The organism is Actinacidiphila sp. bgisy160 (assembly GCF_057707815.1).
In genome coordinates this window covers 55706-171048 of record NZ_JBYIQW010000008.1, presented here as the reverse complement: position 1 = coordinate 171048, position 115343 = coordinate 55706, and the positions used below count along the sequence as shown (strand labels likewise).

General features: G+C 72.2%; 86 protein-coding genes, 1 pseudogene and 1 riboswitch (2 of these 88 running past the window's edge). Of the genes and pseudogenes, 58 read left to right on the top strand and 29 right to left on the bottom strand.

The features are described 5' to 3' along the window. Positions 1 to 2905, top strand: the 3' portion of a protein-coding gene (fxsT, locus tag AC3EUJ_RS10410; protein WP_431960778.1) for an FxSxx-COOH system tetratricopeptide repeat protein. It extends 1013 nt beyond the left edge of the window; 2905 of the gene's 3918 nt are visible here — the last part of the coding sequence; the start codon falls outside the window, past its left edge; the stop codon is at positions 2903 to 2905. 7 nt (positions 2906 to 2912) lie between these two features. On the opposite strand, the gene AC3EUJ_RS10405 is transcribed toward fxsT, so the two are convergent. The 6 genes from AC3EUJ_RS10405 to AC3EUJ_RS10380 form a co-directional block, all read right to left on the bottom strand. Beyond that, positions 2913 to 3803: an alpha/beta fold hydrolase gene (locus tag AC3EUJ_RS10405; protein WP_431960777.1), complete on the bottom strand. Its 891-nt coding sequence runs from the start codon at positions 3801 to 3803 to the stop codon at positions 2913 to 2915. Between the two features lie 48 nt (positions 3804 to 3851). Next, positions 3852 to 4787 carry a DUF4231 domain-containing protein gene (locus AC3EUJ_RS10400; protein WP_431960776.1) on the bottom strand — a complete coding sequence of 312 codons (936 nt, stop codon included), beginning with the start codon at positions 4785 to 4787 and terminating at the stop codon, positions 3852 to 3854. 131 nt (positions 4788 to 4918) lie between these two features. After that, on the bottom strand, positions 4919 to 7537 hold the full coding sequence (glgB, locus tag AC3EUJ_RS10395) for a 1,4-alpha-glucan branching enzyme (RefSeq protein WP_431960774.1): 2619 nt from the start codon (positions 7535 to 7537) through the stop codon (positions 4919 to 4921). Positions 7538 to 7574: 37 nt separating this feature from the next. Next, positions 7575 to 9152 (bottom strand): maltokinase N-terminal cap-like domain-containing protein, encoded by a 1578-nt coding sequence (locus tag AC3EUJ_RS10390; protein ID WP_431960773.1) that lies wholly within the window; start codon positions 9150 to 9152, stop codon positions 7575 to 7577. Positions 9153 to 9406: 254 nt separating this feature from the next. Beyond that, on the bottom strand, positions 9407 to 11107 hold the full coding sequence (treS, locus tag AC3EUJ_RS10385) for a maltose alpha-D-glucosyltransferase (protein ID WP_431960772.1): 1701 nt from the start codon (positions 11105 to 11107) through the stop codon (positions 9407 to 9409). Continuing rightward, positions 11104 to 13101, bottom strand: coding sequence for an alpha-1,4-glucan--maltose-1-phosphate maltosyltransferase (locus tag AC3EUJ_RS10380; protein WP_431960770.1), 1998 nt, complete (start codon positions 13099 to 13101; stop codon positions 11104 to 11106). The genes treS and AC3EUJ_RS10380 overlap by 4 nt, the downstream gene beginning before the upstream one ends. Positions 13102 to 13667: 566 nt before the next feature. Between AC3EUJ_RS10380 and glgP the strand changes: the two genes are divergently transcribed. Beyond that, entirely contained in the window at positions 13668 to 16304 is a 2637-nt protein-coding gene (glgP, locus tag AC3EUJ_RS10375; RefSeq protein ID WP_431960769.1) for an alpha-glucan family phosphorylase, read from the top strand. 82 nt (positions 16305 to 16386) lie between these two features. On the opposite strand, the gene AC3EUJ_RS10370 is transcribed toward glgP, so the two are convergent. The 6 genes from AC3EUJ_RS10370 to glgX form a co-directional block, all read right to left on the bottom strand. Continuing rightward, positions 16387 to 18762 (bottom strand): M4 family metallopeptidase, encoded by a 2376-nt coding sequence (locus tag AC3EUJ_RS10370; protein ID WP_431960768.1) that lies wholly within the window; start codon positions 18760 to 18762, stop codon positions 16387 to 16389. Between the two features lie 319 nt (positions 18763 to 19081). Continuing rightward, positions 19082 to 20638: a M4 family metallopeptidase gene (locus AC3EUJ_RS10365; protein WP_431960805.1), complete on the bottom strand. Its 1557-nt coding sequence runs from the start codon at positions 20636 to 20638 to the stop codon at positions 19082 to 19084. A 272-nt stretch (positions 20639 to 20910) separates the two neighbouring features. Then, the gene (locus tag AC3EUJ_RS10360; protein WP_431960767.1) at positions 20911 to 22797 is read right to left on the bottom strand and encodes an ABC transporter ATP-binding protein; all 1887 of its coding nucleotides are present in this window, start codon (positions 22795 to 22797) and stop codon (positions 20911 to 20913) included. After that, positions 22794 to 24635 (bottom strand): ABC transporter ATP-binding protein, encoded by a 1842-nt coding sequence (locus tag AC3EUJ_RS10355; RefSeq protein WP_431960766.1) that lies wholly within the window; start codon positions 24633 to 24635, stop codon positions 22794 to 22796. Before AC3EUJ_RS10355 ends, AC3EUJ_RS10360 begins: the two co-directional genes overlap by 4 nt. A 34-nt stretch (positions 24636 to 24669) precedes the next feature. Further along, positions 24670 to 25878: an MFS transporter gene (locus AC3EUJ_RS10350; RefSeq protein WP_431960804.1), complete on the bottom strand. Its 1209-nt coding sequence runs from the start codon at positions 25876 to 25878 to the stop codon at positions 24670 to 24672. A gap of 135 nt (positions 25879 to 26013) precedes the next feature. Further along, the gene (gene glgX / locus AC3EUJ_RS10345) at positions 26014 to 28296 is read right to left on the bottom strand and encodes a glycogen debranching protein GlgX (RefSeq protein ID WP_431960765.1); all 2283 of its coding nucleotides are present in this window, start codon (positions 28294 to 28296) and stop codon (positions 26014 to 26016) included. Between the two features lie 193 nt (positions 28297 to 28489). Here glgX and AC3EUJ_RS10340 point away from each other — a divergent pair, with 193 nt between their 5' ends. The 5 genes from AC3EUJ_RS10340 to AC3EUJ_RS10320 all read left to right on the top strand — a co-directional run bounded on the left by AC3EUJ_RS10340 (position 28490) and on the right by AC3EUJ_RS10320 (position 33863). Then, positions 28490 to 29695, top strand: a complete 1206-nt coding sequence (locus AC3EUJ_RS10340; RefSeq protein ID WP_431960764.1) for a L,D-transpeptidase — start codon at positions 28490 to 28492, stop codon at positions 29693 to 29695. Between the two features lie 200 nt (positions 29696 to 29895). Beyond that, positions 29896 to 31074: a L,D-transpeptidase gene (locus AC3EUJ_RS10335; RefSeq protein ID WP_431960803.1), complete on the top strand. Its 1179-nt coding sequence runs from the start codon at positions 29896 to 29898 to the stop codon at positions 31072 to 31074. A gap of 58 nt (positions 31075 to 31132) precedes the next feature. After that, a complete protein-coding gene (locus tag AC3EUJ_RS10330) occupies positions 31133 to 31900 on the top strand; it encodes an enoyl-CoA hydratase/isomerase family protein (RefSeq protein ID WP_431960763.1) in 768 nt (255 codons plus the stop codon). A 254-nt stretch (positions 31901 to 32154) separates the two neighbouring features. Beyond that, positions 32155 to 32652 carry an ATP-binding protein gene (locus AC3EUJ_RS10325; RefSeq protein WP_431960761.1) on the top strand — a complete coding sequence of 166 codons (498 nt, stop codon included), beginning with the start codon at positions 32155 to 32157 and terminating at the stop codon, positions 32650 to 32652. A 290-nt stretch (positions 32653 to 32942) separates the two neighbouring features. After that, positions 32943 to 33863, top strand: a complete 921-nt coding sequence (locus tag AC3EUJ_RS10320; protein ID WP_431960760.1) for a scabin-related ADP-ribosyltransferase — start codon at positions 32943 to 32945, stop codon at positions 33861 to 33863. Between the two features lie 166 nt (positions 33864 to 34029). Here the strand turns inward: AC3EUJ_RS10320 and AC3EUJ_RS10315 are convergent, their stop codons facing one another. Continuing rightward, complete coding sequence (locus AC3EUJ_RS10315; RefSeq protein WP_431960759.1) at positions 34030 to 35667, bottom strand: FAD-dependent oxidoreductase; 1638 nt, start codon at positions 35665 to 35667, stop codon at positions 34030 to 34032. 140 nt (positions 35668 to 35807) lie between these two features. Here AC3EUJ_RS10315 and AC3EUJ_RS10310 point away from each other — a divergent pair, with 140 nt between their 5' ends. The 10 genes from AC3EUJ_RS10310 (at position 35808) to AC3EUJ_RS10265 (ending at position 44686) form a co-directional block, all read left to right on the top strand. Continuing rightward, complete coding sequence (locus AC3EUJ_RS10310; RefSeq protein WP_431960758.1) at positions 35808 to 36908, top strand: SchA/CurD-like domain-containing protein; 1101 nt, start codon at positions 35808 to 35810, stop codon at positions 36906 to 36908. Between the two features lie 80 nt (positions 36909 to 36988). Beyond that, positions 36989 to 37426 (top strand): cupin domain-containing protein, encoded by a 438-nt coding sequence (locus AC3EUJ_RS10305; RefSeq protein WP_431960757.1) that lies wholly within the window; start codon positions 36989 to 36991, stop codon positions 37424 to 37426. After that, a complete protein-coding gene (locus AC3EUJ_RS10300) occupies positions 37423 to 38691 on the top strand; it encodes a beta-ketoacyl-[acyl-carrier-protein] synthase family protein (protein ID WP_431960756.1) in 1269 nt (422 codons plus the stop codon). Before AC3EUJ_RS10305 ends, AC3EUJ_RS10300 begins: the two co-directional genes overlap by 4 nt. After that, positions 38688 to 39908 (top strand): ketosynthase chain-length factor, encoded by a 1221-nt coding sequence (locus tag AC3EUJ_RS10295; protein ID WP_431960755.1) that lies wholly within the window; start codon positions 38688 to 38690, stop codon positions 39906 to 39908. The genes AC3EUJ_RS10300 and AC3EUJ_RS10295 overlap by 4 nt, the downstream gene beginning before the upstream one ends. Positions 39909 to 39936: 28 nt before the next feature. Continuing rightward, a complete protein-coding gene (locus tag AC3EUJ_RS10290) occupies positions 39937 to 40194 on the top strand; it encodes an acyl carrier protein (RefSeq protein WP_431960754.1) in 258 nt (85 codons plus the stop codon). 3 nt (positions 40195 to 40197) lie between these two features. Continuing rightward, the gene (locus tag AC3EUJ_RS10285) at positions 40198 to 40659 is read left to right on the top strand and encodes an SRPBCC family protein (RefSeq protein ID WP_431960753.1); all 462 of its coding nucleotides are present in this window, start codon (positions 40198 to 40200) and stop codon (positions 40657 to 40659) included. Further along, entirely contained in the window at positions 40656 to 40988 is a 333-nt protein-coding gene (locus tag AC3EUJ_RS10280) for a TcmI family type II polyketide cyclase (RefSeq protein ID WP_431960752.1), read from the top strand. Before AC3EUJ_RS10285 ends, AC3EUJ_RS10280 begins: the two co-directional genes overlap by 4 nt. Next, on the top strand, positions 40981 to 42705 hold the full coding sequence (accA, locus tag AC3EUJ_RS10275) for a carboxyltransferase subunit alpha (protein ID WP_431960751.1): 1725 nt from the start codon (positions 40981 to 40983) through the stop codon (positions 42703 to 42705). Before AC3EUJ_RS10280 ends, accA begins: the two co-directional genes overlap by 8 nt. Further along, the gene (locus tag AC3EUJ_RS10270; RefSeq protein ID WP_431960750.1) at positions 42702 to 43334 is read left to right on the top strand and encodes an acetyl-CoA carboxylase biotin carboxyl carrier protein; all 633 of its coding nucleotides are present in this window, start codon (positions 42702 to 42704) and stop codon (positions 43332 to 43334) included. The genes accA and AC3EUJ_RS10270 overlap by 4 nt, the downstream gene beginning before the upstream one ends. 5 nt (positions 43335 to 43339) lie before the next feature. Further along, positions 43340 to 44686, top strand: coding sequence for an acetyl-CoA carboxylase biotin carboxylase subunit (locus AC3EUJ_RS10265; RefSeq protein ID WP_431960748.1), 1347 nt, complete (start codon positions 43340 to 43342; stop codon positions 44684 to 44686). A 4-nt stretch (positions 44687 to 44690) separates the two neighbouring features. Here the strand turns inward: AC3EUJ_RS10265 and AC3EUJ_RS10260 are convergent, their stop codons facing one another. The 4 genes from AC3EUJ_RS10260 to AC3EUJ_RS10245 form a co-directional block, all read right to left on the bottom strand. Next, positions 44691 to 45767, bottom strand: a complete 1077-nt coding sequence (locus AC3EUJ_RS10260) for a methyltransferase (RefSeq protein WP_431960747.1) — start codon at positions 45765 to 45767, stop codon at positions 44691 to 44693. After that, complete coding sequence (locus tag AC3EUJ_RS10255; protein WP_431960746.1) at positions 45764 to 46834, bottom strand: right-handed parallel beta-helix repeat-containing protein; 1071 nt, start codon at positions 46832 to 46834, stop codon at positions 45764 to 45766. The genes AC3EUJ_RS10260 and AC3EUJ_RS10255 overlap by 4 nt, the downstream gene beginning before the upstream one ends. An 893-nt stretch (positions 46835 to 47727) precedes the next feature. Further along, positions 47728 to 48351: an FMN-dependent NADH-azoreductase gene (locus AC3EUJ_RS10250; protein ID WP_431960745.1), complete on the bottom strand. Its 624-nt coding sequence runs from the start codon at positions 48349 to 48351 to the stop codon at positions 47728 to 47730. Between the two features lie 120 nt (positions 48352 to 48471). Further along, the gene (locus AC3EUJ_RS10245; protein WP_431960744.1) at positions 48472 to 48924 is read right to left on the bottom strand and encodes a MarR family winged helix-turn-helix transcriptional regulator; all 453 of its coding nucleotides are present in this window, start codon (positions 48922 to 48924) and stop codon (positions 48472 to 48474) included. Between the two features lie 68 nt (positions 48925 to 48992). Between AC3EUJ_RS10245 and AC3EUJ_RS10240 the strand changes: the two genes are divergently transcribed. Both AC3EUJ_RS10240 and AC3EUJ_RS10235 read left to right on the top strand, forming a co-directional pair. Further along, a complete protein-coding gene (locus tag AC3EUJ_RS10240; RefSeq protein ID WP_431960743.1) occupies positions 48993 to 50084 on the top strand; it encodes a YhgE/Pip domain-containing protein in 1092 nt (363 codons plus the stop codon). Between the two features lie 85 nt (positions 50085 to 50169). Next, on the top strand, positions 50170 to 50955 hold the full coding sequence (locus AC3EUJ_RS10235; protein ID WP_431960742.1) for a hypothetical protein: 786 nt from the start codon (positions 50170 to 50172) through the stop codon (positions 50953 to 50955). Positions 50956 to 51180: 225 nt separating this feature from the next. Here the strand turns inward: AC3EUJ_RS10235 and AC3EUJ_RS10230 are convergent, their stop codons facing one another. From AC3EUJ_RS10230 to gcvT, 4 genes are all read right to left on the bottom strand, one after another. Then, positions 51181 to 52563 carry an L-serine ammonia-lyase gene (locus AC3EUJ_RS10230; RefSeq protein ID WP_431960741.1) on the bottom strand — a complete coding sequence of 461 codons (1383 nt, stop codon included), beginning with the start codon at positions 52561 to 52563 and terminating at the stop codon, positions 51181 to 51183. A gap of 153 nt (positions 52564 to 52716) precedes the next feature. Beyond that, positions 52717 to 53988, bottom strand: coding sequence for a serine hydroxymethyltransferase (locus AC3EUJ_RS10225; RefSeq protein WP_431960740.1), 1272 nt, complete (start codon positions 53986 to 53988; stop codon positions 52717 to 52719). A gap of 64 nt (positions 53989 to 54052) precedes the next feature. Further along, positions 54053 to 54433, bottom strand: a complete 381-nt coding sequence (gene gcvH / locus AC3EUJ_RS10220; protein ID WP_431960739.1) for a glycine cleavage system protein GcvH — start codon at positions 54431 to 54433, stop codon at positions 54053 to 54055. Positions 54434 to 54518: 85 nt separating this feature from the next. After that, entirely contained in the window at positions 54519 to 55631 is a 1113-nt protein-coding gene (gene gcvT, locus AC3EUJ_RS10215) for a glycine cleavage system aminomethyltransferase GcvT (protein ID WP_431960738.1), read from the bottom strand. Positions 55632 to 55810: 179 nt separating this feature from the next. Continuing rightward, a riboswitch (glycine riboswitch) is annotated at positions 55811 to 55912 on the bottom strand. 215 nt (positions 55913 to 56127) lie between these two features. On the opposite strand from gcvT, the gene AC3EUJ_RS10210 reads away from it, so the two are divergent. Further along, complete coding sequence (locus AC3EUJ_RS10210; protein WP_431960737.1) at positions 56128 to 56763, top strand: AAA family ATPase; 636 nt, start codon at positions 56128 to 56130, stop codon at positions 56761 to 56763. A 34-nt stretch (positions 56764 to 56797) separates the two neighbouring features. Here AC3EUJ_RS10210 and AC3EUJ_RS10205 read toward each other — a convergent pair whose 3' ends face one another. Next, positions 56798 to 57547: a hypothetical protein gene (locus tag AC3EUJ_RS10205; protein ID WP_431960736.1), complete on the bottom strand. Its 750-nt coding sequence runs from the start codon at positions 57545 to 57547 to the stop codon at positions 56798 to 56800. A 182-nt stretch (positions 57548 to 57729) separates the two neighbouring features. Here AC3EUJ_RS10205 and AC3EUJ_RS10200 point away from each other — a divergent pair, with 182 nt between their 5' ends. Both AC3EUJ_RS10200 and AC3EUJ_RS10195 read left to right on the top strand, forming a co-directional pair. Beyond that, a complete protein-coding gene (locus tag AC3EUJ_RS10200; protein ID WP_431960735.1) occupies positions 57730 to 58512 on the top strand; it encodes an enhanced serine sensitivity protein SseB in 783 nt (260 codons plus the stop codon). 77 nt (positions 58513 to 58589) lie between these two features. Then, a complete protein-coding gene (locus tag AC3EUJ_RS10195; RefSeq protein WP_431960734.1) occupies positions 58590 to 59375 on the top strand; it encodes an enhanced serine sensitivity protein SseB C-terminal domain-containing protein in 786 nt (261 codons plus the stop codon). A 279-nt stretch (positions 59376 to 59654) separates the two neighbouring features. On the opposite strand, the gene AC3EUJ_RS10190 is transcribed toward AC3EUJ_RS10195, so the two are convergent. Beyond that, positions 59655 to 61166, bottom strand: a complete 1512-nt coding sequence (locus AC3EUJ_RS10190; RefSeq protein WP_431960733.1) for a DUF885 family protein — start codon at positions 61164 to 61166, stop codon at positions 59655 to 59657. Between the two features lie 323 nt (positions 61167 to 61489). On the opposite strand from AC3EUJ_RS10190, the gene AC3EUJ_RS10185 reads away from it, so the two are divergent. The 21 genes from AC3EUJ_RS10185 (at position 61490) to AC3EUJ_RS10085 (ending at position 88528) form a co-directional block, all read left to right on the top strand. Continuing rightward, a complete protein-coding gene (locus tag AC3EUJ_RS10185) occupies positions 61490 to 62482 on the top strand; it encodes an ABC transporter permease (RefSeq protein ID WP_431960732.1) in 993 nt (330 codons plus the stop codon). Between the two features lie 104 nt (positions 62483 to 62586). Continuing rightward, the gene (locus AC3EUJ_RS10180; protein ID WP_431960730.1) at positions 62587 to 64362 is read left to right on the top strand and encodes an ABC transporter substrate-binding protein; all 1776 of its coding nucleotides are present in this window, start codon (positions 62587 to 62589) and stop codon (positions 64360 to 64362) included. Positions 64363 to 64467: 105 nt separating this feature from the next. Then, positions 64468 to 65466 (top strand): ABC transporter permease, encoded by a 999-nt coding sequence (locus tag AC3EUJ_RS10175; RefSeq protein ID WP_431960729.1) that lies wholly within the window; start codon positions 64468 to 64470, stop codon positions 65464 to 65466. Further along, complete coding sequence (locus AC3EUJ_RS10170; RefSeq protein WP_431960728.1) at positions 65463 to 66575, top strand: ABC transporter ATP-binding protein; 1113 nt, start codon at positions 65463 to 65465, stop codon at positions 66573 to 66575. The genes AC3EUJ_RS10175 and AC3EUJ_RS10170 overlap by 4 nt, the downstream gene beginning before the upstream one ends. Positions 66576 to 66586: 11 nt before the next feature. Beyond that, positions 66587 to 67645 carry an ABC transporter ATP-binding protein gene (locus AC3EUJ_RS10165; protein ID WP_431960727.1) on the top strand — a complete coding sequence of 353 codons (1059 nt, stop codon included), beginning with the start codon at positions 66587 to 66589 and terminating at the stop codon, positions 67643 to 67645. A gap of 25 nt (positions 67646 to 67670) precedes the next feature. Continuing rightward, positions 67671 to 68336, top strand: coding sequence for a trimeric intracellular cation channel family protein (locus AC3EUJ_RS10160; protein ID WP_431960726.1), 666 nt, complete (start codon positions 67671 to 67673; stop codon positions 68334 to 68336). A gap of 82 nt (positions 68337 to 68418) precedes the next feature. Then, positions 68419 to 69588 (top strand): cysteine desulfurase family protein, encoded by a 1170-nt coding sequence (locus AC3EUJ_RS10155; protein ID WP_431960725.1) that lies wholly within the window; start codon positions 68419 to 68421, stop codon positions 69586 to 69588. A gap of 290 nt (positions 69589 to 69878) precedes the next feature. Continuing rightward, positions 69879 to 71042 carry a tRNA 2-thiouridine(34) synthase MnmA gene (mnmA, locus tag AC3EUJ_RS10150; RefSeq protein WP_431960724.1) on the top strand — a complete coding sequence of 388 codons (1164 nt, stop codon included), beginning with the start codon at positions 69879 to 69881 and terminating at the stop codon, positions 71040 to 71042. Positions 71043 to 71114: 72 nt separating this feature from the next. Continuing rightward, complete coding sequence (locus AC3EUJ_RS10145; protein ID WP_431960723.1) at positions 71115 to 71654, top strand: LOG family protein; 540 nt, start codon at positions 71115 to 71117, stop codon at positions 71652 to 71654. An 18-nt stretch (positions 71655 to 71672) separates the two neighbouring features. Next, complete coding sequence (locus AC3EUJ_RS10140) at positions 71673 to 72371, top strand: SDR family oxidoreductase (protein ID WP_431960722.1); 699 nt, start codon at positions 71673 to 71675, stop codon at positions 72369 to 72371. A gap of 26 nt (positions 72372 to 72397) precedes the next feature. Beyond that, positions 72398 to 73420 (top strand): methionine synthase, encoded by a 1023-nt coding sequence (locus AC3EUJ_RS10135; RefSeq protein WP_431960721.1) that lies wholly within the window; start codon positions 72398 to 72400, stop codon positions 73418 to 73420. A gap of 7 nt (positions 73421 to 73427) precedes the next feature. Then, entirely contained in the window at positions 73428 to 75656 is a 2229-nt protein-coding gene (ligA, locus tag AC3EUJ_RS10130; protein WP_431960720.1) for an NAD-dependent DNA ligase LigA, read from the top strand. A gap of 215 nt (positions 75657 to 75871) precedes the next feature. Further along, a complete protein-coding gene (locus AC3EUJ_RS10125; protein ID WP_431960719.1) occupies positions 75872 to 77980 on the top strand; it encodes a putative bifunctional diguanylate cyclase/phosphodiesterase in 2109 nt (702 codons plus the stop codon). Between the two features lie 210 nt (positions 77981 to 78190). Beyond that, the gene (gene gatC / locus AC3EUJ_RS10120; RefSeq protein WP_431960718.1) at positions 78191 to 78487 is read left to right on the top strand and encodes an Asp-tRNA(Asn)/Glu-tRNA(Gln) amidotransferase subunit GatC; all 297 of its coding nucleotides are present in this window, start codon (positions 78191 to 78193) and stop codon (positions 78485 to 78487) included. Positions 78488 to 78492: 5 nt separating this feature from the next. Beyond that, positions 78493 to 79986 (top strand): Asp-tRNA(Asn)/Glu-tRNA(Gln) amidotransferase subunit GatA, encoded by a 1494-nt coding sequence (gene gatA, locus AC3EUJ_RS10115; RefSeq protein ID WP_431960717.1) that lies wholly within the window; start codon positions 78493 to 78495, stop codon positions 79984 to 79986. Further along, positions 79983 to 80222, top strand: a complete 240-nt coding sequence (locus AC3EUJ_RS10110) for a hypothetical protein (RefSeq protein ID WP_431960716.1) — start codon at positions 79983 to 79985, stop codon at positions 80220 to 80222. The genes gatA and AC3EUJ_RS10110 overlap by 4 nt, the downstream gene beginning before the upstream one ends. Then, positions 80203 to 81756, top strand: coding sequence for an Asp-tRNA(Asn)/Glu-tRNA(Gln) amidotransferase subunit GatB (gene gatB, locus AC3EUJ_RS10105; RefSeq protein ID WP_431960715.1), 1554 nt, complete (start codon positions 80203 to 80205; stop codon positions 81754 to 81756). Before AC3EUJ_RS10110 ends, gatB begins: the two co-directional genes overlap by 20 nt. A gap of 247 nt (positions 81757 to 82003) precedes the next feature. After that, the gene (locus tag AC3EUJ_RS10100) at positions 82004 to 84202 is read left to right on the top strand and encodes an MMPL family transporter (protein ID WP_431960714.1); all 2199 of its coding nucleotides are present in this window, start codon (positions 82004 to 82006) and stop codon (positions 84200 to 84202) included. A gap of 17 nt (positions 84203 to 84219) precedes the next feature. Continuing rightward, positions 84220 to 84846, top strand: coding sequence for a hypothetical protein (locus AC3EUJ_RS10095; protein ID WP_431960713.1), 627 nt, complete (start codon positions 84220 to 84222; stop codon positions 84844 to 84846). A 353-nt stretch (positions 84847 to 85199) separates the two neighbouring features. Then, entirely contained in the window at positions 85200 to 85412 is a 213-nt protein-coding gene (locus tag AC3EUJ_RS10090) for a hypothetical protein (protein WP_431960712.1), read from the top strand. Between the two features lie 50 nt (positions 85413 to 85462). Beyond that, positions 85463 to 88528 carry a helix-turn-helix transcriptional regulator gene (locus AC3EUJ_RS10085; RefSeq protein ID WP_431960802.1) on the top strand — a complete coding sequence of 1022 codons (3066 nt, stop codon included), beginning with the start codon at positions 85463 to 85465 and terminating at the stop codon, positions 88526 to 88528. Positions 88529 to 88549: 21 nt separating this feature from the next. Here the strand turns inward: AC3EUJ_RS10085 and AC3EUJ_RS10080 are convergent, their stop codons facing one another. The 3 genes from AC3EUJ_RS10080 to AC3EUJ_RS10070 all read right to left on the bottom strand — a co-directional run bounded on the left by AC3EUJ_RS10080 (position 88550) and on the right by AC3EUJ_RS10070 (position 91116). Next, positions 88550 to 88738: a DUF6191 domain-containing protein gene (locus AC3EUJ_RS10080; protein ID WP_431960711.1), complete on the bottom strand. Its 189-nt coding sequence runs from the start codon at positions 88736 to 88738 to the stop codon at positions 88550 to 88552. Positions 88739 to 88760: 22 nt separating this feature from the next. After that, a complete protein-coding gene (locus AC3EUJ_RS10075) occupies positions 88761 to 89897 on the bottom strand; it encodes a PQQ-dependent sugar dehydrogenase (protein ID WP_431960801.1) in 1137 nt (378 codons plus the stop codon). A gap of 226 nt (positions 89898 to 90123) precedes the next feature. Continuing rightward, on the bottom strand, positions 90124 to 91116 hold the full coding sequence (locus AC3EUJ_RS10070) for an aldo/keto reductase (RefSeq protein WP_431960800.1): 993 nt from the start codon (positions 91114 to 91116) through the stop codon (positions 90124 to 90126). A 56-nt stretch (positions 91117 to 91172) separates the two neighbouring features. Between AC3EUJ_RS10070 and AC3EUJ_RS10065 the strand changes: the two genes are divergently transcribed. From AC3EUJ_RS10065 to serA, 6 genes are all read left to right on the top strand, one after another. Continuing rightward, the gene (locus AC3EUJ_RS10065; protein WP_431960710.1) at positions 91173 to 92126 is read left to right on the top strand and encodes a 2-hydroxyacid dehydrogenase; all 954 of its coding nucleotides are present in this window, start codon (positions 91173 to 91175) and stop codon (positions 92124 to 92126) included. Positions 92127 to 92399: 273 nt separating this feature from the next. Further along, positions 92400 to 95234 carry a putative bifunctional diguanylate cyclase/phosphodiesterase gene (locus AC3EUJ_RS10060; RefSeq protein ID WP_431960709.1) on the top strand — a complete coding sequence of 945 codons (2835 nt, stop codon included), beginning with the start codon at positions 92400 to 92402 and terminating at the stop codon, positions 95232 to 95234. Positions 95235 to 95446: 212 nt separating this feature from the next. Further along, on the top strand, positions 95447 to 97324 hold the full coding sequence (locus tag AC3EUJ_RS10055) for an acetolactate synthase large subunit (protein WP_431960708.1): 1878 nt from the start codon (positions 95447 to 95449) through the stop codon (positions 97322 to 97324). 32 nt (positions 97325 to 97356) lie between these two features. Beyond that, complete coding sequence (ilvN, locus tag AC3EUJ_RS10050; protein WP_361792575.1) at positions 97357 to 97884, top strand: acetolactate synthase small subunit; 528 nt, start codon at positions 97357 to 97359, stop codon at positions 97882 to 97884. A gap of 76 nt (positions 97885 to 97960) precedes the next feature. Next, positions 97961 to 98959, top strand: coding sequence for a ketol-acid reductoisomerase (ilvC, locus tag AC3EUJ_RS10045; protein ID WP_431960706.1), 999 nt, complete (start codon positions 97961 to 97963; stop codon positions 98957 to 98959). Positions 98960 to 99212: 253 nt separating this feature from the next. Next, positions 99213 to 100802, top strand: a complete 1590-nt coding sequence (gene serA / locus AC3EUJ_RS10040) for a phosphoglycerate dehydrogenase (protein WP_431960705.1) — start codon at positions 99213 to 99215, stop codon at positions 100800 to 100802. On the opposite strand, the gene AC3EUJ_RS10035 is transcribed toward serA, so the two are convergent. Both AC3EUJ_RS10035 and AC3EUJ_RS10030 read right to left on the bottom strand, forming a co-directional pair. Then, positions 100786 to 102093, bottom strand: coding sequence for a glycosyltransferase 87 family protein (locus tag AC3EUJ_RS10035; protein WP_431960704.1), 1308 nt, complete (start codon positions 102091 to 102093; stop codon positions 100786 to 100788). The two genes, serA and AC3EUJ_RS10035, sit on opposite strands and share 17 nt — an antisense overlap. 140 nt (positions 102094 to 102233) lie before the next feature. Continuing rightward, a complete protein-coding gene (locus AC3EUJ_RS10030; protein WP_431960702.1) occupies positions 102234 to 103421 on the bottom strand; it encodes a PucR family transcriptional regulator in 1188 nt (395 codons plus the stop codon). 142 nt (positions 103422 to 103563) lie between these two features. Between AC3EUJ_RS10030 and AC3EUJ_RS10025 the strand changes: the two genes are divergently transcribed. The 7 genes and pseudogenes from AC3EUJ_RS10025 (at position 103564) to AC3EUJ_RS09995 (ending at position 112901) form a co-directional block, all read left to right on the top strand. Then, positions 103564 to 104493 (top strand): proline dehydrogenase family protein, encoded by a 930-nt coding sequence (locus AC3EUJ_RS10025; protein WP_431960701.1) that lies wholly within the window; start codon positions 103564 to 103566, stop codon positions 104491 to 104493. 37 nt (positions 104494 to 104530) lie between these two features. Continuing rightward, positions 104531 to 106171 carry an L-glutamate gamma-semialdehyde dehydrogenase gene (gene pruA, locus AC3EUJ_RS10020; RefSeq protein WP_431960700.1) on the top strand — a complete coding sequence of 547 codons (1641 nt, stop codon included), beginning with the start codon at positions 104531 to 104533 and terminating at the stop codon, positions 106169 to 106171. Positions 106172 to 107130: 959 nt separating this feature from the next. Continuing rightward, positions 107131 to 108168 carry a 3-isopropylmalate dehydrogenase gene (locus AC3EUJ_RS10015; RefSeq protein ID WP_431960699.1) on the top strand — a complete coding sequence of 346 codons (1038 nt, stop codon included), beginning with the start codon at positions 107131 to 107133 and terminating at the stop codon, positions 108166 to 108168. A 207-nt stretch (positions 108169 to 108375) separates the two neighbouring features. Next, positions 108376 to 109464 carry a branched-chain amino acid aminotransferase gene (locus AC3EUJ_RS10010; RefSeq protein ID WP_431960698.1) on the top strand — a complete coding sequence of 363 codons (1089 nt, stop codon included), beginning with the start codon at positions 108376 to 108378 and terminating at the stop codon, positions 109462 to 109464. 187 nt (positions 109465 to 109651) lie between these two features. After that, positions 109652 to 110190: pseudogene (ureA, locus tag AC3EUJ_RS10005) on the top strand (urease subunit gamma); the annotation flags it as partial. A 420-nt stretch (positions 110191 to 110610) separates the two neighbouring features. Next, entirely contained in the window at positions 110611 to 112215 is a 1605-nt protein-coding gene (cimA, locus tag AC3EUJ_RS10000; protein WP_431960697.1) for a citramalate synthase, read from the top strand. 179 nt (positions 112216 to 112394) lie between these two features. Then, positions 112395 to 112901, top strand: a complete 507-nt coding sequence (locus AC3EUJ_RS09995) for a hypothetical protein (RefSeq protein ID WP_431960696.1) — start codon at positions 112395 to 112397, stop codon at positions 112899 to 112901. Positions 112902 to 113420: 519 nt separating this feature from the next. Here AC3EUJ_RS09995 and AC3EUJ_RS09990 read toward each other — a convergent pair. Continuing rightward, entirely contained in the window at positions 113421 to 114254 is an 834-nt protein-coding gene (locus AC3EUJ_RS09990; RefSeq protein WP_431960695.1) for an MOSC domain-containing protein, read from the bottom strand. Between the two features lie 66 nt (positions 114255 to 114320). Between AC3EUJ_RS09990 and AC3EUJ_RS09985 the strand changes: the two genes are divergently transcribed. Together AC3EUJ_RS09985 and AC3EUJ_RS09980 are read left to right on the top strand one after the other, a co-directional pair. Further along, complete coding sequence (locus AC3EUJ_RS09985; RefSeq protein WP_431960694.1) at positions 114321 to 114800, top strand: GNAT family N-acetyltransferase; 480 nt, start codon at positions 114321 to 114323, stop codon at positions 114798 to 114800. A 93-nt stretch (positions 114801 to 114893) separates the two neighbouring features. Next, on the top strand, positions 114894 to 115343 hold the 5' portion of the coding sequence (locus AC3EUJ_RS09980) for an HpcH/HpaI aldolase/citrate lyase family protein (protein WP_431960693.1). The gene runs 627 nt beyond the window's last position; 450 of the gene's 1077 nt are visible here — the first part of the coding sequence; the start codon lies at positions 114894 to 114896; the stop codon falls past the right edge of the window.

The following is a 115343-nucleotide window of genomic DNA, read 5'->3' as shown; positions in this document are numbered from 1 at the left end:
GTACGTGCCCGAGGACCGCATGTGGGCGGACTGGATCGAGTGGATCCTGACCCGGGCCGGCTTCCGGGTCGTCCCCTGGGACGTGGAGACCCACACCGCCCCCGCGGAACAGCCTGCCGTGGCCGGGGCCTCCTCCCGCACCCTCGTCGTACTCTCCGCCGCCTACCTGCGCTCCCGGCGGGCCATGCGGGTGTGGGAGTCGAGCTCGGGCACCGACCCCTCGGGCCCGCAGCACCAACTGCTGCCGATCCGGGTCGGCGACGTACGCCCCGGCCCGCCGCTGGCCCAGCGCAGCCCGGTCAGCCTGGTGCGGCTCGACCACTCCGCGGCCGCCACCACCCTGCTGCGCGCCCTCGGCCGTGACGACGCGGACCTCAACACGACCGCCATGGCGGGTGGCCCGCGCTACCCCGTCGGCGACCCCAAGGTGTCCAACCTGCGGCCTCGCAACACCTTCTTCACCGGCCGCTCCACCGTCCTGGACCGGCTGCGCGACCGCCTGGGCGGCGGCAACCCCTCCGTCCAGCCGTTCCCGCAGACGCTCCACGGCCTCGGCGGCGTCGGCAAGACCCAGGTGGCGCTGGAGTACGCGCACCGCTTCAAGGCCGACTACGACCTCGTGTGGTGGATCGAGGCGGAGCAGGAGGACCGGATCGCGCCCTCCCTCGCCGAACTCGCCCGCCGCCTGGAGCTGAGGGTCGGCGACAGCGTGTCCGAGGCCGCCGAGGCGGCCCGCGAGGAACTGGCCGGCGGCACCCGCTTCCCGCGCTGGCTGCTGGTGTTCGACAACGTCGAGGACCCCGAGCGGGTGCGCCGCTTCTTCCCCGGGGGACGCGGCCACATCGTGGTCACCGCCCGGAACAAGCCGCCGACGGGAGCGACCGAGCCCCTGGAGATCGAGGTCTTCAACCGCTCGGAGAGCGTGGAGCACCTGCGCCGCCGGGTCGGCGGCATGAGCCGGGAGGACGCCGGGCAGGTGGCCGAGGCGGTCGGTGACCTGCCGCTGGCGGTCGAGGTGGCCGCCGCGTGGCTCGCCGAGACCGCGACCCCCGTCGACGTCTACGTGCACCAGCTCAAGGAGCAGACGACCAAGGCGCTGTCGGTCACCACCGCCGCGGGCTACCCGCGGGAGGTGGGCGCGACCTGGAGCATCTCCATCAGCCGGCTGCGCAACCAGTCCAAGGCCGCCGTCCGGCTGCTGGAGCTGTGCGCGTTCTTCGCGGCCGAGCCGATCTCGATGACGCTGATCGAGAGCGACTCCATGATCCAGGCGCTGCTGCCCCACGACCCCGAACTGCGCGACCGCTACATGCTCGGCAAGGTCATCCAGGCGCTCAACCGCTTCGCCCTGGCCAAGGTCGATCCGGCCGACAGCAGCATCCAGGTGCACCGGCTGGTGCAGGCCGCCGTGCGCTCGGAGATGTCGGAGGACGACCAGCAGGACACGATGCACGAGGTGCACCGCATCCTCGCCGAGGCCCGGCCGCCGGAGGACGCGATCAACGACCCGGCGAACTGGCCCGGGTTCGAGCTGATCTGGCCGCACCTCGCGCCGTCGCAGGCCGAGGACTGCCGCGAGGAGAAGCCGCGCCAGCTGCTGGTCAACCGCGTCCGCTACCTGTGGAAGAGCGGCGAACTGGAGCAGGCCAGGCAACTGGCCGAGCAACTGCTCGGCGTGTGGCAGCAGTCCCTCGGCGAGGACGACCTGCAGACCCTCAACCTGCAGTTCGAGCTGGCCAACGTGCTGCGTTCGCAGGGCAAGTACCAGGAGGCCCGGCAGTACGACGAGGACACCCTGGCCCGGCAGACCGCCCTGCTGCCCGCCGGCCACCCGCACACCCTGATCACCGGCGGCAGCCTGGCGGCGGACCTGCGGGCGCTCGGCCTCTACCAGGAGGCCCGGGAGCGCGACGAGCAGATCTACGCCGGATTCAAGGACATCTTCGGCGAGCAGCACCCGCGCTCGCTCGTCGCGGCCAACAACCTGGCCATCGACTACCGGCTCACCGGGGACTCCGAACTCGCCCGCCGCCTGGACCAGGAGACCGTGGACCGGCGTACCCCGATGCTCGGCGACCGGCACCCCTACACGCTGTCCACCAAGGCCAACCTCGCCCGCGACCTGCGGGAGATCGGCGACTACACGGGTTCCGTCGCGATGCTCGAAGAGGTGATGGACGTCTTCCAGGACGTCCTCAACCCCGACGTGCCCGAGACGCTCCGCAACGCCAAGAGCCTCGCGGTCTCGCTGCGCAAGGCGGGCCGCGCCGCCGAGGCGATGCGGCTCACCCAGGTGACCTACGACCGCTACCTCGAGCGGTACGGACCCGACGTGCCCGACACGCTCGCCTGCGCGCTCAACCTCGCCGCCGACTACTCGGCGGCCGGCGACAAGGAGCGGGCCCGTGACCTGGCCTCGGACGCCCTCGCCTCCTACCGCCGCCTCCTCGGCGACGACCACCCGTTCACCCTGGCCTGCCGCAACAACCTCGCCATCTACCTGCGCGGCAGCGGCAACGCCGAGGAGGCCGTGGCGGTCGGCACCGACACCCTGGCCCGGCTGGAACGCGCGGTCGGCCCCCGCCACCCGTACACCCTCAACTGCATGATCAACCTGGGCAACGCCACCGGCGAACTGGGCGACACCGACCGGGCCGTGACCCTCCTGGAGACCGCCCTGCGCGGTCTCACCGAGCGCTACGGTCCCGAGCACCCGGACGCCCTGGCGTGCGAGATCAACCTGGCCTACGCCCTGCGGCAGTCCGGCCGGCACGCGCGGGCGCAGGAGATCCGCGGCAAGGTGCTCCCGGAATGCGTACGGCTGCTCGGCGAGGAGCACCCCCTCAGCCGGGCCGCCCGCGAGTGGTACCGGGTCAACCGGGACCTGGAGCCGCAGCCGGTGTGAGCGGCGGTCAGGCCGGCACCGACCGTGCCTGACCGCCCCCGGCGGCCGCCCAGGCCAGCACCCGGGGCAGCACCGACAGGGCCGCGAAGTGCGCGGCCCCCGGCTGCACCACCATGGTCGCGCCGGGGATGTGCTCGGCCAGCCAGCGGGAGTGCGCCACCGGCGAGAACACGTCGTCCTCGCCGTGCCACAGCAGCACCGGCACCGCGATGCGGTCCAGGCCGAACCCCCAGCTCCGGTTGAACGCCAGCGTGTCGTCGATCCAGCCGTCGGCCGAGGTGCGCAGCGCCTCCGCGTAGGTGCGCAGCAGCATCGTGCGCAGACCCGCGTCCGCGATCACCCGCTGGTCCGGCTCGGGCATCTCCTCCCGGAGCACGGCGAGCAGGCTCGCCGGGTCGTCGCGGATGGTGCGGGAGCGCAGTTCCAGCCGGGCGGCGAGCCGCCGCTGCGCCGCGTCGGCGGTGGTGTGGTCACGGACGTTGGACCGGGTCATCCCCGCGTACCAGGCGAGCCCCCGCGCGTCCCGCGGCGCGAGCCCCACCAGCACCGCCACCCGCGTCACGCGGCCGGGCAGCAGGGCGGCGCACGCCAGCGAGTGCGGCCCGCCGCCCGAGCGGCCGACCACCGCGAACGCGTCCAGGCCCATGGCGTCGGCGATCGCCGCGACATCGGCGGCGGCGTCCGCGACCCGCCGGCCGGGCAGCCGCTCGGAACCGCCGTACCCGGGCCGGTCGAAGGAGATCAGCCGCACCCCCAGCCGGTACAGCACCGCGCTGCGCGGCACCGGACCGAGCCGGCTGCCGGGTGTGCCATGCAGCAGGAACACCGGCCTGCCCCGGGGATCGCCCCGGGTCTCCACCGCCAGTTCCCGCCCGTCACCCGCCCGCACCACACGCACCCGAGCGGCCCCCTCTCGTGTGTCCTTCGGCCCGTCCCCGTCCCGTCCTCACACGCGCATCTCGCGCCTCGCCTGCCAGGTGGTGTGCTCCCGGGACACCGCGTCCTCGGCGTCCCGGGTCAGCTGCGACCACAGGTGCTCGGCGTGCGGGTCGTCCAGGTCCAGCGACGCCAGCTGCACCCGGACCAGCTCCAGTTCGTCCGCCGCCACCCGGTACGCCGCCGCCAGCGGGCTGTACTGGCGCAGCTGCGCCCAGGCCGCGACCGAGGCCGTGATGGCCGAAACGAAGCCCAGGGTGTCGAAGGGGGACCAGCCGCCCGCCCGCAGAACCAGGAACAGGACGCCGAGCAGCGGGAACGCCATCGCCAGCCGTCCGGCCCGGCGCCCGTTCACCTCGCAGCGGGCCGCCTTCACCGTGTACCACTCGTGCTGCACCCGGATGCGTTCGCGCAGGTACACGTCCTGCCGCACACGCAACGGCGCGTCCCGCAGCCGCCGCATCGCGGGGGTGATGCCCGAGTCGACGTACGAGGGCACGGCCCTGCTGCTCCGGAAGGTGTGCAGGACGTCGCCGAGCTGCAGCCGGTACAGGGCGTCCGGGTCGCGTTCGTCGCCCGGTGGCGTGAACGGGTCGGCCCGCACCGAGTACTTCCAGGCGAGCGTCTTCATGGACTCCGCCAGCGCCCGCCCCTCGTACCAGAGCGCCTGCGGGTTCTGGCGGTGGATCACCCAGGTGGTCCACGCGGCGAGCGCGAAGAGGACGGCCGCGAGCCACGAGGCCCAGTGCAGGCGGCCCGCGGTGGCGTCGAACGAGCTGAAGACGGAGGCCGCGGTGAGCAGGCCGAGTTGCCGGCGCGACAGCCGTACGGTCAGCAACTGGCCGCGCAGTGACGCCCGGTCGGCGGCCCAGAACAGGTCCGGGAGCAACTCGCGTTCGCTCACCATCGGCAGCGGCCCCCCGTACTCGCCGAATCCCGCAGTCATCCCAGTATGGGCGTGGCGGGGACGGCCGCCCAGTAGGCGTCCGGCCGAACTCGCGCCGCGCCCCGCCGGGCGGGCCTGCCGTGACCTGACGTGGCGCAGGCGGGCCGCACCCGGCCTCCCGTGACGCCCGCTCAGGCGGGCCGCAGCCAGACCGTGGCCAGCGGCGGCAGCGTGAGCTGCACGCTCTGGCGCCGGCCGTTCCAGGCGACGGGCTCGGACTTCAGGGGTTCGGGGTTGGTGACGTCGCTCCCGCCGTATCCGGCGGCGTCGGTGTTGAGCACCTCCCGCAGGGCCTCCACCCCGTCCGGCACGCCGATCCGGTAGCGGTGCCTGACGACCGGTGAGAAGTTGCTGACCGCGACCAGCGGGTTCCCGTCGGCGTCCAGGCGTACGAAGGAGAAGACGTTGTCCTCGGCGGCGCCGCCGTCGAGCCAGGCGAAGCCGTCCGGGGTGGTGTCGCGCTGCCACAGCGCCGGCGTGGCACGGTAGAGGGTGTTGAGGTCCCGGACGAGGTCCCGCACGCCGCGGTGGTCGCCCGCCGCGGAGTAGGTCTCGTCCAGCAGCCACCAGTCCGGCCCGTGGTCGTGGGACCATTCGGCGCCCTGCGCGAACTCCTGTCCCATGAAGAGCAGTTGCTTGCCCGGGTGGGCCCACATGAAGCCCAGGTAGGCACGGTGGGTGGCGCGCTGCTGCCACCAGTCGCCGGGCATCTTGGCCACCAGCGCGCCCTTGCCGTGGACGACCTCGTCGTGCGAGATCGGCAGGACGTAGTTCTCGCTGTACGCGTACACCATCGAGAAGGTCATCTCGTTGTGGTGGTACTTGCGGTGCACCGGCTCGTGCTTGATGTACTCCAGCGAGTCGTGCATCCACCCCATGTTCCACTTGAGGCCGAAACCGAGACCGCCGAAGCCGGCCGGGCCGACGTGGTGGGTGGGCCGGGTGACGCCGTCCCAGGCGGTGGACTCCTCCGCGATGGTGACGACGCCGGGGCAGCGCCGGTAGACGGTCGCGTTCATCTCCTGCAGGAAGGCGACGGCGTCCAGGTCCTCGCGGCCGCCGTACGCGTTCGGCGCCCACTGGCCGTCCTCGCGCGAGTAGTCCAGGTAGAGCATCGAGGCGACCGCGTCCACCCGCAGCCCGTCGATGTGGAACTCCTCGCACCAGTAGACCGCGTTGGCCACCAGGAAGTTGCGGACCTCGGTGCGGCCGAAGTCGAACTCCAGCGTCCCCCAGTCGGGATGGTCCCCGCGCCAGGGGTGCTCGTAGAGGTTGGTGCCGTCGAAGTCCGCCAGCGCCCAGTCGTCCTTGGGGAAGTGGGCCGGCACCCAGTCCATGATGACGCCGATGCCCGCCCGGTGCAGCGCGTCCACCAGGTACCGGAAGTCGTCCGGGGTGCCCAGCCGGGCGGTCGGGGCGTAGTACGAGGTGACCTGGTAGCCCCACGAGCCGCCGAAGGGGTGCTCGGCGACCGGCATCAGCTCCACGTGCGTGAAACCCAGGTCCCGCACGTACGCCGGGAGCTGCTCGGCCAGTTCGCGGTACGACAGCCCCGGCCGCCACGAGGCGAGGTGCACCTCGTAGACCGAGAAGGGGGCCTCGTGCACCGGCAGGCGGCCGCGCGAGGCCATCCAGTCGGCGTCCTGCCACTCGTGGCGGGACGCGGTCACGATCGAGGCGGTGGCCGGCGGCTCCTCGGTGCGGCGGGCCATCGGGTCGGCCTTGAGCCGCCGCGCGCCGTCCGGGCCGCAGACCTCGAACTTGTAACGCTGCCCCTCACCGACCTCGGGCAGGAACAGCTCCCACACGCCGGAGGAGCCCAGCGAGCGCATCGGGAAGGCGGTGCCGTCCCAGCAGGTGAAGTCGCCGAGCACCCGCACCCCGCGGGCGTTGGGCGCCCACACGGTGAACCGGGTGCCGGTGACACCCTCGTGGGTCATCGGCTCGGCGCCGAGCACCTTCCACAGCTGCTCGTGCCGCCCCTCGCTGATGAGGTGCAGGTCGAACTCGCCGAGCGCCGGCAGGAAGCGGTACGGGTCGTGCACCTCTCGCTCGTCGCCGTCGTAGGTGACGGCCAGCCGGTACGCGGGGACCTCCGTCAGCGGCAGCACGCCGCTGAACAGCCCGTCGCCCTCGTGGTGCAGCACCGTCCGCGTCCCGCCGGTGAGGACGGCCACGCTCCGCGCGAACGGCCGCAGCGTCCGGAAGGCCAGGCCCTCCGCCACCCGGTGGACGCCGAGCAGCCCGTGCGGGTCGTGGTGGGCGCCGTCCAGCAGCCGCCGGAGCTCACCCGGGGCGAGCTCCGGGGCCGGCGGGACGTCGCCGGGCACGGTGCCCGCGGCGGGGGTGACCTCGGGCGCGGGCGGTGGTGCCTGGTGGCCGACCCCCGCGGGGCCCGCGGCGCGCGGCGCCGTGCCCGAGGCGGGCCGCCGCCCGGACCCGGTGGGGTCGTAGCCCCGCGCGACGGCCTCGGTCGACCCGGAGCCGTCCGCCGGCGGGCTCGCCGCGGCGGCCGGGCGGGCGCCCTTGGCCGCGGGTCGCGCGCCGGCGGCCTTTCCACCGCGTGCGGGCTTCGCGCCGGCTGCCTTCTGCGGCCGGGTGGCCGGGGCCGGCGGGGTCGGCGGGACTGCGGGGGGCGGCGGGGGTGCCGAGCCCTCGGACCCGGAGCCGCGTGCGGCACGTGCGGCGCGGGCCCTCCCGTTCCCGCCCGGGCCGGGGGTGGCGTCGGGGAACGGCTGGCGATCGGTCACGATCAGGTCCTCCTCGGATGGGCGTGGGGGCGCCCGGTCAGGGGGTGCGGCCGTGCGGCGGCTGCGCGAGGCGGCGCACCGCGGCCATGGGGATGGGGAGCCAGGCGGGCCGGTGCCTGGCCTCGTAGAGCACCTCGTAGACGGCCTTGTCGGTCTCGAAGGCGCGTATGACGACGGGCTCGTCCCTCGGATCGGACCCGGCGGCCTCCGCGTAGCCCGTGCAGAAGGCGGCGCGCTGCGTCTGCGCCCATTCGGGCGCCCCGGGGGCTGAGGGGTCGTGGTGCCGGGCGGCGTAGTCGAAGGAGCGCAGCATCCCGGCGACGTCCTGCACCGGGGGCGCGAGACGGCGGCGTTCGGGCAGCGGCCGGGCCGGCTCGCCCTCGAAGTCGATCAGCACCCATCCCCCGGAGTCCTTCGGACCCGGGGGCACCCCCATCCCGGAGTCCTTCGGACCCGGGGGCACCCCCATCCCGGAGTCCTTCGGACCCGGGGGCACCCCCATCCCGGAGTCCCGCGGTAGCGCCGGTGCGCCGGTCCGCAGGGCCTGCCCGAGGTGGAGGTCGCCGTGGACGCGCTGGGCGGCCAGGGTCGTGCCGCGTGTGCCGAGCGCGCCGAGGTCGTCGAAGGCGGCCCGCAGTGCCGCGCGGTACGGCCGCAGGGCGGGCACCGCCGCGGCGGCGGCGTCCAGCCGTCCGGTCATCGCGGCGGCGAGCAGTTCGATCTGCGGCCGGCGCAGGGTACTCGTGGGCAGGGCGCGCGCCAGCGCCAGGTGGACCTCGGCGGTCGCACGCCCCAGCGCGTGCGCCTCACCGGAGAAGTCGGTGCCGTACTCCACCGCCTGCAGGGCGAGTTCCCAGGCAGTGGCGGAACCTGGCAGGAAACGCTGCAGCACGCCGAGCGTGGCGGGCTCGTCGTACAGGCCCAGCGCCTCGAACCAGGCGGCGGGAGCCGCGACGCGCCGCGAGCCGGCCCGCGCGAGGGCGAGCGAGAGCTCCAGATCGGGATTGGGGCCGGGGGCGACCCGCCGGAACAGCTTGAGGATGAAGGCGTCACCGTAGATGACCGAGCTGTTGGACTGTTCCGCGGTGGACAGCCGCGGCGTCAGCCCCGCCTGGATCGCCGTGCCCGGCTCGGAGCCGAAGCGCAGGTGCCCGGTGCGGCCGGGGGCGCGCAGCCGCTCCAGCAGCAGGGACGTCAGACGTGGGTCGTGCAGCGCCTCGTAGATGGTGAGGCCGTCCAGTGGCCCGCCGACGGCGTGCCCGACGAGCGCGGGCGCGAGCGCGGGCGGCAGCAACGCCCTGGTGCCGAGCAGCAGCTGGTAGGTGTCGGCCGGTTGCCCCTGCCCGGCGCCGGGCGCCCGCTCCTGCACGTCCTGGTGGACGTCGAGCAGCAGATGGAGCAGTCCAGGGGTGCCCAGCCGGCCGTCGGCGGGCAGCAGCTCGGTGGCCGAGACCAGTCCGATGCCGCTGATCGGCCGCCCCTTTCCGGCGAACCACCGCTGCCGGGGCAGCCACTCCCGCAGCATCGGGACGAGCGCGGAGAGCAGTCCGGGCGCCGGGGGCACGGTGGTCCCCGACCGGACTGGGTAGGTGCGAAGCCACGAGGTGTCCGACATGACGTCCTTTCCTCGGGTGCCGGGCCTGACTGGTTCCCTAAGTGAAGGGGCGCGCTGCGGCGATGGTCCGACGAGTGGGACGTGTCGGACGAATATCATCCGAGCCGGTGGATCAATTGGCGTACTTGGCGTACGAGGGACAAGGGCCCGTACAGCATCCGATATGACGCTGGATCCGGCAGGGGGAGCCTGCCCCGGCGGCCCGGCACGAAACCGTGCCGGGCCGCCGGGTCGCCGTCACCCGGCGGGCCCGCCTACGCCGCGTCGCGGCGCAGCCGGAACCAGTAGAAACCGTGACCTGCGAGGGTGAGCAGGTAGGGCCATTCGCCGATGGCCGGGAAGCGCACCCCGCCGATCAGCTCGACGGGATGCCGGCCGGTGAAGGACCGCAGGTCGAGTTCGGTGGGCTGGGCGAAGCGCGAGAAGTTGTTGACGCACAGGACGAGGTCGTCCTTGTACTCGCGCAGGAAGGCCAGGACGGCCGGGTTGGTGGAGGGCAGTTCGGTGTACGAGCCCAGGCCGAAGGCCGGGTTCTGCTTGCGGATCTCGACCATCCGGCGGGTCCAGTGCAGCAGCGAGCTCGGGGAGCTCATCTGTGCCTCGACGTTGGTGACTTGGTAGCCGTAGACCGGGTCCATGATGGTCGGCAGGTAGAGCCGGCCCGGGTCGCAGGAGGAGAAACCCGCGTTGCGGTCCGGGGTCCACTGCATGGGCGTGCGCACCGCGTCGCGGTCACCGAGCCAGATGTTGTCCCCCATGCCGATCTCGTCGCCGTAGTAGAGGATCGGCGAACCCGGCAGGGAGAGCAGCAGGGCGGTGAAGAGTTCGATCTGGTTGCGGTCGTTGTCCAGCAGCGAGGAGAGCCGGCGCCGGATGCCGATGTTGGCCCGCATGCGCGGGTCCTTGGCGTACTCCGCGTACATGTAGTCGCGTTCTTCGTCCGTCACCATCTCGAGCGTCAGCTCGTCGTGGTTGCGCAGGAAGATGCCCCATTGGCAGTTGCGGGGGATGGCCGGGGTCTTGGCCAGGATCTCCGAGACCGGGTAGCGGGACTCCCGCCGCACCGCCATGAAGATGCGCGGCATGACCGGGAAGTGGAAGGCCATGTGGCACTCGTCGCCGCCCTTGGCGTAGTCGCCGAAGTAGTCGACCACGTCCTCGGGCCACTGGTTCGCCTCGGCGAGCAGCACCGTGTCGGGGTAGTGGGCGTCGATCTCCTCGCGCACCATCTTCAGGAAGCCGTGGGTGCGCGGCAGGTTCTCGCAGTTGGTGCCCTCCTCCTGGTACAGGTACGGCACCGCGTCCAGGCGGAAGCCGTCGATGCCGAGGTCCAGCCAGAAGCGCAGGGCGGCCAGGATCTCCTCCTGGACCTTGGGGTTCTCGTAGTTGAGGTCGGGCTGGTGCGAGAAGAAGCGGTGCCAGTAGTACTGCTTGCGCACCGGGTCGAAGGTCCAGTTGGAGCTCTCGGTGTCGACGAAGATGATGCGGGCGTCCTGGTACTGCTTGTCGTCGTCCGCCCAGACGTAGTAGTCGCCGTAGGGGCCGTCGGGATCCGTGCGGGACTGCTGGAACCAGTCGTGCTGGTCGCTGGTGTGGTTGACGACGAAGTCGATGATCACGCGCATCCCGCGCTGGTGGGCGGCGTCCACGAACTCCACGAAGTCGGCCAGGTCCCCGAACTCCGGCAGCACGGCCGTGTAGTCCGAGACGTCGTAGCCGCCGTCGCGCAGCGGCGAGGCGAAGAACGGCGGCAGCCACAGGCAGTCGATGCCGAGCCACTGCAGATAGTCCAGTTTGGCGGTGAGCCCCTTGAGGTCGCCGATGCCGTCGCCGTTGCTGTCCTGGAAGGACCGTACGAGCACTTCGTAGAAGACGGCCCGCTTGAACCAGTCGGGGTCCCGGTCCTTGGCCGGGGTGTCTTCGAACGTGTCAGGTACGGGTTCGTTGACGATCAAGTGGGTGACCCTCCTGTCGATGGAGTAGGTCGCAGGGTGAGGATGTGCGCGGGCGTACGGCCCGGCTCGAGGCGCACATAGTTGTCCCTGCCCCAGTGGTAGGTCTCGCCGGTGAGCTCGTCGCGCACCGGGGTGGACTCGTGCCATGCGAGGCCGAGTTCCGGCATGTTCAACGAGACGGTCGCCTCCTGGGTGTGGTGCGGGTCCAGGTTGACGACCACCAGTACGACATCGCTGCCGTCGCCCGAGCGCTTGGAGTACGCCAGCACCGCGTCGTTGTTCACGGGGTGGAAGCGCAGGTTGCGCAGCTGCTGGAGCGCGGGGTGGCGGCGTCGCAGCCGGTTCAAAGTGGTGAGCAGCGGAGCCAGCGAACGGCCTTCGGCCTCGGCTGCCGCCCAGTCACGGGGCCTCAGCTCGTACTTCTCCGAGTGTAGGTACTCTTCGCTTCCCTCGCGCACCGGCGCGTTCTCGCAGAGCTCATATCCGGCGTACACCCCCCAAGTGGGGGAAAGGGTCGCCGCCAGGACCGCACGCACCTCGAACGCCGGGCGGCCGCCGTGCTGCAGGTAGGCGTGGAGGATGTCCGGGGTGTTGACGAAGAAGTTCGGCCGCATGTAGCCCGCGGCCTCGCCGGACAGTTCCGTCAGGTATTCCGTCAGTTCCTGCTTGCCGTTACGCCAGGTGAAGTACGTGTACGACTGCTGGAAGCCGATCTGGGCAAGCGTGTGCATCATGGCCGGACGGGTGAACGCCTCCGCCAGGAAGATGACGTCGGGGTCGGTGCGGTTGATGTCGGCGATGACCTTCTCCCAGAAGACCACCGGCTTGGTGTGCGGGTTGTCGACCCGGAAGATCCGCACCCCGTGGTCCATCCAGTGCCGCAGCACCCGCTCGGTCTCCTGCACGATGCCGCCGAAGTCGGCGTCGAAGGCGATCGGGTAGATGTCCTGGTACTTCTTCGGCGGGTTCTCGGCGTACGCGATCGAGCCGTCCGCCCGGGTGGTGAACCATTCGGGGTGCTTGCCCACCCACGGGTGGTCCGGGGAGCACTGCAGCGCGAAGTCCAGCGCGATCTCCAGGCGCAGCTCACGGGCCCGCTCCACGAAGAAGTCGAAGTCCTCGATCGTCCCGAGGTCCGGGTGCACGGCGTCGTGGCCGCCCTCCGCCGAGCCGATCGCCCAGGGCGAGCCCACGTCGTGCGGACCGGCGTCGAGCGTGTTGTCCGGTCCCTTGCGGAACGCTGCGCCGATCGGGTGGACGGGCGGCAGGTAGACCACGTCGAAGCCCATCGCGGCGATCGCCGGCAGCCGCTCGGCGGCCGTGCGGAAGGTGCCGGACTTCGGTGGTCGCCGGCCCGTGGGGTCCACCACGGCGCCCTCGGACCGGGGGAACATCTCGTACCAGGACCCGAACAGCGCCCGCTGACGCTCCACCTGGAGGGCCGCCGGCCGAGAGGCGCTCACCAGGTCGCGCAGCGGGTGCCGGTCGAGCACCGCCACCACGTCGGGCGCGAGGGCGGCGGCGTGCCGCTCGGCGGGTGTGCGGGAGGTGTCGCGCAGCGTGTCGACCAGGGCCAGCACCACGGCCCGGCCGTCCTTCTTCGGTACCCCGGCGGCCGCGCGCTCGTGCAGGCCGGCCCCCTCGGCGAGGACCAGTTCGGTGTCGATGCCCGCGGGGACCTTGATGCCCGCGTGGTGCCGCCAGGTGGCCACCGGGTCGCTCCAGGCCTCCACCGTGTACGTCCAGCGGCCCTCCGCGGTGGGCGTCACCTCGGCGCCCCACCGGTCGGTGCCGGGGGCGAGTTCGCGCATGGGGATCCGTGGCCCGGAGCGTCCCGCGGGGCTGCGCAGGACCACGTTCGCCGCCACCGCGTCATGTCCCTCCCGGAACACCGTGGCGGTGACCTGGAAGGTCTCGCCGACCACCGCCTTGGCGGGGCGGCGGCCGCAGTCGACCAACGGGCGGACGTCCAGGACGGGGATACGACCGATCATTGCGCCTCACCTGTTTGTGCGGGTGGCCGGACGGGTACCTTCCGCTCTTTTTATCTGCTCCTTCGGATGCCTGCCTGTGGGCATGACCGCTCCTGTCCGCGTTCACTCGAGTGGGCGGATACCAGTTGTGTGTGGGAGGGTTCGGCGCCGCGTCGCGCATGGGTGAGCCTGCCCATTGGATGACGGTCGAATACTCCCCGGGAAGGGGTACTGGCGCGTAAGTTGCGCGCCGGGCGGCCCAGGCGGCGCCCGGACGCGCACAACCGGCCACCGTCCGGCGGGTGGGCGCGCGCGGCCTCCGGGGCGCCGGGCCGCCTCCTGCGCTCCGGTCCTGGCCGCCCTTCGTAGGCCCCGCGGTGCGCTCCGGCCGGGCGGCGTGCTGCGGCTGTCGTAGCCGCCGCCCGACACGCTGACGAGTCGTCCGCGGTGCCGTGCGCGGGGGTGCCGGGACGTCCGGGGCCTACCGGTACGCCAGGGCACGCCTGCCGCGTGGCGCCGCCCGGCCGCGGGGTGTTGGGACCCTGGTTGTCACCACCGCGCCGAAAGATGCCGCTACCGTCGGAGATGTGAAGGCTATTCGTCGATTCACCGTGCGAACCGTCCTGCCCGAACCACTACGTCCCCTGGGGGAGCTCGCGCAGAATCTGCGCTGGTCCTGGCACAACGAGACCCGTGAGCTGTTCCGGTCCGTCGATCCCGAGGGCTGGAGAGCGGCGGCCGGCGACCCGGTGCGGCTGCTCGGCGCGGTCTCGAAGGACCGGCTGAACGCCCTCGCCAAGGACCGCAGGTTCCTGCGCCGGCTCGGCACCGCCGTCGAGGACCTCCACGACTACCTCGGCAACCCGCGCTGGTACCAGGGCGCCGCCGAGGCAGGCGAACTCCCCTCCTCCGTCGCCTACTTCTCGCCGGAGTTCGGCATCACCGCGGCGCTTCCGCAGTACTCCGGCGGACTCGGCATCCTGGCCGGCGACCACCTGAAGGCCGCCAGCGACCTGGGCGTGCCGCTGATCGGTGTCGGCCTGCTCTACCGGCACGGCTACTTCCGCCAGTCCCTGTCCCGGGACGGCTGGCAGCAGGAGCACTACCCGGTGCTCGACCCCAACGAGCTGCCGTTGTCGCTGCTGCGGGACGAGGACGGCGCCCCCGTCCTGATCGCTCTGGACCTCCCCGGCGGACGCGGCCTGCGCGCCCACGTGTGGCTGGCCCGGGTCGGCCGGGTCCCGCTGCTGCTGCTCGACTCCGACGTCGAGGAGAACCACCCGGGCGAACGGGACGTCACCGACCGCCTCTACGGCGGCGGCAGCGAGCACCGGCTGCTCCAGGAGATGCTGCTCGGCATCGGCGGCGTCCGTGCCGTGCGTACCTACTGCGCGCTGACCGGGCACCCGGCGCCCGAGGTCTTCCACACCAACGAGGGGCACGCGGGCCTCCTGGGACTGGAACGCATCCGCGAGCTCGCGGCCGACGGAGAAGGGCTGGATTTCGACTCCGCGTTGGAGGCCGTGCGGGCCGGCACGGTGTTCACCACCCACACCCCGGTACCGGCCGGCATCGACCGCTTCGACCGCGAGCTGGTCGCCCGGCACCTCGGCGACGGCGGCGAGCTGCGGGGCGTGGACGTCCAGCGGGTGCTGGAGCTGGGGATGGAGACCTACCCCGGCGGCGACCCCAACGTCTTCAACATGGCCGTGATGGGGCTGCGGCTGGCGCAGCGCGCCAACGGCGTGTCCACCCTGCACGGCGGCGTCAGCCGGGAGATGTTCGCCGGGCTGTGGCCGGGCTTCGACCCGGAGGAGGTGCCGATCACCTCCATCACCAACGGTGTGCACGCCCCCACCTGGGTCGCGCCCGAGGTGTTCCGGCTCGGCGCCCGGCAGGCCGGCGCCCGGAACGCCGAGGACGCGATGACCACCGGGCTCGCCGACACCTGGGAGAGCGTCTTCCGCATCCCCGACGCCGCGATCTGGGAGCTCCGCCGGGAGCTGCGGGAACAGCTGGTGCGGGAGGTGCGCCGCAGGGTGCGCGCCTCCTGGCGGCAGCGCGGCGCCGGCTCGGCCGAGCTGGGCTGGGTCGACGACGTCCTCGACCCCGATGTGCTGACCATCGGCTTCGCCCGCCGGGTCCCGTCGTACAAGCGGCTCACCCTGATGCTGCGCGACCAGGACCGGCTGATGGAACTGCTGCTGCACCCTGCCCGGCCGATCCAGATCGTCGTCGCGGGCAAGGCGCACCCGGCCGACGACAGCGGCAAGCGGCTGGTGCAGGAACTGGTGCGCTTCGCCGACGACCCCAGGGTGCGGCACCGCATCGTCTTCCTCCCGGACTACGACATGGCCATGGCCCAGCACCTCTACCCCGGGTGCGACGTCTGGCTGAACAACCCCCTGCGGCCGCTGGAGGCCTGCGGTACCTCCGGCATGAAGGCCGCGCTGAACGGCTGCCTCAACCTGTCCGTCCTGGACGGCTGGTGGGACGAGTGGTTCGACGGCAACAACGGGTGGGCGATCCCCACCGCCGACGGCTTCGGCGCGGCCGGCGACCCCGACCGCCGCGACGACATCGAGGCCGCCGCCCTCTACGACCTGATCGAGGACCAGGTCGCGCCCCGGTTCTACGACCGCGGAGCGCAGGGCCTGCCGGTCCGCTGGATCGAGATGGTCCGGCACACCCTGAGCACCCTGGGGCCGAAGGTGCTCGCCGGGCGCATGGTGCGCGAGTACGTGACCCGGCTGTACGCGCCCGCCGCCCGCGCCCACCGCCTCGCCGGGAGCGGGGAGTCGGTCGAACTCGCCGCGTGGAAGCGGCGGGTGCGCGAGCAGTGGCCCATGGTCGGTGTCGACCACGTGGAGACCGGTGCCTCGGTCGGCGGCTCGCCGGAGCTCGGGTCCACGCTCACCCTGCGCGTCCAGGTGTCCCTCGGCGGCCTGGAGCCCGGGGACGTGGACGTCCAGGTGGTGTCCGGACGCGTCGACGACTCCGACCGGATCGCCGACCCGACGGTGGTCTCCCTCAAACCGGGCGGCCGGCCGGACCTGGAGGGCCGCTGGCTCTACGAGGGCCCGCTCACCCTCGACCGCACCGGCCCCTTCGGCTACACCGTCCGTGTCCTGCCGATGCACCGGCTGCTCGCCTCGGTCGCCGAGCTGGGGCTGATCGCGGTGCCGCCGGAGGCCGCGGGGATGACGGCCGGCGTGCTGCGCTGAGCCGACGCCCGAGGGAACGGGACCGGGCCCCGGCCGTCGCTGTCGACGGCCGGGGCCCGGCGTTCGCGTCACCCGGAGGCGATCAGCTGCTGGTGGTGACGGCGGTGTCGTCGACCACGAAGCTCGTCTGCAGCGAGATGTCCTCGGTGCCGGTGAACTTCAGGGTGACGGTGGAGCCGGCGAAGGCGTTCAGGCTGAAGGACTTCTGGGTGTAGCCCGAGGCCTTGTTGAGGTTGGAGTAGGTGGCCAGGGTGGTCGACCCGGCGGTGACCGTCAGCTTGTCGTACTGGGTGCTGGTGGTCGTCTCGGCGGAGTCGATGTGCAGCCAGAAGGTGAAGGTCGCCTTGCAGCCCGCCGGGATGGACACCGACTGGGAGAGCGTGTCGGTGTGGGTCGAGCCGTAGCCGTCCAGCCACGCCTTGTACGAACCGCCGTGGGCGGCCTGGCTGCTGGAGTTGGTGATCACACCGCTGCTCGCCGTCCAGGAGGCGCTGCCCGACTCGAAGCCCGGGTTGCCGAGCAGCTGGGCGGAGGCGCAGCTGCCGGGGGTGGTGACGGTCCAGGTGAACGAGGCGGTGCCGGTCTTGGCCGCGGAGTCGGTGACCGTGACCGTGGTGTTGTACGTGCCCGCGGCGGACGGGGTGCCGTTGATCAGACCGGTGGAGGCGTTGATCGACAGACCGGCCGGCAGGCCGCTCGCCGCGTAGCTCAGCGCGCCGCTGTTGGTGCTGCTGGCCTGGATCTGCAGGTTGACGGCGGTGCCGACGGTGCTGCTCTGGTTGCCGGGGTTGGTGACGGTGACGCCCGAGACGGGCGCGTGGCTGCCGACGCCGATACCCGCGAAGGCGTTCTGCACACCCGCGTACTGGGCGGAGCCCGCGCCGTACAGGGCCTGGGCGGCGTTCAGGGCGGCGGTGCGGGCGGCCGCGTAGTTGGTGCTGCTCGTCATGTACGTGGTCAGCGCCTTGTACCAGATCTGCAGCGCGGCGGCGCGGCCGATGCCGGCGACGGCGATGCCGTCGGCGGTCGGGCTGTTGTAGCTGACCCCGTTGATGACCTTGGCGCCGCTGCCCTCGGAGAGCAGGTAGAACATGTGGTTCGCCGGGCCCGAGGAGTAGTGGACGTCCAGGTTGCCGATGCCGGAGTACCAGTTGTCCGGCGAGGTGCCGTCGCGGGATGGCTTGTCCTGGTAGCGCAGCGGGGTGCCGTCGCCGTTGATGTTGATCTCTTCACCGATGAGGTAGTCACCGATGTCGTTGCTGTTGCCCGCGGAGAACTCGACGCCCGTGCCGAAGATGTCGGAGGTCGCCTCGTTCAGGCCGCCGGACTCGCCCGAGTACGTGAGGTTCGCGGTGGCGGAGGTGACGCCGTGGCTCATCTCGTGGCCCGCGACGTCCAGCGAGGTCAGCGCGTGGGTGTTGCCCGAGCCGTCGCCGTAGGTCATGCAGAAGCAGCTGTCGTCCCAGAAGGCGTTGACGTAGCCGCTGCTGTAGTGGACCCGCGAGTACGCGGCGACACCGTCGTTGCGGATGCCGCTGCGGCCGAAGGTGTTCTTGTAGAAGTCCCAGGTCGTCTGGGCGCCGTAGGCGGCGTCGGCGCCCGCGGTCTGGGTGTTGGAGCCCGTGCCGTCGCCCCAGACGTCGTCGGCGTCGGTGAACAGCGTCCCGGTGCCGGAGGTGCCGCGGTTGAGGTTGTAGGTCTTGTGGCCGCCGCGGGTCGTGTCGTTCAGCTGGTACGTCGAGCCGGACAGCGTGGTGGTCAGCGACACCTGGCCGCTGTACTGGGTGTTTCCGGTGCCGGTCTTGACGTCCTGGTAGCGGTGCAGCTCCTTGCCGGTCACGGCGTCGGTGACGACGTGCAGCCGGCTCGGCGTGCCGTCGTCCTGCAGACCGCTCACCACGGTCTCCCAGGCGAGTTTCGGCGTGCCCTGGCCGGCCCAGATCACCTTGCGGGCGTTGTCCGCGGCGGGCGCCTCGGCCTTGAGCGCCTTGGCGGTCTTCAGCGCGGCGGTCGTCGCGGCGGACTCGGCGACCTTCGGCGTCGTCGAGGCGACCGTGATCCGCTGGTCGGTGTTGAACGTCGTACCGACCGTGCCGGCGCCCTTGGCGGGCGTGTGCACGACGAGGTCGCCGCCGAGCACGGGGAGCCCGGCGTAGGTGCGCTCGTAGCGGGTGTGCAGCGTGCCGTCGGCGTCCTTGACGACGTCCTTGACGACCAGCTTCTCCTTGCTGCCCAGACCCAGCGACCGGGCCGTGACCGCCGTGCGGTCGCTCGCGCTCTTGATGAGCGCGGTGCGCTGGGCGGGGGTGAGCTTCGCCTCGAGGGCTCCGGTGCGGAGCTGGCTCGTGTGGGGGGCGGCGTTCGCCGTGGCGGACGTGGCCGGTATGCCGACGGCGATGAACGCGGCGGTGGCGACCACACTGGCGGCCGCGACTGCCTTGCGGGGGGATCGTCTCACTCGGACTCCTACTGCGTCGGCCGCGGTTGGCGGCCGGGGACAGCCGGGCAGACGGGGTGTGCTGCCCGGGCGGAACTAGCCGTGCGGGTGGGACGTGCGGAGTTCGGCCGGTGCGTCAGCACGAAGCGGTGCGGTGTGTGGGCGTACTGACGGCCGACCGGGGGAAGAGTGCCACTGTTCCTGGCTCGGTGTCATGTACGTGACGAGAAGTTGGCCGAATTCGTCCTGTGAGGGGAACAGATGGTTCGTTAAACGGACGCCTGCCGCCCTGCGGACGGGGAGCCGGACCCCCGAGCGCCCGGCTCCCCGTGGGTGCGGCTCAGCTCACGCGTGTGCCGACGTTCACCGCGGCCCAGGTGTTGGCCACCGCGTTGTACGTCGCGCTGCCCGCCCCGAAGAGGTCGGCCGCGGCCTGCAGGGTGGCGGTCCGCGCCCCCGCGTAGTTGGTGCGCGAGGTCATGTAGGTGGTCAGCGCCCGGTACCAGACGGCCACGGCGTTGGCCCGGCCGATGCCGGGCACCGCGAGCCCGTCGTAGGTGGCGCTGCTGTAGGTCACGCCGTTGACCGTCTTGGTTCCGCTGCCCTCGGACAGCAGGTAGAAGAAGTGGTTGGCGACCCCGGAGGAGTAGTGCACGTCGAGTCGTCCGACGTTCTTGGACCAGTAGTCCGCCGAGGATCCGTCCTTGGAGGGCCTGTCCATGTAGCGCAGCGGGGTGCCGTCGCCGTTGATGTCGATCTTCTCGCCGATGAGGTAGTCACCGGGGTCGCTGGCGTTGGCGGCGTGGAACTCCACCGCGGTCCCGAGGATGTCGGAGGTCGCCTCGTTCAGGCCCCCGGGCTCCCCGCTGTAGCGGAGGTTGGCCGTGGCCGCGGTGACGCCGTGGGTCATCTCGTGTCCCGCGACGTCCAGTGAGGTGAGCGGCCGCTGGTTGCCCGAGCCGTCGCCGTAGGTCATGCAGAAGCAGCTGTCGGACCAGAACGCGTTGACGTAGGAATTACCGTAGTGGACCCGGGAGTAGGCGCCGACGCCGTCGTTGCGGATGCCGTTGCGGCCGAAGGTTTCCTGGTAGAAGTCCCACGTCTCCTGGGCGCCGTAGGCCGCGTCGACGCCCGCGGTCTGGCGGCTGGAGGTGCTGCCGTTGCCCCAGACGTCGTCGGCATCGGTGAACAGTGTGCCGGTGCCGGAGGTGCCGCCGTTCAGGTCGTACGTCCTGTGGCCTCCCCGGGCCGCATCGGTCAGCTCGTACACGGAGCCGGAGAGCGTGGTGCCGATGGTCACCTGTCCGCTGTACTGGCTGTCGCCGACGCCGGACTTGACCGCCTCGTATGAGGTCAGCTTCTCGCCGGTGGCCGCGTCGGTGATGGTGTGCAGCTCGCTCGGCGTCCCGTCGTGCCGGGTGCCGGTGGTGACGGTCTCCCAGGCGAGCACGGCCGCGCCGGTGCCGGCCCATACCACTTTTCGCGCGCCCGCGGCCGGGGCGGAGCGCTGTGCGGTCGTGGTGGCGAGGCTGATCCGGGCGCTGGACGCCCAGGTGACCCGGGCCGTCGAACCGTCGGCCGCCCGGTGGACCACCAGGTCGCCGCCGAGCACGGGGAGCCCCGCGTAGGTGCGCTGGTAGCGGGTGTGGAGGCTGCCGTCGGCGTCCTCGACGACGTCGGCGGGGACCAACTGCTCCCTGGCGCCCAGGCGCAGCGACCGCGCGGTCGCCGCGCGGTCGGCCGCCGCGGCCCTGAGCAGACCGGCCCGCTGGGCGGGGGAGAGCCTGATCTGCAGGGCACCGGCGTCGGGGACAGCCCGGACGGTGGACCCCCCGCCCTCCTCGGCACGGGCGGTGGCCGGCGAGGTCTGGAGGGCGACGCCCAGCAGCGCGGCCATGGCCACCAGGGTGCCGGTGGTTATCGCGCTGCGGGACCGGTTACGGGGACGTCTCACTTCTACGCTCCTTCGGGAATGCCGGTGAACGGCAGGACAGGGCGAAGCAAGAGTCGTGTGGGGAGCGCGGGAAGCCGCGCGACGACCGTCCGGAAGCGTGTCAGCCGACGGGGGTGAATGTCATGTACGCGCTCGGAATTGGCCGGATCTCGTCCGCAGCGGGGCGCGCCCCGTCCGCCATCCGGACGAAGCGCGCCCCGTGGACGCCGACGGGGTCAGACCAGGCTGTCGCGCCAGGCCTGGTGCAGATCGGCGAAGCGGCCCGCGCCGGAGACGAGTTCGGCCGGGGTGCCGTCCTCCACGATGCGGCCCTGGTCCATCACCAGCACCCGGTCCGCGATCTCCACCGTCGACAGCCGGTGCGCGATGATCACGGCGGTGCGGCCGCTCAGCACCTGGCGCATCGCCTGCTGCACCGCGCGCTCGCCCGGTACGTCCAGGGAGGAGGTCGCCTCGTCCAGGATGAGCACGGCCGGGTCGGCGAGCAGGGCGCGGGCGAAGGCCACCAACTGGCGCTGGCCCGCGGAGATGCGGCCACCGCGCTTGCGGACGTCGGTGTCGTAGCCCTCGGGCAGCGCGGCGATGAAGCCATGGGCGCCGATCGCCCTGGCGGCGTCCTCGATCTCCTCGCGGGTGGCCTCCGGACGGCCGATGGCGATGTTCTCGGCGACCGTGCCCGAGAAGAGGAACGCCTCCTGGGTCACCATGACCACCCCGCGGCGCAGTTCGGGCAGGGCCAGGTCGCGCAGGTCCACCCCGTCCAGGGTGACCCGGCCGTCGGTCGGGTCGTAGAACCGGGCCAGCAGCTTGGCCAGCGTCGACTTGCCCGCGCCGGTGGCGCCGACCACCGCGACCGTCTGTCCGGCGGGCAGGCACAGGTCGAAGCGGGGCAGCACCTCGCCGCCCGTGCGGTAGGCGAACCGGACCCGCTCGAAGACGACCTCGCGGCCCGGGATGTCCGCCTCCGTGGCCGGCAGCGCCCGCGGCGTCGGCGGCTCCGGGACCGAGGGCCGCTGGGCCAGCAGCCCGGCGATCTTCTCCAGCGAGGCGGCCGCCGACTGGTAGGAGTTGAGGAACATGCCGAGCGGGTCGATCGGCGCGTACAGCCGCCGCAGGTAGAGCACGAAGGCGGCGAGCACGCCCAGCGCCAGCGAGCCGGCGGCCACACGGTACGCGCCCCACAGCACCACCAGCGCCACCGAGGTGTTGGCGATCAGCCAGGAACTGACCGTGAAGCGGCCCATCTCCAGGATCGCGTCGCCGTTGGCCTGCCGGTGGGCGGCGTTGAGTTCGTCGAACGCCTCGTCGTTCGCCTTCTCGCGGCGGAAGGCCTGCACGGGCCGGATGCCGTTCATCGTCTCGGTGAAGCGCACGATGACGGCGGCGATCGCCGCGGAGCGGCGTGTGTAGACCTTGGCCGACCGGCGACGGAAGATCCGGACGGTCACCACCAGCGGCACCGCGGTGGCGAGCGCGAACAGGCCGAGCCCCCAGTCCAGCCACAGCAGCACGGCCGAGATGTAGAGCACCGACAGCCCGACGTTGAGCAGCTCCTGGAGGCCCTCGGTCAGCAGCTCCCGGATCGACTCCACGTCGGAGGTGGCGCGGGCGATGATCCGGCCCGAGGTGTACCGCTCGTGGAAGTCCAGGCCGAGCGCCTGGGCGTGGCGGAAGATCCGGCCGCGCAGTTCGACCAGCACGTCCTGGCAGATCCGGCCGGCCTGCCGGACGAACGTCCGCTGCAGCAGGCCGCCGGCGACGGCGCAGCCGATGTAGCCGACCGCGACCGCGATCAGCGGGCCGTGGTCGTCGCGGCGCAGTGCCGGGATGGCCCGGTCGATGGCCACCGCCACGATCAGCGGTCCCGCCTGCACGGCCGCCTGCTGCAGCAGCAGGACCACGGCCGCCAGCCACACGCGTCCCCGGTGCGGTCCGACCAGTTCCCGCAGCAGGGCGCGTGACGCCCCCTCGGGTGCCGGGAGCCGGTCGCGGTCGAAGAGGTCGTCCTCCTGGTCCTTCTGCGCCCCCTGGGTCTCCCCTTGCCCCGCCGGTTCCCCGTCGGCCGACTGCTCGGCAGGCTGCGACTCCGCGACGGAGGTCATCGGGTGCTCCCTTCGAATTGCGGACGGTCCGGCGCCGCGGGCGCGCTCTCGCCCTGGCCGGACATCAGGCGGCGGTAGACCGCGGAGGAGGACAGGAGTTCCTGGTGGGTGCCGACCGCGGTGACCCGGCCCTGCGACAGCAGCGCCACCCGGTCGGCGAGCAGCACCGTGGAGGGGCGGTGGGCGACCACCAGCGCCGTCGTGGTGGCCAGCACCTGGCGCAGGGCCGCCTCGACGAGGGCCTCGGTGTGCACGTCGAGGGCGGACAGGGGGTCGTCCAGCACCAGGAAGCGGGGGCGGCCGACGACCGCGCGGGCCAGCGCGAGCCGCTGCCGCTGACCGCCGGACAGGCTCAGGCCCTGCTCTCCCACCTGGGTGTCCACACCCCGCGGCAGTTTGTGGACGAAGTCGCACTGGGCGATCTCCAGCGCCCGCAGCAGGTCCGCCTCGTCGGCGTCGGGAGCGCCCATCAGCACGTTCTCCCGCACGCTGGCGGAGAACAGGGTCGGTTCCTCGAAGGCCGTGGCGACCAGGGAGCGCAGCGCGGACCGGGTGAGCCGCGCGGCGTCGGTGCCGTCCAGCGTGATGCGGCCGCCGGTCGGCTCGTACAGCCGCGGGATCAGCGAGGTCAGGCTCGTCTTGCCGCTGCCCGTCGCGCCGACCAGCGCCACGGTCTCGCCGCTGCGGATGTGCAGATCGACCCCGGTGAGCAGGTCGGGGCTGCCCTCGGGCGCGTCGGGGTAGCGGAAGCGCACCGCGCTGAAGCGGATGCCGTCGGCGGGCCGCGCCTCCTCGCCGTCGACCGGACCGGTGCCCGTTCCCGAGCCGGTCTCCGGTGGGACCTCGGTGTCCAGGACCTCGAAGACCCGGTCGGCGGCGGTGGCCGCCTCGTTGCTGAAGGAGAGCAGCCAGCCCAGCGACTCCACCGGCCAGCGCAGCGCGAGCGCCGTGGACAGGAAGGCGACCAGCGTGCCCGCCGACAGGTCGCCGTCGGCGACCTGCACCGCGCCCAGCACCAGCGCCGCGCCCAGTGCCACGTCCGGCAGGCCGGTGATCACCATCCACAGGTCCGCCAGCAGCCCGGCCTTGCGCAGCTCGGTGCCGCGCAGTTCGCGCGACTGCCGGCGGAAGGCGTCGGCCTGGCTGCGGTGCCGGCCGAAGGCCTTGATGATGCGGATGCCGAGCACCGACTCCTCGACCAGCGTGGTCAGGTCCCCGACCTGGTCCTGCGCGCTGCGGGAGGCGAGCTGGTAGCGCGCCTCGAAGTACGTGCAGAGGATCACCAGCGGCACGACCGGGCCCAGCAGGATCAGCCCCAGCGACCAGCGCTGCACGAACAGGATGCCGAAGCCCGCCAGGATGGTGGCGGTGTTGACCGCCAGGAACACCATCGGGAAGGTCAGGAACATCCGCAGGATCTGCAGGTCGTTCGTGGCCCGCGAGAGCAGCTGCCCCGATCCCCAGCGGTCGTGGAAGGACACCGGCAGGCGCTGCAGCCTCCGGTAGAGGTCGGCCCGCATCGTGGCCTCCAGTGCGGCCATGGGGCGCGCGACCAGCCAGCGCCGTACGCCGAAGAGCCCGGCCTCCAGGAGACCGAGCAGCAGCACCAACCCGCCGCCGAGCCACACCCCGGACGGATCGTGGCCGGCGACCGGGCCGTCCACGATCCACTTCAGGACCAGCGGTATCAGCAGCGCCAGGCAGGACGCGACCACGGCCACACCCGCGGAACCGAACAGCCGGTGGCTGACCGGCTTCACGTACGGCCACAGGCGCCGGAGCGAGCGCACGGCGGATCGGGAACGTTCGGGCTCGGGTTGGTTGGTTGGCTCAGGCATCGTTTCAGAGACTACGGGCGACCACCGACAACGCTCATCCGGATTTTCGGCCGAGGTCGCGCACGGCGGGCACGGCCAGCAGCGCCACGCACACCAGCAGGGTCACCGCGCCCCCGGCGAGCAGCACCGGGCGCGCCCCGAAGACCCCCGCCGCCGGCCCCGCCAGGGCCTGGCCGACGGGCAGCATGGCGACCGAGCCGGCGACCTCGTACGCGTGGATCCGGTTGAGGATCTCGCCGGGCACCTGGGTCTGCACGCTGGTGGCCCACATCACACTCCAGAAGGCCCAGGCCGTCCCGGCGACCAGCACCGCCGCCGCGACCGCCGGCACCGGCAGCCCCGCGCCGACCGCCGCCGGGTAGAGCGCGAACCCGAACAGCGCCACCGCCCCGCCCCGCAGCGGCCGGGCCGGCCGCACCCGTATCGCCAGCAGCCCGCCGAGCGCGGTGCCCGCCCCCAGCGCGGAGGAGACCAGGCCGTACGCCTTGGGCCCGTGGGCGGGCAGGATCTCGCCGGCCGCCAGCGGGGTCACCGGGCCCATGACCAGGATCATGAAGCCCATCCAGATGACGATCACCGACCACATCCAGGTGCGGGCCCGGAACTCCCGCCACCCCTCCACCAGGTCGGCCCGGAAGCCGCTGCGCGCGGCGGCGTCCCGCGGCCCCCGAGCGGTCCGCGCGGTCGGCCCGGGCAGCCGGAGCAGCAGCAGGCAGACCGCGCTCACCGCGTAGGTGCCGGCGTGCGCGGCGAACACCCCGCCCGCGGAGGTGAAGGCCACCAGCACGCCGGCGAGCGCCGGGCCGGCCAGCGCCATCAGCGACTCGGCGGTGCGCACCACCCCGTTGGCCTCCTGGACGTCCCGGGCCACCTGGGGCACCGTGCTGGCCACCCCTGGCTGGAACATGGCACCCGCCACGCCGTTGACGGCGCCGATCAGGCAGATCTGCCAGAGCACGACGTGCCCCGAGAAGAAGAGCCAGGCGGCCAGGGACTGCGTGCCGACCCGCACCAGGTCCGCGCCGATCATCAGGCCGCGGGCGCTGAACCGGTCGGCGAACACCCCGCCGAGGACGACCAGCCCGGCGAAGCAGGCGGTGAAGGAGGCCATGGCGTAGCCGATGTCCCCCGCGCCGTAGCCGTGCTGGAGCAGTCCCGCCGACAGGGCGACGGGCAGCATCGAGTCGCCGAGCATGGCGACACTGCGGGCGGTGAAGTACAGGGTGAACCCCCGTGACCACAGGCGGTCCCGGGGGGCGGCCGGTGCGGCCGGGCCGGAGGCGCACGGCGGCGAGGGCGGAGGTGCGGAGGTCACGGACGACCAGTGTGGACTGGACCAATTGGCCGAGTCCACACCTTTGCCGCCGCGTCTCGTCCTTCAGACGGCGCGCAGCAGCAGCACCGTCCTCCCCGGTACGGTCAGCGCCCGCCCGCCGCGGTGCCGGCTGCCCGGCGGTTCCGCCTGGTCCTCACGCGAGGTGTCGAGCAGCAGCTCGTACTCGCGGGCCCACGGCCCGCCCGGCAGGGTGAAGCGGACCGGGCGGTGCGAGGCGTGGAAGACGGCCAGGAAGCTGTCGTCGGTGACCGGGCGGCCGCGCGCGTCGCGGTGCGGGATGTCCGCGCCCGACAGGTACATCCCGAGCGTGGACGTGGGGCCGTACCAGTCGGCGTCGGTCATCTCCCGCCCCCGCGCGGTGAACCAGGCCAGGTCCCGCAGCCCCTCGGCGGACTGCGGACGGCCGGAGAAGAAGGCCCGCCGGCGCAGCACGGGGTGCGCGCGGCGCAGCGCGATCAGCCGGGCGGTCAGCTCTCGCAGCGAGGCCCAGGCCGGATCCTGCGGCAGCGACCAGTCCACCCAGCTGATCTCGTTGTCCTGGCAGTACGCGTTGTTGTTGCCGCCCTGGGTGCGGCCCGCCTCGTCACCGGCCACCAGCATCGGCACGCCGGTCGACAGCAGCAGTGTCGACAGCATGTTGCGCAGTTGCCGCCGGCGCAGCTCGCCCACGGCCGGGTCGTCGGTCTCGCCCTCGTGCCCGCAGTTCCAGGCCCGGTTGTCGTCGGTGCCGTCGCGGTTGTCCTCGCCGTTGGCCTCGTTGTGCTTGCGCTCGTAGCTCACCAGGTCGCGCAGGGTGAAACCGTCATGGGCGGTGATGAAGTTGACCGAGGCGTACGGACGGCGCCCGCCCCAGGCGTACAGGTCGCTGGAGCCGGACAGCCGGTACCCCAGGTCGCGCACATCGTGCCGGGTGCCCCGCCAGAAGTCCCGGACGGTGTCGCGGTAGCGGTCGTTCCACTCCGTCCACAGCGGCGGGAACGCACCGACCTGGTAGCCGCCGGAGCCGACGTCCCAGGGCTCGGCGATGAGTTTGACCCGGCGCAGCACCGGGTCCTGGGCGATGACGGCGAGGAAGGGGGAGAGCATGTCGACGTCGTGCATCGACCGGGCGAGCGCCGCGGCGAGGTCGAAGCGGAAGCCGTCGACACCCATCTCGGTCACCCAGTAGCGCAGGGAGTCGGTGATCAGCCGGAGCACCTGGGGCTGGACGACGTGGAGGGTGTTGCCGCAGCCGGTGTAGTCGGCGTACCGGCGCGCGTCGCCCTGCAACCGGTAGTAGCCGCGGTTGTCGATCCCGCGCAGGGAGAGGGTGGGCCCGAACTCGCTGCCCTCGGCCGTGTGGTTGTAGACGACGTCGAGGATCACCTCCAGCCCCGCGTCGTGCAGGGCGCGCACCATCCGCTTGAACTCGCCCACCTGCTGCCCGCGGGTGCCGGTGGCGGCGTAGCCGGCGTGCGGCGCGAAGTAGCCGATCGAGTTGTAGCCCCAGTAGTTGCGCAGGCCCCGGCGCAGCAGGTGGTCCTCGTGGGCGAACTGGTGCACCGGCAGCAGCTCCACGGCCGTCACGCCGAGGCCGGTGAGGTATTCGATCGCCGCCGGGTGGGCCAGCCCGGCGTAGGTGCCGCGCAGTTCGGGCGGGATGCCGGGGTGGCGCATGGTGAAGCCGCGGACGTGCAGCTCGTAGATGACCGAGTCGGCCCAGGGCGTCTTGGGCCTGCGGTCGTCCGTCCAGGGGTCGTCGTCGTCCACCACGACACCCTTGGGCACGTACGGGGCCGAGTCGCGGTTGTCCCGCACGGTGTCGGCGACCGCCTGCTCAGGCCAGTCGCGGACGTGGCCGTACACCTCGGGCGGCAGCGTGAAGTCGCCGTCGACCGCCCTCGCGTAGGGGTCCAGCAGCAGCTTGGCCGGGTTCCAGCGGGCACCGGTCCACGGGTCCCAGCGGCCGCCGACCCGGTAGCCGTACCGGTGGCCGGGCCGCACCCCGGGCACGAAGCCGTGCCAGATCTCATGGGTCAGCTCGGTCAGCGGGATCCGGGTCTCGGCCCCCTCGTCGTCGAACAGGCACAGCTCCACCGACTCGGCGCCGCCCGCCCACAGGGCGAAGTTGGTGCCCTGGCGTCCGTCCGGACCGGTGTGGAAGCGCGCCCCCAGCGGCTGCGGGCTGCCCGGCCACACCACGGCGTCCCCGGCCCCGGCCGGCCCGGGCACGGCCGGCGCGGTCTCCGGGCGCGGCAGCGGCACGGCCACGGGGGCGGTCCGGTGGCCGTTGGGGCGCAGTCTTCCGGCCCGGTCGACCGATTCGTCCTCGCGCGTCTCCGACACGTGCTCGCCTCCTGCGGCTCGGGGGACGCAGGACCCGGCCGGCGCCGGCCGTGCCCGTGCGCGGCGCGGTGTCCCTCCGCGCGCGCGTCGCGCCCTCCCGCTTTACCTTCCCGTTCACCCTGCGGCGTCACACGCGTGATCGATCGGAGGCATCGCGGACGTTTCCCCAGGGCCGTCCGGTCGTTGACCGAGCGTGACGAATGCGGTGCGGCGCGCTCTGCGCGCGGGGGCGGGGCTTGCCACCGCCATGTGGCTGGCGGGGATGCTGACGGCGTGCGGGCTCGGGTTCGGGCCGGCGGACACCGGTGCGGCGGCCGACGACACCCCGAAGGTGTCGGAGGCGAGGATCAGGATCACTCCCGGGGACGGTGCCCGTGACGTGGCGGCGGACGACCCGCTGACGGTCGAGGCCGAGGACGGCCGGCTCACCTCCGTGCGTGTCGAGGACGGGGACGGGGAGGTGGTCGAGGGCGTGTTCACCGCCGACCGGTCCGGCTGGCACGCCCGCTCCAGGCTGTCGCTGTCGGAGAAGTACACGGTGGACGCCGTCGCCGAGGACACGGGGGGCCGGCGCGCCGCCAAGCACGCGGTGTTCACCACCCTCGTCCCCAAGAACACCCTCATCGGCTACTTCACCCCCGAGGACGGCCAGACCGTCGGCACGGGCATGATCGTCTCCCTGGACTTCAACCGGCCGGTCGCCGACCGGGCCGCCGTCGAGCGTGCCGTGCGCGTCGCCTCCTCGCCCGCCGTGGAGATCGCCCCGCACTGGTTCGGCGACCGGCGCCTGGACTTCCGCCCGCGGACGCGCTGGCGTCCCGGCACCAAGGTGACGCTCTCGTTGCGGCTGCGCGACGTCGAGACCGCCCCCGGGGTCTACGGGGTGCAGTCCAAGGACGTCACCTTCGACATCGGCAGGGACCAGACCAGCACCGTCGACGCCGCCGCGCACACCCTGACGGTGCGCCGCGGCGGGCAGGTCACGCGCGTCCTGCCGATCTCGGCGGGCGCTCCGTCCAACCCGACCTACAACGGCTCGATGGTCATCTCCGAGAAGCTCCGGCTGACCAGGATGAACGGGGACACGGTGGGCTTCGGCGGCGAGTACGACATCCCCGACGTCCCGCACGCCATGCGGCTCACCCGCTCCGGCACCTTCGTGCACGGCAGTTACTGGGCCGCCCCCGGCACCTTCGGCGCGGCCAACACCAGCCACGGCTGCGTGGGCCTGCTCGACGTGAAGGGCGGCGGCACGGCCACCCCGGCGGGCTGGTTCTTCGCCCACTCCCTCGTCGGCGACCTCGTCACCGTCGTCAACTCCCATGACCGCACCGTCGCTCCTGACAACGGCCTGGGCGGCTGGAACATGACCTGGGAGCAGTGGATGGCCGGCGGCTGAGGCCGGGCCCCGCGACTGGGACGGAACGGTGACAATACCGGGATCCACAACACCGGTCTCGTGTGGTTCTCTAAGCGCAAGGTGAGGGGGACTCACACGTGCCACGGGGCCACGGGCCGGTTTTGGGGAGACGAGAGTTGAAGGCGATACAGGGCACGCCGGGCGCAAGGCGGACCACCTTGGCCCTGGCGGTGGGGGCGATGCTGCTCCTGGTCAGCGCGTGCGGAGGCAGCGCCAGCGGCGACAGCAAGGACGGGGACAAGGCCAGGCCCGGTGCCTCGGCCTCACAGGGCGGCAAGGGCGACACGACCGAGTCGCAGGCCGTCGTCACCATCGCGCCGGAGGACGGCGCCGACGAGGTGGCCACGACGGGGGACCTCAAGGTCACCGCCGGCAAGGGCAAGCTGACCTCGGTCGTGGTGAAGACCGGCAAGGGCGACCCGGTCGAGGGCAAGATATCCGCCGACGGAACCAGCTGGGAGCCGACCGAGACGCTCGGCACCTCCACCAAGTACTCGGTGGACGCGATAGCCAAGGACAGCGCGGGCCGTGAGTCGGCCAAGCACGCCAGCTTCACCACGGTCACCCCGAAGGACACCTTCATCGGCTTCTTCACCCCCGAGGACGGCCAGACGGTCGGCGTCGGCATGCCGGTCTCGCTCAAGTTCAACCGGGCGATCAGCGACAAGAAGGCGGTCCAGGACGCGATCAAGGTGACCGCCAGCCCCTCGGTCCCCGTCGTCGGCCACTGGTACGGCGACCAGCGCGTCGACTTCCGCCCCGAGAAGTACTGGGCCAAGGGCACCAAGATCACCCTCTCCCTCAGGCTGAACGGCGTTCAGGGCGCCAAGGGCGTCTACGGCACCCAGTCCAAGGACGTGCACTACACCATCGGCCGCAGCCAGGTCAGCATCGTCGACGCCGCGAGGCACACGATGAAGGTCTACCGCGACGGCAAACTGCTGAAGACCGTCCCGATCACCTCGGGCGGGCCCGGCACGACGACCTACAACGGCAAGATGGTCATCACCGAGCGGTACAAGGTGACCCGTATGAACGGCGACACCGTGGGCTTCGGCGGCGAGTACGACATCAAGGACGTGCCCAACGCCCAGCGCCTGACCACCTCGGGCACCTTCATCCACGGCAACTACTGGGCGTCGCCCGGCACTTTCGGCAACGCCAACGTCAGCCACGGCTGCGTGGGCCTGCGGGACGTGCGGGGTGGCAACGGCGACACCCCGTCCTCATGGTTCTACAACAACTCGATGATCGGTGACGTCGTGGAGGTCAGGAACTCCCACGACAAGACCGTGCAGTGGTGGAACGGGCTCAACGGCTGGAACCTGCCGTGGAGCCAGTGGACCCCCGCCTCCTGACGCGCCCCGTGAGGCACGTCGCAGCGTAAACGGGCGTTCACGGATACCCTCGTCGGCCATGACAGTTAATCTCGAGGTCGACGAGGGTGTCGGCACCATCCACCTGGACCGCCCCCCGATGAACGCCCTGGACGTCGCGACCCAGGACCGGCTCCGCGAGGTGGCGGAGGAGGTGTCCCGGCGCGAGGACGTGCGGGCCGTCGTGATCTGGGGCGGCGAGAAGGTGTTCGCGGCGGGCGCGGACATCAAGGAGATGCAGGTCATGGACTACGAGGCCATGGCCGTGCGGGCCCGCGCGCTGCAGGACTCCTTCACGGCGGTCGCCCGGATCCCCAAGCCGGTGGTGGCCGCCGTGACGGGTTACGCCCTCGGCGGCGGCTGCGAACTCGCGCTCTGCGCCGACATCCGGATCGCCGCGGAGGACGCCAAGCTCGGCCAGCCCGAGATCCTGCTCGGCCTCATCCCCGGCGCGGGGGGCACGCAGCGGCTGTCGCGTCTGGTGGGCCCCGCCAAGGCGAAGGACCTCATCTTCACCGGCCGCATGGTCAAGGCCGACGAGGCGCTCATCATCGGCCTGGTGGACAAGGTGGTCCCGGCTGAGCAGGTGTACGCCGAGGCCCGCGCCTGGGCCGAGCGTCTGGCCCGCGGCCCGGCGCTGGCGCTGCGCGCCGCCAAGGAGGCGGTGGACGCCGGGCTGGAGACCGACCTGGAGACCGGCCTCACCATCGAACGGAACCTGTTCGCCGGGCTGTTCGCGACCGAGGACCGTACGACGGGCATGCGCAGCTTCGTCGAGGAGGGTCCCGGCAAAGCGAAGTTCCGCTAGAGCCAACCCGGTTGAGTGACAGCCGGCACCTGTCGGGTCGCCTTAAGCCGACCTTAAGAGGACCTTAAGGCGACCTGCGCCGAATTCACCGGCCGCTCCTCTCCGGCGCCCTCTTCGTGCAGGTGGGAGGGGTCGTATGAGATCCATCATTGCCCTTGACATATGCCGGTACGGCAACTCGGAATGACGCGTTCCGCCCCGCCAATTCCCCCGATCCGCCCCGAACCGCCGTCGCGTACGGCCATCATGAGAGCATGGCGGGGCAGCAGGGAGCATCTGAGCAGCCGCAGCGGGTGACGGTCCCGGCGGCAGGGCGGCCGCCCACGGTGGTCGACGATCCGGCGGCGACGTCCCTCGATCTGTTGGGGAATCCCTCCGTGGACGAGGTGCGGCTCTCCTCGCGCCCGGAGTCCGCGGCCACGGCCCGCCGGCTCAGCCGCTCGGTGCTCCGGTTGTGGGGGCTTCCCCAGTTCGACGACGTCGTCGAGTTACTCGTCTCCGAGCTCGTCGGCAATGCCGTGCGCCACACCGGGGCCCGCACCTTCGGCCTGCGCATGCTGCGCCGCCGCGGCTGGATCCGGGTGGAGGTGCGCGATCCCTCCCGGGCGCTGCCCTGTCTGATGCCGGTGCGCGAGATGGACGTCAGCGGGCGGGGGCTGTTCCTGATCGACAAGCTCGCCGACCGCTGGGGGGTGGATCTGCTGCCGCGCGGCAAGACCACCTGGTTCGAAATGCGGGTCATGGACCGATGAACGGTAAATGAACGGCTGACCTACGTTTACATGGTCAGTGTCCCACCTCACTCCCACATCGTGAGGTTTCGGCTGCGATGTCTCGTATAGTTGTGGAGCAACGACCCCCATTGACCCGGGTTCGGTCGTCCCATGGCGTCGTGGATCACACCCCCTGGCTCCACGACGAATCGAGAGGCCCCAGCAGCGTCCCACAACGATGCGCAGGGGCCTCTTTCGTCTTCCGGTGGGACACGCCGACAAGGGTGATTATTCCGGAGACCGGGCGATAGTGGGGTGATCGTGAGCATATGATCACACTGCACACACTGCGTCGGCTCTGCGCCGCCGCCCTTCCGCTGGGGGTGCTCGCACTCCCCGTCTGCGCGGCCGCCGCGGCCGTCGCCCCGGGTCTTCCACGTGACCCGGCCGTCCCCGAATGGTGCCCCGTCGTTCCCGACCGGCTCTACGCCGCCGCGGACCCCAGCGTCGACCTGGACCGGATCAGGCCCGACGAGCCGGCCTGGCGCTCCAACTGCAACGCCCTCTTCCGCGGCGACGACCGCCCGCCCGAGACCGTCTTCAAGGACGGCCTGCGCCCCGAGGACGTGAGCGACGGAGAGTACGACCTGCAGGCCTATGCCCGCCGTGAGCAGCCCTCGCCGTTCGTGGCCGCCACCTACGACCGCGAGGCCCTGCGGCAGCAAACCGTCGCCTACCACTACTACATCGACGCTCCCGGCGGCATCGAGCTCGACGAGACCCTCGGCACCCGCGAACTGCGCTCGGCCCGCACGGGCGTGCTCTTCCCCGGAGGCATCGCCCGTCAGTTCGTCGTGAAGGCCTGCCCCGTGGACAAGGCCACCAAGGCCGAGCTCACGGCCCGGTGCGTGGTCAACCCCGCGTACTCGCCGTGGCGCGGCTGGCCCGCCCCCGACTGGACGGGGGTGAAGGAGCCCGCCGCGCAGCCGCCCGCCGCCCGGCCCTCGGCGCCGCCGACCGCCCAGCCGGGTGCGGCACCGCAGGGCCGGCCCGCCGCGCCTCCCGCTGCTGGCCCGTCCGCCGCTGGTCCGTCCGCCACCGGTCCGTCCGCGCCTCCGGCGACCCGGCCCGGGGCGGCACCGGAGGGACGTCCGGCGGCGCCGCCCGCCGTCCAGCAGGGCACGCCGCCCGCCGCCCAGCCGGGCGCGCCGCGGTCCTCGGTGGACGGCGGGGGCGGCCCGGTGGGCTGACGGCGCCTGCGGCACCCTTTCCGTCGTGCGGTGCGGTGACCGGCCCCGGCCGGTCACCGCACCCAGGGCGCGGCCCGGGCCTGGGGCGCCGGCACACGGGAACGGCGGCCACCAGCGCTCCCGTGAGCGTGGTGGCCGCCGTTCGGCCGGTGCCGCGACGCGGCTCTCAGCGCAGCCGCAGCACCGAGGTGAGCACCTCGGCCAGCGTCGCCGCGGGGTCCTCCACGGCCTCGCGGCTCCGCCAGGCGACGAAGCCGTCCGGGCGGACCAGGATCGCGCCGCTCGGCGTCATCCCGTGCACCGCCGTCCAGTCGGTGCCCGCCTCGGGCACCAGGTCCGCCCGGGTGGACTCACCGAGCCGGTAGGCCTCCAGCGGGACCCCGAGGTGCTCCGCGACCGCGCGGGCCGCGTCGTGCCAGGCGGTGCCCTTCGGCCCGTCACCGGTGAGCAGCACCATGGAGCGCTCGTACAGGTCCAGCGTGGAGCGGCGCTCGCCGTCCCGGGTGGTCACCCACACATGCGGGGAACGGCCACCGGGCTCGGCGACCGGCCGGAAGTCCTCGGGGACGACCGGCCGCCCCGGGGCCGCGCCGAGGAACGCGCCCTCGGGGTAGCGGTAGCCCAGCGCGACCACCAGGACGCCCTTCTGGGGTCCGCCGCCGGCCGGGGGCGCGTAGCCGGGGTGGGCGTGCTCGGCGGAACGGGCGGAGGCCCGCTCGCTGGTGGCCACCGCGACCGGGCGGCGCTCGGCCTCGTACGTCTCCAGCAGCCCCGGCCCGGCCCAGCCGCCGGTCACCGCGGCGAGCTTCCACGCCAGGTTGTGAGCGTCCTGGATGCCGGTGTTGGAGCCGAAGGCGCCGGTGGGGGACATCTCGTGGCACGAGTCGCCGGCCATCAGCACCCGCCCGCGCCCGTAGGAGTCCGCGACCCGTTCCGCGGCCCGCCAGGGGGCCCGGCCGGTGATCTCGATCTCCAGGTCCGGCACGCCCACCGCGGTGCGGATGTGCGCGGCCAGCCGCTGGTCGGTGAAGTCCTCCGGTGTCTCGCCGCGTTCCGGGTGCCAGGGCGCGTGGAAGACCCAGTTCTCCTGGTTGTCGACGGGCAGCAGCACACCGTCGGCGTCCGGGTTGGTCAGATAGCACGCGATGAAATGGCGGTCACCCACCGCGTCGGCCAGCCGCTTGGCACGGAAGGTCGCGCTGATGTTGGCGAAGAGGTCGCCGCGGCCGGTGTGCCCGATGCCCAGGGCGCCTCGTACCGGGCTGCGCGGACCGTCGGCCGCGATCAGGTAGTCGGTCCTGACGGTGCTGCGGTCGCCGGTCTCCCGGTCCATCAGCTCGCAGGTGACGCCGTCGTCGTCCTGGGTGAACGACATCAGCTCGGTGCTGAAGCGCAGGTCGCCGCCGAGCTCCCGGGCGTAGTCCAGGAGCACCGGCTCCAGGTCGTTCTGGCTGCACAGGCACCAGCCGCTGGGGCTGATGCCGGACAGCCGGCCCCCGGGATCGATCTCGCGGAACAGCCATTCCGCGTTGTCCGAGGTCAGTGAGTCGGCTTGCAGGATGCCGTGGTTGTCAGCGAGTACGGAGGCGGCCCGCCGGATCAGCGGCTCGGCCCCGGCCGTACGGAACAGCTCCATGGTCCGCAGGTTGTTGCCGCGGCCACGGGGGTGGATGGAGGTACCCGGGTGCTTCTCGACGAGGACGTGCCGGACGCCGAGCCGGCCCAGGAAGACTGAGCTGGAGAGCCCGACGAGGGAGCCCCCCACGATGAGGACCGGGACCCGGTCTTCGGCCTGTGGAGTCATAGCTCCCTAGATGCCCGATTGCCGGGGGTATTTTCGCCCGTCACCCAATTGGATCACATATCTCGCACCGGTTGGGCCACCACAGCACGATCGTTGGACGACGGACCTCGGGGGTTGCTCGCTCTCGGAAGAGGTGGAATATGCCGGCCCAGGCCGAAAAGGTCTCGCAGTCCGCGCTCGATGGCAATCGCCTGCGCGTCGTCCTCATGCTTGAAGTCGAGGACGGCGCCGAGCAGCGGTTTCTTGATGCGTATGACCAGATGTGCCGCCGCGTCGCTGCCGTGCCCGGACACGTCAGCGACCAGCTTTGCCAGTCGATCGAAAATCCCTCGCAGTGGCTGATCACCAGTGAGTGGGACAGTGCGCTGCACTTCCTCGCCTGGGTGGACAGCCCGACCCATCTGGAGATGGTGCAGCCGATGCACGGTTGCGTGAAGGACACCCGCTCGCTCCGCTTCGGGGTGCTGCGGGAGACCCGTACGTCCTACGAGTCCGGTCGCATGCAGACCGTGCCGAGGGTCGGGGACGGGATCATCCGCCACGCCATCACCTTCACCGTGAAGCCCGGCAGCGAACAGAAGGTGGCGGACATCCTGTCCGGCTACACCTCGCCGCAGGCCGTGGTCGACGAGAACACGCGGCTGCGCCGCACCTCGCTGTTCATGCACGGCAACCGTGTCGTGCGCGCCGTGGAGGTGGAGGGCGACCTGGCCAGGGCACTGCGCCATGTTGCCCGCCAGCCCGAGGTGCGGGCGGTCGAGGAAGCCATCAACCCCTACCTGGAGGTGGACCGGGACCTCAACGACCCTGGCTCGGCACGGGAGTTCTTCGCCCGCGCCGCGCTCCCGGCCGTGCACCACGTGGCCAGGGGTACCGACCGGCCGGAGGGCCTGCGCCGGCACGCCCTGATCTATCCGGCCAAGGCGGGCTCCGGCCCGGCCGTCGCCAAGATGCTCGCCCAGCAGGACGAGGAGGCCGTGGACGTCGCCAAGGGGGCGCTCGCGCGCAGCACCGTCTACCTGCGGGAGGACATCGTGGTCCGACTGGTGGACCTGCGGGTCCCGGTCGAGGACGCTCCGCTCGTCGCCGTGGGCGCCGCCGGCAAGCACAAGGCGGGCGTCCTCGCCAGGCTGCTCGACCTCGGGCCCGACTGGGACCTCGCGGACGAGCAGGGCCTCAAACGGTTCCTCGTCGAGTGCGACATGCGCATGGTCACCGACCGCAGCGCGGCCACGTCCTGACCCGTCCGAGCCATCGGCAGCCGGCAGATGACGGCCGGTCCGGGGTGCTCCCGGACCGGCCCCGCCGGAGGAGGCAAAGCATGGATGATCTTCTGACCAACGAGCGGAACGTCCCGTTCACGCCGACCATCGTGAACCTCGGGGACACCCCGCCCAACCGACGCCGCGGCGGCGATCTGCGGGCGATGCTCACCCCGACCGCGTGCGGTGCCACCAGCGGCTTCATGGGCGTCGCGCTCGTGGACCCCGGTGACCGGATCGGCGAGCACTACCACCCGTACTCCGAGGAGTTCGTGTACGTGGTGTGCGGTGCGCTGGAGGTGGACCTCGACGGGGAGCCGTACGTGCTTCGCCCGGAGCAGGGCCTGATGATCCCGCCGTACGTCCGCCACCGTTTCCGCAACGTGGGCGACACCGAGGCCCGGCTCGTCTTCCACCTCGGCCCGCTCGCGCCCCGTCCGGAGCTGGGGCACGTCGACACCGAGGTCACCGAGCAGACCGAGGACGCGGCGTCATGACCCGCCGGGTGGCGGTCACCGGGGCCGGTGTCGTCGCCCCCGGCGGTGTCGGGGTCCCCGCTTTCTGGGAACTGCTCACCGCCGGCCGGACGGCGACCCGCGGGATCACGCTCTTCGACCCGACGGGCTTCCGGTCCCGCATCGCCGCCGAGGTCGACTTCGACGCGGCGGCCTGCGGGCTGAGCCCGCAGGACGTGGAACGCGCCGACCGGTACGTCCAGTTCGCGCTCGTCGCGGCCGCCGAGGCGGTCCGCGACGCCGGGCTGGAACTGGACGAGGAGGACCCCTGGCGGGTCGGGGTCTCCCTCGGCACCGCCGTCGGAGGCACCACCCGGCTGGAACACGACTACATACGAGTCAGCGAACGCGGCGCCCGATGGGACGTCGACCACCGGCAGGCGGGCCCGCACCTGCACCGGGCGTTCGCGCCCAGCGCGCTGGCCTCGGAAATAGCCGAACGGCACGGCGCCCGCGGCCCCGTGCAGACCGTCTCCACGGGCTGCACCTCCGGCCTCGACGCCGTGGGCTACGCGTTCCAGACCATCGAGGAGGGACGCGCCGACATCATCATCGCCGGCGCGTCCGACTCCCCGATCTCACCCATCACGGTGGCCTGCTTCGACGCCATCAAGGCCACCTCCCCCAACAACGACGACCCGGCCCACGCCTCCCGGCCGTTCGACGCCCGTCGCGACGGCTTCGTCATGGGCGAGGGCGGCGCCGTGCTCATCCTGGAGGAACTGGAGCACGCCAAGGCCCGCGGAGCCCGGATCTACTGCGAGATCGGTGGCTACGCCACGTACGGCAACGCCTACCACATGACCGGGCTCACCACCGACGGCCTGGAGATGTCCGAGGCCATCGACCAGGCACTGGACCACGCCAGGATCGACCCGGCCGAGGTCGACTACGTCAACGCGCACGGCTCGGGCACCAAGCAGAACGACCGCCACGAGACCGCGGCGGTCAAGCGCTCGCTGGGCGCGCATGCCTACTCCACGCCCATGAGCTCCATCAAGTCCATGGTCGGTCACTCCCTGGGTGCGATCGGCGCGATCGAACTCGCCGCCTGCACCTTGGCCCTCGCCCACGGCGTGGTGCCGCCGACCGCCAACTACGAGACCCCGGACCCGGAGTGCGACCTGGACTACGTCCCGCGCACCGCCCGTGAGCTGAAGCTGCGCACCGTGCTGTCCGTCGGCAGCGGTTTCGGCGGCTTCCAGTCCGCGGTGGTCCTCAACCGACCGGAGGGGAGCCAGCGATGAACACGCAAGCGGTGGTCACCGGCATCGGCGTCGTCGCGCCGAACGGCATCGGAGCCGACGCCTTCTGGAAGGCGACCAGGGAAGGTGTCGCCGTCCTCGACGCGGTCAGCCGCGAGGGTTGCCGGGACCTGCCGCTTCGGGTGGCGGGAGAGGTCCGCGGCTTTGAGGTGTCGGCGGTCGTCGAGGACCGCTACACCGTGCAGACCGACCGGTTCACCCACTTCGCGATGGCGGCCGCCGACCAGGCCCTGGCCGACTCGGGCCTGCGCTTCGACGAGGAGGCCCCCTTCGACATCGGAGTGGTGACCGCGGCCTGTTCCGGCGGCGGCGAGTTCGGCCAGCGCGAACTGCAGCACCTGTGGGGCAAGGGCCCGAGGTTCGTCGGCCCGTACCAGTCCATCGCATGGTTCTACGCGGCGAGCACCGGCCAGATCTCGATCCGCGGGGGCTTCAAGGGCCCCTGCGGCGTGGTCGCCAGCGACGAGGCCGGTGGTCTGGACGCCATCGCCCACGCCTGCCGCAACATCACCCGTGGCACCGGCACCCGGGCCGTGGTCGTCGGCGCCGCCGAGGCGCCGCTCGCCCCGTACTCGGGTGTCTGCCAGCTCGGATACGAAGAACTCAGCCTTGAGGAGGACCCCGAACGGGCCTATCTGCCCTTCACCCGGCACGCCCGCGGTTTCGCCCCCGCCGAGGGCGGCGCGATGCTCGTGGTCGAGGACCCCGAGCACGCGGCCGGCCGCGGGGCCGCCGTGCAGGCGATCATCGCGGGCCACGGCGCCACCTTCACCGGCGCCTCGCGCTGGGCGGAGTCCCGCGAGGGACTGGCCCGCGCGATCCGTGACGCCCTCGCGCAGGCCGGGTGCGCGCCCGGGGACATCGACGTCGTCTTCGCCGACGCCCTCGGCACTCCGGCGGCCGACCGCGCCGAGGCGGAGGCACTGGCCGACGTGTTCGGCAGGCGCGCCCGGAAGATCCCCGTGACCGCCCCCAAGACCGGCACCGGCCGTGCCTACTGCGGTGCCCCGGTGCTCGACGTGGCCGCCGCCGTGTTCGCCCTGCGGCACGGAGTCGTGCCCCCCACCCCCAACATCACCGACACCTGCCACGACCTCGACCTGGTCACCGGCCGGCCCCGGCCGGCGGAACTGCGGACCGCGCTGGTGCTCAGCCGCGGCCTCATGGGTTCCAACTCGGCCCTGGTCGTGCGGGCGTGACGCAGGCGCAGTGAAGGAGAGCTCTCCCATGAGCAAGGAACTGACCTACGGCGAACTCGCCGCCCTGATGAAGTCCAGTGCCGGCATCACCGTCGACGCCACCCTCCTCAACGGCCACCCCGAGACGCCCTTCGCCGAGTACGGCCTGGACTCGCTCGGCCTGCTCGGCATCGTCGGCGCCCTGGAGAACGACCGCGGCATCCCGATCGCCGGTGACGCCGACTCGTGCAAGACCCCCGGCGCCTTCATGGACGTCGTGAACACCTCACTCAAGGCAGGAGTCTGACCCATGCCCGGCCACACCGAGAACGAGATCACCATCCCCGCCCCCATGGACGTCGTCTGGGACGTCACCAACGACGTGGAGGGCTGGCCGGACCTGTTCAGCGAGTACGCCTCCGTGGAGATCGTGGAGCGCGAGGGCGACCGGGTCGTCTTCCGGCTCACCATGCACCCCGACGAGCACGGCCAGGTCTGGAGCTGGGTCTCCGAGCGCGTCGCCGACCGCGCCACCCGCACGGTGCGCGCGCACCGGGTCGAGACCGGCCCGTTCCAGTACATGGACATCCACTGGGAGTACGAGGAGGTCCCCGGCGGCACCCGGATGCGCTGGACGCAGGACTTCGCGATGAAGCCCGGCGCCCCTCTCGACGACGAGGCGATGACCGCCCGGATCAACGACAACTCCAAGATCCAGCTGGAGCTGATCCGCGAGCGCATCGTGCAGCGCCACGGGGGCGGCGCGGCATGAAGACCTACCGCAGCCTGATCGTGGCCAGGATGAAGCCCGGCGTCGAGGAGCAGGTGGCGCAGGTCTTCGCCGAGTCGGACAAGGGCGAGCTGCCCGGCCTGATCGGGGTCACCGGGCGCAGCCTGTTCCAGTTCGGCGACGTCTACCTGCACCTGGTGGAGGCCGACCGGCCGCCCGGCCCGGAGGTCGGCAGGTACAAGGACCACCCGGCGTTCCGGGACATCAGCGACCGGCTGTCGTCCTTCATCTCCGCGTACGACCCCGAGACCTGGCGCGAGCCCAAGGACGCCATGGCCCGGGAGTTCTACCGCTGGGAGCGCAGTGGCTGACAAGGCCACCGCCGAGCCGGACTGGGTGCGCTGCGAGCGCTGCGCCGCGCTCGTCTACGGCAAGCGCTACGCCCGTACGCTGCGCGTCTGCCCCGAGTGCGGCGCGCACGGCCGGCTCACCGCCCGGCAGCGGCTCGACCAGCTGCTGGACCCCGGCTCCTGCAAGCCGCTCGCCGCCGAGCGCGGCGAGCGGCCGGCGGCGCACGATCCGCTGGGTTTCACCGACACCCGCCCGTACCCCGAGCGGCTGCGTGAGGCCCGCGCGGAGACCGGCCTGGACGAGGCCGTCGTCTGCGTGCGCGGCACCGTCGAGGGCCGTCCGGTCGTGGTCGCCGCGATGGACTTCCGCTTCCTCGGCGGCAGCCTCGGCCTGGGCGTCGGCTCGCACATCACCCGGGCCGCCCGGACCAGCCTGCGACGGCGCGTCCCCCTGCTGCTGGTGACCGCCTCCGGTGGCGCCCGTATGCAGGAGGGCGCCCTGTCGCTGATGCAGATGGCCAGGACCGCCCAGGCGCTCGCCGAACTCGACGAGGCGGGCGTCCTGGTGGTGTCCCTGGTCACCGACCCCACCTACGGCGGTGTTGCCGCGTCCTACGCGAGCCTCGCCGACGTCATCCTCGCCGAGCCCGGCGCCCGGATGGGCTTCGCCGGGCCGCGCGTCATCGAGCAGACCACCGGCCGGCGACTCCCCGAGGGCTTCCAGACCGCGGAGTTCCTCCTCGCGCGCGGCCTCATCGACGATGTCGTCCCCCGCGCCGCGCTCCGCCCGACGCTGGGCCGGCTGCTGCGGCTGCGCCCCGGGGAGGGATCCCCGGGGGCGCACCGGACCGCCGCGCGGCCCCGGCCGGCGACCGTGCCGCGCGGACCCGCGGTGCGGGTCGTGCGCGCGGCGGACGAACTGCCCGAGCGCGACGCCTGGGAGGCGGTGCGGCTGGCACGGCACCCGCACAGGCCCACGGCCGCCGACTACGCGGCCCATCTGCTCCAGGACTTCCACGAGTTGCACGGCGACCGGCTGGCCGCCGACTGCCCGGCCGTCATCGGCGGTCCGGGCCTGCTCCACGGCAGCCCCGTCATGCTGATCGGCCACCACAAGGGCGGCCCCGGGCTGGAGGAGCGCAGGCGGCGGCACTTCGGCATGGCCACCCCGGCCGGCTACCGGAAGGCGGCCCGCCTGATGCGCACCGCCGCCAAGCTGGGCATGCCCGTGGTGACCCTCATCGACACCCCGGGCGCCAACCCGGGTCCGGAGGCGGAGAGCGGCGGCCAGGCCCTCGCCATCGCCGAGAACCTGCGGCTGATGGCCCGGCTGCCGGTGCCGGTCGTGGCCGTGATCACCGGTGAGGGCGGCAGCGGCGGGGCACTGGCCTTCGCCGTCGCCGACCGGGTCCTGGTCAGCGCCAACGGCATCTACTCCGTGATCAGCCCCGAGGGCTGTGCCGCGATCCTGTGGAAGGACCCCGGCGCCGCCCCCACCGCGGCGGCCGCCCTGCGGCTGCACGCCCGCGATCTGCTCCGGCTGGGCGTCGTCGACGGCGTGGTCCCCGAGCCGCCCGACGGCGCCCACGGGGACCACGCCCAGGCTGCCGCCCTCGTCGGCGGCGCGCTCTCGGCCGCTCTGGACGAACTGCGCCCCTGGCCCCCCGACCGGCTGCTGGCCGAGCGCCGCGACCGGTTCCACCGTTTCGGCCGACTGGAGGAGGAGGCAGCACCGTGACACTCCACGGCGACGACAGGACGGCCCGCCCCCCGGGCGCGGGCAAGGCCCTCAACGGAATGTCCCCCGGCGCTGCGCCGGGCGCGCTCCCGGTGCTGGAGGCGGTCTGCCGCAGCGCCACGGAGCTGGCCCGCTCCATGCCCACCATGCCGCGGCGGATCAGGCTGCGGCACGGACAGACGGCGGTCGAGATCGAGTGGCCCGAACCGACGGCACCGCCCCCGGCGCAGACCCCCGCGCCCGCGTTTGTGGCGGCGGCACCGGCACCGACGACCGCTCCCGCGGCGGCTGCCGCACCGGCTGCGGCACCCGCCGCCGCTTCGGCCGAGGGCGCACCGGAGGCGCAAGGGGCGCACGAAGCGCAGGATTGCACGTCGCTTCACTACGTCTGCGCCCCCACCGTGGGCACCTTCTACCACGCACCGGAACCCGGCGAGCGCCCGTGCGTCAGCGTCGGCGAGCTCGTCCGTCCCGGGCAGGCCGTGGGCGTCCTGGAGGTCATGAAGATGATGAGCGTCGTCGAGGCGGACGCGGCCGGCCGGGTCGTGGAGGTCGTCGTCCCGGACGGGCAGCCCGTGGAGTTCCAGCAGCCGCTGATCGCACTGGAGCCGGTACCGGTGGGGGAGTGAGGCTCGTGTTCTCCACCGTCCTGGTCGCCAATCGTGGCGAGATCGCGCTGCGGGTCGCGCGCGCCTGCCGTGAGCTGGGCATCCGGACCGTCGCGGTGTACTCCACCGCCGACCGCGACTCGGCCGTCGTCCGCTTCGCCGACGAGGCGGTGCACATCGGACCGCCGCCGGCGCGGGCGAGCTACCTCAACATCCCCGCCGTCGTCGAGGCCGCCCGCCGCACCGGCGCGCAGGCCGTCCACCCGGGTTACGGCTTCCTGTCCGAGGACCCCGACTTCGCCGAGGTCTGCGAGGACAACGGCCTCACCTTCATCGGGCCCTCCCCGGAGGTGCTCTCCCGGCTCGGCGACAAGGCGGCCTGCCGCGCGCTGATGGCCGAGGCCGGACTGCCCGTGCTGCCCGGCAGCGCGGGGCCGCTGGCCGGGGCCGCCGAAGCGAAGGAGGCGGCGCAGCGGACCGGTTACCCGGTCATCCTCAAGGCCGTCGCGGGCGGCGGGGGACGCGGCATGGCCGTGGTCGGTGACCCGGACCTGCTGCTCGACACCTACCGGCGCACCGCGGCGCACGCCCGGGCCGTCTTCGGCGACGACCGGCTCTACCTGGAGCGGTACGTCGAGCGGGCCCGCCACGTGGAGGTGCAGGTGCTCTGCGACCGGCACGGCGCGGTCGTCCACCTCGGCGAGCGCGACTGCTCGGTGCAGCGGCACCACCAGAAGCTGGTCGAGGAGACCCCCGCCCCGGACCTGCCTGCGCTGCTCAGGTCGGCGATGTGCGACGCGGCCGTCCGCGGCGCCCGGGCGGTCGGCTACACGGGCGTGGGCACCTTCGAGTTCGTGCTCACCCCGGAGCACGACTTCCACCTGATGGAGGTCAACTGCCGGCTCCAGGTGGAGCACCCGGTCACCGAGATGGTCACCGGGATCGATCTGGTCCGCGAGCAGATCCTGGCCGCCGCGGGGCATCCGCTGACCCTGCGCCAGGAGGACGTCGTGCACCGCGGGGTCGCCGTCGAGTGCCGGGTCAACGCCGAGGACCCCGCCCGGGACTTCGCGCCGACCCCGGGCCTGCTCACGGAGTTCGAGGTGCCCGGAGGTCCCTTCGTACGGGTGGACACCCATGCCTTCCCCGGCTGGCGGATCGGCCCCGACTACGACTCCCTGCTCGCCAAGGCCGTCGTCTGGGCCCCCGACCGGGAGCGGGCGCTGGCCCGGATGGACCGCGTACTGGAGGAACTGCGGGTGCGCGGCGAGGGCGTGTGCACCACGGCGGGCTTCCTGCGCAAGGTGCTGGCCCGCCCGGAGTTCCGGGCGGGCCGGCACACCACCGGTCTGGTGGGGGAGCTGACCGGCTAGCGGGTCAGCGCGCCGCGACCGTGCTGTGCAGGGCGTGCAGGTAGGCGTTGACCGGGGTCACCTCGCCCACCTGCAGCCCGGCATCGGTCATGTGCTTCACCATGCTGTCCCGCGTGTGCTTCTGGCCGCCGACGTTCAGCAGCAGGAGCAGGTCCATGGCGGTGGTGAAGCGCATGGACGGGGTGTCGTCGACGAGGTTCTCGATGACGATCACCTTCGCGCCGGCGCCGCCCGCCGCGACGACGTTGCGCAGCGTGCGGCGGGTGCTGTCGTCGTCCCACTCCAGGATGTTCTTGATGATGTACATGTCGGCGGTCACCGGGATGTCCACCCGGCAGTCCCCGGGCACCAGCCGGGCCCGCGCGGCGAGCGGGCCGCCCTCGCGCAGCCGGGGGTCGGCGCCGGCCACGACCTTCGGCAGGTCCAGCAGCGTGCCCTGCAGCTCGGGGTGCTTCTCCAGCAGCGCGGCCAGCACATGCCCCTGGCCGCCGCCGATGTCGGCGACCGAGCGGACGCCGGACAGGTCGAGCAGGGCCGCGATGTCCTCCGCGGACTGCCGGCTGGAGGCGGTCATGGCGCGGTCGAAGACCCGGGCGCTCTCGTGGGCGTCGTCGTGGAGGTACTCGAAGAACTCCTTGCCGAAGACCTCCGGGAAGATGTTGCGGCCGCCGCGCACCGCCTCGTCCAGCCGCGGCCAGACCTCCCACGTCCACGGCTCGGTGCACCACAGCGCGATGTAGTGCAGGGTGTTGGGGCTGTCCTTGCGGAGCATCCGGGACATCTCGGTGTGGACGAAGCGGCCGTCCGCCTGCTCCTCGAAGATCCCGTACGAGGCCAGGGCGAGCAGCAGCCGGCGAAGCTGGCGGGGCGCCGTGCCGACCATCGCCGCGAGCTCGTCGACGGGTGACGGGTCCTTGCCGAGCGCGTCCGGCACACCCAGCTTGACCGCGGCCCGTACGGCGGCGGCGCAGGCGGCGCCGAAGACGAGCTCGCGCAGGCGCATCGCGGGCGGTGTCGCGGCCTCGGCGGGCGCCGCGCTTTTCGCGGTGCCGTCCGCGCTGGTGGTTTCTGTCAAGGTCATTCCTCGCACAACCCCTTCGGTTCGGAGACGCGGCACGTGTTGTCACGGAAGACATTCGCGGTGCCCTGGTCACGGTCGGCCAGATCGGCCGGGCTGTTGCCCAGGGTCGTGTTGCCCCGGACGGTGTTGCCGGTGTCGGGGGCGCCCACCACGCTGCGGAAGAGCACGATCCCGCCGGACATCGGTGAGGTGCCGTGGTTGTCCACGACCCGGTTGCGGACCACGAGCGTCCGCTCTGCCCCCGTCAGCACGATTCCGGAACCCTGGATGAAGGGGAGCCGGGTGTTGCGCGGGCAGTACTTGTTGTTCGCCGCCACGAGGTTGTCGGAGACGGTCAGGCCCCCGGCCCGGGGGACGCCCTCGTCCCCGACGACGAACACGCCGCCGCAGTTGGCGGTGATGTGGTTGTCGACGACCCCCAGGTTGCGCACCCGGCGGAGCACGACCCCGATCCGGTTGCCCGTCAGCTCGTTGCCGCTGACACGGGTGCGCCGGGTGTCCAGCGCGCCGCCCTCCGCGTCCGCGGTGTTGGCCAGGAAGATCCCCGACTCGCCGTTCTGCCGGGAGACGTTGTCGCGCAGGAGCGTCCGCACCGAGTGCTGGACGCCGATGCCCTGACGACCGTTGTGCTCGGCGGTCACGTCACTGACCTCCAGGCCGTCGGTCCAGGAGGCGTCGACGCCGTTCTTGCCGAAGCCGGAGACCGAGAGCGACAGCAGCCGGACACCGCTCAGCCCGCTCTGCTCCGTTCCGGTGACACACAACCCGTGGCCCGCCAGTGCGCAGGCGTTCCCGTCGGGTCGCGCGCCCGGGGTGAGGACGGTGTCCGTGCCGTGACCGATCAGCGTCAGCCGCGGCTTGGTCACATTGACGCTGCCCGGGTAGGTCCCGGGGAGGATCTTGATGACGTCGCCCGGCCGGGCCCGGTCCACCGCGGCCTGGACGGACTCCCCGGGCCGGACGACCAGCGCGTCCTGCGACGTGGCCCCGGCCCGGGGAACGGCGTACAGCCCCAGCACACAGACGACCGCGGCCACGGTGGCCGCGTGGGGCCGACGAAGTGTCATGACTGCCGTACCTGCCTTCCGGGTGACGTCCCGGGTCACCCGAAATCTGACAGTATGAGTGGTTTTGTAGTATCGCCACTCTGCCGGGGCATCAGAGGCGGCAGCGGGAGAGGGACGTACGGGCACCACGACCCGGTGACCGGGCACCCCCGGCGCTACCGTTCCGTCGGCCGCCGCGTACCAGCGCCGACGCGCGCCAGGACCTGGCCGGCCGTCAGGACCGTTCCAGCCGACGCCCTTCGCTCCCGCCGGCGTCGCCGGCATCCGGGCCGCCACGGCATCCGGCCGGTGCGGCAACGTGACCAGCCCCGCGGGGACCTGCGGCCTCTGCGCGCCGCGCTGGACGGCGATCTGACGGGCACTTTGTATCCGCCACGCTGGGCGCCCCGGGAGGTCACGGGTCCCGGGACCCACGGCGACCGCCACGGCGCGACCGGCGGGTGCCGCGCCCAACGCCCCGTCCACCCGGGCGAGTACCGCGTCCCGCGCGACGGCGAGATTTACGGTCACGCTGCTGGGGACGCCGTCCGCGCGCGGTTCACCCGCACCTGGCCCCGGCCGACCGCACCCAGCCCGGTCGGTTGGGGAGTGGCCCCGGACCGGCGGCGGCCGTCTCGGCCGGCACCGGACCCGTGCGCTCCCAGCGGGTCGCGGTCAGTGCCGTCCACGGCGCCGGGGCCGGTCCGCGCGCCGGGACCGCGGCCGGCGCCCGGCAGGGCTCGGCGAGCACGCCCCGCACCCGGACCGCTGTCCGGCCGTGCCGCCGGGGCCGGTTGGCGCGGCGAGCCCTGACCGCGACCGCAGCCGGGGCGGGCCGCCTCCCGGCTGCGCGGTTCCCCCGGGCGGACTTCGGGGTGCCATCGAGGTCGACCGGTGCCATGCCGACCGGGACGTCAGGCGGCCTGCGGGGCCGTGTCGAGGGAGGCGGTGATGGCGGCGCCCGCCCCGCGCACCGAGGAGTCGAGCTGTTCGGCGGTGTACCCGTTGACGGCGATGATCTCCACGTCGGTGATGCCCATCCAGCCGAGGACGCCGCGGACGTAGGGGGCGTGGAAGTCCATCGGCGCGAAGTCCGGGTTGTCGAAGTCGCTGCCGGACGCTCGCAGGACGACCGCCTTCTTGCCCTTCAGCAGCCCCTCCGGGCCGTTCTCGCCGAAGGCGAAGGTGCGGCCGGCCATCATCACCTGATCGATCCACGCCTTGAAGGCGGCGGGGACGCCGAAGTTGTACATCGGCACGCCCAGCACCAGGACGTCGGCCTCCTCCATCTCGCGGATCAGCCGTTCGGAGGCGGCCATCGCGGCCTCGGTGCCGGTGTCGGCGGCCTCGGCCGGGCCGAACACCCCGGTGATCCACTCGGGCGAGACGAACGCCGGCGTGTCGACGGTGAGATCGCGGTAGGTGACGGTGCCGTGCGGGTCGCGGGCCTTCCAGGCGGCGACGTACGCGGCGGACAGGCGGCGGCTCGCGGAGCCTTCGGCGCGGGCGCTGGAGTCGATGTGCAGCAGGTGAGCCATGGGATTCCCCAAAAATACTGGATCGTGCAATCCATAACCCGGGTGGGTGGAGCGCGATCGGGTGGTTGGTGGTCCTGCCACGATAGGGGAAACTTTGTTGAAATCTAAACTGATGAGAGTTCAATCACCTTCAGGCAGTGCGTGCGGGTTCAGTGTCGCCAGCATGCGCCGCAGGTCGGCCCGGACGCGCCCCCGCTCCTGCGGGTCGAAGGGCGAGAGGGCCTCCTCCTCGGCGGGCGTGACGGCCCGCTCGGCGCGGCCCGCCAGCTCCTCGCCCTCCGGGGTGACGCTGACCTCGATGATCCGGCCGTGCGTCGCATGCGCCCTGCGTTCGACCAGTCCGCGCTCGGCCAGTCCCTGGACCGCGGTGCCCATCGACTGCGCGGTGACCCCGCACCGGCGTGCCAGCTCCGCGCCCGACATGGCTCCGTTCACGGTGAGCCGCATCAGGGCGCTGAACTGCGTCTGGGTCAGTCGCAGCGGCCGCAGTGCCTGCTCGATGCGCGTCCCGTACGCCTGCGAGAGCTGCCAGATCAGATAGCCGATGTGCTCGCTGGGGTCGCGCAGGGGCATTCCGGGCACCTTCTGGTTGTCTGTTAACTTATATAAGTCAGCTTATATTATAGGAGGGACCCTCCCTTGTGGACACCGTGATCATCACCGATGCGAACCCCCCGGCGGACCCGCCCCCCTCGCACCACCGGCACCGGCATCGGCACGTCCCGGGACCGCAGACCGACGCACCGCCCACCCGGCCGGGACTGACCGGCCCGAAGGCCGTGATCACCCCGGTGATCTCGGTGCTCGTCGTCGGGCTCGCCTTCGTGAGCGTCTTCCTCGCCGCCTTCCACACGCCCACGGCGCACCGGCTGCCGGTGGCGGTCGTCGCCTCGGACCACTCGGCGGCCCTGTTCGACGTCCGCCTCCAGCGCATCGCGCCCGAGGCCTTCCAGGTCGACCGGTACCCGGACGCGGCCTCGGCCCGGCACGCCGTGGAGCACCGCAAGGCCTACGCCGCCTACCTCTCCGACGACGGCAAGGCCGAGGTCGTCTACGCCGGTGCGAACGGCCCCGCGGTGTCCGCCCTGATCGCGCCCCTTGCCTCGGTCCCGCACGGGGAGGCCCACAAGATCCCCGTGGTCGACATCCTGCCGCTGTCGTCCGGCGACAGCAGAGGGCTGTCGGTCTTCTACGCCTCCTTCGGACTGATCCTGGCCGGCTTCCTCTTCGGTCAGCTGACCTACCAGGTCGCGCCACGGCTCTCCTTCAACCAGCGCGTCCTGAGCATCGTCCTCTTCGCCGTCCTCGGCGGACTGGCCACCACGCTGATCGCCTGCACGGCCTTCGGCGCGATACCCGGTCCCTTCTTCGGGATCTTCGGCGTCGTCACCCTCATGGCCGGCGCGGTCGCCGCCGCCACCGTCGCGCTCATCCGCGTCTTCGGCCCGGCCGGCGTGCCCCTGGGCTCCATCTTCATGCTCATCATCGGCAACGCCACCAGTGGCGGCGTCCTCCCGCCGTCCTTCCTGCCGAGCTGGCTGCAGCCGCTGGCCTCCGTCATGCCGGCCGGGGTGGGCGTGCGCGCCATGGACGGACTCTCCTACTTCCACCACGACGGACTGACCCGCGGGATCGTCATCCTCTGCTGCTGGATCGCGGCGTGCGTGGGCACCATGTTCCTGCTGGACCGCATCGCGGCGACCTCGGGGATCGTGCACGCGGCCACCCGCTGAGCGGGAACGGCTGCTCCCCGGGTCGTACCCGGCCCGCCTCCCCCCGGACGACGACCGGGCCCGCCACCCCCGGCAGGCTGGGGCCATGGCGACGACCACTTTTCCCACCGCCCCGGCACGGACGCACGAGCTCCCCCGCATGGCCGACCGTCTGTGCCACGCGACCGGGGCCCTGCTGATCCTGTCGGGCCTGTTCCACCTCGCCGTCCTCGTGGTGGACGGCGGCCCCTGGGACGGCCCGGTTTCCTGGCGCAAGCCGGCGACCTTCGGGCTCTCGTTCGGCCTGACCCTCCTCGCGGTCACCTGGGTCACCTCCTACCTGGCGGTCGGCGCGCGCCTGCGCAGCGTCCTGCTCGCCGTGTTCGCGGCCGACTGCGTGGCCGAGGCCGGTGGCATCACCGTGCAGGCGTGGCGGCGCGTGCCGTCGCACCTCGACATGGAGACCGGTTTCGACACCGCTGTCTCCATGACGCTCGCGGCCGGCGGCGCCGTCCTCGTCGCCGTCCTGTCGGCCTTCGCGCTCGCGTCCTTCCGGCATCGCCCCACCGGCCCCACCGGCATGCCCCTCGCCCTGCGCTCCGGCTTCGCGATCCTGCTCGTCGGCCTGTTCTCCGGTGCGGCCATGATCGCCCGCGGCGTCCACCTCACCCGCACCGGCCACCAGGCCGCCGCCTACGCCTCGACGGCCCCCCTCAAGCCCCTCCACGGCATCAGCCTCCACGCCGTGCTCGTCCTGCCGGCCCTGGCCTGGCTGCTGTCCCGCACCCACGTGAGCGAGCCCGCGAGGACGCGCGTCCTCCGCGCCGCCGTCGCCTGCTACGCCCTCGCGGTCGCAGCGACAGCGGCATGGGCGGTGGCCACGTACCGCTGAAGCGGGTTCCCTATCCGGACGGCGGCCGGCTCGTCCCCTGACGTCAGACCCACCGCCGTGAACTCCCGGCCCGGGAGACCGGCGCGGACCCCGCGCAGGAGGGCTCGCTTGGCCCTGGAAATCCCCCGGGACAGGCCGTCTGTCTTCAGGGACTTTCCGTCGCGTAAGCAGGGCAGGCCCCGACAGCGCTGAAAGACAGGAACACGCTGGTCAGGGCCGGTTTCCCTAGCACTCGATGACGTTGACCGCGAGGCCGCCGCGGGCGGTCTCCTTGTACTTCACCTTCATGTCGGCGCCGGTCTCCTTCATGGTCTTGATGACCTTGTCGAGGGAGACGTGGTGCCGCCCGTCCCCGCGCATCGCCATGCGCGCGGCGGTGACGGCCTTGACCGCGGCCATGCCGTTGCGCTCGATGCAGGGGATCTGGACGAGCCCGCCGACGGGGTCGCAGGTGAGGCCGAGGTTGTGCTCCATGCCGATCTCGGCGGCGTTCTCGACCTTCTCCGGGCCGCCGCCGAGGACCTCGGCGAGGCCGCCCGCTGCCATGGAGCAGGCGGAACCGACCTCGCCCTGGCAGCCCACCTCGGCGCCGGAGATGGAGGCGTTCTCCTTGAAGAGCATGCCGATCGCGCCCGCCGCGAGCAGGAAGCGGACGACGCCGTCCTCCTGCTCGGTCTGCGTCGACTGCGCGGCCACGAAGTTCACGTAGTAGTGGAGGACGGCCGGGATGATGCCGGCGGCGCCGTTGGTGGGGGCGGTGACGACGCGGCCGCCGGCGGCGTTCTCCTCGTTGACGGCCATGGCGTAGAGGGTGACCCACTCCATGGCGTGCGCGGCCGTGTTGCCCTCGGCGCGCAGCTGGCGGGCGGTGGCCGAGGCGCGGCGGCGGACCTTGAGGCCGCCGGGGAGGATGCCCTCGCGGGACAGCCCGGCCCTCACGCAGTCCTGCATGACCTGCCAGATCTCCAGCAGACCCGCGCGGATCTCGGCCTCGGTGCGCCAGGCCTTCTCGTTCTCCAGCATCAGGCCGGAGATGGACAGCCCGGTCTCCCGGGTGAGCCGGAGCAGTTCGTCGCCGGTGCGGAAGGGATACTTCAGCACCGTGTCGTCGAGCTTGATGCGGTCCTCGCCGACCGCGTCCTCGTCGACGACGAAACCGCCGCCCACCGAGTAGTAGGTCTTCTCCAGCACGGGGACGCCGGCCTCGTCGTACGCGAAGAGCGTCATGCCGTTGGCGTGGTACGGGAGCGAGCGGCGACGGTGCAGGATCAGGTCGTCGTCCGCGGAGAACGGGATCTCGTGGGCGCCGAGCAGGCTGATGCGGCCGCTGCCGCGGATCTCCTCGACCCGCTCGTCGGCGGTGTCGACGTCGACGGTGCGGGGGGAGTGCCCCTCCAGGCCCAGCAGCACCGCCTTGGGGGTGCCGTGGCCGTGACCGGTCGCGCCGAGCGAGCCGAACAGTTCGGCGCGCACGGAGGCGACGCCCGCCAGCAGGCCGTCGTTCTTCAGCCGCTGGGCGAACATCCGCGCGGCGCGCATCGGGCCCACGGTGTGGGAGCTGGACGGGCCTATGCCGATCGAGAAGAGGTCGAAGACGGAGATGGCCACGGTGCGATGACTCCTCGGGTTCGCGGACCCCGTTGTCCGCGGGCGGCCGGCGGGGTCGCCGCCGGGTGGTACGTGGGCGGCGTGGGTGCGCCGCGCTTGCTCCAGTGTGCGGGACCGTCCTCACGGGCGGTCCCGCACACCGGGTGACGCCGGTTACCTCAGGCCGGGGTACAGCGGGTGTTTGCCGGCCAGGGCGGTGACCCGGGCGCCGAGCGCCTTGGCGGTCTCCGGGTCGAAGCCCGGCTTGAGGGCCTCGGCGATGACGTCGGCGACCTCGCGGAAGTCCTCCGCGCCGAAGCCCCGGGTGGCCAGCGCCGGGGTGCCGATGCGCAGGCCGGAGGTGACCATCGGCGGGCGCGGGTCGTTCGGGACGGCGTTGCGGTTGACCGTGATGCCGATCGCGTGCAGCCGGTCCTCGGCCTGCTGGCCGTCGAGCTCGCTGTCGCGCAGGTCGACCAGGACCAGGTGGACGTCGGTGCCGCCGGACAGCACCGAGACACCGGCCGCGGTGACGTCGCCCTGCGTCAGCCGCTCGGCGAGGATCTTCGCGCCTTCCAGGGTGCGGACCTGGCGGTCCTTGAACTCCTCGCTCGCCGCGATCTTGAAGGCGACCGCCTTCGCCGCGATGACGTGCTCCAGCGGGCCGCCCTGCTGGCCCGGGAAGACCGCCGAGTTGATCTTCTTGGCGAGCTCGGCCTTGCACAGGATGACGCCGCCGCGCGGGCCGCCGAGCGTCTTGTGCGTGGTGGTGGTGACGACGTCCGCGTGCGGCACGGGGGAGGGGTGTAGCCCCGCCGCCACCAGGCCGGCGAAATGCGCCATGTCGACCATCAGGTACGCGCCGACCTCGTCGGCGATCCGGCGGAAGGCCGCGAAGTCCAGCTGCCGCGGGTACGCCGACCAGCCGGCGATGATCAGCTTCGGGCGGGACTCCTTGGCCAGGCGCTCGACCTCGGCCATGTCGACCTGCCCGGTCTCCGCGTCCACGTGGTAGGCGACCACGTTGTAGAGCTTGCCGGAAAAGTTGATCTTCATGCCGTGGGTCAGGTGCCCGCCGTGAGCGAGGTTCAGGCCCAGGATCGTGTCGCCGGGGTTCAGCAGCGCGAACATCGCGGCCGCGTTGGCCTGCGCGCCCGAGTGCGGCTGGACGTTGGCGTGCTCGGCGCCGAAGAGCGCCTTGATCCGGTCGATCGCGAGCTGCTCGACGACGTCGACGTGCTCGCAACCGCCGTAGTAGCGGCGCCCGGGGTACCCCTCGGCGTACTTGTTGGTCAGCACCGAGCCCTGGGCCTGGAGCACCGCGACCGGAGCGAAGTTCTCCGAGGCGATCATCTCAAGGGTGGACTGCTGGCGGTGGAGTTCGGCGTCGACGGCGGCGGCGACGTCGGGGTCGAGCTCGTGCAGTGAGCTGTTGAGAAGCGACATCTGGGGGGTCATCCGTCCGGAGGTCGGAGTGGACAGGGCGGAGCGGTCGGGAGGTCCCGAGCGGTCAGTTGCCGGTGAAGGCGGTGTACTCGTCCGCGGAGAGCAGGTCGCCCGGCTCGTCGGACACCTTCACCTTGAACAGCCAGCCGCCCTCGAAGGCCGCCGAGTTCACCAGCGAGGGGTCGTTGACGACATCCTCGTTGACCTCGGTGACCTCGCCGGAGACCGGGGCGTAAAGGTCGCTGACCGACTTGGTGGACTCCAGCTCACCACAGGTCTCACCCGCGGCGACCGTGTCGCCCACCGCCGGGAGCTGGACGTAGACGACGTCGCCGAGGGCGTTCGCCGCGTGCTCGGTGATGCCCACCGAGGACACACCGTCCGCGTCGGCGGCCGAGACCCACTCGTGCTCCTTGCTGTACCGCAGCTGCTGGGGGTTGCTCATGACGTGAATTCTCCTGGATGACGGTATGTGCTGGTGAACGGCTGTCTTGACAGGTGGGACGACTGTGCCCGATGTGATCGGGAACTCAGCGCTGCCGCTTGTAGAACGGCAGGGCCACCACCTCGTACGGCTCATGCGTACCGCGGATGTCCACGCCCACACCGGAGGTGCCCGGCGCGGCGTGCCCGGCGTCCACGTACGCCATGGCGATGGGCTTGCCCAGGGTCGGGGACGGTGCGCCGGAGGTGACCTCGCCGACCACCTCGCCGCCCACCACCACCGGGTAGCCCGCTCGGGGGACCCGGCGGCCCTCGGCGACCAGGCCGACCAGCTTGCGCGGCGGCGCGGCCTCGGCCTTGGCGGCGGCCGCGGCCAGCGCCTCACGGCCCACGAAGTCACCCGGCTTGTCGAACTTGACGACCCGGCCGAGCCCGGCGTCGAAGGGCGTGAGCGCGGTGGTCAGCTCGTGCCCGTACAGCGGCATGCCCGCCTCCAGGCGCAGCGTGTCGCGGCAGGACAGGCCGCACGGCACCAGGCCGGCCTCCGCGCCCGCCTCGGTCAGGGCCTGCCACAGCTTCTCCGCGTCGGCCGGGGCGACGAAGAGCTCGAAGCCGTCCTCGCCGGTGTAGCCCGTGCGGGCGATCAGCGCGGGGACGCCGGCCACCGTGCCGGGCAGGCCCGCGTAGTACTTGAGCCCGTCCAGGTCCGCGTCGGTGACCGACTTCAGGATGGCGGACGACTGCGGGCCCTGGACGGCGAGCAGCGCGTAGGCGTCCCGGTCGTCGCGGACGGCGGCGTCGAAGCCGGCGGCGCGCTCGGTCAGCGCGTCGAGGACGACCTGGGCGTTGGAGGCGTTGGCGACGACCATGTACTCCTCGTCACCGAGGCGGTAGACGATCAGGTCGTCGAGGATGCCGCCGTCGGGCGCGCAGATCATCGTGTAGCGGGCGCGGCCCACCGCCAGCGCCGAGATGTGGCCGACCAGCGCGTGGTCCAGCGCCTGGCCCGCGGCCGGACCGGTGACCGTGATCTCGCCCATGTGGGACAGGTCGAAGAGGCCGGCCCGGGTCCGCACGGCGGTGTGCTCGTCGCGCTCGCTGGCGTACCGCAGCGGCATGTCCCAGCCCGCGAAGTCGGTCATGGTGGCGCCGAGGGCGCGGTGCAGCGCGTCCAGTGCGGTACGGCGGGGTTCACTCATCGGTCGGGCTCCCAAGGCGAGGAAGGGACAGGTAGGGCGATGACGGGGCAGGTCCTCCCCATCTGTCATCGGAACCTGAGAGGTTCACCTGGACCCCCCGGGTGGAGGAGTCCTGGCTTGCACCTTGGGTGGGGCGGCACCCCCGTGACCGGGAGGGCGCGCCCGCTTTTCAGATGTGCCTCGAACGCGCGGTATCTGTGCCTGAGAGATTCAAGGGAGGACTTGCTCCTTCGGCGTCCCGCCCGCCGCAGCGGTGCGGAAAACTCTCCCGCGCGGCCTCGAACGGCCGGTATGAGATTGAGGCGGCCATCATTGCACGGGCGTACGCCGTTGTCGCGATCGCGTCCCGGATGTCCCGGTCCGGTCCCGATCCGGTAGTAACGACGCCGTTCCTCTGGGTAGGCAAAGACACAGGATTTACCATTTCTTGAATGTCTGACCCGGAGGGCGAACTGTGCGTTGGCAGAGTGCGTATGCGACGGCCGGGGTCCCGGCCGTGTCCCGGCCGGTAACGGCGCGGGCCGGGGAGGCGCGCCGCGGGGGCCGCGCCGTGCGGCCGCGCCGGCTGCTCGACCTGCGGCGGGGGCGCCGGCCGGTGCGCGTCCTGCGCTACCCGGCGGGTGACGTCCTGGTCGTCTCCGGCCTCCCGGGCGGCGGCAAGAGCACCCTCATGCGCCGCGCGGCGGGCGGCGCCCGCCTCATCGACTCGCAGGACGTACGCGAACGCTGGCAGGCCCGGCTGCCGCGGCTGCTGCCGTACCCCCTCTACCGGCCCCTGGTGCGGCTCGCGCACTACGCCGGACTGTGGCGGGCGCTGCGCTCGGGCGACAGCGTCGTATTGCACGACTGCGGCACCTTGCGCTGGGTGCGCGCCTGGGTCGCCCGCGCGGCGCGACGCCGGGGGCGGGGCATGCACCTGGTGCTGCTGGACGTCCCCGTGCGGACCGCGTTGGACGGCCAGCGCGAACGCGGCCGCCGGGTGTCGGGGTACGCCATGGCCCGGCACCGCAACGCCTCCCGCCGCCTGCTGGCGGAGGCGGAGGCGGGCCGGCTGCCCGGAGCGTGCGTCTCGGTGGTGCTGCTGGACCGCGAAGCGGCCCGGGAGCTCGAGTCCATCGACTTCGACGGCTGAGCGGCCGGGCCGCGACGCGTGAGGGGTGGAACCGCTACTGACCCTGAGGGTCCGGCTGGGCCTGCGGCGCGAACTGCGCGTCGGGCGACAGCTGCTGCCCCTGGTCGTTCAGGGGCAGTGGCGGCAGCGAAATCGGCAGCGGCAGTGCGCCGGTGAGCAGCTTCGGCACCGCCATCAGCAGGGCCTGCAGGTCGGCGACGACGGTGGCGACACCGGCCGACACGCCCGCGAGGTCCTTGGCCACCACCTTGGCCAGCAGGTCCGTGACGTCCTGACCCAGCCTGGTGAGCGCGGTCCTGACGTCGTCGACGGCGTCCGCGGCGCCCTGGTCACCCGGCCCGCCGACCTGATCGATGGCGCCTGGATCACCCACATCACCCAACTGGCCGGGATCGCCTGGGTCCAGGCCCGCCTCTGGCGCGCCCGGGTCCATGGCCGCCGGGTCGGTGATGCCGGGAGACACCGCACCAGCCTGGTCGAGGACCGAGGCCAGCTGTCGGCTCGCCTCCTCCAGACCCCTGCGGAGTTCCTCCAGCTTCGCCGAGTCCGGGCTTTCGACCTGGGCTTCCTGAGTGAGCTTGGCCCCGATGGACAGCGTGTCACCCAGACTGGCGATGAGTTGGGCGTCGCCGGTCTCCGCCGCGCGGGCGGCGAGGTGCTCGACCTCGACGGCCGTGCTCCGGGTGGGGGCGTGGGCACTCGCGACACCGCCGGTGAGGCCCATCGTCAGCGAGGCGCAGACAGCCGCCGCTATGAGGGTGGAGTTGATCCTGGTGATGCGCATGTCGAGACATCTCCCGGTTGAGGGTTTTCTCCTTGCTCGTCCTACCTTCGGAGCCGTTGTCACGCTTCGCAACCGGACGATCGCTTCGCGTGACGGCCGTGTGATCAGGGGTCGCTTCCGCCCGCCGCCGGATAGGGTTTCCACGGAGCGCATCACCACAGGAAATTGCGAGGCGAGACGCAGTGAACATCCCGGGGCAGCGGATACCGGACGGCTTCGCCCCGCCGGTCCACGGTGCCGGCGGCTGGCCCGCCAACGAACTCGAGGAAGTGCTCTCCGCGGCACTCGGCGACCCGGGTGCCACGGCCCGCGTCCTGGAGGTGCTCGGGCGCTCGCAGTTGTGGATCCCGCTGCCGAACGGCGGCGGCCCCGACAGCACCGACCTCGACCTGCCGACCCTCGAACTCGAGGGCGGCGTCTACGTCCCGGTCTTCAGCTCCGAACAGCAGTTCCTCGCCGCCGGCTCCGGCATGAGCTTCGCCGTCGCCCCCGCACGCGAGTTCGCCCGCGGGCTGCCTCCGCAGCTCGGGATAGCCGTCAACCCCGGTGGCGCGGTGGGTATCCCGCTGCCGCCCGCCGCCGTGATGGAGCTGTGCCGCACCGACCGCGAGCCCGGCACCCCGACCGGGGCCCGGGTCCGGCTGTGGGAACCCTCGCCGGACGAGGAGCCGGTCGACTTTCTGGCCGCCGCCGCGGGCGAGTTCGCCGTGATCCCCGTCGTGCTCTCCGCCCGCCGCGCGCTGGCCAGCGTCGAGGGCGACCCCGCCACGCTCTTCGTCGGCGTCGAACTCGACCGCTGGCAGGAGGAGGACCGGGCCGCCGCCATGGCCGCCCTCGGGCGCGCGCTCGGCGCCGTACCGCTGCCCTGGCAGGTCAATCTGGTCCTGCTGGACGTCGCGCAGGACCCCATCGGCGACTGGATGCTGGAGCGCGTGCGACCCTTCTATGTCGGCACGGGCGCATAACCTGGGTCCGGCACGACACCCGAGTCATTCGGCGAAGCAGACGACGCGGACAAGGCAGACGCGGAAGGGCGGGACACGTGAGCGCCGGCGTGGGAGGGGGCGGGGGGCTGGAGCATGCGCTCCGGCAGGTGACGCCCGGTAGGTACGACGCCTACGAGGAAGTGCTGCGGGCCCTCGCCGACAGCCAGGTGTGGATGCTGCTCTGGCAGGGGACCCCCGGCGGGGCGGACGCGCAGTACGGCAACATGGAGGTCGCCGGCCACGGCTACGCGCCCTGCGTGACCTCACCGCAGGAGTTCGCCGCAAGCGGCTGGAACCGGGCCCACGAGGTGGTGTCCGGCCGCGAGATCGCGGCCTCGCTGTTCCCCGACCGCTGGGGCCTGTGGCTCAACCCGCACGCCCCCGGCGGCGGTGTCGGCATCCCGTGGCTCGACCTGCGGCGTGTCTGCCTCGGCCTCGACCGCTCCCCGGCCGGACCGCTGCGGATCGGCGAGCCCGCGCTCCAGATCCCCCAGTACTACGCCCTGTTGTGCCAGCAGGCCCATCGCAACCCGGCAGTCCGCTCGCTGCGGCGCGCCTGGGTCCAGCCCGTGCTGGGCGAGCCGTACCTCGCGATCGGTGTCGACCTCTACGACGCCGGGCCCCAGGCCGCGGAATCGGTGCGCCTGATGATGCAGTCCGCCCTCGGGGCGGTGCCGCAGGGGCTGCCGGTCGCCACGGTCGCCCTCACGGACGAGTACGACCCGGTCGGCATGTGGATGCGGGCCTCCGCGCAACCCTTCTACTCCCGCGACGCCCACGGTGCGCCGGGCGTGGCAGGGGCACCCGGGGCGACGTACGGCTGGGCCCCACAGCCCTACTGACGCCTGCGGCGGGTTCCCCGCGGTGCGGCGGTGCCGGTTCGTGGGCGGCTCGCGCGTTGTTGTCCTGCGGTGGGCTCTTTTCCCGCCCGCCCACCCGTGCGGCATCGTCGGCGGGTGCGGGTGGCCCCTGTGGGCGATGCCGCCCCCCGTGCACGCAACGCAGGCGGTGGCGGGCGGGTGGGAGACGGCCCGCCGCAGGCGCAACGTACCCGCACCCGCCCACGCACCCGCAGGGCACCCCTCCCGCACCCGCAGGCGCCCCGCGAGGGCCCCACCCGGTCAGAGGGCCGCGTCGATGAGACCCAGGGGCGGGCTGCCCAGCTCCAGCAGCGCCCCGTGGAACCGCTGCAGCGAGAACCCCGGCCCCCAGTCGCGCCGGGCGCGCTCACGAAGCCGCATGATCTCCAGTTTGCCCCAGGTGTACCGCCCGTACGCCGCGTCGAAGGTGCCACGCCGCGCCTCGGAGGCCGCGCCGGCCCGGGCGAGGTGGGCGTCCCGCATGAACCGCTGCGTGGCCTCCTCCAGCGTCATCGCCCCCGTGTGCAGCCCGATGGCGCACGCGAGCCGGGTGACGCGCACGAGCGCCTCCAGGGCCACACCGATCGCGAAGCGGGGGTCGCGGGCCCGGAAGCCCTCCTCGAGGCAGACCTCCTCGACGTAGTGCGCCCAGCCCTCACAGAAGGACAGCGAGTGCAGGACGCGCCGCACCTGCGTGGCTGCGTGCCGCAATGCCCGGCCGTGGGCGAAATGGCCGGGCGCCACCTCGTGGACGGTGATCGCCGGCAGGCTCGTGCGGCTGAAGACCGAGAGCCACTCCTCGCGTTCCTCCTCCGGCCAGTCCGGCTCCGGCGGGGTGACGTGGTACCAGGACGCGGAGTCGGCCTCCTCCGGCGCGGCCCAGGTCATCATCGCCATCGACCAGCGGCGCGACGGCGGTGCCGGCCCGACGAGGCAGTCGCCGTCGAGCCAGGGCACGAGCCCCCGCTGCCGGGTGAAGTCGATGACCTCGTCCGTGAGCCGGGCGGCCTCGGGGATGACCCCGTCCGCGTCCGGGTGGTCGGCGAGCAGCCGCGGGATGAGCTCGTCCACGCCGGCCTTCGGGTCCAGCCGCCGGCAGGAGTCCGTGAGGATCGCGGTGAGCCGGTCCCGCTCGCGCTCGGCCTCGTCGGCGAGGGCCGACAGGTCGACGTGCAAGCCTTCTTGACTGCCCATCAGCAGGGCCAGCGCCGCCCCGCCGAGCCGTGGGTCGGGGTCGCCGGTCTCGGCTGCGCGGGCGATGTGGTCGACCAGCCTGGCGTGCGCGGCGAGCGCGGGGCCGGCCTGCGGCTCACGGTCCGGATCGAGGTCGGCGGCCAGGCCGCGGACCGCCCCGAGGAGTGCCCCGGCGACCGGCGCGCTCACCCGGTCGAGCGAGGCGATGGCCGCGTCGACGGCGTCCGGCCACTGCTGGAGGTGGCGCCTGCGGGCCTCGGCGAGCTCCTCGCGGGGCGCGTACTCGCGGTCGTACGCGGTGAGTTCGAGATTGGACAAATGCGGATATGGGTCACGTCGGTGCAGTTCCAGCTCGCCGTACTGGACCTTGAGGGTGTCCTCGAAGACCGACAGGTGCCGCTCGTCGTGGGAGTCGGGAAGGGCCGGTTCGCGGAGCCGGGCGTGGGCGAGCGAGGACAGTCCGCGGCGGACGCCGTCGGGCGACAGATCCTGCACCTGGCCGTCGTACTCGTGAAGTCCCGCCATCTCCCTGACCACGGGGACCATCAGGTCGCACACCGAGCGAAGCCGATCATTCATGGGATCGAAGGTAGCGACTCCCGTTGCATCGCGGCGATCTGTCAACGCGCGTAACACTGCGGTAATAACAGGCGAAGGCTCACCACATCACGGTTGCGCATCGCTTCCCTGTGGGGTCTGGCGCGTGATCCATGCCCCATGAAGACTCGCGCACCAAGGCGCCTCACACGTCGCCTTAACGATTCATCACAAGCCAAACACACAGACCAGCGCCACCGCACCACCATCAAGAGCTGCGCCCGACATGGTCGGTCCGCTCCGTCGACCCGGGCGGACGGCCAGGCGAAGCCGGCCACCGCCGGCAGGGGGATGCACGAGGAGACATGACAGCACCGCTGCACGACACCGCTGAGACGGCCGTCGCCGACGTCGCCGCCGACATACCCGCGAAGGCGATCGAGGGCCGCTCGCCCGGGCGTATCGCATGGATGCGCCTCAAGCGCGACAAGGTGGCGCTGGCAGGCGGCGTGATCGTCGTCTTCCTCATCCTGGTCGCGATCTTCGCCCCCCTCATCGTCAGCGCCCTCGGTCACCCGCCGAACGACTTCCACGAGAACAAGATCGACCCGCTCTTCGGGACCCCCACCGGCAAGTGGGGCGGCATCAGCGGGGATTACCTCCTCGGCGTGGAGCCGGTCAACGGCCGCGACGTCTTCAGCCGCATCGTCTACGGGACGCGGATCTCCCTGCTGGTGGCCTTCCTCTCGGCGATCGTCGCGGTGGTCCTCGGCACCTTCTTCGGCATCATGGCCGGCTACTTCGGCGGCTGGGTCGACGCCGCCATCGGCCGCGTGATGGACGTCCTGCTGGCCTTCCCCCAGCTGCTGTTCATCATGTCCCTGGTCTCGGTCATGCCGAACTCGCTGCTGGGCTTCAGCGGCACCGGCGTGCGCATGGGCGTGCTGGTGGTAGTCATCGGGTTCTTCGGCTGGCCCTACGTCGGGCGCATCGTCCGCGGCCAGACCCTGAGCCTGCGGGAACGCGAGTACGTCGACGCGGCCCGCAGCCTGGGTGCGGGCCGTGGCTACATCCTCTTCCGGGAACTGCTCCCGAACCTCGTCGCGCCGATCACCGTCTACGCGACGCTGATGATCCCGACGAACATCCTCACCGAGGCCGCCCTGAGCTTCCTCGGGGTCGGCGTGAAGCCGCCCACCTCGTCGTGGGGACAGATGCTCTTCAAGGCGCTGTCCTTCTACGAGACGGACCCGATCTTCATGCTGATCCCGGGCCTCGCGATCTTCATCACCGTGCTCGCCTTCAACCTCTTCGGTGACGGCGTACGGGATGCGCTGGACCCGAAGGGCTCCCGCTAGCCCTCGCACACCGCCCCTGCCATTCCCGTCAGGTGGCTTCTCACCGAGAAGGACCGCAGGCCCGCGCAAAGCCGCGGACCGCGAATCACGGAGGTTACGAAAAAGTGACATCCCCACGCTCATCGAGGCGCAGGCTGGCCGCAGGGACGGCCGTCGTGGTCGCCGCGCTGCTGTCGACCGCCGCTTGCGGCGGCGGAGGCGGCGGTGGCAAGTCCGACGGCAACGCCAAGGCCCCCGGATTCAACGCCGCCGTCAACAAGGTGGCGAACGCGTCCGACAAGAAGGGCGGCACGCTCAAGTTCATCGGCACGCAGGACGCCGACTCCTGGGACCCGCAGCGTGGCTACTACGGCTTCATGTGGGACTTCGCCCGGTACTACACCCGTCAGCTGGTCTCCTTCACCCCGGAGCCGGGTCTGGCCAGCACCACGCTGAAGCCGGACCTCGCGACCGGCCTCGCGAAGGTCAGCGACGGCGGCAAGACCTACACGTACACCCTGAAGGACGGCCTGAAGTGGGAGGACGGCTCCCCGCTGACCTCCAAGGACGTCAAGTACGGCATCGAGCGCATCTGGGCGCAGGACGTCATCTCCGGTGGCCCGATCTACCTGCAGCAGGTGCTCGACCCCGAGGGCAAGTACAAGGGCCCGTACAAGGACACCTCCGCCGACAAGCTCGGTCTGACGGCCATCGAGACGCCGGACGACAAGACCATCGTCTTCCACCTGCCGAAGCCCAACAGCGACTTCGAGCAGATGCTGGCGATGCCGTCCGGCTCCCCGGTTCCCGCGGCCAAGGACACCGGTGCGAAGTACGGCCTCAAGCCGTTCTCCAGCGGCCCGTACAAGTTCCAGTCGTACACGCCGAACAAGTCGATGGTCCTGGTCCGCAACACCAACTGGAGCGCGTCCACCGACGACCTCCGCAAGGCGCTGCCGGACAAGATCACGGTCACCCTGACCACCAACGCCGACGACATGGACAAGCGCCTGATCAACGGCGACTACGACCTGGACCTGAACGCCACCGGCGTCGGCCAGGCCGCGCGCGCCGAGGTGCTCGGCAAGAACAAGGCCAACGCCGACAACCCGAACACCGGCTTCATCCGCTACGCGGTCTTCCCGACGACGGTCAAGCCGATGGACAACGTCCACTGCCGCAAGGCGGTCATCCTCGCGGCCGACCACAAGTCGCTGCAGACCGCCCGCGGCGGCCCGCAGGCCGGCGGCGAGATCGCCCCGAACATGCTCCCGCTGGGCATCAAGGGCGCCGACGGCAAGTACGACCCGTACAACGTCCTGAAGGACACGACGGGCAACGTCGAAGAGGCCAAGAAGGAGCTCGAGGCCTGCGGCCAGCCCAAGGGCTTCAAGACCACGATCGCGGTCCGCAACAACAAGCCGATCGAGATCGCGACGGCCGAGTCGCTGCAGGAGTCGCTGAAGAAGGTCGGCATCACCACCGAGCTCGACGAGTTCGACGGTGCGCAGACCGCCGGCATCATCGGTGCCCCGAAGACGGTCAAGTCCAAGGGCTACGGCATCATCATCATGGGCTGGGGCGCCGACTTCCCGTCGGGTCAGGGCTTCCTCCAGCCGCTGGTCGACAGCCGGTTCATCCTTGAGAGCGGCAACAACAACTTCGCCGAGATCAAGGACAAGTCGATCGACGGCCTGTTCGACCAGGCGCTGCAGCAGACCGACCCGAACGCGGCGGCCGAGCTGTACAAGCAGATCAACCAGAAGGTCTCCGAGGGCGCGTACTACCTGCCCTTCACCTTCGAGAAGAACATCATCTGGCGCAGCTCGCGCCTGACCAACGTCTACACGGCCGACGCGTACAACGGCCGCTACGACTACGCCTCGCTGGGCGTGAAGTAACAACCCTCGAATCGATCGAGTGCCACACCCGCTAGGCACGAAGGGCAGGTGATGGCCGCGTGCGGCGGCCCGGGGAACCCCCGGGCCGCCGCCGGGCCGAGCACAGTGCTTGCATACATCATCCGGCGACTGTTCGCTGTCGTCGTCATGTTGCTGGTCATCACGTTGGTGACCTTCGGGATCTTCTTCCTGATCCCCAAATGGGTCGGTGTCGACCCCGCCACCTACTTCATCGGGAAGCAGGCGGACCCGGCCTCCCTTGAGGGCATTCGGAAGAAGATGGGCCTCGACGATCCCATCCTCGTGCAGTTCGGCAAGTTCCTGTGGGGGCTGTTGGCCGGGCGTGACTACGCCAACGGCACGGACGTCACCCATTGCCCCGCCCCCTGCTTCGGCTACTCCTTCCGCAACGAGCAGGCGATCTGGCCGGTCCTGACCGACCGTCTCCCGGTGACCCTGCAGCTGGCCGCCGGCGCCTGTGTCATCTGGGTCGTCGTCGGTGTCGGCACCGGTGTCGTCTCCGCCCTCAAGCGCGGCTCCGCGCTGGACCGTTCCCTGATGACGGTGGCGCTCGCCGGTGTCTCGCTCCCCATCTACTTCACCGGCATGATCGCCCTCGCGGTGGTCGTCTACGGGCTCGGATGGATCGACGGCCAGTATGTGCCGTTCGGTGATTCGCCCTCGGGCTGGTTCGGCGGCATGCTGCTGCCCTGGGTCACCCTCGCCTTCCTCTATGCCGCCATGTACGCCCGGATGACCCGGGCCACCATGCTGGAGATCATGGGCGAGGACTACATCCGCACCGCGCGCGCCAAGGGCCTGCGCGAGCCGGTCGTGATCGGCAAGCACGCCATGCGCTCGACCATGACCCCGGTGCTCACCATCCTCGGCATGGACCTCGGCGCCCTGGTGGGCGGTGCGATCCTCACCGAGACGACGTTCAGCCTGCCCGGCATCGGCCAAGCGGCGGTGAAGGCGATCTCGGACAAGGACTTCCCGCTGATCCTCGGCGTCACGCTGATCGCGGCCGTCGCCGTGGTGGTGGCCAACCTCCTCGTAGACCTGCTGTACGCCGTCGTCGACCCGCGCGTGAGGCTGTCATGACCGACCTCCCCATCCAGAAGTCCGGTACCGGGGCGGACTCCGCCCCGAACGAGCCGGTGGCCGGGAAGGCACAGCCCACGGCGTTTCTGGAGGTCCGCGACCTCAAGGTGCACTTCCCGACCGACGACGGCCTGGTGAAGTCCGTCGACGGCCTCTCCTTCCAGCTGGAGAAGGGCAAGACCCTCGGCATCGTCGGCGAGTCCGGCTCCGGCAAGTCCGTCACCTCGCTGGCCATCATGGGCCTGCACCGGGCCGGCCAGTACGGCCGCAGCAAGGCCCGGATGTCCGGCGAGATCTGGCTCGACGGAAAGGAGCTGATCGGCGCCGACCCGGACGAGGTCCGGCGGCTGCGCGGCAAGGACGTCGCGATGATCTTCCAGGACCCGCTGTCCGCGATGCACCCCTACTTCACCGTCGGCGCACAGATCGTCGAGGCGTACCGGGTGCACCACGACGTGTCCAAGGCCGTGGCCCGCAAGCGCGCGATCGAGATGCTCGACCGCGTCGGCATCCCGCAGCCCGACAAGCGCGTCGACGACTACCCGCACCAGTTCTCCGGCGGCATGCGCCAGCGCGCGATGATCGCCATGGCGCTGTCCAACAACCCTGACCTGCTCATCGCCGACGAGCCGACCACCGCGCTCGACGTGACCGTGCAGGCGCAGATCCTGGACCTCATCCGGGACCTGCAGAAGGAGTTCGGCTCCGCGGTCGTCATCATCACCCACGACCTCGGCGTCGTCGCCGAGCTCGCGGACGACATCCTGGTGATGTACGGCGGGCGCTGCGTGGAGCGCGGGCCGGCCGACAAGGTCTTCTACGAGCCCCAGCACCCCTACACGTGGGGACTGCTGGGCTCGATGCCGCGCCTCGACCGTGAGCGCACCGAACGTCTCAACCCGGTCAAGGGCTCGCCGCCGAGCCTCATCAACGTGCCGTCCGGCTGCGCCTTCCACCCGCGCTGCCCGTACGCGGAGCTCACCGGCGGCGCCAGCACCACCGTCGTTCCGGAACTGCGCGAGGTCGGTAGCCGGCACCACGCCGCCTGCCACCTGGGCGTGGCGGACCGGGAGCGCATCTGGACCGAAGAGATTGCGCCGAAGCTGTGAAAGGCCAGGAGATGACGATCCCCCAGCAGTCGACCGCCGACGGGTCGGATGCGCTGCTCAAGGTGAGCGGCCTGGTCAAGCACTTCCCGATCACCAAGGGCCTGCTGCGCCGCCAGGTCGGCGCGGTGAGGGCGGTCGACGGCATCGACTTCCACGTCAACCCCGGGGAGACCCTCGGCGTGGTCGGCGAGTCCGGGTGCGGCAAGTCCACCATGGGCCGGCTGATCACCCGGCTGCTCGAACCGACCGGCGGGAAGATCGAGTTCGAGGGCCGCGACATCACGCACCTGGGCACCGCGGGCATGCGCCCGCTCCGCCGCGACGTGCAGATGATCTTCCAGGACCCGTACTCCTCCCTCAACCCGCGGCACACCGTAGGCACCATCGTCGGCGCGCCGTTCCGGCTGCAGAAGGTGCAGACGGAGAGCGGGGTGAAGAAGGAGGTGCAGAACCTCCTGGAGCTGGTCGGCCTCAACCCCGAGCACTACAACCGCTACCCGCACGAGTTCTCCGGCGGCCAGCGGCAGCGCATCGGCATCGCCCGCGCGCTGGCGCTCAAGCCCAAGCTCGTGGTCGCGGACGAGCCGGTGTCGGCGCTCGACGTCTCCATCCAGGCCCAGGTGGTCAACCTCCTGGACGATCTGCAGAGCGAGCTCGGCCTGACCTACGTGATCATCGCGCACGACCTGTCGGTCATCCGGCATGTGTCGGACCGCATCGCGGTGATGTACCTCGGCAAGATCGTGGAGGTCGCGGACCGCGAGTCCCTCTACACCAAGCCGATGCACCCCTACACCAACGCGCTGCTCTCCGCGGTGCCGGTGCCGGACCCCAAGCGGCGCGCCAAGCGTGAGCGGATCCTGCTGACCGGCGACGTCCCGTCGCCGATCTCCCCGCCGTCCGGCTGCCGCTTCCACACCCGCTGCTGGAAGGCGACCGAGGTCTGCAAGACCACGGAGCCACCGCTGGTCACCCTGGCCACCGGGCACGAGGTGGCCTGCCACCACCCGGAGAACACCGACGGCGACTCCGGCGGCGGGGCGGCCGGGAAGACGGCCGAAAAGGCCTAGCCACCCACCCGGCACAATGGGACCGGTGCAAACCGAACTGTTCAGTCACTCCGTCCAGCACGTGCTCGACCTCGTCGGAATCTTCGTCTTCGCGATCTCCGGCGCGCTGCTCGCCGTACGCAAGAACTACGACGTCTTCGGCATGGCGGTGCTCGCCGAGGTCACCGCGCTGGGCGGAGGGCTGATCAGGGACCTGATCATCGGGGCGGTCCCGCCGGCCGCCTTCACCGACCTCGGATACTTCCTGACCCCGCTGATCGCCACCACGGTGGTGTTCTTCCTGCACCCCCAGGTCGAACGGATCAACACCACCATCAACATCTTCGACGCGGCCGGCCTCGGCCTGTTCTGCGTCGCCGGCACCACCAAGGCCTACGACTACGGCCTCAACCTCACCGCCTCCGCCACCCTGGGGCTCGCCACCGCCGTCGGCGGCGGCGTGCTGCGCGACCTGCTCGGCAACGAGGTCCCCTCCCTGCTGCGCTGGGACCGCGACCTGTACGCGGTGCCGGCCATCGTGGGGGCCACCGTCGTGGTGCTGCTCATCAAGTTCGAGGCCCTGACCCCCGGCACCGGGGTCCTCGCCGTCGTCAGCGCCTTCGTCCTGAGGCTGCTGGCCATGCGTTTCCACTGGCGCGCCCCGCGCGCCTGGCACCGGCGCACCACCGCCGCGGAGGAGCTCCACATGTAGCGGGGCACCGACGGGCACGGCGGGGCCCCGGGCGGGCCCAGGTCCGGGGAGGGGCCGCGCCGCCCGTAGAATCACGCTCATCATGGCCTACCTCGACCACGCCGCCACGACCCCGATGCTGCCGGAAGCCGTCGAGGCGATGACCGCGCACCTTGCCGTCACAGGCAACGCCTCCTCCCTCCACGCGGCCGGCCGCCGGGCCAGACGCACGGTGGAGGAGTCCCGCGAGTCCCTGGCCGCCGCGCTCGGCGCCCGCCCCAGCGAGATCGTCTTCACCGCGGGCGGCACCGAGGCCGACAATCTCGCCGTCAAGGGACTGTACTGGGCCCGCCACGACGCCGACCCCCGGCGCACCCGCGTCCTGGCCAGCCCCGTCGAGCACCACGCCGTCCTCGACGCCGTCGACTGGCTCGCCACGCACGAGGGCGCCCGGGTCGAGTGGCTCCCGGTCGACACCCACGGGCGCGTCCATCCCGAGGCCCTGCGCGAGGCCGTCGCTCGCGACCCGGACGATGTCGCCCTCGCCACGGTGATGTGGGCCAACAACGAGGTCGGCACGATCTTCCCGGTCGCCGAACTCAGCGCAGTGGCCCGGGAGTTCGAGGTGCCGCTGCATTCCGACGCCGTCCAGGCCCTCGGCCAGGTCGAGGTGGACTTCGCGGCCTCCGGGCTCGACGCGATGACCGTCACCGGGCACAAGATCGGCGGCCCGTACGGGGTCGGGGCGCTGGTGCTCCGGCGCGAGGTGGGGCCGGTCCCCATCCTCCACGGCGGCGGCCAGGAGCGCGGCGTACGCTCCGGCACCCTCGACGTCCCCGCGGTCGCCGCGTTCGCCGTCGCCGGGACGCTCGCCGCGCAGCGGCGCGAGGAGTTCGCCCGGGAGATCGGTGCCCTCCGCGACGACCTGGTCGCCCGGGTCCGCGAGGCCGTCCCCGAAGCCATCCTCAACGGCGATCCCGCCGCCGCCGGCCGCCTGCCGGCCAGCGCGCACTTCTCCTTCCCCGGGTGCGAGGGGGACTCCCTGCTGATGCTGCTCGACGCCCAGGGCATCGAGTGCTCCACCGGGTCCGCGTGCACCGCGGGCGTGCCCCAGCCCAGCCACGTCCTCCTCGCGATGGGCGCCGACCCCGACCTCGCGCGGGGCTCCCTGCGGTTCTCCCTCGGGCACACGTCGACGGCGGAGGACGTCGCGGTCCTCGGCGAGGCCATCGGCCCCGCGGTGGCCCGCGCCCGCAGCGCGGGCCTCATGTAGCGCCCGCGGCGGGCTTGTCCCGCCGGCCCGCCCGTGCGGCATCGTGGTCGTGTGCGGGTGGCCACCGTGTGCGGCAGCGTGCCGCCCCCCGTTCACGCAGCGCAGGCGGTGGCCGGTGGGCGGGTGGGAGACCGCCCGCCGCACGCGCAACGGACCCGCGCCCGCCCACGCGCCCGCACCGGAGATGCGCACCCCCACCTGCCCACGCACCCGCACCCCCGCCAGGGGCCCGCACTCGCGGCAACCGGCCCGCCGGAGTTCCGCCGGGGCGCCGTACTCTAGGAGGCGCTATGACTGACTTCCCCGGTGCACCCACAGGCCCTGGCGACGGCCGTCGCCTCCGCGTGCTCGCCGCGATGAGCGGTGGCGTCGACTCGGCCGTGGCGGCCGCCCGCGCCGCCGAAGCGGGGCACGACGTCACGGGCGTGCACCTCGCCCTCTCCGCGAACCCGCAGTCCTTCCGCACCGGAGCCCGCGGCTGCTGCACGATCGAGGACAGCCACGACGCCCGCCGCGCCGCCGACGTGATCGGCATCCCCTTCTACATCTGGGACCTCGCCGACCGCTTCCGCGCCGACGTCGTCGACGACTTCGTCGCCGAGTACGCCGCGGGCCGCACGCCCAACCCCTGCCTGCGCTGCAACGAGAAGATCAAGTTCGCCGCGCTGCTCGACAAGGCGCTCGCCCTCGGCTTCGACGCCGTGTGCACCGGCCACTACGCCACTGTCGTGGTCAACCCCGACGGCTCCCGCGAACTGCACCGCGCCTCCGACGCGGCCAAGGACCAGTCGTACGTGCTGGGCGTCCTCGACGAGCGGCAGCTGGCGCACGCCATGTTCCCGCTGGGCGACACCCTCACCACCAAGGACGAGATCCGGGCGGAGGCGGCCCGGCGCGGCCTGTCCGTGGCGAAGAAGCCGGACAGCCACGACATCTGCTTCATCGCGGACGGCGACACTCAGGGCTTCCTCGCCCAGCGCCTGGGCACCGCCGAGGGCGACATCCTCGACGAGGGCGGCAACCGCCTGGGCACCCACTCCGGCGCCTACGGCTACACCGTGGGCCAGCGCAAGGGCCTGCGCCTGGGCGTGCCCGCCGCCGACGGCAAGCCGCGCTACGTACTGGACATCTCGCCGGTGAACAACACGGTGACCGTCGGCCCGGCCGAGGCGCTGGACGTCACGGCCCTGACCGCCATCCGCCCGCGCTGGTGCGGCACCGCGCCCGACGGCGCCGGGCCGCGTGCGTACACCGCCCAGCTGCGCGCCCACGGCGACGACGTGCCCGTCACCGCCGAGCTGGCCGGTGACGAACTGAGCGTCCGCTTCACCGGCGGTCCCGTTCGCGGCGTCGCGCCGGGCCAGGCGGTCGTGCTCTACGACGGCACGCGCGTCGTCGGCTCGGCGACGATCGCCACGACGGAGCGCAGCCGCCGCGCCGCCGCCAACGCCTGAGCGCGGGGTTCGGGTACGGAACGGGGCAGGCCCCCTGCCCGGCGCCCGGGGCCCTGCGCCAGACTGGCCCGCATGAACATCTGCGTCTTCCTCTCCGCCGCCGACCTCGAGCCCCGCTACACCGAACCCGCCCGCCAGTTCGCCGAGTTGATCGGCAAGGGCGGCCACGCCCTGGTGTGGGGCGGCTCGGACGTGGGCCTGATGAAGGTGATGGCGGACGGGGTGCAGGAGCACGGCGGGCGCCTGGTCGGGGTGTCGGTGGAGTTCCTGGCGGCCAAGGCCCGCGAGGGCGCCGACGAGATGGTGATCGCGGCCGACCTCGCCGGGCGCAAGGCGGAGCTGCTGGCGCGCGCGGACGCCGTGGTGGTCATGGTGGGCGGCACCGGCACGCTGGACGAGGCGACCGAGATCCTTGAGCTGAAGAAGCACGGGCTGCACACCAAGCCGGTCGTGCTGCTCAACACGGCGGGCTTCTACGACGGGCTCAAGGAGCAGTTCCAGCGCATGGACGAGGAGGGCTTCCTGCCGCTGCCCCTCACCGACCTGGTGTTCTTCGCGGAGGACGGCGTCTCGGCGCTCGCCTACCTGGAGGAGCACGCCGGCATCGTCTGAGCCGGCGGGGATGACAGCATGGGGCCCATGTCGATTCATCTGATCACCGGCGCGGGCTCCGGCATCGGCGCCGTCGTGGCGCGGCGCCTCCTCGACCGCGGCGACGAACTGTGGCTGCTGGCCCGCGACGCGGGACGCGCCAAGGAGCTGGCCGACCGCTTCCCGGGCGCGCACACCCTTGTCGGTGACCTCGCGGAGCCGGAGCGGCTGTCCTGGGCGCTGGGCCACCAGTCGCCGCCGGACCGGCTGGACTCCCTGCTGCACATCGCGGGCGTCGTGGACCTGGCGCCGGTCGGCGAGCTCACCCCGAAGGTCTGGAACCGGACGCTCGCCGCCAACCTCGTGGCCCCCGCCGAGCTCACCCGGCTCGTCCTTCCCCAACTGCGGCTCTCCCGAGGCCATGTGGTCTTCGTCAACTCCGGCGCCGGGCTCAACGCGCACGCCGAGTGGGGCGCCTACGCGGCCAGCAAGCACGGCCTCAAGGCGCTCGCCGACTCCCTGCGTCACGAGGAGCACGCCAACGGGGTGCGGGTCACCTCCGTCTATCCGGGCCGCACCGCCACGCCAATGCAGGCCAAGGTGCACCAGCAGGAGGGCAAGGCGTACGACCCCTCGCGCTGGATCGCCCCCGAATCGGTGGCGACGGCGATCCTGACGGCGATCGACCTGCCTCGGGACGCCGAGATCAACGACCTGACGATCCGGCCGGGAGCCTGACGCGCCCGTCGTCGTAGGCTGCACCGGTGAGCACGGAAGCTACCGAAGCGAAGTTCCGGCTGCCCCAAGGGTCGGCCACCGGTGTGGGCTCGATGCCGGGAGGTGACGCGCGTGAGGCGGCACGGACGGCGACGGGGGCGCTGGAGGCGCTGCCGTTCCTGCCGGAGCTGCCCGCGCGGGGCCCGGGCGCGGACATGATCGGCCGCACGCTCGGGCTGCTGGTCGAGCTGTACGCGCGCGTGGAGCCCAGCGGGTGGCGGTTCGGCGACCGCCCGGGCCGGGACACCCGCCGGGCCAGGGCATGGCTGGGGGAGGACCTGGACGCCCTGGAGGAGTTCACCCAGGGCCACGAGGGCCTTCTCAAGCTCCAGGCCGTCGGGCCGTGGACGCTCGCGGCCTCCGTCGAGCTGAAGAACGGTGAGGCGGCGCTCTCCGACCCGGGCGCCTGCCGCGACCTGGCCGCCTCGCTCGGCGAGGGCCTGCGGCTGCACCTTGAGGAGGTACGCCGGCGCATCCCCGGCGCGCGGCCCGTGCTGCAACTGGACGAGCCCTCGCTCACCGCCGTGCTCCAGGGGCGGGTCAGGACCGCCAGCGGCTATCGCACGCACCGTGCGGCGGACCGGGGCGTCGTCGAGGGCGCGCTGCGGGACGTGATGGCGGCCGTCGGTGACGTACCGGTGATCGCGCACTCCTGCGCTCCGGAGGTGCCCTTCGCGCTGCTGCGGCGGGCCGGCGTGGCGGGGGTGTCGTTCGATTTCTCGCTGCTCACGGAGAGTGACTGGGACGCTTTCGGTGAGGCGGTCGAGGCGGGAACCGCGCTCTTCACCGGTGTCGTCCCGGGGACCGACGCCCCATTGTCGGACCCTGCGGGTAGCGTCGGTGGTGTTCGGGCGCTGTGGCGCAGGCTGGGGCTGTCGCCGGGGGATCTGGGCACCTCCGTGGCGGTGACCCCGTCCTGCGGTCTGGCGGGGGCCTCGCCGGCCTATGCCCGTGCCGCTCTGGTGCACTGCGCGAAGGCGGCACGCTCGCTCGTCGACAACCCTGAGTGAGTCTGGGATGAGGAAGGACGTGGACGTGGAGGACTCCGTGATCCCCGAGGGCGCCAGGAACGAGGATGTGCCGGCGAAGGCGCGCGAGCTGCACGCCTCCCTGGCCGAGCAGGTCGAGGAGCACCGCTTCCGCTACTACGTCAAGGACCAGCCGGTCATCAGCGACGCCGACTTCGACAAGCTGCTGCGGCGGCTGGAGGCGCTGGAGGACGAGCACCCCTCGCTGCGCACGCCGGATTCGCCGACGCAGAAGGTCGCCGGCGTGTACGCGACGGAGTTCACCTCCGTCGAGCACCGCGAGCGCATGCTCTCCCTCGACAACGCCTTCACCGAGGAGGAGCTGAACGCCTGGGCCGACCGCCTCGTCGCGGAACTGGGCCCCCCGGCGGGCGAGGGCGGCACCTATCACTTCCTGTGCGAACTGAAGGTCGACGGGCTCGCCGTCAACCTCACGTACGAGAACGGCCGCCTGGTGCGCGCCGCCACCCGCGGCGACGGCCGCACCGGCGAGGACATCACGCCCAATGTCCGCACGATCGCCGAGATCCCCGACCGGCTGGCGGGGGAGCGCGTCCCCGCCCTGGTCGAGATCCGCGGCGAGGTCTTCTTCCCCATGGAGAAGTTCGAGGAGCTCAACGCCCGCCTGGTCGAGGCCGGCGACAAGCCCTTCGCCAACCCGCGCAACGCCGCCGCCGGCTCCCTGCGGCAGAAGGACCCCCGGGTCACCGCGAGCCGCCCGCTGCACATGGTGGTGCACGGCATCGGCGCCCGCGAGGGCTTCGCCATCGACTGCCAGTCGCACGCCTACGAACTGCTGCACGAATGGGGCCTGCCCACCACCAGGTACGCCCGGGTGGTCGGCACGCTCGCCGAGGTCAAGGAGACCATCGCCTACTACGGCGAGCACCGCCACGACGTCGAGCACGAGATCGACGGCATCGTGGTCAAGGTCGACGAGATCCCGCTGCAGGGCCGGCTCGGCTCCACCGCCCGTGCGCCGCGCTGGGCCATCGCGTGGAAGTACGCGCCGGAGGAGGTCAACACCAAGCTGGTCGACATCCGGGTCGGCGTGGGCCGCACGGGCCGCGTGACGCCGTACGCGGTGGTCGAGCCGGTCACGGTGGCCGGCTCGGAGGTCGAGTTCGCCACCCTGCACAACCAGGACGTGGTGAAGGCCAAGGGTGTGCTCATCGGCGACACCGTCGTGCTGCGCAAGGCGGGCGACGTCATTCCGGAGATCCTCGGCCCGGTCGTCGACCTGCGGGCCGGCGACGAGCGCGAGTTCGTGATGCCCGCGCAGTGCCCCGAGTGCGGCACCCCGCTGCGCCCCATGAAGGAGGGCGACATCGACCTGCGCTGCCCCAACGCGCGGGGCTGCCCGGCGCAGATCCGGGAACGGCTGTTCTACCTGGCCGGCCGCAAGTGCCTGGACATCGAGAACTTCGGCTACGTCGCGGCGGCCGCGCTCACCCGGCCCCTGGAGCCCGCCGACCCGCCGCTGCGCGACGAGGGCGACCTGTTCGACCTCACCCCCGAGGATTTGCTGCCCATCCGCGCCCACGTCCTCGACCAGAACAGCGGCCTGCCCAAGCGCGACCCGGCCACCGGCGAGGAGAAGGTCGTCCCGGTCTTCGCCAACCAGCAGGGAGAGCTGAAGAAGAACGCGGTGGCCATGCTGGAGAACATCCAGAAGGCCAAGGAGCGCCCGCTCGCCCGCATCATCGCGGGCCTGTCGATCCGTCACGTCGGCCCGGTCGCCGCCGAGGCCCTCGCCCGCGAGTTCCGCGACCTGGACGCCGTCTTCGCCGCCGACGAGGAGCGCCTGGCGGGGGTCGACGGCGTCGGCGGGATCATCGCCGCCTCCCTCAAGCAGTGGTACGAGGAGGAGTGGCACCGCGCGATCCTGCGCAAGTGGAAGGCGGCCGGGGTCCGCTTCACCGAGGAGGGCTCCGACGAGGGGCCGCGCCCGCTGGAGGGCCTCACCGTCGTCGTCACCGGCACCCTCGCCACCCACACCCGGGACGGTGCGAAGGAGGCGCTCGTGAGTCGCGGGGCCAAGGTCACCGGATCGGTCTCCAGGAAAACCGACTTCGTGGTCGTCGGCGACAGCCCCGGCTCCAAGTACGACAAGGCAGTGCAGCTGAAGGTGCCGATCCTGGACGAGGACGGCTTCGCCGTGCTGCTCGGACAGGGTGCCGACGCGGCCCGGGAGGCCGCCGTGAACCCGGAGGGCTGACACCCCATCATCACCCTTTCGGCCCATAGTGGAACGATCCGGGAGAGTGCGATCCATTCGGGCAACAGCAGCCGATCGGTGCCCGTGACAGCCTTTGTCGCCCTACTGTTGAGAGGCGCGCCTTCCGGGCTTGGGCCCTCCAGCAGCCCGGCGGTCAATGCCGCGGGCAAGGGCGTGTGGTGGAACGGCGCACGCGGCTGCGAGAGGGTACGGGCATGGAACCGACGGACAGCGCCGGACCGGCGCAGCGGCTGCTCGGGCCGGCCGCGCCGGTGCTGCCCGCGGCGGCACTCAGGTACTCCGTCGTGGGCGCTGCCGCGGCGGCCCTGGTCGTGGGCGTCGTCCGGATACTCGTGGACGGCAACGCGTTCTTCCCCGGCGGCGACGTCGGCTGGGCGTTCGCCGTGCTCACCGGCATCATCGTCGGCCACCTGGTCGCCATGGGCCGGGACCGCTGGTGGGGCGGCACCGGCTCCGGCGCCGCCCTGACCCTCGCCATGCTGCTGCTCTACGGCTGGGTGCCCGCGGTGCTGGTCAGCCTGGCCGTCGTCGTCCTGGTCGGCGCGGCCCGCCGGCACCGCTGGCGGGAGGCGCTGCTGCACGGCGCCGTGGACATCCTCGGCATCGGCGCGGCCTCGCTCGCGCTCTCCGCCTTCGGGACCCACCCGTCCGTCGAACAGCCCTGGCAACCCGCCACTTGGGGGATGGCCGCCATCCCCGCGGTGCTCGCCGCCGCACTCGGCTACCTGGCTGCGACCCGCACGCTTCTGTGGTATGCGATCGTGCCGCGCGCCGGAGCGCTGCCCACCGTGGCCCGCACCGCGCTGATACGCCAGGGCTTCGTCGGCGTCGCACTGCTCGGCATCTCCCCGCTGATCATCATCGTCGCGGCCGACCTGCCCCTGCTGCTGCCGCTGTTCGCCGTGCCCCTGATCGCGCTCGACTCCACGCTCTGGATCGCCCACGCCCGCGCCGAGGAACAACTGCGCGACCCCCTCACCGGACTGCCCAACCGTCAGTGGCTGCTGGAGCGCACCTGGACCGCGCTCGACGACGCCGCCCGCAGCGGCGAGCGCGCCGCCCTGGTCCTGATCGACCTCGACAAGTTCCGCTCCGTCAACGACACCCTCGGCCACATGGCCGGCGACCGGCTCCTGCTGCAGATCGCCGACCGACTGCGGCTCGCCCTGCCGCGCGGCGCCGAGGTCGCCCGGCTCGGCGGCGACGAGTTCGCCGTGCTGCTCCCCACCTGCGACGCGCCGACCCGCGCCCAGCGCATCGCCAGGGCCCTGGTCGCCGCGCTGAGCTCGCCGTTAAGTCTCGACGGCCTGACCCTGGTCCTCGAGGCCAGCGCCGGGGTGGCCGTCTACCCCGATCACGCCGGTGACGCCGAGGGCCTGCTGCGCCGCGCCGACGTCGCGATGTACCAGGCGAAACGCGACCGCAGCGGCGTCGAGGTCTACGAGTCCTCCCGCGACGGCAACACCCCCGACCGTCTGGGCCTGCTCGGTGACCTGCGCCGGGCCCTGGACCGCGGCGAGGTCGAGCTGCACTACCAGCCGAAGGTCCGCTTCGACGGGAAGGTCGCCGGCCTGGAGGCGCTCGTCCGCTGGGTGCACCCCGAGCGCGGCCGGGTCAGCCCGGAGGAGTTCATCGCGATCGCCGAGACCTCGGGGCTCATGCCGCAGCTCACCGAGTACGTCCTGGAGACCGCCCTCGGGCAGGTCGCCCGGTGGCGGGCGATGGGCCTCGACGTCCCTGTCGCGGTCAACGTCTCGCCGCGCGACGTCCACTCGCCCGGCTTCGCCGGGGCCGTCGCCGCGCGCCTTGCCCGGCACGGGGTCCCGCCGGGGGCGCTGCAGCTGGAGATCACCGAGCACGTGCTGCTGGAGGACCCGCAGCGCGCCGCCGACACGATGGCCGGGCTGACCGGGCACGGGGTGAAGATGTCGCTGGACGACTTCGGCACCGGGTACTCCTCTCTGGTGCACCTGCGGCGGCTGCCGGTGAGCGAGCTGAAGATCGACCGCTCATTCGTCGCCCGGCTGTCCGTCGACGCCGAGGACGCGGAGATCGTGCGCTGCACGGTCGACCTCGCCCACTCCCTCGGCCTCCTCGTCGTGGCGGAGGGCGTCGAGGACGACGAGACGTGGGAGCGCCTGCGGGACCTGGGCTGTGACGCGATCCAGGGCTGGCTCGTCGCCGCCGCCATGCCCCCGGAGGAGACCACCGCCTGGCTGCGGCTGCGCGGCCGCGCGGGATGGCGCCGCCCGGCGGAGCTGGAGGCCGCGAAGGAGCGGGCCGCGGTCCCCGACGCGCAGTAACGTTTGCGGGCCCGCGACCAGCGGGTCCGCACCCGCCGCGCCGCGCGCGGGAGCCCCGCCGGCCTCACCGGCCCCAGCTGCACCGTGGCCACGGCGGGCACGTCACGGCGGCCCCCGGCCGGGTGAAGCGCAAACCGTTTCGCCCCCGGGGCGCCCGCGCCCATAGGATTGGGCGCGAAAAGACCAAACTCACCCCCAGAGGATCGCTGCATGCCAGGCATCACGCGCGAGGAGGTCGCCCACCTCGGCCGGCTGTCGCGTCTGGAGCTGAAGGACGAAGAGCTCGACCACTTCGCCGGACAGCTCGACGCCATCATCGGCGCGGTCGCCCGCGTCTCCGAGGTGGCCGGCGAGGACGTACCGCCGACCTCCCACCCGCTGCCGCTGACGAATGTCATGCGCCCTGACGAGGTCAGGCCCAGCCTGACCCCGGCGGAGGCGCTGTCCGGCGCCCCCGCCCAGGAGAAGCAGCGCTTCAAGGTGCCGCAGATCCTGGGGGAGGACTGATCACGATGACCGATCTGACCAGGCTCACCGCCGCGGAGACCGCGGCCGCCGTCGCCTCCGGCCAGACCTCCGCCGTGGAGGTCGCCAAGGCCCACCTTGACCGCATCGCGGCCGTCGACGAGAAGGTCCACGCCTTCCTGCACGTCGACACCGAGGGCGCCCTGAAGGCCGCCAAGGCCGTCGACGACAAGCGCGCCGCCGGCGAGAAGCTGGGCCCCCTCGCGGGCGTCCCGCTGGCGCTGAAGGACATCTTCACCACCAAGGGCGTCCCGACGACGGTCGGCTCCAAGATCCTCGAGGGCTGGATCCCGCCGTACGACGCGACGCTGACCGCCCGCCTCAAGCAGGCCGGCATCGTCATCCTCGGCAAGACCAACATGGACGAGTTCGCCATGGGGTCCTCCACCGAGAACAGCGCCTACGGCCCGACCGGGAACCCGTGGGACCTCACCCGCATCCCCGGCGGCTCCGGCGGCGGTTCGTCCGCGGCCCTCGCCTCCTTCCAGGCCCCGCTGGCCATCGGCACCGACACCGGCGGCTCCATCCGCCAGCCGGCCTCCGTCACCGGCACGGTAGGCGTCAAGCCGACCTACGGCGGGGTCTCCCGCTACGGCATGGTGGCCTTCAGTTCCTCCCTGGACCAGGGCGGCCCCTGCGCCCGCACCGTGCTGGACGCGGCGCTGCTGCACGAGGTCATCGCGGGCTACGACCCGATGGACTCCACCTCCATCAACGCGCCGGTCCCGCCGGTCGTGGAGGCCGCGCGCAACGCCGACGTCAAGGGCCTGCGGGTCGGCGTCGTCAAGGAGTTCGCGGGCGAGGGCTACCAGGCCGGCGTCATGGAGCGGTTCAACGAGTCGGTCGAGCTGCTGCGCGAGCTCGGCGCCGAGGTCGTCGAGCTGTCCTGCCCGTCCTTCGAGTACGCGCTCGCCGCGTACTACCTCATCGCGCCGTCCGAGTGCTCGTCCAACCTGGCCCGGTTCGACGGCCTGCGCTACGGACTGCGGGTCGGCGACGACGGCACGCGCAGCGCCGAGGACGTCACCGCGCTCACTCGCGAGGCCGGTTTCGGCCCCGAGGTCAAGCGCCGCATCATGCTCGGCACGTACGCGCTCAGCTCCGGCTACTACGACGCGTACTACGGCAGCGCCCAGAAGGTCCGCACCCTGATCTCCCGGGACTTCGAGCGCGCCTTCCAGCAGGTCGACGTGGTCATCTCGCCGACCACCCCCACCACCGCGTTCCCCATCGGCGAGCGCGTGGACGACCCCATGGCGATGTACCTCGCCGACCTGTGCACCATCCCGGCCAACCTGGCGGGCAACGCCGCCATGTCCGTGCCCTGCGGCCTCGCGCCCGAGGACGGGCTTCCGGTCGGTCTGCAGATCATCGCCCCCGCCATGGCCGACGACCGCCTCTACCGTGTCGGTGCGGCCGTCGAGGCCGCGTTCACCGCACGCTGGGGTCACCCGCTGCTGGAGGAGGCACCGATCCTGTGAGCAAGCTCGAGAAGGCCAAGGGCTTCAAGAAGAGCAAGTCCGGCACGTACCTGTCGATCGGCACGACGCTCTTCGGCGCGGTCGGTGTGGCGCGGCAGCTGAAGCGGGGCCGCGCGGAGAACGACACGCTGCTGCTGATCGACGCGGTCGTCAGCGCCGCCGCCATCGCCACCGGTGTGGCCCTGCTGGTCCGCCAGCTGCGGCGGCTCGGCGACGATGACGTGCTGGCATCCTGACGGGGAACTGAGAGGTATCAAGACTGTGACCGTCATGGACCTGGTGTCGTACGAGGACGCGCTCGCGTCCTATGACCCGGTGATGGGCCTCGAGGTCCACGTCGAGCTCGGCACCAAGACGAAGATGTTCTGCGGCTGCTCGACGGCGCTGGGCGCCGAGCCGAACAGCCAGGTGTGCCCGGTGTGCCTGGGCCTGCCCGGCGCGCTGCCGGCCGTCAACGCGACCGGCGTCGAGTCCGCGATCAAGATCGGTCTCGCGCTCAACTGCGATATCGCGCAGTGGTGCCGCTTCGCCCGGAAGAACTACTTCTATCCGGACATGCCGAAGAACTTCCAGACCTCCCAGTACGACGAGCCGATCGCCTTCAACGGCTACCTCGACGTGCAGCTGGAGGACGGCGAGGTCTTCCGCGTGGAGATCGAGCGCGCCCACATGGAGGAGGACACCGGCAAGTCCACGCACGTGGGCGGGGCCACCGGCCGCATCCACGGCGCCTCGCACTCGCTGCTGGACTACAACCGGGCCGGCATCCCGCTGATCGAGATCGTCACCAAGCCGATCGTGGGCGCCGGTGAGCGCGCGCCCGAGGTCGCCAAGGCGTACGTGACCGAGCTGCGCGAGCTGATCAAGGCGCTGGGCGTGTCCGAGGCCCGCATGGAGATGGGCCAGATGCGCTGCGACGTCAACCTGTCGCTGCGCCCCAACGGTACCGACAAGTTCGGCACCCGCAGCGAGACCAAGAACGTCAACTCGCTGCGCAGCGTCGAGCGGGCCGTCCGGTTCGAGATCCAGCGGCACGCCGCCGTGCTCTCCTCCGGCGGCACGATCGTCCAGGAGACCCGGCACTTCCACGAGGACACCGGCTCCACCACCTCCGGCCGCATCAAGGAGGAGGCGGAGGACTACCGCTACTTCCCGGAGCCCGACCTCGTCCCCGTCGCCCCGGCCCGCGAGTGGGTCGAGGAGCTGCGGGCCGGCCTGCCGGAGCTCCCGAGGGTGCGGCGCAGGCGCCTGCAGGAGGACTGGGGCATCTCTGACCACGAGATGCAGTCGGTGCTCAACGCGGGCGCGATCGATCCCATCGTCGCCACCATGGAGGCGGGCGCCGACGCGGCCGCCGCACGCAAGTGGTGGATGGGTGAGCTGGCCCGCCGCTCCAACGAGGACGGCGTGGAACTGACCGCCCTGCCCATCACCCCGGTCCAGGTGGCCCGGGTGGCGGCGCTGGTGGCGGAGGGCTCGCTCAACGACAAGCTGGCCCGCCAGGTCATCGAGGGCGTGCTGGACGGCGAGGGCGAGCCGGACGAGGTCGTCGAGAAGCGCGGCCTGAAGGTCGTCTCGGACGAGGGCGCGCTCGGCGCGGCCGTCGACGAGGCCATCGCGGCCAACGCCGCCGTCGCGGACAAGATCCGCGGTGGCAACCTCGCGGCGGCGGGCGCGCTCATCGGCGCCGTCATGAAGATCACCCGTGGTCAGGCCGACGCCAAGCGCGTGCGCGAGCTCGTGCTGGAGAAGCTGGGCGTCCAGGGCTGATACGGCGCGGCCGAGTACGGCCGACAGGCGCGAAAAGGGGCGGGCTCCCGGTCGGGGGCCCGCCCCCTTTTCGTGTCGTCGCAGGTCCGCGGCTTGTAAGGGCCGCATAAATTCCCCTCTCGGGGTGTGATTAAACGCACTAATGCGGCCAACGATCTTTTCTTCCTGGTTCAGTCGAGGACGTACGTGTTGTGTTCTTTTCGGGCTCTTCCCCGGCCTGAAAGATCCGCGCAATCCCAGGAGAGCAATGGCTGCACTCGCCCGCTGGTGCCTCAACCGCCGTCTCGCCGTCGTCCTGCTGTGGCTCGTCGCCCTGCTCGGTCTGTCCACGGCCGCCCTGCTTGCCGGGTCGGCCTACTCGAACGACTACGACATCAGGGGCACCGACTCCAGCAAGGCCACCGCCTTGCTGAAGGAGGCCTTCCCGGGCTCTGCCGGGGACAGCGACACGATCGTCTGGCACACCGACAAGGGCACCGTCGGCGTCGCGTCCGTCAGGGAGCGGCTGACCGGCACGCTGGACAAGGTGGCCGGACTCCCCGGGGTCGCCTCGGTGACCAGCCCCTACAGCACCGAGGGCGCCGCGCAGATCAGCGAGGACGGACACACCGCCTACGCGACCGTGATGTTCGACAGGCCCTCGGACGACCTGCACGCGGACCAGGTGCGCGAGGTCGTCGACACGGCCAGGGCCGCAGCCGACGACAACACCCAGGTCGCCCTGGGCGGCGGCGCCATCGCGCTCACCGAGGGCGGCGGCGGGCACATGAGCGAGGTCCTGGGAGTCGCCGTCGCGGCCGTGGTGCTGCTGATGGCCTTCGGCTCGCTCTTCGCGATGTTCATGCCGATCGTCACCGCGCTGGTCAGCGTGGGCACCGCGTACATGGCCATCGAACTGCTCGGCCACCTGATCAGGGTCGCCGACTTCGCCCCGATGCTCGGCCTGCTCATCGGCCTGGGCGTCGGCATCGACTACGCCCTGTTCATCGTCACCCGCCACCGCAGAGGCCTCAAACAGGGCCTGCCGGTGCGGGAGGCCGCCGAGAAGGCGGTCGCCACGACCGGCAGGGCGGTGGTCTTCGCCGGCGGCACGGTCTGCGTGGCCCTGCTCGGCATGCTGATCCTGCGGCTGTCCTTCCTGGGCGGCGTCGCGATCGCCGCCTCCCTCACCGTGATCCTCACCGTCGCCGCCTCCGTGACGCTGCTGCCCGCGCTGCTGGGCACGATCGGCACGAAGGCGCTCAGCCGCCGCGAGCGCCGCCGGCTGGTCGAGCACGGGCCGTCACCCGAACTGCCGACCGGGTTCGCGGCCCGCTGGTCGGCGTTCGTCGAACGGCACCCCAAGGTCCTCGGCGCGGTCGCCGCCGTCGTCATGGCGGTCCTGGCCCTGCCCACGACCTCCCTCCACCTGGGCGCCTCAGACCAGGGCAACAGCGCCGCGGGGAGCACCACCCGCCAGGCCTACGACATGCTCTCCGAGGGCTTCGGGCCCGGCTTCAACGGACCGCTGCAACTGGTCGCCAAGTCCGGTGACGCCGCCGACCGCGCGGCGCTGGAACAGCTCACCGTCGTCCTGGGGCACACCGAGGGCGTCGCCGCGGTGCACATGAAGCAGGCCCGCCACGCCAGTGGGCTGGACGTCATCGACGTCGTCCCCACCACCTCCCCGCAGGACCAGGCCACCGACCGGCTCGTCACCCACCTGCGCGAGGACGTCATCCCCGAGGCCACCGAGGGCACCTCCCTGGAGGTGTACGTCGGGGGTGTCACCGCGGGCTACGCGGACTTCGCCTCGGTGATCGTCGGCAAGCTCCCGCTCTTCGTGGGGTCCGTCATCGGCCTGGGCTGCGTGCTCCTGCTGCTGGCGTTCCGCAGCCTCGGCATCCCGCTCAAGGCCGCGGTCATGAACGTCGCCGCCGTCGCCTCGTCCTTCGGCATCGTGGTCGCCGTCTTCCAGTGGGGCTGGGGGAGCGAGTTGCTGGGACTGGGGGCGGCCGGCCCGATCGAGCCCTTCCTTCCGGTGATCATGGTCTCGGTGCTCTTCGGGCTCTCCATGGACTACCAGGTCTTCCTCGTCAGCCGCATGTACGAGGAGTGGCGCGAGACCCATGACAACCGCCGCGCGGTCCGGGTCGGTCTCGCCGAGACCAGCCGAGTGATCAACTCCGCCGCGGTCATCATGATCTCCGTCTTCCTGGCCTTCGTGCTCAGCGGCGACCGTGTGATCGCGATGTTCGGCATCGGCCTGGCCGCCGCGGTCGCACTGGACGCCTTCATCCTGCGGACGCTGCTCGTGCCGGCGCTGATGCACATGCTGGGCGACTGGAACTGGTGGCTGCCCCGTTGGCTGGAGCACCGGCTGCCACGAATCTGCATCGAGGGCCCGGCGGAAGCCGCCGCGCCCGCCGCGGACGTGTCCGGCTCTCAGAAGGCTCTCAGAATCTGACCGTACGGTTGCCGCCCATGGAGACCACCAAGACCCACGGGGCGGCAGCCGGCGAACTCGCCGCGGACGCCGAGCTCGACCGGACCGAGGACGAGGTCGCGCCGCCCGCGACCGCGCCCGACGCCGAGCCCGCCGCATCCGGCGAGCCGCAGGCGCCCGCCGCGCCCGACGACCTAGACGAGACCGACGACCCCGACGGGACCGGCACCCTTGACGCGCCGGACGCAGCCGCCTCCGCACCCCGCCCCGCCGGCGTCGTCCCGGGCGCCGCGGCCGTCGTGGGCGCCGCTCTCGGCCTCGCGTCACTCACCGGCACCTGGCTGGGCACCGTACTGGCCGAGCGGCGGCAGCTGGTCGGGCAGATCAACGCCTCCTCCGGCAGCGCCGCCCAGCAGATCGAGCAGATATATGGCGCCCCCTGGCACACCACGGCCGCCGTCAACGGCGTCTGCGCACTGGCCTGCCTCGTCGTCCTCGGCGCGGTGCTGCTCGCCGGACGGAACGCCGCACCCTGGGTGCGCGGCGTGGCCTGGGGCGGTCTCGTCCTCGGCGTGCTCGGGCTGTTCGTCGCGGCCGGGACGTGGTTCGACCTCTTCGGCGGGCTGCCGACCGTGGCACAGGCGCCGGTCTCGTCGGGCGGCTGAGGCATCTGAGGAGGCGGCCGTGCGGTTCCCGGCGACCTGAGCGGTCCGCCGTGCGGCCTAGGGCGTCTTGTCACATGCCCGCCTGCCCCGCGACGCCTGGCACGGCACCTGGCTGCGTTGTCGAATCGTCCGAGAAGCCCACTACGAGGACGACTCTCCGCCTTGCGATGCACCGCACCAGACACCGCGGGGCCCGCCCTCCGGGCGGCCGGCGCTCATGTGACGACACGCCCTAAGGCATCATCACCCCCGAAGCCTGGGCGGTTGCCCGATGTGCCCCACACCCCTTGGGGACGAGGCTGATGGCACGGAGAACGACTCCGGAACATCGGTCCGAACCCGAGGAGCGCGAGATGTACATGCACGAACTGCTGGGCCGTGAGCGGACGGAGCAACTGCTGCGCGAGGCCGCCGAACACCGCCTGGCGCAGCAGGCCCGCGAGGCCGCTCGCAAGGCCGGCCGGGCCGCCGGCGCCCGGCGCGCGGCCGCCGCCGGCCAGGACGAGGGAAGGCGGCACGGAAGGAGGGCCGGCCGCCTCACCCGGCGGCTGAAGGCCGCCGGATGAGCACCGTGGTGCCGGTGGAAACCGGTACCGCGCCGTCAGGGCCCCGTGCGATGCTCGGGAACGTGCAGAACCAGTCGGTCAGCCCGGTGTTCGTCGGCCGCGCCCGCGAACTGACCCGCCTCACCTCCGCGCTCGCCCGCGCCCACGCGGGCGAGCCGCAGGCGTTGGTGATCGGCGGCGAGGCCGGCGTCGGCAAGACCCGGCTCGTGGAGGAGTTCCTCGCCGCGGCCGAGGACGGACCGGGAACCGTGACCGCCGTCGGCGCCTGCGTGGAGATCGGCGCGGACGGACTGCCGTTCGCCCCCGTCGCGACGATCCTGCGCGCCCTGCACCGCCGGCTCGGCGACGAACTGGTCGCCGCGGCCGCCGGCCGTGAGGGCGAACTCGCCCGCCTGCTGCCCGGACTGAGCGGGACGGACGGCCCCGACCTCCTCGCCGACCAGCGCGACGAGCACGGCCGCGCCCGGCTGTTCGAGCTCACCTCGCGGCTGCTGGAGCGGCTCTCGGAGGAGCGCACGCTCGTGGTCGCGCTGGAGGACCTGCACTGGGCCGACCGCTCGACCCGCGAACTCCTCGGCTACCTGCTGCGCTCGCTCTCCCGCGGCCGGCTCGTCGTCCTGGCCACCTACCGTTCCGACGACATCCACCGCCGCCACCCGCTGCGGCCCTTCCTCGCCGAACTCGACCGGATGCGTTCCGTCGCGCGCCTGGAACTGTCCCGCTTCAACCGCGCCGAGGTCCGCGCCCAGGTCGCCGGCATCCTCGACGCCGAGCCCTCATCGAGCCTGGTCGACCGGGTCTTCGGCCGTTCCGACGGCAACCCGTTCTTCGTCGAGGAACTCGCCTGCAGCATCACGCAGGGCTGCCGCGCCGGCCTCAGCGACAGCCTGCGCGACCTGTTGCTCGTCCGGGTCGAGACGCTGCCCGAGACCGCGCAGCGCGTCGCCCGCGTCGTCGCCGAGGGCGGCTCCGCCGTCGAGTACCGGCTGCTGGAGGCCGTCGCCGGGCTCGGCGAGGACGAGCTCATCGAGGCCCTGCGTTCCGCCGTGGGCGCCAAGATCCTGCAGCCCACCGACGACGGCGACGGCTACCGCTTCCGGCACTCGCTGGTCCGCGAGGCCGTCGGCGACGATCTGCTGCCCGGTGAACGCAGCCGCATCAACCGCCGTTACGCACAGGTCCTGGAGGCCGCCCCCGGACTGGTACCCGCCGACGAACTCCCGGCCAGGCTCGCCAGTTACTGGTACCACGCCCACGAGCCCGGCAAGGCGCTGCCCGCCGTGCTGAGTGCCTCCGTCGAGGCGCGGCGCCGGCACGCCTACGCCGAACAGCACCGGCTGCTCGAACGCGCCCTGGAACTGTGGGACGGCACCCCCGAGGAGGTCCGCGAAAAACTGCGGGCCGCCGACTACGTCGAGGTGTTCCCTCCCCTGGCCCCCGGCGTGGGCGACCCGGGCGGCTGCGACCCCGGCAGCATGCCCCTGCAGTACATGGACCTGCTCGCCGAGACGACCGTGGCCGCGCGTCTCAGCGCCGACCGCGAGGGCGCCTACGAGGTGACCAAGCGCGCTCTGCGCCTGCTGGAGCGCTCCGGCGACCCGCTGCGCGCCGCCTGGTTCTGGATCCAGCGCTCCCGGCTGATGGTCGCGATGGGCCGCGGTGACGGCTGGGCGGAGATCGCCGAGGCCCAGGAACTCGTCCGGGGGCTGCCGCCGTCCCCGGTCCACGCCGAGGTGCTGGAGAGCGCGGCCGGCTGGGACATGATGCACGACCCGGGGCCGGACAGCATCGCCACGGCGGAGCGCGCCATCGAACTGGCCCGGCTGGTCGGCGCCGAGGAGACCGAGCTCCACGCCCGGGTCACCCTGGGCATCCTGCTCGCCGACGCCGGCGACGCCGATGCCGGCATCGCCGAACTGGAGGCCGCCCGCGAGCGGGCCGCCGCCGCCCGGTACGGCAACCTCACGGTGAACACCGACGCCAACCTCGCCGCCCTGCTGGAGGCCGTGGGCCGTTCCGAGGAGGCGATCGAGGTGGCCCGAAGGGGCGTGGAGAGCGCCACCCGCCACGGATTGCGCGACGGCGCCACCTTCGCGGCCGCCAACGAGGCCGAGTCCCTGCTCGCCCTCGGCCGCTGGGACGAGGCGGCCGAGGTCGCCGCCCGCGGCCGGGAGGGCACCGACCACGCCCTCTACCTCGGCTGGGCCGCGACGCTGCTGGCCCATCTCGCCGTGCTGCGCGGGGAGTACGACCGCGCCGAGGCCGAGGTCGCTGCCGCGCGGGACCATCTGGGCCCCCAGGACCACCAGCCGCAGAACACCCTGCCACTGCGTCATCTGACCATCGCCGTCGCCGCCGGGCGCGGACGCTTCCTGGAGGCCCGGGCCGCGGTGCGCGCCGCCCTGGAGGCCGGGTTCCCGCCCGCGTTCCACCGTTACGTCTGGCCGATGCTGCACACCGCGGCGGCCGTGGAGGCGGACGCTTTGGGGCTGCCCGGCGCGGAGGCCGGGCGCCCCGAGATGCTCGCCCTGATCCGCAAGGCGGCGGGCCGGCTGCCCCGGCGGTCCCCGGTGTGGGCCGCCCACGCCCTGCTCGTCGAGGCCGAACTGCTGCGCGCCGAGGGGAGCACGGATCCCGGGCGCTGGGCCGCCGCCGAGGAGGCCTATGCCGGCCTCGACCGCCCGTATTCGCTCGCCCTGGTCCGGCTCCGGCACGCCGAGGCCCTGCTCGCCCGGCACGACGCCGGCGCCCGCGACCACGCGGCCGGCCTGCTGCGCCGGGCGTGCGAGGTCGCCGACTCGCTGGGCGCCGTGCCGCTGCGGGACGCCGTCCGGTTGCTCGCCCGGCGGGGTCGGCTGGCGCTGGAGGAGGCGGACGCCGCCCCCGAGGCAGCCGGGGAACCGGAACCCTTCGGCCTGACCGCGCGCGAGCGCGAGGTGCTGCGCCGGGTCGCCGCCGGCTACACCAACCGGCGCATCGCGGAGGAGCTGTTCATCTCGCCGAAGACCGCGAGCGTGCACGTCTCCAACATCCTCGCCAAACTCGGCGTCTCAGGCCGTGGCGAGGCGGCCGCGCTCGCCCACCGGCTGCGGCTGTTCGCCGGGCAGCCGGGCTGAACCGGCCGGCAGAGCCGGCCGTCACGGCCTGACGGCGGATGGCCGGCCGGCCCGAGGCGGACGTATCAGGACGGTGCCCGAGTCCAGGTCGACCGGGCCCCGGCCGGGATCCGCGTCGCCCTCCTCGTCGCGCACCAGCTCCAGGCGGTTGCGTTCGTCCTCGGCGTGCCTGCGGCCCGGCGCGAACAGCTCGTCCAGCGCGTTGAACATCGCACCTCCGGGGTGTCGTGGGTCAGCTCACCCGCAGCCGCAGGATCCGGTCGTCGCCCTTGCGCGGCTCGCCCCGGCCGTCGGTGTTGCTGGTGGTCAGCAGCAGCCCGCCGTCCGGACCGGCCACGACGGTGCGCAGCCGGCCGTACTCGCCCGCGAGGAACGCCTGCGGGTCGGCCGCGGCCTTCGTCCCGGCCAGGGGGATCCGCCACAGACGGGCACCGCGCAGTGAGGCCATCCAGATCGAGCCGTCGGCGTAGGCGATGCCGCTGGGCGAGGCGTCGTCCGTACGCCACTGCGCGACCGGGTCCACATAGCCCTCGCGGCGGGCGAGGCCCTCCACCACCGGCCAGCCGTAGTTCTTCCCGGGCTCGATCAGATTGAGCTCGTCCCAGGTGTCCTGCCCGAACTCCGAGGCCCACAGCCGCCCCCGGCTGTCCCAGGCGAGGCCCTGCACATTGCGGTGCCCGTAGGAGTAGACGACGGAGTCCGCCTCGGGATTGCCGTGCGCGGGCCGGCCGTCGGGGGTCATCCGCAGGATCTTGCCGCCCAGGGACTTCTTGTCCTGCGCCAGGCCCCGGTCGCCGCTCTCGCCGGTGCCCGCGTAGAGCATGCCGTCGGGGCCGAAGGCGATCCGCCCGCCGTTGTGGATGGCGCCGTGCGGGATGCCCCGCAGGATGGTGTCGGGGGCGCCCAGTTGCTCCCCGGCCGGCTTTGCCGGGTCGTAGAGCATGCGCGCGATGCGGTTGTCCGAGGCGGTGGTGAAGTACGCGTACACCAGGTGGTCGGTCGCGAAGTCCCGCGAGACGGCGAGCCCCAGCAGGCCGCCCTCGCCCCCCGGGGAGACCCCGGGCACCGTGCCGGCCTGCGTCGTGCGGCCACTGCCGGCGGCCACCCTGACGACCCGGCCGGTGTCCCGGGAGGCCACCAGCAGATCGCCCTCGGGCAGGACGGCCACGCCCCACGGGGTGCTGAGCCCGGTCGCGACGGTGCCGGTGACCTCCGCCGTGCCCTTCGCCGGCGCCGAGGGCTCCTCCGTGCCGCCCGAGGCCGGTGCCGACGGACTCGCGGAGGCGGAGGCCGGGGGAGGCGGGGCGGGGTCACCGTCCGAGGAGCATCCGGTGGCGAGCAGCGCGGCACTGGCCAGCGCGGCGGTCACGACGGCGGCACGGCGTCCCACGCTTTCCTCCCGGGGCTTCTCCGGCTCGGACTCCAAGAACATCACGTCCATCACTACACCGCCCGGCCGTTCGTGGTTCCCACCGCCGGCCGTGGACTTCCTCGCCGCCCCCCGCCTCATTCGGTCCCTCGAGTCCCCCAAGTCCCGCAGGTCCCTCAGGCAAGTCCCGCAGGTTCCCTCGGCCCCGCCGGACCCGACGGGCACCTCAGTCCCAGGAACCCCGCGCCGGCGGCAGCGCCGCGATCTCCGCGAAGTCCTCGTCGGACAGCCGCAGTTCCGCGGCGCCGGCGTTCTCCGTCGTCCACCGTTCCCGTTTCGCCCCGGGGATCGGCACGACCTGCGGTCCCTGGGCCAGCACCCAGGCCAGCGCGACCTGCGCGGGCGTCGCGCCGTGCGCCCCGGCGACCCTGCGCAGGCCCGCGACGATCGGCTGGTTGGCGGCCATCATCTCGGCCGTGAACCGGGGATGGCGGGCCCGTACGTCGTCCGGCTCGAAGCCCTGGCCCGGGGTGAGCGTGCCCGTGAGGAAGCCGTTGCCGAGCGGCATCGCGGCCATGAAGCCGACCCCGCGCTGCGTGCACCAGGGCAGCAGATCCGCCAGTGCCTCGGGAGACCACACCGACAGCTCGGCCTGCACGCAGCTCACCGGGAAGACCTGCTGGGCGCGGCGCAACTGCCGCAGCGTCTCGTCGTACATGCCCGCGCCCGCGCGCCGGGCCGCCCGCGCCCCCACCGCGCACCACCCCAGCGCGCGCACCTTGCCCGCCGCGACCAGCTCCGCCATCGCGCCCCACGTCTCCTCGACGGGGACCTCGGGGTCGGCCCGGTGCAACTGGTAGAGGTCGATCACGTCGGTCTGCAGCCGCCGCAGCGACGCGTCGCAGGCCCGCTTCACGTATGAGGGGCGGCCATTGGCCACCAGGTGCTGCTCACCGACGAGCAGTCCGCACTTGGTGGAGACGAAGACCTCCCGGCGACGCTCCCTCAGCACCCGCCCCAGCAGCAGTTCGTTGGTGAACGGCCCGTACATGTCGGCGGTGTCCAGCAGCGTCGTGCCGTGGTCGACCGCCGCGTGGACGGCGCGCAGTGACGATTCGCCGTCCTGCCGGGACGCGGTGTACGCCCAGCTCATCGGCATGCATCCCAGGCCGACGGCGCCCACTTCCAGGGCCGCCGATCCGACCGTCCTGCGCTCCACCTGGCTGACCTCCGCTGACCTCTCGCGCCGCCCCACTGTGCCATAGCCTCCTGACCATGGCTGACATCACCCGGAACCACCGCCCCACGGTCTGGCTCCCGATCCCCGCCGAGGACGTCGAAGGGCTCCCCGCCGAACTCGACTACCGCTTCTGGGACGGCGACGAGGAGTTCCCGGCCGACCCCGCCGACGTCGCGTTCTACGTGGTGCCCTACATGAAGGGCCCGGAGGTCGCCGGCCGCCCGCTGCCCCTGATGTCCGGGCTCGAGGTGGTGCAGACCCTCAGCGCGGGCGTCGACCACGTCGCACCCCACCTTCGGGAGTTCCCACCGGGTGTGCGGCTGTGCAACGCCCGCGGGGTGCACGAGGCCAGCACCGCCGAGCTGGCCGTCGCCCTCACCCTTGCGGCCTTGCGTGGCATCCCCCGCTTCGTCCGCGGCCAGGACGCCGAGGAGTGGCACTCCGGCTTCTACCCGGCGCTCGCCGACAAGCACGTGCTCATCGTCGGTTACGGATCGATCGGTGCCGCCATCGAGGACCGGCTCACCCCCTTCGAATGCCGTGTCTCGCGGGTCGCGCGGCTGGCCCGCCGCTCCCCGCACGGCCCCGTGCACGCCCTGGGGGACCTGCCCCGGCTGCTGCCGGAGGCGGACGTGGTCGTCCTGTCGACGCCGCTCACCCCGGCCACCCGCCATCTGGCCGACGCCCGCTTCCTGGCCGGGATGAAGGACGGGGCCCTGCTGGTGAACGTCGCCCGCGGACCCGTGGTGGACACCAGGGCCCTCCTCGCGGAGCTGGAGGCCGGCCGGCTCCAGGCGGCACTCGATGTCACCGATCCGGAGCCACTGCCTCCGGGCCACCCGCTGTGGCACGCCCCGGGTGTCCTGGTCAGCCCGCATGTGGGCGGCAGCACCTCCGCCTTCCTGCCCAGGGCGAAGCGGCTGCTCCGCGAGCAACTGCGCCGTTTCGCGGCCGGCCATGACCTCGCGAACGTCGTCGTGACCACCTGACCGCGCGCCTGGCACCGGGTGCCGCACGCGTGGGGCAGGACGCTACGCGTGGTCACGCTGTGTAGAGGAACTATGTCCCTGAGTGACTGGACTGGTGTATCGTCCCGCACTGGGGGAGCACGACCGGGGCGGCTCGGCGAGCCGCGAACGGGCGTGGGACGACTCAGGACTTGATGGGGGGCGACGGGCGATGTACGGCCAATGGAGAGAGCATCCGACGCTGGACCGCGGCACACCGTGCCGGGGACGCTCGCGGCTTCACGGGACGACGCCGTGAGCACGCCCGGTGCGGTCCTCTCGCAGGCGCCCGCGCCGGGCAACCGGACCGGCCTGCTGCCCCAGATGCTGCTGGTCGTGCTCTGCGGCGGCTACGCCATCGGTTCGGCCTTCGGCTGGGGCTCCAGCCGGCTGGCCCTGGTCATGGGCGACTTCGGGCTCTCCGCGGCCGCGCTGGCCGCGGCCGTCTCCTGCCTCGTCTACGTCCGCAGGGCCGCCGCCGACCGGTATCGCCCCGCGTGGGCGCTGTTCGCCGTCTCCTCCGCCATGGTGGCACTCGGCAACGGCATCTGGGGATGGTACGAGGTCGTGCTGCGCGGTGATGTGCCGCGTACCTCGGTCGCCGACTTCTGCTTCCTGCTCTTCGCGCCTCCGGCGATCATCGGGCTGCTGGTGCTCGCCAAGCGGCCGGTCACCCGGGCCGGCTGGGTCTGCCTCGGACTGGACGCCTGGCTCATCGGCGGCTCCCTGCTGACCCTCTCGTGGACCCTGGCCCTGGCCCAGACGGCCCTGTGGGAGGGCCGCGGCACGGCACGCATCGCCTTGTCCCTGGCGTACCCGCTGCTGGACATCATGCTGGTCAGCATGGTGCTGGCGCTGCACTTCCGGCGCTCCACGGCCAACCGGGCGGCGGTGAACACCGCCATCGCCTCCCTCGCCCTCACGGTGCTGTGCGACGCGCTGTTCACCTCGCCCCTGCTGCGCGAGCACTACACCTCCGGCCAGATCCTGGACGCCGGATGGTTCGCCGGCAGCATGCTGCTCGCCTACGCCCCATGGGTCGGGGAACGCGACACCGCCGAGCGGGGGACGAGGGCACGGCACCAGGAGCAGGGCCGCCGGATGAGCGGCTCGCTGGCGGCGCTGACCCCCTACCTGGCCGCCGCGGTCTGCGTGCTCGGGATCCTCTACAACGTCATCGACGGCCGCAAGAGCGACCGGGTGGTGCTCCTCACCGGCTGCACCGTCGTGCTCGCCCTGGTCGTGCGCCAGGGCATCATGCTGCTGGACAACATGGCCCTCACCCAGGAGCTGGCCCAGAAGGAGAACCACTTCCGGTCGCTCGTGCAGGGCTCCAGCGACGTCATCATGATCGCCTCCCCGACCGGCGTGCTGCGCTACGTGAGCCCCGCCGCCAGGGGCGTGTACGGGTGTGATCCCGAGGAGTGGGTCGGCACCGAGTTCGCCACCCACATCCATCCCGAGGACCTGGGCCGGGTGGTGCACGAGGTGCGCCGCTTCCTGGCCGCCCACGCGACCGAGGAACCCGCCACGCGCATCGAGTGCCGCATACGGCACGGGGACGGCAGCTGGCTCAACGTGGAGTCGAGCGTCAACCGCCACCAGGGCGGCCTGATCTTCAACAGCCGCGATGTCACCGAGCGGGTCCGCCTCCAGGCCCAGTTGCAGCACAACGCCTCGCACGACCCGCTCACCGACCTGCCCAACCGTGCCCTGTTCACCGAGCGCATCCGCCAGGCGATCGGCGGCCGCCGGGCCGGCGACGGCGACACCGGTACCACAGCGGTGCTCTTCATCGACCTCGACGGCTTCAAGGCGGTCAACGACACCGTCGGGCACCAGGCCGGCGACGAGCTCCTCGTCCAGGCGGCGCGGCGCCTGCAGGACTCGGTGCGCGCCGGTGACACCGCCGCCCGCCTGGGCGGCGACGAGTTCGCCGCCCTCATCTGCGGCACCAGCGCCGATCGCCATCTGCGCGAGTACCAGGTCCACGAGGTCGCCGACCGGCTCCGCACCGCCCTCTCCGAGCCCTACCGGGTGGACGGCACCGAGGTCCGGGTGGCCGCCAGCATCGGCGTGGCCTTCGCCGATCCCGGGGTGAGCCCCGGCGAGCTGCTGCGCAACGCCGACCTGGCGATGTACCGGGCCAAGCAGGCCGGCAAGGGCCGGGTCGAGATGTACGCGCCCGCCATGCAGGCCGAGGTGGTGCGCCGCGCCGAGCTCGCGGGACGGCTGCGCACGGCCTTGCGCGATGGCGAGTTCGCCCTGCTCCACCAGCCCGTGGTCGACCTCGGCACCGGCGAGGTGACGGCCGTCGAGGCGCAGGCCCGCTGGCGCTCCGCCCAGGGCATCCTCTTCACCCCCGCGGAGTTCCTGCGGGTCGCCGAGGACACCGACCGCACCGCGCAGCTGGCCCGCTGGCTGCTGGAGGAGGCGGTCGGCCAGGCCGCGCTGCGCCATGCCGCGGGCTGCCCGGTCCCCGTCGCCGTACGCCTGTCCACCCGGCGCCTGATGCACCGCGAGCTGCCCACCAGGGACGTCGAGGCCCTGCTCGAACGGCACGGGCTGCCGCCGGACTCCCTCGTCCTGCAGATCGCCGACCAGGACCCGCGGATCTCCCTGGACGAGCTGGAGCGGCGGCTGACCGCGCTGAGCGGGCTCGGGGTGCGCATCGCCCTGGAGGGCTTCGGCAGCGGCTACGCGCCCATGAACGCGCTGCGGCGGCTCCCCGTCGACGTGCTCAAGCTGGACCGGGGGCTCACCGAGGGCGTCGTGGAGTCCCCACGGCTGCGAAAGATCACCGCGGGGCTGCTGCGCATCGCCGAGGACCTCGGGATCCGCTCGGTGGCCGAGGGCGTGGACCGCCCGGAGCAGGTGCTGGCCCTGCGGGAGATGAGCTGCACCCATGGTCAGGGCATGGCATTCTCGGGGCCGGTGGACGAGCACCGGCTGCGCTCCTCCCTGACCCGCGGGGGCTACCCCGTGCCCGACGGCCCGACTGCGCTGGGCAGCGCCCGGATCTCCGTGCGCGGCACACGGAAGGCGGAAGAGCTACGCTCAAATAATGAGACGCCCGTCCCACCCGCTTGACACTCCCTGCTCGCGAGGAGGAAGGTCAGATTCATGCGCACCCGAATTCTCGTACTTGGAAAGCGCGTCGGCTGACCCGGGGCCCCTGACCGCCTCGTGGAACGCACCGACGCGCTCCCCTCGCTTGCCTGCCGGCACGAGGGGTTTTTTGTTGCCTGGGATCCAGACATACCGCCCTCTCCACCCTCAAACTCCTGAGAGATGAGAACCAGATGACCGAGCAGGCCACCGGGGCCCACCACCCGCAGCCGCGGGCCCGCGGCGCCGCGCCGCAGCCCACTCCCGCCGAGCGCGTCACGGGCGCCCAGTCCCTCATTCGTTCTCTTGAGGCGGTCGGCGCCGACACGGTGTTCGGCATCCCGGGTGGTGCGATCCTGCCCGCGTACGACCCGCTCATGGACTCCTCCAAGGTGCGCCACGTCCTGGTCCGGCACGAGCAGGGCGCGGGCCACGCCGCCACCGGCTACGCGCAGGCCACCGGCAAGGTCGGCGTCTGCATGGCGACCTCGGGCCCGGGCGCGACCAACCTGGTCACCCCGATCGCCGACGCCCACATGGACTCGGTCCCCATCGTCGCGATCACCGGTCAGGTGGCCTCCAAGGCGATCGGCACCGACGCCTTCCAGGAGGCGGACATCTGCGGCATCACGATGCCCATCACCAAGCACAACTTCCTCGTCACCAACGCGGACGAGATCCCGCGCACGATCGCCGAGGCCTTCCACATCGCGTCCACCGGCCGCCCCGGCCCGGTCCTGGTCGACATCGCCAAGGACGCCCTGCAGTCGCAGACCACGTTCTCCTGGCCGCCCGCCACCGACCTGCCCGGCTACCGCCCGGTCACCAAGCCGCACGCCAAGCAGATCCGCGAGGCCGCCCGGCTGATCAACGAGGCCAAGCGCCCCGTGCTGTACGTCGGCGGCGGCGTCCTCAAGGCCCGCGCCACGGGCGAGCTGCGCATCCTGGCCGAGCTGACCGGCGCCCCGGTCACCACCACCCTGATGGCACTGGGCGCCTTCCCCGACAGCCACTCCCAGCACGTCGGCATGCCCGGCATGCACGGCTCGGTCTCCGCCGTCGCGGCCCTGCAGAAGGCCGACCTGATCGTCGCGCTCGGCGCCCGCTTCGACGACCGGGTCACCGGCAAGCTCGACTCCTTCGCCCCGTACGCCAAGATCGTGCACGCCGACATCGACCCGGCCGAGATCTCCAAGAACCGCGTGGCCGACGTGCCGATCGTCGGTGACGCCCGTGAGGTCATCGCCGACCTGATCGTCGCCGTCCAGGCCGACCACGAGGCGGGCCGCCGCGGCGACTACACCGACTGGTGGAAACTGCTGAACGGGCTGCGCGAGACCTACCCGCTCGGCTACGACCTGCCCGCCGACGGCAGCCTGTCCCCGCAGCAGGTCATCCAGCGGATCGGCGAGCTGGCTCCGGAGGGCACCCTCTTCGCGGCCGGCGTCGGCCAGCACCAGATGTGGGCCTCCCAGTTCGTCTCCTTCGAGCGGCCCAACTCCTGGTTCAACTCCGGCGGCGCCGGGACCATGGGCTACGCCGTCCCCGCCGCCATGGGCGCCAAGGCCGGCCGGCCCGGCTCCACCGTGTGGGCGATCGACGGCGACGGCTGCTTCCAGATGACCAACCAGGAACTGGTCACCTGCGCGCTGAACAACATCCCGATCAAGGTCGCCATCATCAACAACGGCGCCCTGGGCATGGTCCGGCAGTGGCAGTCGCTCTTCTACAACGAGCGCTACTCCAACACCGTCCTGCACGCCGGTGAGACCAACGCGGGCCGCGGCTCCCACCAGGGCGTCAGCGAGACCCCGCCGGCCGGCACCCGCGTCCCGGACTTCGTGAAGCTGTCGGAGGCCATGGGCTGCGTCGGGCTGCGCTGCGAGTCCCCCGAGGAGCTGGACGAGATCATCGAGAAGGCCAACGCCATCAACGACCGCCCGGTCGTCGTGGACTTCATCGTCCACGAGGACGCCATGGTGTGGCCGATGGTCGCCGCCGGCACCTCCAACGACGAGATCATGGCCGCCCGTGACGTCCGCCCCGACTTCGGCGACGCCGCGGACGACTGAGGACCGAGAGAGAAGCAGAGGAACGACGCGACATGTCCAAGCACACGCTCTCCGTCCTGGTGGAGAACAAGCCCGGTGTCCTGGCCAGGATCACCGCCCTGTTCTCCCGCCGCGGCTTCAACATCGACTCCCTCGCCGTGGGCACCACCGAGCACCCCGACATCTCCCGCATCACCATCGTGGTGAACGTGATCGAGGACCTCCCGCTGGAGCAGGTCACCAAGCAGCTCAACAAGCTGGTGAACGTCCTGAAGATCGTCGAACTGGAGCCCTCCTCCGCCGTCCAGCGCGAACTCGTCCTGGTGAAGGTCCGCGCCGACAACGAGTCCCGCTCGCAGATCGTGGAGATCGTCCAGCTGTTCCGCGCCAAGACCGTGGACGTCTCACCCGAGGCGGTCACCATCGAGGCCACCGGCGGCGCCGACAAGCTGGAGGCCATGCTGAAGATGCTGGAGCCCTTCGGCATCAAGGAACTCGTCCAGTCCGGCACGATCGCGATCGGCCGCGGTGCCCGCTCGATCACCGACCGCTCCCTGCGCGCCCTCGACCGGACCGCATAGCGAGACCGCCACACTTGATTCAGCCCGCGGACGTACTGTGTGGGCAACCCCCCAGATCACCAAGGAGAGACCCGAAGTGGCCGAGCTGTTCTACGACGACGACGCCGACCTGTCCATCATCCAGGGCCGCAAGGTCGCGGTCATCGGCTACGGGAGCCAGGGCCACGCGCACGCGCTGTCGCTGCGCGACTCGGGCGTCGACGTGCGCGTCGGCCTGCACGAGGGCTCCAAGTCCAAGGCGAAGGCCGAGGAGCAGGGCCTGCGCGTGGTCACCCCCGCCGAGGCCGCGGCCGAGGCCGACGTCATCATGATCCTGGTCCCGGACCCGATCCAGGCGCGGGTCTACGAAGAGTCCATCAGGGACAACCTGAAGGACGGTGACGCGCTGTTCTTCGGTCACGGACTGAACATCCGCTACGGCTTCATCAAGCCCCCGGCCGGCGTCGACGTGTGCATGGTCGCCCCCAAGGGCCCGGGCCACCTGGTGCGCCGTCAGTACGAGGAGGGCCGCGGCGTCCCGTGCATCGCGGCCGTCGAGCAGGACGCCACCGGCGGCGGCTTCGCGCTCGCGCTGTCCTACGCCAAGGCCATCGGCGGCACCCGTGCGGGCGTCATCAAGACGACCTTCACCGAGGAGACCGAGACCGACCTGTTCGGTGAGCAGGCCGTGCTCTGCGGTGGTACCGCGGCTCTGGTCAAGGCCGGTTTCGAGACGCTGACCGAGGCCGGCTACCAGCCGGAGATCGCGTACTTCGAGTGCCTGCACGAGCTGAAGCTCATCGTGGACCTGATGTACGAGGGCGGCCTGGAGAAGATGCGCTGGTCCATCTCCGAGACCGCCGAGTGGGGCGACTACGTCACCGGTCCCCGCATCATCACCGACGCCACCAAGGCCGAGATGAAGAAGGTCCTCGCGGAGATCCAGGACGGCTCCTTCGCCAACAACTGGATCGCCGAGTACAACGCCGGTCTGCCGCGGTACAACGAGTACAAGAAGGCCGACGAGAACCACCTGCTGGAGACCACCGGCAAGAAGCTGCGCAAGCTCATGAGCTGGGTGGACGAGGAGGCGTAAGTCCTTCGCACCGCGTTCGACACGGTCCCGGGGGCGCCGCGCCCCCGGGACCGGCCGCTTTGGCCACCCCGTACACCCTCGTGCGGGTGATCCTTCCACGTTGGCGCAGGATGCCGGGCCCGCCGCCGATACACTCCATTAACAAGCGCGTCAGGCTCACAGCGTCGTGCGTCTTCCACGCGGCATGCCATTCCCCTCCACCGCCTTCGGCCGTCGGGACGCGGCCGTTGACCTGGGACTAGTGAGGACTCACGTGAGCAACCCCGTCGTACTCATCGCTGAAGAGCTGTCGCCCGCCACCGTCGACGCCCTCGGGCCGGACTTCGAGATCCGGCACTGCAATGGTGCCGACCGAGCCGACCTCCTGAGCGCGATCACCGACGTCGACGCCATCCTGATCCGCAGCGCCACCAAGGTGGACGCCGAGGCCATCGCCGCCGCCGCCAAGCTCAAGGTCGTGGCCCGGGCGGGCGTCGGTCTGGACAACGTGGACGTCTCCGCCGCCACCAAGGCCGGCGTGATGGTCGTCAACGCCCCGACCTCCAACATCGTCACCGCCGCCGAGCTGGCCTGCGGCCTGCTGATCGCCGTCGCCCGCAACATCGCCCCGGCGAACGCGGCGCTGAAGCAGGGCGAGTGGAAGCGCAACAAGTACACCGGTGTCGAGCTCGCCGAGAAGACCCTCGGTGTGGTCGGCCTCGGCCGCATCGGCGCCCTGGTGGCCCAGCGCATGTCGGCCTTCGGGATGAAGATCGTCGCGTACGACCCCTACATCCAGCCCGCGCGCGCCGCCCAGATGGGGGTGAAGATCCTCAGCCTCGACGAACTGCTGCAGGTCTCCGACTTCATCACGGTGCACCTCCCCAAGACCCCGGAGACCGTCGGTCTGATCGGCGAGGAGGCGCTGCGCAAGGTCAAGCCGCACGTCCGCATCGTCAACGCCGCCCGCGGCGGGATCGTGGACGAGGATGCGCTGTTCGCCGCGCTCAAGGAGGGCCGCGTGGGCGGTGCCGGCCTGGACGTGTACGGCAAGGAGCCGTGCACGGACTCGCCGCTCTTCCAGTTCGACAACGTCGTGGCCACCCCGCATTTGGGCGCCTCCACCGACGAGGCCCAGGAGAAGGCGGGCATCGCCGTCGCCCGCTCGGTGCGCCTCGCGCTCGCCGGCGAGCTGGTGCCGGACGCGGTCAACGTCCAGGGCGGTGTCATCGCCGAGGACGTCCGCCCGGGCCTGCCGCTCGCCGAGAAGCTCGGCCGGATCTTCACCGCCCTCGCGGGCGAGGTCGCGGTCCGCCTCGACGTCGAAGTGCGCGGCGAGATCACCCAGCACGACGTGAAGGTACTGGAGCTCTCCGCCCTCAAGGGCGTCTTCGAGGACGTCGTCGACGAGACCGTCAGCTATGTCAACGCCCCGCTCTTCGCGCAGGAGCGCGGTGTCGAGGTCCGCCTCACCACCAGCAGCGAGTCGCCCGACCACCGCAACCTGGTCACCGTGCGCGGCACCCTCTCCGACGGCACCGAGGTGTCCGTCTCCGGCACGCTGGCGGGCCCCAAGCACATCCAGAAGATCGTCGCGGTCGGCGACGACGACGTGGACCTGGTCTTCGCCGATCACATGGGCTTCCTGCGCTACACCGACCGCCCGGGCGTCGTCGGCACCATCGGCCGCATCCTGGGCGACGCCGGCGTCAACATCGCGGGCATGCAGGTCGCTCGTGACCAGGCCGGCGGCGAGGCGCTGGTCGCGCTGACGGTCGACACCGCCATCCCGGCGCCGGTGCTGGCCGAGATCGCCGAGGAGATCGGTGCGACCTCGGCCCGCGCGGTCAATCTCGAGGACTGACCGCCGGTTCGCTCCGCTGGGGGCGGCCGACCCGGGTGATCCGGGCCGGCTGCCCCTTCGCCGTCAGTGCCGCCACCGCGGGGGAGCCGGGCCGGAAGCGCAGCGCCACGGCGGCCAGGAAGACCAGGCCCAGCACCGGGTAGGGCGAGGCGAACGGCTGCAGCCACCACGCCAGGTGCAGATCCAGGTCACCGGCCTTCGGCACGATCCACAGCGTGCGCGCCAGGAAGACCACCGCGGCCACCCGCAGCGCCCAGCGCGGCGCCTCGGCGGCCAGCAGGATCAGCATCGGCACGCACCACACCCAGTGGTGCGACCAGCTGATCGGGGTGATGAGCAGCGCCGTCACCGCGCAGCACACCACACCCCAGGCCTCCCGGCCCAGCCGGCCCAGCCGTACCGAGACCGCGAGGCCCGCGCAGCCCACCATGAGCGCGGCGACCGCCCACACGGCGCCGGGGTGGGCGGTGTGCAGCACACGGGCGGCGAGGCCCTGCAGGGACTGGTTGTCCACGATCCAGGCCTTGCCGATCCGGCTGGTGTCGAACAGGCAGCGGGTCCAGTAGTCGACCGTCGCGCCGGGCAGCGCGAGCGCGCCCAGGAGCGTGGTGCCTGCGAAAGCGGCGGCGGCGACCGCGGCCTCCTTGCGCCGGCCGGTCAGCAGCAGGTAGACGGCGAAGATCGCCGGGGTGAGCTTGATGCCCGCCGCCACGCCGATCGCGATGCCCTTGCCGCGTGCGCCGTCCGGCCTGCTCAGGTCCCACAGCACCAGCACCGCGAGCAGCAGGTTGATCTGGCCGTACAGCATCGTCTGGAAGACCGGCTCCAGCCACAGACCGAGGGCCATCGCCAGCAGCACCACCACCCAGCGCGAGCCGCGGGCGCGCGGCCACCCCGTGCCCCGGCAGGACAGGTGCGCGAGCTGTCCGAGCAACAGCAGGTTGCCGCCCATGAAGGCCAGTTTCAGCAGCGGCACGGGCAGCCATGTCGTCGGCACGAACAGCAGCGCGGCGAAGGGCGGATAGGTCGCCGGGAGCTTCCACTCGGTGACCGTGAAGCCGTACAGGTCAGTGCCGTCGACGGCGGCCGCGCCCTCGGCGCGGTAGACCTGCATGTCGGCCATGGGCACCGACATCGACACGCACAGCGCGGTGAAGGCGGCCAGCGACACGGCCAGCAGCAGCCCGGCCAGGACTACCCTACGGTCGGGGCGGGATCTGCCGGCGACGGCCGGCGGTGTCCTCCACAGTGCTGGGCGTTCGCGTCCGTGGGCCTCCGTGGAATGAGTCACCGGCTCCCGATCCCCTTGTTTCGCCATCCGCGGTGTCCGCGCGGGACGCGCGGTTCGCCCGCGTCCCACACGTGTTGATCAAGCCCCCCATCGGCCTCGCGCCACGTTACTTGTGCCCCCTCGGGTCGGCAACAGTCCCTTCAGTCCCCGAGCCCGGCCGTCTTGAGGGCCATGTGGAGCAGCAGCCGGTCCTCCCCGTCGTCGAGGTCGAGGCCGGTCAGCCGCTCGACGCGGGACAGCCGGTAGTAGAGCGTCTGGCGGTGTATCCGCAGTTCCGCGGCGGCGCGCCCGGCCTGCCCCGCACGGTCGAGGTACACCTCGGCGGTACGGGCGAGGTCGGCGTGCGAGGGGTCCAGCAGCGGGCGCACCGCCGGGTCCACCGCCCCGGCGGGCAGCGCGGCCAGCATCCGGTACGGGCCGATCGCATCCCACTCCGCCGTGCGCCCGAGCCTCGGCTGGGCGCGTGCGGCGCGGGCCGCGGAGACGGCCTCGTGCCATGCCTCGGGCAGCTCGGCGAGCCCTTGGCGCGGGGCGCTGATCCCGGCCCGCGCGCTCGGCTCCGCCGGCCGCCCGTTGCCCTCCATCAGCCGCGTGGCCGCCGTGAGCGCGGGCCCCGACACCGTCGCCGAGCGCAGCCGTACCAGGGCGGCGAGCGCCGCGACCGGGGGCTCCCGGTGCGTCTCGCCCGCGCTCTCCTGCGGCGGTACCACGCACACCGCGGCGGCGCCCGGCACGCTGCGCGGTCCCGGGGCCTCGCCGTCCTCGCCGCCCGGCCAGGGCAGGACGCACACCATCGCGTGGGCCTCGTCCGCGTCCGGGCCGAGCGCGGCCCGCAGCGCCTCCCGGGCGGCTGTGCGGCCGGGCCCGGGGGCGGAGCGGAGGAGATCGCCCAGCGCCCGGCCGGCGTCGGCGCCCGCGCGGGACTCGGCCGCCAGCAGCGCGCCGATGCGGGCCGCGACCGCCATGGCGGCCGTGAGCTGGGCGTCGGTGTGCCCGGTGGTGTCCAGCAGCCACACATAGCCATGGACGATGCCGCCGTGCCGCACCGGCAGGCACAACCGGGGCCGGAAGACCCCGGCGTCGGGGGCGGCGGGGATGCGGACCGGTGCCGTGGCGCGGGCGATGCCGAAGCGCTCGAACCAGGAGCGCACCTCGGCGGTGGAACGGCGGGTGAGGATCGACCGGGTGCGCACCGGGTCCATGGCGCTGTCGTCGTCGCTGTCGTGCGCTCCGAAGGCGATCAGCCGGAAGTCGCGGTCCTCCAGGGTCGCGGGGGCGCCGAGCAGCGCCGAGACCTCGTCGACCAGCTCCTGGTAGTCACCGCGCACGCCGCCATTCTCCCTCATACATCTGTATGAGGGATGCCGATCGGATGCGTGACAGCTGTCGATGGCGGGCGGGGTAGGTGAATCCTAGATTTCACGGCGACGCTGCCTGCCCCCCTGGCAGCCCTTCATCCAGGAGGAGACCGTGCTGGGTCCCGTGCTGCTCGCCGCCTCGCGCAGCGACCGTATGCGCCGCGTCGTCGCGGGCGCGCCGATCACCCGCCCCGTGGTGAACCGCTTCATCGCGGGCGACGAGCTGGCGCCCGCCATGGAGACCGTGCGGTCGCTGGCCGCCTCCGGCCTGGAGGTCACGCTCGACCACCTGGGCGAGGACGTCACGGACAAGGCGACCGCGCTCGCGACCCGCGACGCCTACCTGCGGCTGCTGGAGGCCCTGAAGGCCGAGGGCCTGGGCACCCGCGCCGAGGTCTCGGTCAAGCTGTCGGCCTTCGGGCAGGCCCTGCCGTCCGGCGGCCACGACATCGCCCTGGAGAACGTTCGCCCCGTCGCCGACCTGGCGAGCGAGATCGGCACCACCGTCACGCTCGACATGGAGGACCACACCACGGTCGACTCCACCCTCGCGATCCTCGCCGACCTGCGCCTGCGCCACCCCGGCACCGGCGCCGTCCTGCAGTCGTACCTCTTCCGCACCGAGGAGGACGCCCGCAACCTCGCCGTCGCCGGCTCCCGCGTGCGCCTGGTCAAGGGCGCCTACAAGGAGCCCGCCGACGTGGCCTACCAGGACAAGGCCGAGGTCGACCGCGCCTATGTGCGCTGCCTGAAGATCCTGATGGCGGGCGAGGGCTACCCGATGATCGGTTCCCACGACCCGCGGCTGATCTCCATCGGCCAGGAGCTCGCCCACCGCCATGGCCGCAAGCAGGGATCGTACGAGTTCCAGATGCTGTACGGCATCCGCACCGCCGAGCAGCGGCGCCTGGCCGAGGAGGGCGAGCGCATGCGCATCTACGTCCCCTACGGAGCAGACTGGTACGGGTACTTCATGCGGCGTCTCGCGGAGCGGCCGGCGAACCTGGCCTTCTTCCTGCGGTCCTTCCTCCCCACCCGCTGAGCCCACGACCCCACAAGGACACAAGGAGATGTCTTCCATGGACGCTGTGACCCAGGTCCCCGCCCCGGTGAACGAGCCGGTGCACTCCTACGCCCCGGGGAGCCCGGAGCGGGCCCGGCTGGAGGCGAAGCTGAAGGAGCTGGCCGGGAACCCGGTCGAGCTGCCGATGACGATCGGCGGCGTGAAGCGGATGGGCGGCGGCGAGCGGTTCGACGTCGTGCAGCCGCACAACCACGGCGCCCGCCTGGGCACCTACGCCAACGCGACGCAGGACGACGCCCGCGACGCGATCGACGCCGCGCTGGCCGCCGCCCCGGCCTGGCGCGCCATGTCCTTCGACGACCGCGCCGCCATCATCCTGCGCGCCGCCGACCTGCTGGCCGGCCCCTGGCGCGAGACGATCGCCGCCTCCACGATGCTCGGCCAGTCCAAGACCGCGCAGCAGGCCGAGATCGACAGCCCCTGCGAGCTGGTCGACTTCTGGCGCTTCAACGTGCACTTCGCCCGGCAGATCCTCGCCGAGCAGCCGATCGCCAACGCCCCCGGCGTCTGGAACCGCCTCGACCACCGCCCGCTCGAGGGCTTCGTCTACGCGATCACCCCCTTCAACTTCACCGCGATCGCCGGCAACCTGCCGACCGCCCCGGCGCTCATGGGCAACGTCGTGGTGTGGAAGCCGTCCCCGACCCAGACGCACGCCGCCGTGCTGCTGATGGAGCTGCTGGAGGAGGCCGGGCTGCCCAAGGGCGTCATCAACCTGGTCACCGGCGACGGCATCGCCGTCTCCGAGGTCGCCCTGGAGCACCCGGACCTGGCGGGCATCCACTTCACCGGCTCCACCCGGACCTTCCAGCACCTGTGGAAGACGGTCGGCAACAACATCGACAAGTACCGCTCCTACCCGCGGATCGTCGGCGAGACCGGCGGCAAGGACTTCGTCGTCGCCCACCCCTCGGCCGACCCGGCGGTGCTGAAGACCGCGCTGACCCGCGGTGCCTTCGAGTACCAGGGCCAGAAGTGCTCCGCGACCTCCCGCGCCTACATCCCGCGCTCCCTGTGGGAGAACGGCTTCAAGGAGGAGTTCGCGGCCGAGGTCGACGGCCTCACCATGGGTGACGTCACCGACCTGTCGAACTTCATCGGTGCCGTGATCGACGAGCGCGCCTTCGCCAAGAACAAGGCCGCCATCGACCGCGCCAAGGCCGATCCGACCGTCGAGGTCGTCGCCGGCGGCACCTACGACGACAGCGTCGGCTACTTCGTCCGGCCGACCGTGCTGGTCTCCTCCGACCCGGAGAACGAGATCTTCCGCGAGGAGTACTTCGGCCCGGTTCTGGGTGTCCACGTCTACGACGACGCCGACGAGGGCGCCTTCGAGGCGATGCTCACCCAGATGGAATCGGTCGCCGCGTACGCGCTGACCGGCTCGGTCGTCTCCCGTGACCGCGCCGCCGTCGCCCACGTCATGGAGAAGCTGCGCTTCGCCGCGGGCAACTTCTACATCAACGACAAGTCCACCGGCGCCGTGGTGGGCCAGCAGCCGTTCGGCGGCGGCCGCGCCTCCGGCACGAACGACAAGGCGGGTGCCGCGCAGAACCTCATGCGCTGGACGTCGACCCGGTCGATCAAGGAGGCCCTGGTGCCCCCGACCGACTACCGCTACCCGCACATGGGCTGACCTCCGCGTCACCCGGACGAGCCCGCAAGGGGCAGGGCCCGGTACCCCCGATTCCGTGGGGTGCCGGGCCTTCGCCGTCTCAGATAGTAGGAAGTCCGAGTAATTGTGGAGACAGATCGGCGGAGCTGTCCTAGCTTTGTAGGAGCCGAACGTCTCGCTCCACCAGCGACCGGCGGACGTGAGCCGCGCGCCTTTGGCAGGTCACCCCCTGCAGCGCCGCTCCCCGCCCCGTTCTATGGCGACACAACCCTCCTCTTCATCTCCGGGAGCTGTTCACCATGGACGAGACCGCCCGCAAGAACGCCGCCGAAGCCCTCCAGCGCGCCCTGGACCGCCGTGACAACGGCGGGTCGACGGGGCACGAGCCGCGTTGAGCGGCCCCAGCGTGCCCCGCCGGATCAGCCGTCTGCGGCGCCTGGCCTACCTGGCCGTCCGCGCGATGGTGAAGTGATCGATCCGTCTGCCGTCCTCGGCGAGCGCCGAAGGGACCAGCCGCGCCGTCCTGCCGGACGGCGCGGTGGCTGCGACCGCACGGCCAGGAACGAGTGGCCGGTGTAGCGGACGCGTGACCACTCCACCGTCTGCGTGGCCTTGTGCGCATCCTTTGCCCAGCGGCGACAGGCGTCCACGCCGTCCAGGTCCTGGACGTGCCCTTCGTGACCGTCCGGCACGCGCGGCCCTGTGCGGCGCCCCTCGGCCTCGAACCGCGCCGAGGTCCCAGGGCGCGGTCGCACCCGGACGAAGGGCCCGCACCGGAAGGGGTATCTGCGAGGAGACTCATCCGGGTGCCGGGGTGGTGCCGAGGGCCAGGTGCCCGCCGATCGGGCCCGCGCGCCGTTCCACGTGGGCCGCGGCCCGAGGGCGAGCACCTGCCGGGGAGCGCACCGGCGGAGCGACGCGGCGTCCGCCATGCGGACATCGCGTGTCATTCCATGGACGGGGGGAGTAGGGTTCTCGCCATGTCTCGCAGCATCAGTCTCGCAGTGATCCCCGGCGACGGAATCGGCCAGGAGGTGGTGGCCGAGGGCCTGAAGGTCCTGTCCGCCGTCCTTCCGCAGGACGTGAAGCTGGAGACCAAGGAGTACAGCCTCGGTGCCAAGCGCTGGCACGAGACCGGCGAGACCCTGCCGGACGCGGAACTGGAGCAGCTCAAGGCCCACGACGCGATCCTGCTGGGCGCGGTCGGCGACCCGTCGGTCCCCTCCGGCGTCCTGGAGCGCGGGCTGCTGCTCAAGCTCCGCTTCGCCTTCGACCACCACGTCAACCTGCGGCCCTCCCGGCTCTTCCCGGGAGTGAAGGGTCCGCTGGCGGGCGAGCCGGACATCGACTTCGTCGTCGTCCGTGAGGGCACCGAGGGCCCGTACGTCGGCAACGGCGGTTCCCTGCGCACCGGCACGCCGCAGGAGGTGGCCACCGAGGTCAGCCTCAACACGGCGTTCGGCATCGAGCGCGTGGTGCGCGACGCCTACGCCCGCGCGCAGGCCCGCCCGCGCAAGAAGCTGACGCTGGTCCACAAGAACAACGTCCTCGTGCACGCCGGCCACCTGTGGAAGAACATCTTCGACAGGGTCGGCGAGGAATACCCCGAGGTCACCACCGACTACCTGCACGTGGACGCGGCGACGATCTTCTTCGTCACCCAGCCCGAGCGCTTCGACGTGATCGTCACCGACAACCTCTTCGGTGACATCCTCACCGACCTGGCCGCCGCCGTGACCGGTGGCATCGGTCTCGCCGCCAGCGGCAACATCAACCCGGGCGGCGAGTTCCCGTCGATGTTCGAGCCGGTGCACGGCTCCGCCCCGGACATCGCCGGCCAGGGCAAGGCCGACCCGACCGCCACCGTGCTCTCGGTCGGCATGCTGCTGCAGCACCTCGGTTACACCGCCGAGGCCGAGCGGATCGAGGCCGCCGTCGCCGCGGACCTCGCCGAGCGCTCCGGGACCCGCAGCACCTCGGCGATCGGCGACGCGCTCGCCGCGCGAGTAGCCGGCTGACCGCCGGGTCAGCCTCCTCCAGTCGGCCCGGCCGGTCAGTGACCGCACCACGACTGACCCTGACTCTCGGGCCGCGCATGTATGTCCCCGGCCCCGCCGCTGCGATAATCAGCGGTGGGGCCGCTGTGCGAGGGGAAACTCGGACGTCCTGGCACCTGAGGGCGGCGGGTGCGGTCCGCCCTGACCTTGACGCGAAGGACACCACACATGACGACGCCCACGATCGAGCTCAAGCCCTCCTCGCGCCCGCTGCCCGACGCGCAGCGCGAGGCGATCCTCTCCAGCCCCGGCTTCGGCCGCCACTTCACCGACCACATGGTGACGATCCGGTGGACCGAGGGCCGCGGCTGGCACGACGCCGAGCTCGTGCCGTACGCGCCGCTCTCCATCGACCCCGCGAACATGACGCTGCACTACGCGCAGACGATCTTCGAGGGGCTGAAGGCCTACCGCCAGCCCGACGGGTCCGTCGCCACCTTCCGTCCCGAGGCCAACGCCGAGCGCTTCCAGGCCTCCGCCCGCCGCCTGGCCATGCCCGAGTTGCCCGTCGAGACCTTCATCGCGGCCGTCGACGCGCTGGTCACCCAGGACAAGGCGTGGGTTCCCAGCCAGGGGGAGCAGTCGCTCTACCTGCGTCCGTTCATGTTCGCCACCGAGGTCGGCCTCGGCGTCAAGCCGGCCAACGAGTATCTGTTCATGGTCATCGCCTCCCCGGCCGGCGCCTACTTCCCCGGCGGCGTCAAGCCCGTCTCCGTCTGGCTCTCCGAGGAGTACGTCCGCGCCGCGCCCGGCGGCACCGGCGCCGCGAAGGCCGGCGGCAACTACGCCGCGTCCCTGGTCGCGCAGGCCCAGGCCATCGAACACGGCTGCGACCAGGTCGTGTGGCTCGACGCGATCGAGCGCCGCTGGATCGAGGAGATGGGCGGCATGAACCTGTACTTCGTGTACGGGAACACGATCGTCACCCCCGAGCTCACCGGCTCCCTCCTCCCCGGCATCACCCGCGCCTCGCTGCTGCGCATCGCCGCCGACCTCGGCTACGAGGTCAGCGAGGGCCGCATCTCCGTGGACGACTGGAAGAACGGCAACGCGGACGGATCGCTGACCGAGGTCTTCGCCTGCGGCACCGCGGCCGTCATCACGCCGGTCGGTTCCGTGAAGTCCACCCGCGCGGACTGGACCGTCGGCGACGGCCGGCCGGGCGAGGTCACCATGAAGCTGCGCAAGGCGCTGCTCGACATCCAGACGGGTCAGTCCCCCGACACGCACGGCTGGATGCACCCCCTGGGCGGCTGATCCGCCCGCCGCCCCCGTGCGGCGCCGTACACCGTCGGCGCGACGGCGGTGCCGGGCAGGGGAACGGCCCGCCTCACACGGTGACCTCGACCGGGTCCGGGGACCGCGCCGGCACGGGGTGCGCGTGGCCCGCGTTGAGGACGAGGTACACCGCGGCCGTGACGGCCGATGTGGGAGGTGCGCAGGCGTGAGGCCCACCCCGACCGAACGCGACCGGCTGCTGCTGTTCGGCGCCGCGGAGCCGGCCCGGGTGCGCGGGCTGCGGCTCAACGTGTCGGAGGCCACCGCCCTGATCGCCGACGCGGTCCGCGAGGCCGCGCGGGGACGGCGCGCGCCTCGCGGAGGCCGTCGAGGCCGTCCGTGCCGTGCTCGGTCCCGACGACGTGCTGCCCGGCGTGGCGGACGTCGTCACCGAGGTCCACGTCGAGGCCGTCTTCGACGACGGATCCCGCCTGGCCGGGGTCCCCGACCCGATCGGCGGGGCTCGATGGGGGCGCAGGCCCGGGCGCCGTGCTGCCCGGCCCGGCCCACCCCGAGCGGTCGCCGGAGGTTGTGCGGGCCGTCCGCGACACCGCCTCCGTACCGGTCGGCGTGACCTCGCACTGCCACTTCTTCGAGGCCAACCCGCGGCTGGGCCTCGGCCGTTCGGCGGCGTACGGAATGCGGCTGAACGTTTTGGCCGGCTCTTCGGTGCGCTTCGGTCCGGGGGAGGAACGGCAGGTCGGCGCTCGCAGAGCTGACCATCGCGGGCCTCGGCCGGCAGGTCGGCATGAGTGATGCCCTCCCCCCGGCACCCGCCGGCTGACGGACGGCCGGGAGACACGGCCTCCCGGCCTGCCGCCGACCGGGTGCCCGCATCCTGAGACCGTGTCCCACGTCCGCGGGTCCTGTGGCAGACTTCCGATGTGCCCTCGTTCGCCATGATTATCGGCAGCAGGCGCGCCGGTCCTCAGTGATCGCCGAACCGCAGACCATCGCGGAAGCGATCACCGTGTCCCAGACCCGCGCGCAGACCTCTCGCACCCGCGAGGGGTTTTTTCGTTTCCCGGCCCACCCGCGCCGGAGGCGGCGCAGCGCGAGGGATGATGGGGGCAAGTGGAGCCCGGTCCTCCGGAACCACTCACCCGACAGGAGTTGGAACAAACCATGACGGCCGTACTGGACGACAGCTTCCACGTCTTCGACACCACGCTGCGCGACGGCGCGCAGCGCGAGGGCATCAACCTCACCGTCGCCGACAAGCTGACGATCGCCCGGCACCTGGACGACTTCGGGGTGGGCTTCATCGAGGGCGGCTGGCCCGGCGCCAACCCGCGCGACACCGAGTTCTTCGCCCGGGCCGCCGCCGAGCTGGACCTGCGGCACGCCCAGCTGGTGGCCTTCGGCGCCACGCGCCGCGCCGGCGGCAGCGCCTCGGAGGATCCGCAGGTCAGGGCGCTCCTGGAGTCGGGTGCCCCGGTCATCACCCTGGTCGCCAAGTCCCACGACCGGCACGTCGAGCTGGCCCTGCGCACCACGCTCGAGGAGAACCTGGAGATGGTCCGGGACACCGTCTCCCACCTGCGCTCCCAGGGCCGCCGGGTCTTCGTCGACTGCGAGCACTTCTTCGACGGCTACAAGGCCAACCCGGGGTACGCCAAGGAGGTGGTGCGCGCAGCCCACGAGGCCGGGGCCGACGTCGTCGTCCTCTGCGACACCAACGGCGGGATGCTCCCGGCCCAGATCACCGCCGTCGTCCGCACTGTGCTCGCCGACACCGGCGCCCGCCTGGGGATCCATGCCCAGGACGACACCGGCTGCGCCGTCGCCAACACCCTCGCCGCCGTCGACGCGGGCGCCACCCACGTCCAGTGCACCGCCAACGGCTACGGAGAGCGGGTCGGCAACGCCAACCTCTTCCCGGTCGTGGCGGCACTGGAGCTCAAGTACGGCCGCAAGGTGCTGCCCGCCGGCGCACTCGCCGAGATGACCCGTACCTCGCACGCCATCGCCGAGGTCGTCAACCTGACGCCCTCCACCCACCAGCCGTACGTGGGAATCTCGGCCTTCGCCCACAAGGCGGGCCTGCACGCCTCGGCGATCAAGGTCGATCCCGACCTCTACCAGCACATCGACCCGGAACTGGTCGGCAACACCATGCGCATGCTGGTCTCCGACATGGCGGGCCGTGCCTCGGTGGAGCTCAAGGGCAAGGAGCTCGGCGTCGACCTCGGCGAGGACCGCGAGCTGATCGGCCGGGTCGTGGAGCGCGTCAAGGAGCGCGAACTCGCGGGCTACACCTACGAGGCCGCCGACGCCTCCTTCGAACTGCTGCTGCGCGAGGAGGTCGAGGGCCGGCCACTGCACTACTTCCGCGTCGAGTCCTGGCGCGCCATCGTGGAGGACCGCCCCGACGGCACCCACGCCAACGAGGCGACGGTCAAGGTGTGGGCCGACGGCCAGCGCATCGTCGCCACCGCCGAGGGCAACGGCCCGGTCAACGCCCTGGACCGCGCGCTGCGCGTCGCGCTGGAGCGGACCTACCCGCAACTGGCGAAGCTGGAGCTGGTGGACTACAAGGTCCGTATCCTGGAGGGCAAGCACGGCACGGAGTCCATCACCCGGGTGCTGGTCTCCACCTCCGACGGCGTCTGCGAGTGGTCCACCGTCGGCGTCGGCGAGAACGTCATCGCCGCCTCCTGGCAGGCCCTGGAGGACGCCTACGCGTACGGGCTGCTGCGCGCCGGCGTGGAGCCGCGCCGGAAGGACTGACGGCCGCCGGCCAAGGCGCACGGCGGGCGCGGCGCGGACGCGGTGCGACCGTGTCCGCGCCCCCCTTCCACGACGGCCCAACTGCCGTGCATACGCGCGTAGAACGCCGGGCACACTCCACCTGCTCCACCTGCACAGCCGCCCCACAGGAAGCACGGTCACCAGCAGGAGGAATCCCCATGAAGTTCCGCTCCGTCCTGAGCGCGCTCGTCCTCGCGCTCGGAGTGCTGTTCGCACCCGGCGCCGGCCTCGCCGCGTCCCACGACGCCTACGCCGTCACCAAACTGACGCACGCCCAGGCCACGACGATGTTCCGCAACGCCGGGATCACCTGGTCCTCGTCAGGCGGCTGCTCCAACCGCAACATCGCGACCTGCACGTCCTTCGACCAGCTCAACCAGGCCACCGCCCAGGGCGCCGTCACCCTGAAGGGCGCCAGCGGGTGCGCCCTGAACATCACCGGCGGCACCGAGACCGGTCACGCCGGCGGTACGTACTCGCACTGGAACGGCTACAAGCTCGACTACGGCAAGAACAGTTGCGTCACCAACTACATCCACGGCGTCTTCACCTACATCGGCCTGCGCGGTGACGGCGCCCCCCAGTACCGCTCCGGCTCCGGCAACATCTACGCCGACGAGGGCAACCACTGGGACGTCCTGTACTACAACTGCGGCGGCTGCTGATCCGCGCGCGGTGAGCCGCCCGCGGCCCGGTCCCGGCCGAGCCGCGGGCGGTCCCGCCCTCGGTGACGGGCGCCTGACAGCCATCGAGCTCCAGCACCACGACCTCGTTGCGGCCCGGGCGCGGCAGCGGCCACGACAGGCAGAGCGTCTCCTGGGGCCCGCGCTCCCAGCAGCCCCCGAGGCAGAAGCCGTTGCCCCGGACGTAGCACTTGCCCCGCCCGGGCGGGGCGAGTTGGGCCTCCGCCGGCTCGGCCACCTCCAGGTGGCCCCGGTGGAAGGCCGGCCCCTCGGTCCCGCGGTTCCTCCCGTCCCCCGACCGCGCGCGGCATCCCCATCGGTGCGGCCATCGCGCGGGCGGCGTCCGGAAGCAGCGCAGGACACCGGAGAGCGGGCGCAACGGCCGGCCGTCGGGGCGGAAGCCCTCGGGTCAGCGCGCGACCACCTGTGGACGTTCACTTCGCGGCGGGCGGCGACCGGCCGGAATCCGGTCGCCCGCCGTTCGGTCCACCGGAAGTGCGGTCACGCCCAGGCCCGTACCTCCACCGGGTCGCCCACCGCGATCGTGCCCGGCCGGAGCACCGCCGCCTTCATCGCGAAGCTCACCTTGTTGCCGTACTCCGGCTCCCGCCGGTAGCCGGCCAGGGTGCGCACCGGCTCCGGGCCGGACGTACGGCCGGTCGCCTGGTCGACCAGCGGTACGGAGCAGCGCATCGCGCGGACGGAGTAGCCGAGACGGGTGGTGCCGACGTCCATGAGCCGTACCAGGTCCTCGGTGTGAGGCTCGCCCCAGCCGGCGACCACGATGTTGGGACGGAAGCGGTCCATGGGCACGGGCGTGCCGCCGCGCTCGGCGATGCGCCGGTTGAGGCCGTCGAGCGAGGCCAGCGAGGCCACCGAAAGGGCATGGGCGTCGGCGAAGTTGACCTTGCCCGGGTGCTCGCCCCAGCCGTCCCGGTCGAAGCCCGGGCGCACGCGCACCAGGCGCGAGGGCGCGCCCAGCGCCTCGGAGAACCAGCGCGCGGCCTCCTCGCCCTGGTCCACCGCCGCCCCCAGCGGCCGGTCGAACAGGACGACCTCGCGCGGCGGCCCCTCGTACGCCACCTCCAGCGTCAGCTCCCCGGCGCCGGGCGCCGACAGCGCCAGGTGCTTGCCGCCATCGGTGACGTCCGCGCGCACCACCGCCATCCCCGGCAGCGTCCGCTGGCTGCGGAAGGACCCGTCGGCCGCGTCGACCACCATGAACGTACGGTCGTGGGCCGGCCCGGTCGCGGTGACGGCGACGCTGTCCAGGGGCACGCCGGCGCAGCCCTTGACGGGGTAGCAGGTCAGCGAGTGCACGGTCGCGGCGGTCATGGGCTCGTCCTTCCGGGTGTGGAAAACCCATTCGATCACGTCCCGCGCCCGGCGTACGGTCATCGCGTGACCGATGACACAGCGCTACGAATCAGGCCGGCGCGGGCAGCGGACGCGGACGCGATCACCGCGGTCTTCCTCGCGTCCCGGGCGGCCGCCATGCCCTGGCTGCCCCGACTGCACAGCGACGAGGAGACCCGGTGGTGGGTCGCGAACGTCGTCCTGGAGCAGTGCCGGGTGTGGGTCGCGGAGCAGACCGCGACCGGTGCCGCGGCGGGCTTCGCGGCCCTCGAAGGCGACTGGCTGGAGCATCTCTACCTGCGGCCCGACGCGCGCGGGCGCGGCATCGGCGCGCGGCTGCTCGGCGAGGTGGTGCGGCATCACCCGGACGGCCCACTGTCGTTGCACGTCTTCCGGCGCAACACCGCGGCACGCGCGTTCTACGAACGTCACGGCTTCCGGGCCGTCCCCGGCAGCGAGAGCACCGCGAACGAGGAGGGCGAGCCGGACCTGACCTACCGTCTGCCACCCGTGGACAACCGGTGACCAACAGCACACGTACCGACCGGTAACGCGCGGGCCCCGCGGATCATAAAGTGAGCGCCGTACGCTCCCCACCCTCGAACCCTGGGAGACCGCATGCGTTCCGCGAAGGACTTCTTCCGACCGCTGGCCGTGGGGGCCCCGGCCCCCGTACGGGAAGTACCGTTCCGGCCGTCGCGGATGATCCACTTCTTCGACCCGAGCAACGAGAAGATGGCGGCGAAGGTCCCCTCCATCGCCCCCAAGGTGGACGTCCTGCTGGGCAACCTGGAGGACGCGGTGTCCGCCGACCGCAAGGAGGCCGCCCGGGCCGGCCTGGTCGCCACGGCCAAGACCCAGGACTTCGGCGACACCCAGCTGTGGACCCGGATCAACAGCCTCGACTCTCCGTGGGCGCTGGACGACCTGCTGACCCTGGTCGCCGAGATCGGTCACAAGCTCGACGTCGTGATGGTGCCCAAGGTCGAGGGCGCCGAGGACATCCACTACGTCGACCGGCTGCTCGCCCAGCTGGAGGCCAAGGCGCGCATCGAGCGGCCGATCCTG

What these genes read in the sequence shown, in the direction of transcription:
- gcvT (WP_431960738.1), bottom strand. Translation starts at nt 55,631, where the DNA reads ATGAGTGAACCCCGCCGTACCGCACTGGACGCGCTGCACCGCGCCCTC.
- AC3EUJ_RS10305 (WP_431960757.1), top strand. Translation starts at nt 36,989, where the DNA reads ATGGATGATCTTCTGACCAACGAGCGGAACGTCCCGTTCACGCCGACC.
- AC3EUJ_RS10140 (WP_431960722.1), top strand. Translation starts at nt 71,673, where the DNA reads ATGGGGCCCATGTCGATTCATCTGATCACCGGCGCGGGCTCCGGCATC.
- mnmA (WP_431960724.1), top strand. Translation starts at nt 69,879, where the DNA reads ATGACTGACTTCCCCGGTGCACCCACAGGCCCTGGCGACGGCCGTCGC.
- AC3EUJ_RS10155 (WP_431960725.1), top strand. Translation starts at nt 68,419, where the DNA reads ATGGCCTACCTCGACCACGCCGCCACGACCCCGATGCTGCCGGAAGCC.
- AC3EUJ_RS10145 (WP_431960723.1), top strand. Translation starts at nt 71,115, where the DNA reads ATGAACATCTGCGTCTTCCTCTCCGCCGCCGACCTCGAGCCCCGCTAC.
- AC3EUJ_RS10205 (WP_431960736.1), bottom strand. Translation starts at nt 57,547, where the DNA reads ATGCGCATCACCAGGATCAACTCCACCCTCATAGCGGCGGCTGTCTGC.
- AC3EUJ_RS10065 (WP_431960710.1), top strand. Translation starts at nt 91,173, where the DNA reads ATGGCTGACATCACCCGGAACCACCGCCCCACGGTCTGGCTCCCGATC.
- AC3EUJ_RS10090 (WP_431960712.1), top strand. Translation starts at nt 85,200, where the DNA reads ATGTACATGCACGAACTGCTGGGCCGTGAGCGGACGGAGCAACTGCTG.
- AC3EUJ_RS10095 (WP_431960713.1), top strand. Translation starts at nt 84,220, where the DNA reads ATGGAGACCACCAAGACCCACGGGGCGGCAGCCGGCGAACTCGCCGCG.
- pruA (WP_431960700.1), top strand. Translation starts at nt 104,531, where the DNA reads ATGGACGCTGTGACCCAGGTCCCCGCCCCGGTGAACGAGCCGGTGCAC.
- gatB (WP_431960715.1), top strand. Translation starts at nt 80,203, where the DNA reads ATGACGTGCTGGCATCCTGACGGGGAACTGAGAGGTATCAAGACTGTG.
- AC3EUJ_RS10320 (WP_431960760.1), top strand. Translation starts at nt 32,943, where the DNA reads ATGATCACACTGCACACACTGCGTCGGCTCTGCGCCGCCGCCCTTCCG.
- AC3EUJ_RS10010 (WP_431960698.1), top strand. Translation starts at nt 108,376, where the DNA reads ATGACGACGCCCACGATCGAGCTCAAGCCCTCCTCGCGCCCGCTGCCC.
- gatA (WP_431960717.1), top strand. Translation starts at nt 78,493, where the DNA reads ATGACCGATCTGACCAGGCTCACCGCCGCGGAGACCGCGGCCGCCGTC.
- AC3EUJ_RS10165 (WP_431960727.1), top strand. Translation starts at nt 66,587, where the DNA reads ATGACGATCCCCCAGCAGTCGACCGCCGACGGGTCGGATGCGCTGCTC.
- gatC (WP_431960718.1), top strand. Translation starts at nt 78,191, where the DNA reads ATGCCAGGCATCACGCGCGAGGAGGTCGCCCACCTCGGCCGGCTGTCG.
- AC3EUJ_RS10125 (WP_431960719.1), top strand. Translation starts at nt 75,872, where the DNA reads ATGGAACCGACGGACAGCGCCGGACCGGCGCAGCGGCTGCTCGGGCCG.
- AC3EUJ_RS10330 (WP_431960763.1), top strand. Translation starts at nt 31,133, where the DNA reads ATGACAGTTAATCTCGAGGTCGACGAGGGTGTCGGCACCATCCACCTG.
- AC3EUJ_RS10055 (WP_431960708.1), top strand. Translation starts at nt 95,447, where the DNA reads ATGACCGAGCAGGCCACCGGGGCCCACCACCCGCAGCCGCGGGCCCGC.
- AC3EUJ_RS10245 (WP_431960744.1), bottom strand. Translation starts at nt 48,924, where the DNA reads ATGCCCCTGCGCGACCCCAGCGAGCACATCGGCTATCTGATCTGGCAG.
- AC3EUJ_RS10280 (WP_431960752.1), top strand. Translation starts at nt 40,656, where the DNA reads ATGAAGACCTACCGCAGCCTGATCGTGGCCAGGATGAAGCCCGGCGTC.
- AC3EUJ_RS10170 (WP_431960728.1), top strand. Translation starts at nt 65,463, where the DNA reads ATGACCGACCTCCCCATCCAGAAGTCCGGTACCGGGGCGGACTCCGCC.
- AC3EUJ_RS10310 (WP_431960758.1), top strand. Translation starts at nt 35,808, where the DNA reads ATGCCGGCCCAGGCCGAAAAGGTCTCGCAGTCCGCGCTCGATGGCAAT.
- ilvN (WP_361792575.1), top strand. Translation starts at nt 97,357, where the DNA reads ATGTCCAAGCACACGCTCTCCGTCCTGGTGGAGAACAAGCCCGGTGTC.
- AC3EUJ_RS10360 (WP_431960767.1), bottom strand. Translation starts at nt 22,797, where the DNA reads ATGACCTCCGTCGCGGAGTCGCAGCCTGCCGAGCAGTCGGCCGACGGG.
- AC3EUJ_RS10285 (WP_431960753.1), top strand. Translation starts at nt 40,198, where the DNA reads ATGCCCGGCCACACCGAGAACGAGATCACCATCCCCGCCCCCATGGAC.
- AC3EUJ_RS10080 (WP_431960711.1), bottom strand. Translation starts at nt 88,738, where the DNA reads ATGTTCAACGCGCTGGACGAGCTGTTCGCGCCGGGCCGCAGGCACGCC.
- AC3EUJ_RS10100 (WP_431960714.1), top strand. Translation starts at nt 82,004, where the DNA reads ATGGCTGCACTCGCCCGCTGGTGCCTCAACCGCCGTCTCGCCGTCGTC.
- AC3EUJ_RS10380 (WP_431960770.1), bottom strand. Translation starts at nt 13,101, where the DNA reads ATGATCGGTCGTATCCCCGTCCTGGACGTCCGCCCGTTGGTCGACTGC.
- AC3EUJ_RS10400 (WP_431960776.1), bottom strand. Translation starts at nt 4,787, where the DNA reads ATGACTGCGGGATTCGGCGAGTACGGGGGGCCGCTGCCGATGGTGAGC.
- AC3EUJ_RS10250 (WP_431960745.1), bottom strand. Translation starts at nt 48,351, where the DNA reads ATGGCTCACCTGCTGCACATCGACTCCAGCGCCCGCGCCGAAGGCTCC.
- gcvH (WP_431960739.1), bottom strand. Translation starts at nt 54,433, where the DNA reads ATGAGCAACCCCCAGCAGCTGCGGTACAGCAAGGAGCACGAGTGGGTC.
- AC3EUJ_RS10315 (WP_431960759.1), bottom strand. Translation starts at nt 35,667, where the DNA reads ATGACTCCACAGGCCGAAGACCGGGTCCCGGTCCTCATCGTGGGGGGC.
- AC3EUJ_RS10235 (WP_431960742.1), top strand. Translation starts at nt 50,170, where the DNA reads ATGGCGACGACCACTTTTCCCACCGCCCCGGCACGGACGCACGAGCTC.
- AC3EUJ_RS10255 (WP_431960746.1), bottom strand. Translation starts at nt 46,834, where the DNA reads ATGACACTTCGTCGGCCCCACGCGGCCACCGTGGCCGCGGTCGTCTGT.
- AC3EUJ_RS09990 (WP_431960695.1), bottom strand. Translation starts at nt 114,254, where the DNA reads ATGACCGCCGCGACCGTGCACTCGCTGACCTGCTACCCCGTCAAGGGC.
- AC3EUJ_RS10365 (WP_431960805.1), bottom strand. Translation starts at nt 20,638, where the DNA reads ATGGCCGCGCTGCTGGGCGTCGCCCTCCAGACCTCGCCGGCCACCGCC.
- cimA (WP_431960697.1), top strand. Translation starts at nt 110,611, where the DNA reads ATGACGGCCGTACTGGACGACAGCTTCCACGTCTTCGACACCACGCTG.
- AC3EUJ_RS10185 (WP_431960732.1), top strand. Translation starts at nt 61,490, where the DNA reads ATGACAGCACCGCTGCACGACACCGCTGAGACGGCCGTCGCCGACGTC.
- AC3EUJ_RS10295 (WP_431960755.1), top strand. Translation starts at nt 38,688, where the DNA reads ATGAACACGCAAGCGGTGGTCACCGGCATCGGCGTCGTCGCGCCGAAC.
- AC3EUJ_RS09995 (WP_431960696.1), top strand. Translation starts at nt 112,395, where the DNA reads ATGAAGTTCCGCTCCGTCCTGAGCGCGCTCGTCCTCGCGCTCGGAGTG.
- AC3EUJ_RS10355 (WP_431960766.1), bottom strand. Translation starts at nt 24,635, where the DNA reads ATGCCTGAGCCAACCAACCAACCCGAGCCCGAACGTTCCCGATCCGCC.
- AC3EUJ_RS10335 (WP_431960803.1), top strand. Translation starts at nt 29,896, where the DNA reads ATGCTGCTCCTGGTCAGCGCGTGCGGAGGCAGCGCCAGCGGCGACAGC.
- AC3EUJ_RS10015 (WP_431960699.1), top strand. Translation starts at nt 107,131, where the DNA reads ATGTCTCGCAGCATCAGTCTCGCAGTGATCCCCGGCGACGGAATCGGC.
- AC3EUJ_RS10390 (WP_431960773.1), bottom strand. Translation starts at nt 9,152, where the DNA reads ATGTCGGACACCTCGTGGCTTCGCACCTACCCAGTCCGGTCGGGGACC.
- AC3EUJ_RS10325 (WP_431960761.1), top strand. Translation starts at nt 32,155, where the DNA reads ATGGCGGGGCAGCAGGGAGCATCTGAGCAGCCGCAGCGGGTGACGGTC.
- AC3EUJ_RS10225 (WP_431960740.1), bottom strand. Translation starts at nt 53,988, where the DNA reads ATGTCGCTTCTCAACAGCTCACTGCACGAGCTCGACCCCGACGTCGCC.
- AC3EUJ_RS10300 (WP_431960756.1), top strand. Translation starts at nt 37,423, where the DNA reads ATGACCCGCCGGGTGGCGGTCACCGGGGCCGGTGTCGTCGCCCCCGGC.
- ligA (WP_431960720.1), top strand. Translation starts at nt 73,428, where the DNA reads ATGAGGAAGGACGTGGACGTGGAGGACTCCGTGATCCCCGAGGGCGCC.
- AC3EUJ_RS10190 (WP_431960733.1), bottom strand. Translation starts at nt 61,166, where the DNA reads ATGAATGATCGGCTTCGCTCGGTGTGCGACCTGATGGTCCCCGTGGTC.
- AC3EUJ_RS10290 (WP_431960754.1), top strand. Translation starts at nt 39,937, where the DNA reads ATGAGCAAGGAACTGACCTACGGCGAACTCGCCGCCCTGATGAAGTCC.
- AC3EUJ_RS10085 (WP_431960802.1), top strand. Translation starts at nt 85,463, where the DNA reads ATGCTCGGGAACGTGCAGAACCAGTCGGTCAGCCCGGTGTTCGTCGGC.
- AC3EUJ_RS10260 (WP_431960747.1), bottom strand. Translation starts at nt 45,767, where the DNA reads ATGACCTTGACAGAAACCACCAGCGCGGACGGCACCGCGAAAAGCGCG.